This window comes from Streptomyces sp. 35G-GA-8, assembly GCF_023534745.1.
In the GTDB taxonomy this organism is placed as follows: Bacteria; Actinomycetota; Actinomycetes; order Streptomycetales; family Streptomycetaceae; genus Streptomyces.
Genome location: NZ_JAMHJQ010000014.1, coordinates 1 through 115,343, shown reverse-complemented (window position 1 = coordinate 115,343; position 115,343 = coordinate 1). Strand labels below are relative to the sequence as shown.

95 protein-coding genes, 2 tRNA genes and 1 pseudogene are annotated in these 115,343 nt (G+C 69.8%); 44 read left to right on the top strand and 54 right to left on the bottom strand.

From position 1 onward, the window contains the following. Positions 1 to 139: 139 nt before the first annotated feature. From M1203_RS38835 to M1203_RS29235, 7 genes and pseudogenes are all read left to right on the top strand, one after another. On the top strand, positions 140 to 274 hold the full coding sequence (locus M1203_RS38835; protein ID WP_283959153.1) for a hypothetical protein: 135 nt from the start codon (positions 140 to 142) through the stop codon (positions 272 to 274). 24 nt (positions 275 to 298) lie between these two features. Then, positions 299 to 664 carry a hypothetical protein gene (locus tag M1203_RS29255; protein ID WP_249952820.1) on the top strand — a complete coding sequence of 122 codons (366 nt, stop codon included), beginning with the start codon at positions 299 to 301 and terminating at the stop codon, positions 662 to 664. Continuing rightward, positions 603 to 1,103, top strand: coding sequence for a hypothetical protein (locus tag M1203_RS29250; RefSeq protein ID WP_249952819.1), 501 nt, complete (start codon positions 603 to 605; stop codon positions 1,101 to 1,103). Before M1203_RS29255 ends, M1203_RS29250 begins: the two co-directional genes overlap by 62 nt. 291 nt (positions 1,104 to 1,394) lie before the next feature. Continuing rightward, positions 1,395 to 2,177 (top strand): hypothetical protein, encoded by a 783-nt coding sequence (locus tag M1203_RS29245; protein ID WP_249952818.1) that lies wholly within the window; start codon positions 1,395 to 1,397, stop codon positions 2,175 to 2,177. Between the two features lie 22 nt (positions 2,178 to 2,199). Continuing rightward, positions 2,200 to 2,751, top strand: coding sequence for a hypothetical protein (locus M1203_RS29240; protein ID WP_249952817.1), 552 nt, complete (start codon positions 2,200 to 2,202; stop codon positions 2,749 to 2,751). 126 nt (positions 2,752 to 2,877) lie between these two features. After that, positions 2,878 to 3,012, top strand: a complete 135-nt coding sequence (locus tag M1203_RS38830) for a hypothetical protein (RefSeq protein WP_283959152.1) — start codon at positions 2,878 to 2,880, stop codon at positions 3,010 to 3,012. Between the two features lie 1,023 nt (positions 3,013 to 4,035). Further along, positions 4,036 to 4,376 (top strand): annotated as a pseudogene (locus tag M1203_RS29235) (site-specific integrase); the annotation flags it as partial. Between the two features lie 42 nt (positions 4,377 to 4,418). Here M1203_RS29235 and M1203_RS29230 read toward each other — a convergent pair. The 11 genes from M1203_RS29230 to M1203_RS29180 all read right to left on the bottom strand — a co-directional run bounded on the left by M1203_RS29230 (position 4,419) and on the right by M1203_RS29180 (position 20,967). Further along, a tRNA-Thr gene (locus M1203_RS29230) sits at positions 4,419 to 4,492 on the bottom strand. Between the two features lie 97 nt (positions 4,493 to 4,589). Beyond that, the gene (locus M1203_RS29225) at positions 4,590 to 6,143 is read right to left on the bottom strand and encodes an alpha/beta hydrolase (RefSeq protein WP_249952816.1); all 1,554 of its coding nucleotides are present in this window, start codon (positions 6,141 to 6,143) and stop codon (positions 4,590 to 4,592) included. Between the two features lie 151 nt (positions 6,144 to 6,294). Then, entirely contained in the window at positions 6,295 to 7,500 is a 1,206-nt protein-coding gene (locus tag M1203_RS29220) for a DNA polymerase III subunit delta' (protein WP_249952815.1), read from the bottom strand. Between the two features lie 146 nt (positions 7,501 to 7,646). Then, positions 7,647 to 11,087 (bottom strand): dTMP kinase, encoded by a 3,441-nt coding sequence (gene tmk / locus M1203_RS29215; RefSeq protein WP_249952814.1) that lies wholly within the window; start codon positions 11,085 to 11,087, stop codon positions 7,647 to 7,649. Between the two features lie 223 nt (positions 11,088 to 11,310). Beyond that, positions 11,311 to 14,154, bottom strand: a complete 2,844-nt coding sequence (topA, locus tag M1203_RS29210) for a type I DNA topoisomerase (RefSeq protein WP_249952813.1) — start codon at positions 14,152 to 14,154, stop codon at positions 11,311 to 11,313. Between the two features lie 395 nt (positions 14,155 to 14,549). Further along, entirely contained in the window at positions 14,550 to 14,747 is a 198-nt protein-coding gene (locus M1203_RS29205) for a hypothetical protein (RefSeq protein ID WP_249952812.1), read from the bottom strand. 157 nt (positions 14,748 to 14,904) lie between these two features. Beyond that, entirely contained in the window at positions 14,905 to 16,410 is a 1,506-nt protein-coding gene (locus tag M1203_RS29200) for a methyltransferase (protein ID WP_249952811.1), read from the bottom strand. A gap of 162 nt (positions 16,411 to 16,572) precedes the next feature. Further along, positions 16,573 to 17,160 (bottom strand): small secreted protein, encoded by a 588-nt coding sequence (locus M1203_RS29195; RefSeq protein ID WP_249952810.1) that lies wholly within the window; start codon positions 17,158 to 17,160, stop codon positions 16,573 to 16,575. A 246-nt stretch (positions 17,161 to 17,406) separates the two neighbouring features. Beyond that, a complete protein-coding gene (locus M1203_RS29190) occupies positions 17,407 to 19,818 on the bottom strand; it encodes a sodium-translocating pyrophosphatase (protein ID WP_249952809.1) in 2,412 nt (803 codons plus the stop codon). Between the two features lie 248 nt (positions 19,819 to 20,066). After that, positions 20,067 to 20,513: an ATP-binding protein gene (locus M1203_RS29185; RefSeq protein WP_249952808.1), complete on the bottom strand. Its 447-nt coding sequence runs from the start codon at positions 20,511 to 20,513 to the stop codon at positions 20,067 to 20,069. Between the two features lie 100 nt (positions 20,514 to 20,613). Beyond that, a complete protein-coding gene (locus M1203_RS29180; RefSeq protein ID WP_003967428.1) occupies positions 20,614 to 20,967 on the bottom strand; it encodes an STAS domain-containing protein in 354 nt (117 codons plus the stop codon). Positions 20,968 to 21,046: 79 nt separating this feature from the next. Between M1203_RS29180 and M1203_RS29175 the strand changes: the two genes are divergently transcribed. Continuing rightward, positions 21,047 to 23,611, top strand: coding sequence for a DEAD/DEAH box helicase (locus tag M1203_RS29175; protein ID WP_249952807.1), 2,565 nt, complete (start codon positions 21,047 to 21,049; stop codon positions 23,609 to 23,611). Here the strand turns inward: M1203_RS29175 and M1203_RS29170 are convergent. The 7 genes from M1203_RS29170 to ssd all read right to left on the bottom strand — a co-directional run bounded on the left by M1203_RS29170 (position 23,608) and on the right by ssd (position 28,703). Beyond that, complete coding sequence (locus tag M1203_RS29170; protein ID WP_249952806.1) at positions 23,608 to 24,012, bottom strand: Rv3654c family TadE-like protein; 405 nt, start codon at positions 24,010 to 24,012, stop codon at positions 23,608 to 23,610. The genes M1203_RS29175 and M1203_RS29170 overlap by 4 nt on opposite strands. Then, positions 24,009 to 24,434 (bottom strand): TadE family type IV pilus minor pilin, encoded by a 426-nt coding sequence (locus M1203_RS29165; RefSeq protein WP_249952927.1) that lies wholly within the window; start codon positions 24,432 to 24,434, stop codon positions 24,009 to 24,011. Before M1203_RS29165 ends, M1203_RS29170 begins: the two co-directional genes overlap by 4 nt. Before the next feature lie 70 nt (positions 24,435 to 24,504). Then, positions 24,505 to 24,642 (bottom strand): DUF4244 domain-containing protein, encoded by a 138-nt coding sequence (locus M1203_RS29160; protein ID WP_249952805.1) that lies wholly within the window; start codon positions 24,640 to 24,642, stop codon positions 24,505 to 24,507. A 131-nt stretch (positions 24,643 to 24,773) separates the two neighbouring features. After that, a complete protein-coding gene (locus M1203_RS29155) occupies positions 24,774 to 25,547 on the bottom strand; it encodes a type II secretion system F family protein (RefSeq protein ID WP_249952804.1) in 774 nt (257 codons plus the stop codon). After that, positions 25,544 to 26,413 carry a type II secretion system F family protein gene (locus M1203_RS29150; RefSeq protein ID WP_249952803.1) on the bottom strand — a complete coding sequence of 290 codons (870 nt, stop codon included), beginning with the start codon at positions 26,411 to 26,413 and terminating at the stop codon, positions 25,544 to 25,546. The genes M1203_RS29155 and M1203_RS29150 overlap by 4 nt, the downstream gene beginning before the upstream one ends. Positions 26,414 to 26,421: 8 nt before the next feature. After that, entirely contained in the window at positions 26,422 to 27,570 is a 1,149-nt protein-coding gene (locus tag M1203_RS29145; RefSeq protein ID WP_249952926.1) for a TadA family conjugal transfer-associated ATPase, read from the bottom strand. Positions 27,571 to 27,605: 35 nt separating this feature from the next. Next, the gene (gene ssd, locus M1203_RS29140) at positions 27,606 to 28,703 is read right to left on the bottom strand and encodes a septum site-determining protein Ssd (RefSeq protein WP_249952802.1); all 1,098 of its coding nucleotides are present in this window, start codon (positions 28,701 to 28,703) and stop codon (positions 27,606 to 27,608) included. Positions 28,704 to 29,218: 515 nt separating this feature from the next. Between ssd and M1203_RS29135 the strand changes: the two genes are divergently transcribed. Then, positions 29,219 to 30,055, top strand: coding sequence for an HAD family phosphatase (locus M1203_RS29135; protein ID WP_249952801.1), 837 nt, complete (start codon positions 29,219 to 29,221; stop codon positions 30,053 to 30,055). 459 nt (positions 30,056 to 30,514) lie between these two features. On the opposite strand, the gene M1203_RS29130 is transcribed toward M1203_RS29135, so the two are convergent. After that, positions 30,515 to 31,393 carry an oxidoreductase gene (locus M1203_RS29130; protein ID WP_249952800.1) on the bottom strand — a complete coding sequence of 293 codons (879 nt, stop codon included), beginning with the start codon at positions 31,391 to 31,393 and terminating at the stop codon, positions 30,515 to 30,517. Between the two features lie 102 nt (positions 31,394 to 31,495). Here M1203_RS29130 and M1203_RS29125 point away from each other — a divergent pair, with 102 nt between their 5' ends. Further along, a complete protein-coding gene (locus tag M1203_RS29125) occupies positions 31,496 to 32,482 on the top strand; it encodes an ATP-binding protein (RefSeq protein WP_249952799.1) in 987 nt (328 codons plus the stop codon). A 301-nt stretch (positions 32,483 to 32,783) separates the two neighbouring features. Here the strand turns inward: M1203_RS29125 and M1203_RS29120 are convergent, their stop codons facing one another. Beyond that, positions 32,784 to 34,061 carry a hypothetical protein gene (locus M1203_RS29120; RefSeq protein ID WP_249952798.1) on the bottom strand — a complete coding sequence of 426 codons (1,278 nt, stop codon included), beginning with the start codon at positions 34,059 to 34,061 and terminating at the stop codon, positions 32,784 to 32,786. 304 nt (positions 34,062 to 34,365) lie between these two features. Here M1203_RS29120 and M1203_RS29115 point away from each other — a divergent pair, with 304 nt between their 5' ends. From M1203_RS29115 to M1203_RS29090, 6 genes are all read left to right on the top strand, one after another. Further along, the gene (locus M1203_RS29115) at positions 34,366 to 37,053 is read left to right on the top strand and encodes a SulP family inorganic anion transporter (RefSeq protein WP_374404268.1); all 2,688 of its coding nucleotides are present in this window, start codon (positions 34,366 to 34,368) and stop codon (positions 37,051 to 37,053) included. Between the two features lie 239 nt (positions 37,054 to 37,292). Beyond that, positions 37,293 to 39,248, top strand: a complete 1,956-nt coding sequence (gene acs / locus M1203_RS29110) for an acetate--CoA ligase (RefSeq protein WP_249952796.1) — start codon at positions 37,293 to 37,295, stop codon at positions 39,246 to 39,248. A gap of 229 nt (positions 39,249 to 39,477) precedes the next feature. Next, a complete protein-coding gene (nhaA, locus tag M1203_RS29105) occupies positions 39,478 to 40,911 on the top strand; it encodes a Na+/H+ antiporter NhaA (protein WP_249952795.1) in 1,434 nt (477 codons plus the stop codon). Between the two features lie 62 nt (positions 40,912 to 40,973). Further along, positions 40,974 to 41,471 carry a phage holin family protein gene (locus M1203_RS29100; protein WP_249952794.1) on the top strand — a complete coding sequence of 166 codons (498 nt, stop codon included), beginning with the start codon at positions 40,974 to 40,976 and terminating at the stop codon, positions 41,469 to 41,471. Further along, complete coding sequence (locus tag M1203_RS29095) at positions 41,468 to 42,457, top strand: alpha/beta fold hydrolase (RefSeq protein ID WP_249952793.1); 990 nt, start codon at positions 41,468 to 41,470, stop codon at positions 42,455 to 42,457. The genes M1203_RS29100 and M1203_RS29095 overlap by 4 nt, the downstream gene beginning before the upstream one ends. 236 nt (positions 42,458 to 42,693) lie before the next feature. Next, positions 42,694 to 42,873 carry a hypothetical protein gene (locus M1203_RS29090; protein ID WP_249952792.1) on the top strand — a complete coding sequence of 60 codons (180 nt, stop codon included), beginning with the start codon at positions 42,694 to 42,696 and terminating at the stop codon, positions 42,871 to 42,873. A gap of 108 nt (positions 42,874 to 42,981) precedes the next feature. Here the strand turns inward: M1203_RS29090 and M1203_RS29085 are convergent, their stop codons facing one another. The 3 genes from M1203_RS29085 to nth all read right to left on the bottom strand — a co-directional run bounded on the left by M1203_RS29085 (position 42,982) and on the right by nth (position 46,205). Further along, complete coding sequence (locus M1203_RS29085) at positions 42,982 to 44,181, bottom strand: MarP family serine protease (RefSeq protein WP_249952791.1); 1,200 nt, start codon at positions 44,179 to 44,181, stop codon at positions 42,982 to 42,984. A 165-nt stretch (positions 44,182 to 44,346) separates the two neighbouring features. After that, on the bottom strand, positions 44,347 to 45,090 hold the full coding sequence (locus M1203_RS29080) for a CoA pyrophosphatase (RefSeq protein WP_249952790.1): 744 nt from the start codon (positions 45,088 to 45,090) through the stop codon (positions 44,347 to 44,349). A gap of 149 nt (positions 45,091 to 45,239) precedes the next feature. Next, positions 45,240 to 46,205 carry an endonuclease III gene (gene nth, locus M1203_RS29075; RefSeq protein WP_374404264.1) on the bottom strand — a complete coding sequence of 322 codons (966 nt, stop codon included), beginning with the start codon at positions 46,203 to 46,205 and terminating at the stop codon, positions 45,240 to 45,242. Positions 46,206 to 46,520: 315 nt separating this feature from the next. On the opposite strand from nth, the gene M1203_RS29070 reads away from it, so the two are divergent. Further along, a complete protein-coding gene (locus tag M1203_RS29070) occupies positions 46,521 to 47,195 on the top strand; it encodes a Crp/Fnr family transcriptional regulator (RefSeq protein WP_030353254.1) in 675 nt (224 codons plus the stop codon). Between the two features lie 135 nt (positions 47,196 to 47,330). On the opposite strand, the gene M1203_RS29065 is transcribed toward M1203_RS29070, so the two are convergent. The 4 genes from M1203_RS29065 to M1203_RS29050 form a co-directional block, all read right to left on the bottom strand. Continuing rightward, the gene (locus M1203_RS29065; RefSeq protein WP_249952788.1) at positions 47,331 to 48,161 is read right to left on the bottom strand and encodes an MBL fold metallo-hydrolase; all 831 of its coding nucleotides are present in this window, start codon (positions 48,159 to 48,161) and stop codon (positions 47,331 to 47,333) included. Beyond that, complete coding sequence (locus M1203_RS29060; protein WP_249952787.1) at positions 48,158 to 49,171, bottom strand: NUDIX hydrolase; 1,014 nt, start codon at positions 49,169 to 49,171, stop codon at positions 48,158 to 48,160. Before M1203_RS29060 ends, M1203_RS29065 begins: the two co-directional genes overlap by 4 nt. Before the next feature lie 265 nt (positions 49,172 to 49,436). After that, positions 49,437 to 49,907: a RidA family protein gene (locus tag M1203_RS29055; protein ID WP_249952786.1), complete on the bottom strand. Its 471-nt coding sequence runs from the start codon at positions 49,905 to 49,907 to the stop codon at positions 49,437 to 49,439. Beyond that, a complete protein-coding gene (locus tag M1203_RS29050; RefSeq protein ID WP_014178397.1) occupies positions 49,904 to 50,065 on the bottom strand; it encodes a DUF4177 domain-containing protein in 162 nt (53 codons plus the stop codon). Before M1203_RS29050 ends, M1203_RS29055 begins: the two co-directional genes overlap by 4 nt. Before the next feature lie 86 nt (positions 50,066 to 50,151). Here M1203_RS29050 and M1203_RS29045 point away from each other — a divergent pair, with 86 nt between their 5' ends. Beyond that, on the top strand, positions 50,152 to 51,117 hold the full coding sequence (locus M1203_RS29045; protein ID WP_249952785.1) for an ArsA-related P-loop ATPase: 966 nt from the start codon (positions 50,152 to 50,154) through the stop codon (positions 51,115 to 51,117). Further along, positions 51,114 to 52,508 (top strand): ArsA family ATPase, encoded by a 1,395-nt coding sequence (locus M1203_RS29040; RefSeq protein WP_249952784.1) that lies wholly within the window; start codon positions 51,114 to 51,116, stop codon positions 52,506 to 52,508. Before M1203_RS29045 ends, M1203_RS29040 begins: the two co-directional genes overlap by 4 nt. A 99-nt stretch (positions 52,509 to 52,607) precedes the next feature. On the opposite strand, the gene M1203_RS29035 is transcribed toward M1203_RS29040, so the two are convergent. Further along, positions 52,608 to 52,952 carry a WhiB family transcriptional regulator gene (locus M1203_RS29035; RefSeq protein ID WP_030353248.1) on the bottom strand — a complete coding sequence of 115 codons (345 nt, stop codon included), beginning with the start codon at positions 52,950 to 52,952 and terminating at the stop codon, positions 52,608 to 52,610. A 397-nt stretch (positions 52,953 to 53,349) separates the two neighbouring features. Between M1203_RS29035 and M1203_RS29030 the strand changes: the two genes are divergently transcribed. Further along, the gene (locus M1203_RS29030) at positions 53,350 to 55,647 is read left to right on the top strand and encodes a transglycosylase domain-containing protein (protein WP_249952783.1); all 2,298 of its coding nucleotides are present in this window, start codon (positions 53,350 to 53,352) and stop codon (positions 55,645 to 55,647) included. 133 nt (positions 55,648 to 55,780) lie between these two features. Here M1203_RS29030 and M1203_RS29025 read toward each other — a convergent pair whose 3' ends face one another. Further along, positions 55,781 to 56,245 carry a GatB/YqeY domain-containing protein gene (locus M1203_RS29025; protein ID WP_249952782.1) on the bottom strand — a complete coding sequence of 155 codons (465 nt, stop codon included), beginning with the start codon at positions 56,243 to 56,245 and terminating at the stop codon, positions 55,781 to 55,783. Between the two features lie 77 nt (positions 56,246 to 56,322). Here M1203_RS29025 and M1203_RS29020 point away from each other — a divergent pair, with 77 nt between their 5' ends. The 8 genes from M1203_RS29020 to M1203_RS28985 all read left to right on the top strand — a co-directional run bounded on the left by M1203_RS29020 (position 56,323) and on the right by M1203_RS28985 (position 67,793). Then, positions 56,323 to 57,261 (top strand): metallophosphoesterase, encoded by a 939-nt coding sequence (locus M1203_RS29020; RefSeq protein ID WP_249952781.1) that lies wholly within the window; start codon positions 56,323 to 56,325, stop codon positions 57,259 to 57,261. Positions 57,262 to 57,404: 143 nt separating this feature from the next. Then, positions 57,405 to 57,478, top strand: a tRNA-Pro gene (locus M1203_RS29015). A gap of 243 nt (positions 57,479 to 57,721) precedes the next feature. Then, on the top strand, positions 57,722 to 58,402 hold the full coding sequence (locus tag M1203_RS29010) for a DUF488 family protein (RefSeq protein WP_249952780.1): 681 nt from the start codon (positions 57,722 to 57,724) through the stop codon (positions 58,400 to 58,402). A gap of 119 nt (positions 58,403 to 58,521) precedes the next feature. After that, positions 58,522 to 59,307, top strand: coding sequence for a hypothetical protein (locus M1203_RS29005; RefSeq protein ID WP_249952779.1), 786 nt, complete (start codon positions 58,522 to 58,524; stop codon positions 59,305 to 59,307). Positions 59,308 to 59,472: 165 nt separating this feature from the next. Beyond that, positions 59,473 to 62,145, top strand: a complete 2,673-nt coding sequence (locus M1203_RS29000; protein ID WP_249952778.1) for an ATP/GTP-binding protein — start codon at positions 59,473 to 59,475, stop codon at positions 62,143 to 62,145. A 56-nt stretch (positions 62,146 to 62,201) separates the two neighbouring features. Continuing rightward, positions 62,202 to 63,098, top strand: a complete 897-nt coding sequence (locus M1203_RS28995) for a phosphorothioated DNA-binding restriction endonuclease (RefSeq protein ID WP_249952777.1) — start codon at positions 62,202 to 62,204, stop codon at positions 63,096 to 63,098. Positions 63,099 to 63,604: 506 nt separating this feature from the next. Continuing rightward, the gene (locus M1203_RS28990) at positions 63,605 to 65,128 is read left to right on the top strand and encodes a hypothetical protein (RefSeq protein ID WP_249952776.1); all 1,524 of its coding nucleotides are present in this window, start codon (positions 63,605 to 63,607) and stop codon (positions 65,126 to 65,128) included. Further along, positions 65,121 to 67,793: a hypothetical protein gene (locus M1203_RS28985; protein WP_249952775.1), complete on the top strand. Its 2,673-nt coding sequence runs from the start codon at positions 65,121 to 65,123 to the stop codon at positions 67,791 to 67,793. The genes M1203_RS28990 and M1203_RS28985 overlap by 8 nt, the downstream gene beginning before the upstream one ends. 149 nt (positions 67,794 to 67,942) lie before the next feature. Here M1203_RS28985 and M1203_RS28980 read toward each other — a convergent pair whose 3' ends face one another. Further along, the gene (locus M1203_RS28980) at positions 67,943 to 71,743 is read right to left on the bottom strand and encodes a CHAT domain-containing protein (protein ID WP_249952774.1); all 3,801 of its coding nucleotides are present in this window, start codon (positions 71,741 to 71,743) and stop codon (positions 67,943 to 67,945) included. A gap of 94 nt (positions 71,744 to 71,837) precedes the next feature. Further along, on the bottom strand, positions 71,838 to 72,173 hold the full coding sequence (locus M1203_RS28975) for a hypothetical protein (protein ID WP_141760883.1): 336 nt from the start codon (positions 72,171 to 72,173) through the stop codon (positions 71,838 to 71,840). Between the two features lie 450 nt (positions 72,174 to 72,623). Between M1203_RS28975 and M1203_RS28970 the strand changes: the two genes are divergently transcribed. From M1203_RS28970 to M1203_RS28960, 3 genes are all read left to right on the top strand, one after another. Beyond that, positions 72,624 to 72,851 (top strand): hypothetical protein, encoded by a 228-nt coding sequence (locus M1203_RS28970; protein WP_152170605.1) that lies wholly within the window; start codon positions 72,624 to 72,626, stop codon positions 72,849 to 72,851. A gap of 1,092 nt (positions 72,852 to 73,943) precedes the next feature. Beyond that, on the top strand, positions 73,944 to 75,875 hold the full coding sequence (gene htpG / locus M1203_RS28965) for a molecular chaperone HtpG (RefSeq protein ID WP_249952773.1): 1,932 nt from the start codon (positions 73,944 to 73,946) through the stop codon (positions 75,873 to 75,875). A 116-nt stretch (positions 75,876 to 75,991) separates the two neighbouring features. Then, a complete protein-coding gene (locus M1203_RS28960; RefSeq protein WP_249952772.1) occupies positions 75,992 to 76,234 on the top strand; it encodes a hypothetical protein in 243 nt (80 codons plus the stop codon). Positions 76,235 to 76,248: 14 nt separating this feature from the next. Here the strand turns inward: M1203_RS28960 and tatA are convergent, their stop codons facing one another. Further along, positions 76,249 to 76,509: a Sec-independent protein translocase subunit TatA gene (gene tatA / locus M1203_RS28955; RefSeq protein ID WP_374404253.1), complete on the bottom strand. Its 261-nt coding sequence runs from the start codon at positions 76,507 to 76,509 to the stop codon at positions 76,249 to 76,251. 121 nt (positions 76,510 to 76,630) lie between these two features. Between tatA and M1203_RS28950 the strand changes: the two genes are divergently transcribed. Beyond that, complete coding sequence (locus M1203_RS28950) at positions 76,631 to 78,124, top strand: LCP family protein (protein WP_249952770.1); 1,494 nt, start codon at positions 76,631 to 76,633, stop codon at positions 78,122 to 78,124. Positions 78,125 to 78,146: 22 nt separating this feature from the next. Here the strand turns inward: M1203_RS28950 and M1203_RS28945 are convergent, their stop codons facing one another. From M1203_RS28945 to M1203_RS28935, 3 genes are all read right to left on the bottom strand, one after another. Further along, positions 78,147 to 81,236, bottom strand: a complete 3,090-nt coding sequence (locus M1203_RS28945) for an HAD-IC family P-type ATPase (protein WP_374404251.1) — start codon at positions 81,234 to 81,236, stop codon at positions 78,147 to 78,149. A gap of 7 nt (positions 81,237 to 81,243) precedes the next feature. After that, positions 81,244 to 81,612 (bottom strand): ArsR/SmtB family transcription factor, encoded by a 369-nt coding sequence (locus M1203_RS28940; RefSeq protein ID WP_374404249.1) that lies wholly within the window; start codon positions 81,610 to 81,612, stop codon positions 81,244 to 81,246. A gap of 136 nt (positions 81,613 to 81,748) precedes the next feature. Next, positions 81,749 to 82,018 carry a twin-arginine translocase TatA/TatE family subunit gene (locus M1203_RS28935; protein WP_249952769.1) on the bottom strand — a complete coding sequence of 90 codons (270 nt, stop codon included), beginning with the start codon at positions 82,016 to 82,018 and terminating at the stop codon, positions 81,749 to 81,751. Between the two features lie 217 nt (positions 82,019 to 82,235). On the opposite strand from M1203_RS28935, the gene M1203_RS28930 reads away from it, so the two are divergent. Beyond that, the gene (locus M1203_RS28930) at positions 82,236 to 83,564 is read left to right on the top strand and encodes an FAD-dependent monooxygenase (protein WP_249952768.1); all 1,329 of its coding nucleotides are present in this window, start codon (positions 82,236 to 82,238) and stop codon (positions 83,562 to 83,564) included. A 75-nt stretch (positions 83,565 to 83,639) separates the two neighbouring features. Here M1203_RS28930 and M1203_RS28925 read toward each other — a convergent pair whose 3' ends face one another. Then, on the bottom strand, positions 83,640 to 84,317 hold the full coding sequence (locus M1203_RS28925) for a hemerythrin domain-containing protein (protein WP_249952767.1): 678 nt from the start codon (positions 84,315 to 84,317) through the stop codon (positions 83,640 to 83,642). A gap of 126 nt (positions 84,318 to 84,443) precedes the next feature. Between M1203_RS28925 and M1203_RS28920 the strand changes: the two genes are divergently transcribed. The 3 genes from M1203_RS28920 (at position 84,444) to M1203_RS28910 (ending at position 87,943) form a co-directional block, all read left to right on the top strand. Then, positions 84,444 to 85,085, top strand: a complete 642-nt coding sequence (locus tag M1203_RS28920) for a TetR/AcrR family transcriptional regulator (RefSeq protein WP_249952766.1) — start codon at positions 84,444 to 84,446, stop codon at positions 85,083 to 85,085. A gap of 157 nt (positions 85,086 to 85,242) precedes the next feature. Continuing rightward, the gene (locus tag M1203_RS28915) at positions 85,243 to 87,030 is read left to right on the top strand and encodes a prolyl oligopeptidase family serine peptidase (protein ID WP_249952923.1); all 1,788 of its coding nucleotides are present in this window, start codon (positions 85,243 to 85,245) and stop codon (positions 87,028 to 87,030) included. A 160-nt stretch (positions 87,031 to 87,190) separates the two neighbouring features. Next, the gene (locus M1203_RS28910; protein ID WP_249952765.1) at positions 87,191 to 87,943 is read left to right on the top strand and encodes an SURF1 family protein; all 753 of its coding nucleotides are present in this window, start codon (positions 87,191 to 87,193) and stop codon (positions 87,941 to 87,943) included. Positions 87,944 to 88,054: 111 nt separating this feature from the next. On the opposite strand, the gene M1203_RS28905 is transcribed toward M1203_RS28910, so the two are convergent. The 7 genes from M1203_RS28905 to M1203_RS28875 all read right to left on the bottom strand — a co-directional run bounded on the left by M1203_RS28905 (position 88,055) and on the right by M1203_RS28875 (position 94,741). Beyond that, complete coding sequence (locus M1203_RS28905; protein WP_249952764.1) at positions 88,055 to 89,383, bottom strand: hypothetical protein; 1,329 nt, start codon at positions 89,381 to 89,383, stop codon at positions 88,055 to 88,057. Beyond that, complete coding sequence (locus tag M1203_RS28900) at positions 89,380 to 90,042, bottom strand: SigE family RNA polymerase sigma factor (RefSeq protein WP_249952763.1); 663 nt, start codon at positions 90,040 to 90,042, stop codon at positions 89,380 to 89,382. Before M1203_RS28900 ends, M1203_RS28905 begins: the two co-directional genes overlap by 4 nt. A 363-nt stretch (positions 90,043 to 90,405) precedes the next feature. Next, positions 90,406 to 91,464, bottom strand: a complete 1,059-nt coding sequence (locus M1203_RS28895; protein WP_249952762.1) for an aspartate-semialdehyde dehydrogenase — start codon at positions 91,462 to 91,464, stop codon at positions 90,406 to 90,408. Positions 91,465 to 91,498: 34 nt separating this feature from the next. Continuing rightward, positions 91,499 to 92,770, bottom strand: a complete 1,272-nt coding sequence (locus M1203_RS28890) for an aspartate kinase (protein ID WP_249952761.1) — start codon at positions 92,768 to 92,770, stop codon at positions 91,499 to 91,501. A 252-nt stretch (positions 92,771 to 93,022) separates the two neighbouring features. After that, a complete protein-coding gene (locus M1203_RS28885; protein ID WP_249952760.1) occupies positions 93,023 to 93,691 on the bottom strand; it encodes a DUF5063 domain-containing protein in 669 nt (222 codons plus the stop codon). Beyond that, complete coding sequence (recR, locus tag M1203_RS28880; RefSeq protein ID WP_030353222.1) at positions 93,684 to 94,283, bottom strand: recombination mediator RecR; 600 nt, start codon at positions 94,281 to 94,283, stop codon at positions 93,684 to 93,686. Before recR ends, M1203_RS28885 begins: the two co-directional genes overlap by 8 nt. A gap of 122 nt (positions 94,284 to 94,405) precedes the next feature. Further along, entirely contained in the window at positions 94,406 to 94,741 is a 336-nt protein-coding gene (locus M1203_RS28875; RefSeq protein ID WP_249952922.1) for a YbaB/EbfC family nucleoid-associated protein, read from the bottom strand. A 378-nt stretch (positions 94,742 to 95,119) separates the two neighbouring features. On the opposite strand from M1203_RS28875, the gene M1203_RS28870 reads away from it, so the two are divergent. Then, positions 95,120 to 95,890, top strand: a complete 771-nt coding sequence (locus tag M1203_RS28870; protein ID WP_249952759.1) for an SLATT domain-containing protein — start codon at positions 95,120 to 95,122, stop codon at positions 95,888 to 95,890. Positions 95,891 to 95,988: 98 nt separating this feature from the next. Here M1203_RS28870 and M1203_RS28865 read toward each other — a convergent pair whose 3' ends face one another. The 5 genes from M1203_RS28865 to M1203_RS28845 form a co-directional block, all read right to left on the bottom strand. Then, a complete protein-coding gene (locus tag M1203_RS28865) occupies positions 95,989 to 96,639 on the bottom strand; it encodes a hypothetical protein (protein WP_249952758.1) in 651 nt (216 codons plus the stop codon). Positions 96,640 to 96,720: 81 nt separating this feature from the next. Further along, positions 96,721 to 99,258 carry a dolichyl-phosphate beta-glucosyltransferase gene (locus M1203_RS28860; protein ID WP_249952921.1) on the bottom strand — a complete coding sequence of 846 codons (2,538 nt, stop codon included), beginning with the start codon at positions 99,256 to 99,258 and terminating at the stop codon, positions 96,721 to 96,723. A gap of 68 nt (positions 99,259 to 99,326) precedes the next feature. Further along, entirely contained in the window at positions 99,327 to 100,010 is a 684-nt protein-coding gene (locus tag M1203_RS28855; RefSeq protein WP_249952757.1) for a GntR family transcriptional regulator, read from the bottom strand. Positions 100,011 to 100,136: 126 nt separating this feature from the next. After that, positions 100,137 to 101,498 (bottom strand): aspartate aminotransferase family protein, encoded by a 1,362-nt coding sequence (locus M1203_RS28850; RefSeq protein WP_249952756.1) that lies wholly within the window; start codon positions 101,496 to 101,498, stop codon positions 100,137 to 100,139. 171 nt (positions 101,499 to 101,669) lie between these two features. Then, positions 101,670 to 102,704: a GlxA family transcriptional regulator gene (locus M1203_RS28845; RefSeq protein WP_249952755.1), complete on the bottom strand. Its 1,035-nt coding sequence runs from the start codon at positions 102,702 to 102,704 to the stop codon at positions 101,670 to 101,672. 169 nt (positions 102,705 to 102,873) lie between these two features. Here M1203_RS28845 and M1203_RS28840 point away from each other — a divergent pair, with 169 nt between their 5' ends. Beyond that, positions 102,874 to 103,539, top strand: coding sequence for an HD domain-containing protein (locus M1203_RS28840; RefSeq protein WP_249952754.1), 666 nt, complete (start codon positions 102,874 to 102,876; stop codon positions 103,537 to 103,539). A 152-nt stretch (positions 103,540 to 103,691) separates the two neighbouring features. Continuing rightward, entirely contained in the window at positions 103,692 to 105,707 is a 2,016-nt protein-coding gene (locus M1203_RS28835; RefSeq protein ID WP_249952920.1) for a serine/threonine-protein kinase, read from the top strand. 9 nt (positions 105,708 to 105,716) lie between these two features. On the opposite strand, the gene M1203_RS28830 is transcribed toward M1203_RS28835, so the two are convergent. Both M1203_RS28830 and M1203_RS28825 read right to left on the bottom strand, forming a co-directional pair. Beyond that, entirely contained in the window at positions 105,717 to 106,397 is a 681-nt protein-coding gene (locus M1203_RS28830) for a hypothetical protein (RefSeq protein WP_249952753.1), read from the bottom strand. Positions 106,398 to 106,451: 54 nt separating this feature from the next. Next, entirely contained in the window at positions 106,452 to 107,024 is a 573-nt protein-coding gene (locus tag M1203_RS28825) for a dihydrofolate reductase family protein (protein ID WP_249952752.1), read from the bottom strand. Positions 107,025 to 107,274: 250 nt separating this feature from the next. Between M1203_RS28825 and M1203_RS28820 the strand changes: the two genes are divergently transcribed. Further along, complete coding sequence (locus tag M1203_RS28820; RefSeq protein ID WP_249952751.1) at positions 107,275 to 108,333, top strand: helix-turn-helix domain-containing protein; 1,059 nt, start codon at positions 107,275 to 107,277, stop codon at positions 108,331 to 108,333. On the opposite strand, the gene M1203_RS28815 is transcribed toward M1203_RS28820, so the two are convergent. Together M1203_RS28815 and M1203_RS28810 are read right to left on the bottom strand one after the other, a co-directional pair. Continuing rightward, entirely contained in the window at positions 108,234 to 109,391 is a 1,158-nt protein-coding gene (locus tag M1203_RS28815) for a helix-turn-helix domain-containing protein (protein WP_249952750.1), read from the bottom strand. The two genes, M1203_RS28820 and M1203_RS28815, sit on opposite strands and share 100 nt — an antisense overlap. 213 nt (positions 109,392 to 109,604) lie before the next feature. Then, complete coding sequence (locus M1203_RS28810; protein ID WP_249952749.1) at positions 109,605 to 110,234, bottom strand: hypothetical protein; 630 nt, start codon at positions 110,232 to 110,234, stop codon at positions 109,605 to 109,607. Between the two features lie 431 nt (positions 110,235 to 110,665). On the opposite strand from M1203_RS28810, the gene M1203_RS39320 reads away from it, so the two are divergent. Continuing rightward, positions 110,666 to 111,202, top strand: a complete 537-nt coding sequence (locus tag M1203_RS39320) for a LysM peptidoglycan-binding domain-containing protein (protein ID WP_374404239.1) — start codon at positions 110,666 to 110,668, stop codon at positions 111,200 to 111,202. Here M1203_RS39320 and M1203_RS28805 read toward each other — a convergent pair. Then, a complete protein-coding gene (locus tag M1203_RS28805; protein ID WP_308404923.1) occupies positions 111,137 to 112,204 on the bottom strand; it encodes a LysR family transcriptional regulator in 1,068 nt (355 codons plus the stop codon). The two genes, M1203_RS39320 and M1203_RS28805, sit on opposite strands and share 66 nt — an antisense overlap. Before the next feature lie 103 nt (positions 112,205 to 112,307). Between M1203_RS28805 and M1203_RS28800 the strand changes: the two genes are divergently transcribed. Continuing rightward, entirely contained in the window at positions 112,308 to 113,270 is a 963-nt protein-coding gene (locus tag M1203_RS28800; protein WP_249952748.1) for an NADP-dependent oxidoreductase, read from the top strand. 88 nt (positions 113,271 to 113,358) lie between these two features. Further along, the gene (locus M1203_RS28795; RefSeq protein ID WP_249952747.1) at positions 113,359 to 114,018 is read left to right on the top strand and encodes an SDR family NAD(P)-dependent oxidoreductase; all 660 of its coding nucleotides are present in this window, start codon (positions 113,359 to 113,361) and stop codon (positions 114,016 to 114,018) included. 88 nt (positions 114,019 to 114,106) lie between these two features. On the opposite strand, the gene M1203_RS28790 is transcribed toward M1203_RS28795, so the two are convergent. Next, positions 114,107 to 114,634 (bottom strand): hypothetical protein, encoded by a 528-nt coding sequence (locus M1203_RS28790; protein ID WP_249952746.1) that lies wholly within the window; start codon positions 114,632 to 114,634, stop codon positions 114,107 to 114,109. A 460-nt stretch (positions 114,635 to 115,094) separates the two neighbouring features. On the opposite strand from M1203_RS28790, the gene M1203_RS28785 reads away from it, so the two are divergent. Further along, positions 115,095 to 115,343, top strand: a 249-nt coding sequence (locus tag M1203_RS28785) for a hypothetical protein (protein WP_374404235.1), incomplete at its 3' end; no start/stop codon positions are given.

Sequence of the window (115,343 nt, the reverse complement as noted above, 5' to 3'; positions counted from 1 at the left end):
CTCATCGCCGCCGTCCAGCAAGCAGGCCACGGCGACCCGCGCCGATGGGGCTACCAACGCTCGGGCGCAGCAGACGCGCGGAGCGCGGCCGGATCGCACGCGCGGCCTGCACTTCGCGTGCGTGTGGGTCGAGGGGCGCGTGCTCGACGAGGACACCGAGCCCGAGCAGCACCTCGACGGCGCCCTCGCCGCACCGCCGCTCGCTCCCCTGCCCCCGCACCTGCTGCACGAGGCACGGCGTACCGCGCGCATCGCCGAGGGCCGGCTGCTGTGAACCCTCGGCCCCGACCGGCGCGCCATGCCCGTATCCGACCGGCCGTGCCCGTACTGCGCCGGCGAGCTCACCCTGCACACCGGGCCCAACGAGTCCCCGACCGTGACGTGCGCCGGGGTGGTGGTCTATTTCCCGGGAGTCAGCCGTGGACAGGAGAAGAGCGCCTATCCGCAGGTGAGGGGGGCCGGGTTGGCCGAGTGCGGCACCCATGCCGTCTTCACGGCCGAGGCCGTACCGCTGGCTGTCCATGAAACCGAGCTGGCCCAGCGCCTGTTCAGCTCACTGGCGCCGGGGATGCTCCTGCTGGCCGACCGGGGCTTTCGCGGCTTTGATCTGTGGCGGGCCCGCCGCCGCAACCGGCGCCGACCTGCTGTGGCGGGTCAGGAATGACGCCGTACTCCCCGTCCGGGCCCTGCTGGAGGACGGTTCCTACCTCTCGGAGATCGTTGCGGCCCGGGACAAGAACCATCGCGCTCACCCGGCCCGGGTCCGGGTGAGCGAGTACACGCTCGGCCACGACGGCAGCGACACGGTGTACCGGCTGATCACCACGATCCTGGACCCGAAGGCCGCTCCTGCCACGTCACTGACCAGGCGGCACTTTCCCCCCTCCCGGCTGGCCCGGGCACTGGTCACGGCCCTGCATGAGATCCGCGAACGGCTCCTGGCACCCAGACCGTCGCGCTCCAGCCCGCGCGTCATCAAACGCAAGATGTCCAACTGGAAGCTCAAACGCGCCGAGCACCACAATCCGCCCCGCCCCGACACTCCCCGCGTGACCTTTGTCGGGCCGACCAAGGCCAGGCCGACCCGCCGGAAGACAACCTAAATCACCGATATTGTGTCTGGATGAATGCTTCCGGTCTGCCCCCCCGAGCGAGAGTGCCCTCGGTCTGCGCCGCGACGGCCGCCCGATCTTGCCGATCAAGGGCGGCTCAGGCGAGGGCGGCGATCCCGCTTCGGCCGACGGCCCGAACCCCGGCACCGCACGCCGACCCGGGCACGCCTTCCACACCGCCGGCGGAACCATCCGGCCGCCGAGCGGCAGCTCGCCGACGCCACGAAGCGGGCCGAGCAGGCGACCACCGAACGCGACGCCGCCCTCGCCGAGGCTCGTCGGTTGGGCCTCGAGCTCACCGCCCACCAGGCCGCGCACAAGGGCGGCGCCGACCCTGCACGGCTGCTCGACTCCCGCTCGGTGGCCGACCAGTTCGAAGCCCTCGACCCGAGCGACGCGAAGTTCGCCGAGCGCCTCGACTCCGTGGTCGCCGCCGAGGTCGAGGCAAACCCGCTGCTGCGCGCCGGCGGCAGCACGCCGACCGGATCGCCCAAGGGCGGCGCCGACTTCGCTCCCGGCGCCCCGGCCACCGTCACTCCCGAGCAGTTCGCGCGCCTGAGCTACGCCGAGCGCGTCAACCTCCAGGGGTTCGACCCCGACCTGTATCGGCAGCTCTCTGCCGCATCCGAGTTAAGAGGCCGCCGCATGGCGACCGGAAGGACCACAGCGGCACAGATGATCGTGCCGGGCGTCTGGGCCGGCATGGTGCAGTCGAAGTTCAAGGGCGCAGTCGTGCTCGGCACGATGGCGCTCAACGACACCACTCTCGAAGGCGAGCCCGGCGACTCCGTCAACTTCCCCAAGTGGAAGGCCCTCGGAGAAGCCGAGGACTTGGCCGAGGGCACAGCGGTGCCCCCCGAGCAGCTAGGCACCGACCCGGGCGATAGCACCACGATCGAGGAAGCCGGCGAGGCTGTTGAGATCACGGAAAGGGCGAGGCTCGTTGCATTCGGCGATCCGTACACGGAGAGGCAGCGACAGCTCGGCGTGATCGCCCGAGAAGATCGACAAAGACCTAACAGCCGCGGCCGAGGCCTCCGGCGCCATCGCCGTCAACGCCTCTGACAAAGCCCTGTCGTGGGATGTGATGGTCGACGGCATCGCACGATTCGGTGACGAGTGGGAGCCGGACAACATGGCCAGCCTCGTCACTCACTCGCTTCAGCGCGCGAGCATCTACAAGGACCCGCACTTTCTCAGCTCGGACAGGGTCGGCGCAGGAGCAGTGATACCGCGCAGCGTGATCGGCCAGATCGGCGGCGTGAACGTGTGCGTCTCCGACCGCGCCACCACCGCCCCGGGCGCCGAGGGCATGCCAGCAACGTACAACGCGGCGATGGTGCGCCGCGGCTCCCTGAGCCTGCTCTACAAGCACCGGCCGATCGTCGAGACCCACCGCGACATTCTCGCCGGTACGACCGTGGTCACCACGAACGTGTACTACGCGACGCATCGCCTCGAAGACAAGGAGATCGTTGTTCTGACCACCGAGGGGCGGCGTGATGATGCTCCGCCGCCATCACCGCGAGGGTACGATTCCCCGGGCGACGACAAGCGGACAACGGAGGACGAGCAGATCAACGTCCCGCCCGCGAAGAAGCCGACGGCCCGATCTGCTGCCCGCAGCAAGAGGGCATGATCGTGACCCGCCAGTCCTACCGTCCCCGCGGTCCTCATTGCGTGAACTGGTCGGCCGGCCCCCGTTTAGGCCAAGCGGCTGCTCACCTGGGCCGGCGAGGACATCGACTCGGCCCTGCTCACCGCTGTGTACGCCGTCGACGAGGACGACGACCCGACCAACCCGGACGTGCGCGCCGCATTCAGGGACGCCACCTGTGCACAGGTCGAGTACCAACTCGCCGCCGACGACGGAACGGGCGCCAGCGGACAGTGGGACTAGGTCGGTATCGGCCCCGTCTCCCTGTCCGGGCGCAGCTCGACCACCGCGGCGACGACCGGCGTCGGCCTCGCCCCACGCACCGACCCAGCACTGCGCCGCGCCGGCCTCACCCTGGGGCGGGTGATCGCATGGTGACCGGCGTCCCCGAGGTCCTGCTGCGCCACCGCATCCGCATCGAGCCGTACCTCGCCGACACCGCATACGGTCCCACCTACGGGCCGCGGCCGAGGCGGTGCCCGCGCTTGTCGACCCCTTGCCCCGCATGGCCCGGGCGCCGGACGGACCGCAACCGCGCTCACCTTCGCCCGCCACGCAGCCCCTGGTCTTCCCGTTCCAGCCTGTACGGAAGTCAGTTACAAGTAGCCACTCTGCGGACTACTGAATGCCGCTAGTGACCTATCACGTAGTCCCGTATAGAAGAACGCGAATGGTCCATTCGCAAGCGATGAATTGAAGACTCGAATGACTCTTAAGACTTGCAGCAGGTTGCTATGGTGTAGCTACACGAGTCGCAGTTCAACTACAAGTCGGACTGCGACTGAAGCCCACACACGAGAAGTGCCGGGTCCGTGGCTGGTACCAGGGACCCGGCACGTGTGCGGGGTTGGGTGGGTCCGGCTGAGTTTCCGCCAGCCGGACCTATCTCAAGGTCCTTCAGCCGCTCCCGCCCTGACCTGCCGCGATCTAGCGCAGCAGCATCACCGCACATGTTGCGAGCGGGACCAGCGCACCCAAGATCGCAACCGCCGAGCGCACCCAGAGCGGTAGATCTTCGGGCTTACCTCCCGGTTCGCCTTCCATGCGCCTGCTCCTTTCTCCACAGGACACCCCGTGCTACGGGGAATCCGACCGAAGGTAACGGTCGGACGCATGGATGCGAGGAAGAGGCAGGCGCCTCAAATGCTACAGGGCTCACACGGCTCATATGGAATAACAGGAAGTATTCGGAGGCGAGTTGCAGATGAGCCCCCCCCGGGCTCACATCCGATGGAACGGCGACCGGGTCCTCGACCGCGCCCGAGCCGGCACGTCGCCGCCTCGCTCATGCTCGCCGCCGGGGGCGACATCAAGATCGTGTCCGAGACCCTCGGCCACAGTGAGAGCCGGATCACTCGGGACATCTATCAGTCGGTCCTGCCGAGCCGTGCGTCGGGGAGGTCGCACAGTTGGCTCTCGATCACCTCGTCGCGCAGATCGTCGAGGCCGCCGAGCGAGACGGCGGCTCGGTCGAGGACCTCGCGCAGATGGCACTCGCGCAGCTTTCCGGGTCGACCGAAGCAGCTCGCGAGCACGGTGGGCACGCAACGGGCACGCAGGGCACCGCGAAGATCATCGAATTTCGTCCCCGCCGCGTCCCGGCATGAAAGAACCCCAGGTCACGGCGAGTGAGTCCTGGGGTTTCTCTGAGCCGCCTTCGGGATTCGAACCCGAGACCTACGCATTACGAGTGCGTTGCTCTGGCCAACTGAGCTAAGGCGGCGCGCCTTCCGCACCATGGTGCGATCAGCAGCGCGGCCAAGTCTACACAGTTTTGGAGGGTGCTCCGTACACGCCTCCTGCGGGGGTCTTCTCGCAGGTCAGGAGCACTTCTTGCCGTCCGTCGGGGGTGTGCCCTCCAGGAGGTACGTGTTGATCGCCGTGTCGATGCAGTCGCTGCCGCGGCCGTACGCCGTGTGGCCGTCCCCGTCGTAGGTGAGGAGGGTGCCGGAGGAGAGCTGGGCCGCCAGGGACTGGGCCCACTTGTACGGGGTCGCCGGGTCGCGGGTGGTGCCGACCACGACGATCGGGGCCGCGCCCTTCGCCTCGATGCGGTGGGGGGAGCCGGTGGCCTTGGTGGGCCAGTAGGTGCAGTTCAGGGAGGCCCAGGCCAGGCCCCTGCCGAACACCGGGGAGGCCTGCTCGAAGGAGGGGAGCGCCTGGGTGACCTCTTCGGGGCTGCTGAAGGCCGGCGGGAGGTCCAGGCAGTTCACGGCCGAGTTGGCGTACATCAGATTGGCGTACGAGCCATCGCTGTCGCGCTCGTAGTACGAGTCGGCGAGGGAGAGCAGGGCCGCGCCGTCGCCCTTCATGGCGTCGGCGACGGCCTGGCGGAGCTGGGGCCAGGTGGACTCGTCGTACATCGCGGCGATCACGCCGGTCGTGGCCAGCGACTCGCCCAGGGGGCGGCTCGCGCCGGTCGGGACGGGCTTGGCGTCCAGTGTGGTGAAGAAGGTCTTCATACGATTCGAGACGTCGGCCGCCGACTTCGTCCCGAGGGGGCAGTCGGACTGTTTGACGCAGTCCTCGGCGAAGGCCCGGAAGGCGGTCTCGAAGCCCGCCGTCTGATCGCGGTTCAGCTCGCGGGCCGGGAGGGACGGGTCCATCGCACCGTCGAGGACGAGGCGGCCGGTGCGCTTCGGGAACAGTTCGGCGTAGGTCGCGCCGAGGAACGTGCCGTACGAGGCCCCGACGTACGACAGCTTCTGGTCGCCCAGCGCGGTACGGAAGATGTCCATGTCACGGGCCGCCTCGACCGTGGACACATGCGGGAGGATCGCGCCGGAGCGCTTCTCGCAGCCCTGGGCGAACTTCTTGAAGGACGCGGCCAGCTTCGCGGTCTCGGCCTGGTCGTCGGGCGTCTGATCGACCTGGGTGTACGCGTCCATCTCCTTGCCCGTGAGGCATTCGACGGGCTCGCTGCGGGCGACACCGCGCGGGTCGATGGCCACGATGTCGTACTGGGCGCGGATCTGCGCGGGGTAGCCGATGCCCGCGTACGCCTGGAGATAGCCGATGGCCGAGCCGCCGGGACCGCCCGGGTTGACCATGAGGGAGCCGAGGCGCTTGCCGGGGCCCGTTGCCTTCTTGCGGGAGACGGCCAGGTCGATCCGGGTCCCGTCCGGCTTCGTGTAGTCGAGCGGGGCCTTCAGCGTGGCGCACTCGAATCCGGGGACTCCGCACGCGCGCCAGGTGAGCTTCTGGTCGTAGTACTTCTTCAGGGCGGCAGGATCGATGGACACCGCGCCGGAGCCCGAATCCCCGCCCGGAGACGATGCCTCCGACGAGGAACCGCCGGAACTGCAGCCGGAGATCAGCAGACCGGCCGCCACGAACGCGGTGGCGGTGATACGGAACAGGCGCCTGGTGTCCATTCCGGGAGCCTAGCCGCCCAAACGCGTACACCGCCCGTCCGTGCTCGTACGGGTGATTCCCCGGGCAATCGGCCCGCTCGTACGTTCAGGCTGCTCGCGGCCCCGTCGCCCCGTACGGGCGGCTGCCCCGTACGGGCGGCCCGCTCCCCCGTCAGCCCGCCCGCAGCGAGACCGCCATCGCCTCCACCGCCAGCAGCGGCGCCACATTGCGGTCCAGCGCCTGGCGGCAGGCGACGATCGCCTCTATCCGGCGCAGCGTCCGCTCGGGCGTCGAGGCACGGGCGACCCGGTCAAGACCGTCCCGTACGTCCCCATTGGCGAGCGCGACGCGGGAGCCCAGCTGAATGGCGAGCACATCGCGGTAGAAGCCGGTCAGATCGGTGAGGGCCAGATCCAGGCTGTCCCGCTGCGTACGGGTGGAACGGCGCTTCTGGCGGTCGGCCAGCTCCTTCATCACGCCCGCCGTGCCCCGGGGCATCCGGCCACCCGCCGAGGCACCGAGCGCGGCCTTCATGTCCTCGGTCTCTTTGACGTCGACATCCTCCGCGACCTGCTTGGCGTCCTCCGTGGCGGCGTCGATCAGCTCCTGCGCCGCCCTGAGGCAGCCGCCGATGTCGTCCACACGCAGCGGCATCTTGAGAACGGTGGCGCGGCGGGCCCGTGCCCGTTCATCGGTGGCGAGACGGCGGGCCCGGCCGATATGTCCCTGGGTGGCCTGGGCCGCGGCGTGGGCGGCCTCGGGCTCGATACCGTCGCGCCGGATCAGGACATCGGCGACCGCCTCCACAGGCGGAGTACGCAGCACGAGATGGCGGCAGCGCGAACGGATCGTGGGCAGGACATCCTCCAGGGAGGGCGCGCAGAGCAGCCAGACCGTACGGGGCGCCGGCTCCTCCACCCCCTTGAGCAGGACGTTTCCCGCGCCCTCGGTGAGGCGGTCGGCGTCCTCCAGCACATTGACCTGCCAGCGTCCGCCGGCCGGTGCGAGCTGGGCGCGGCGGACCAGCTCGCGGGTCTCCTTGACGCCGATCGAGAGCAGATCGGTACGGATGATGTCCACATCGGCGTGCGTGCCGATCAGGCTCGTATGACAGCCGTCGCAGAACCCGCAGCCCGGCTCACCGCCGAGCGCCCGGTCCGGACTGGTGCACTGCAGAGCGGCGGCGAAGGCGCGGGCCGCGGTGGACCGGCCCGAACCGGGCGGCCCGGTGAACAGCCAGGCGTGCGTCATCCTCGACGCCTCCGGCGGATCGATGCCCGCGGCCTCGGCGGTCACGCGCGCGTCCGCGTCACGAGCGGCGGCAGTGAGCGCCGCCTGAACACGGTCCTGTCCGACCAGGTCGTCCCATACGGTCATGCGCCGTCACCACCTCCATGCATGTGCGGTCCCCACCTGTGTGAGCCCCGGATCCCATTGTGGGGCCGGGGTCTGACAGTCCGGCCGGTCCCGGGACACAGCACCCGGGACACCGGACTCGGGACACAGGACCCGGGACACCGGGCCTAGCGGCGGCGCCTGCCGTCGTGGTCGTCCGTCTCGTCATGCGGGCCGAGCAGTTCGTCCGCCAGGGTCGGAAGGTCGTCCAGCGGAGTCTCCTCCGCCCAGTCGGAGCGGCGGCGCGGGCGCTCGGGCGTACGCTCCGGACCACCCTCCCGATGCGCCTCCGGGTTGACCTGCGGCAGCTCGCGCGTGCGCTCATTGCCGCCCTCGGCGGGCGACGGCCGCGCGTCGTCCCGGAAGAAGCCCCGCGGCACCCGGTCGGCCGGATCCGCGTTCGGTACGGGCGGGAGTACGGCCGTCTCGTCGGCCGCGCGGCCGTCCCGTACCGGCGGGAGCACCGTCGTCTCGTCGGCCGCCCGGTCCGTCCGACCCGCCTGGTCGGTACGGCCATCACTCCGGCCCCGCTCACTCCGGTCATCCCGCTCGGCAGGCCGATCCGGATCCGGCACCTGCGGAATGACAGCCGTCTCGTCCGGATCCATCGGACGAACCGCCGGGACCTCCTGCGTCACCTCGTCCGGCGCGACCGCCGGCCTCTTGACGAGGGGCGTGGGGACCGTGATCTCGTTCGGCGAGACCCCAGGGGCCCCAGAGGCCCCCGGGGCCGCCGTGGTCTCGGCCTGGGCCGCCTCGGCCGCCGCCTGCTCCGCGCGCCGCCGCGCCTCTTCGGCACGCAGCAGCGCCTCCTCCGCCTTGCGCTGCTTCTCACGGCGCCGCTCCTCGGCCTCCGCCCGGAGCCTGGCCTCTTCCTGTGCCTGTCGCCTGAGACGCGCCTGCTCCGCCTCGTACGCCCGCTCCTCGGCCTCGCGCCGCTTCCGCTCCTCCTCGGCCTTCTTGCGCGCCTCCTCGGCGCGCTGCCTGGCCTCCTCCGCCTGCCGCTCGGCCTCGCGCTGCCGCGCCTCCTCCAGCTCGCGGCGCTTGCGCTCCTCCTCCTCGGCACGGAGCTTGGCGAGCTGCGCCTGCCGCTCGCGCTCCAGCCGCTCCTCCTCCGCCTTGCGCGCGGCCTCTTCCTCCGCCCTGCGGCGGGCTTCCTCGATGGCCGCCTTCCGCGCCTCCTCCTGGGCCTTCACCTCGGCCTCGGAGAGCGGCAGCATCTGGTCGAGCCGGTGCCGTACGACGGTGGTGACCGCCTCCGGCTCCTGGCCGCCGTCCACCACCAGATAGCGGGTGGGGTCGGCGGCGGCGAGGGTGAGGAAGCCGGACCGTACCCGCTGATGGAACTCCGCCGGCTCGGACTCCAGCCGGTCCGGCGCCTCCGTGAACCGCTCACGCGCCGTCTCCGGGGAGACGTCGAGGAGCACCGTCAGATGCGGAACGAGCCCGTCCGTCGCCCAGCGCGAAATACGGGCGATCTCGGTCGGCGAAAGATCACGCCCCGCGCCCTGGTAGGCCACGGACGAGTCGATGTAGCGGTCGGAGATCACGATCGCGCCGCGCTCCAGCGCCGGACGGACGACCGAATCGACATGCTCGGCGCGGTCGGCGGCGTACAGCAGGGCCTCGGCGCGGTTCGACAGACCGGCACTCGACACATCCAGCAGGATCGAGCGCAGCCGCTTGCCGATCGGGGTGGCGCCCGGCTCGCGTGTGACCACCACTTCATGGCCCTTGGCCCGGATCCAGTCGGCGAGCGCCTCCACCTGGGTCGACTTTCCGGCGCCGTCACCGCCTTCTATCGCCAGGAAGAAGCCGGTCGCGGCCGGGGCCTGTGCCGGGTCGGCCCCGCCGCGCAGCGCGTCGCGCAGATCGCGGCGCAGCGGCACACCGGACCGGTCGTCCGTCTTGGCGAGAACGACGGCCGCTACGGGCAGCAGCAGCGCGCCGACCAGTATCAGCGTGAAGGCCGCTCCGTCGTGCGCGAAGACGGAGTTGCCACCGGCGAGGCGGTGCGGGCCGATGGCCGCCGCGACGAGGGGGGCGACGACCACTCCGAGCCCGACGAACACCCTGGCTACAGCCTGTAGATGTTCGGTGACCCGAATACGACGGTACTCCTCCGTCTCCAGGTCGATAAGGGTGTGTCCGGTATTCGCCGCGACACCGGCCGTGAAGCCCGCGAACAGCGCCAGGAACAGCACGGTCGCCATGTCCGGCACAAGGCCCATGACCAGCAGCGCTATGCCGGTGACCGCGATCGCCAGCGCGAACAGACGGCGACGGGACAGCGCGGGCAGCACCCTGGCGGCGCCGCGGATACCCAGTCCCGTACCTCCGGTCAGGGCGAGGACGAGGAGTGCGAAGGCGACGGGACCGCCCCCGAGGTCCATGGCCTGGAGTGCGGAGACACCCACGGCGGCGGCGACGGCGCCGGCGATCGTGCCGCACGCGAGGACGAACAGCGACACCGCGCCCGTACGCCCCTTGTCCCGGCCACCGCTGCCGCCACTGCCGCCGCTGCGACCGCTGCCGCTGTCGCCGGATCCCTTGCCGCTCGCGGCGCCCACGGACCGGCGCAGCCCTTCGAGCGGGGAACGCGGGCGGGGCGTATGGCCGTCGGGCAGTTCGAGGAAGTAGAGCGTCGACACCGACGCGGCGAACAGACCGGCCGCGACGTACGACCCGAGGGCCGCCTGGTGCAGCGAGAACCAGTCGATCCCCGTGCCCAGCAGATTGCCGATCAGCGTGGCGACGAGCAGGACCGCCGCGGCGGCGGGGACGGCGGCGAAGGACGTACGGAGGGAGAGCCGGCGCAGCGCGTCGAGGTGGTCGGGCAGCGGGCGCACCGCGGCGCCCTCCAGCGGCGGAGCCGGCAGCAGCGCGGGAGCCGCGCTCTCCTTGGCGACCGTCCAGAAGCGCTCGGCGACACCGACGACGAAGACCGTGCTGAGGAGAATCGGCAGGGCGCGGTCGGGGGTCCATTCGAGCCACAGCGGCGCGACGATGAGGAGCGCGAGGCGCAGTACGTCCGCGACGATCATCGTCCAGCGTCGGTCCAGCGGGCCGCCGTCCCGCGCGGGCTTCGCGGATTTACCCGACTTGGCGGGCTTCTTGACCGCCGTGGCTCCAGCTGCCTCAGGCGTCGTCCCAGGTGTTCCAACCGCGTCACTCGCGGCGGTCGCGTCAGCAGCGTCGGCCGCCTTCTTGGCCCCGGCCCCGCCACCGGCGCCACCGGGCGCGATCAGCGCCGTCAGCGGCCCGAGGAGCACCGCCCCGAACAGCAGCGTGGCCAGAACCCGGGCCCCGAACACGGCGGCGACGGCGAACGCCACACCCCGGTATCCAGCACCGAACGAGCCCTCGGCGATCGCCGCCTGCAACGACAGCAGCAGAAGCACGAGTACGGCGAGTACGTCGCCGATCCCGCCGACGAACTGGGCACCCCAAAGCCGCCGCAGCGGTGGAAGGCGCAACAAGGATCGTACGGCGCGCTCTCGTGAGTCTGCGGCAAGTGCGTCGGAGTCGGAGGTGGGGCTCACGACCGTTGGCTGCTCGGCTCGCGTCATCCGCCCAGCCTATCCGGAGCCAGTGACATCCCTGGAGCCCCACCCGAACAGACGAACGCGACAGAGCGGGCGAGAAGCAGCGAATCACCCCGCTCTCGCGGCCCTCCGCCACTCCCCACGACTCAGCCGCCCAAGCATCCGGCTGCTTCGCCGACCGCCTGGTCCGACTTCCCGCCCGACGGACGTCCCGACGGACGTCCCGACGGACGTCCTGATCGACGTCCTATTCGTCCGACTTCGCCGACGCCGCCGACGACTTCGCGGCCGTCTTCTTCGCCGTCGTCTTCTTCGCCGCCGTCTTGGCGGTCGTCGTCTTCGCGGCAGCCTTCTTCGCGGTCGTCGCCTTCTTGGCGGGGGCCTTCTTCGCCGGAGCCTTCTTCGCCGCCTTCTTCGCGGTCTTCTTGGCCGGCCCCTTCGCACGCTTCTCCGCGAGGAGCTCGTAACCCCGCTCCGGAGTGATCGTCTCGACGCTGTCGTCGGTCCGCAGCGTCGCGTTCGTCTCGCCGTCCGTGACGTACGGGCCGAACCGCCCGTCCTTCACCACGACCGGCCGCTCGCTCACCGGGTCCGTACCCAGCTCCTTCAGCGGCGGCTTGGCCGCGGCCCGGCCCCGCTGCTTGGGCTGGGCGTAGATCGCCAGCGCCTCTTCCAGCGTGATGTCGAAGAGCTGGTCCTCATTCTCCAGCGAACGCGAGTCCGTGCCCTTCTTCAGATACGGGCCGTACCGGCCGTTCTGCGCGGTGATCTCGACACCTTCGGCGTCCGTACCGACCACCCGGGGCAGCGACATCAGCTTGAGGGCGTCGGCGAGCGTGACCGTGTCCAGGGACATGGACTTGAAGAGCGAGGCCGTACGCGGCTTGACCGCGTTCTTGCCGGTCTTCGGCGTCCCGTCCGGCAGGATCTCGGTGACATACGGCCCGTAACGACCGTCCTTGGCCACGATCTGGTGGCCGGACTCCGGGTCCGCGCCCAGCTCGAAGTCGCCGCTGGGCTTGGCCAGCAGTTCCTCGGCGTACTCGACCGTCAGCTCGTCGGGCGCCAGATCCTCCGGCACATCGGCGCGCTGATGGCCTTCCTCGTCCTTCTCGCCACGCTCGACATACGGGCCGTACCGCCCGACGCGCAGCATGATGCCGTCGCCGACGGGGAACGAGGAGATCTCCCGGGCGTCGATCGCGCCGAGGTCCGTGACCAGTTCCTTGAGACCGCCGAGGTGATCGCCGTCGCCGTTCCCGGCGCCCGACGCGACCCCCGCGTTGTGGTCGTCGCCCTCACCGAAGTAGAAGCGCCGCAGCCACGGCACGGCCTGCGCCTCGCCCTGCGCGATGCGGTCGAGGTCGTCCTCCATCTTGGCCGTGAAGTCGTAGTCGACCAGTCGGCCGAAGTGCGTCTCCAGCAGATTGACCACGGCGAACGAGAGGAAGGACGGGACGAGCGCCGTGCCCTTCTTGAACACATAGCCGCGGTCGAGGATGGTGCCGATGATCGAGGCGTAGGTCGACGGACGGCCGATCTCCCGCTCTTCCAACTCCTTGACCAGCGAGGCTTCGGTGTACCTGGCCGGCGGCTTCGTCGCGTGGCCGTCGACCGAGATCTCCTCGGCGGACAGCGCGTCGCCCTCCGCGACCTGCGGCAGCCGGCGCTCGCGGTCGTCCAGCTCCGCGTTCGGGTCGTCCGCGCCCTCGACGTACGCCTTCATGAAGCCGTGGAACGTGATCGTCTTGCCGGAAGCGGAGAATTCCGCGTCCCGGCCGTCGCTCGACCTGCCACCGATCTTGACGGTGACGCTGTTGCCGACCGCGTCCTTCATCTGGGAGGCGACGGTCCGCTTCCAGATCAGCTCGTAGAGCTTGAACTGGTCGCCGGTCAGTCCGGTCTCGGCGGGGGTACGGAACCGGTCGCCCGAGGGGCGGATCGCCTCGTGCGCCTCCTGCGCGTTCTTGACCTTGCCCGCGTACGTACGCGGCTTGTCCGGCAGATAGCCCGCCCCGTACAACTGCGTGACCTGCGCACGGGCCGCCGAGACAGCGGTGTCCGAGAGGGTCGTCGAGTCCGTACGCATATAGGTGATGAAGCCGTTCTCGTACAGCTTCTGCGCGACCTGCATCGTGGACTTCGCCCCGAAGCCCAGCTTGCGCGAGGCCTCCTGCTGGAGGGTCGTCGTACGGAAGGGGGCGTACGGGGAGCGGCGGTACGGCTTGGACTCGACCGAGCGCACCGAGAAGGAGGCGTTCTCCAGCGCGATGGCGAGCGCCCGTGCGTTGGCCTCGTCCAGATGCAGCACCTGGTCGGACTTGAGCCGGCCGTCCGGACCGAAGTCACGGCCCTGGGCGACACGCCGGCCGTCGACCGCGTTGAGCCGGGCGACCAGCGAGGACGGATCGGAGGCGTCTCCGGCGCGGCCGGTGGAGAACGTGCCGGTCAGATCCCAGTACTCGGCGGAGCGGAAGGCGATGCGCTCGCGCTCGCGCTCGACGACGAGGCGGGTGGCGACGGACTGGACGCGGCCCGCCGAGAGGCCGCGCATGACCTTCTTCCACAGGACGGGCGAGACCTCGTAGCCATAGAGCCGGTCGAGGATACGGCGGGTCTCCTGGGCGTCGACCATGCGCGTGTTCAGCTCGCGCGGATTGGCGACGGCGGCCCGGATCGCGTCCTTGGTGATCTCGTGGAAGACCATCCGGTGGACCGGGACCTTGGGCTTGAGAACTTCCTGGAGGTGCCACGCGATGGCCTCGCCCTCGCGGTCCTCATCGGTGGCGAGGTAGAGCTCGTCGGATTCGGCCAGCAGCTCCTTGAGCTTTCTGACCTGGGCCTTCTTATCGGCGTTGACGACGTAGATCGGCTGGAAGTCATGCTCGACGTCCACACCGAGGCGGCGCACCTCGCCGGTGTACTTCTCGGGCACCTCGGCGGCGCCGTTCGGGAGGTCGCGGATGTGCCCGACGCTCGCCTCGACGACATAGCCAGGGCCGAGGTAGCCCTTGATCGTCTTCGCCTTGGCAGGCGACTCGACGATGACGAGTCGGCGGCCGCCGTGTGCGGTCTCGCTGGTCGGGGACAACTTCGCTCTTCTCTCCGGTCGACGCTCGGTGGGCCCGTACGGCAGTACGGCAGTACGCCTTGGCGGGGCCCGGTACGGCCCAGCGGTGACGCTGCTTCGCTGCGGAGTGTGACGGTACAACCCGCCCCCGTGTCAAACGGCGAAAGCCCGCAACGGCCACTCGAACGGTAACCCGACTCCAGTCATTCCTGCCGCCCGGACCCCCGGGCTCGTCGCGTCGGAAAGCGGCGCCGGTGGTTCCGCCGGGGTACGGGACGACGGTTCCGGATCACGGTCCCTCGGCGCGTCCTGTGCAGGTCCGACGGCCTGCCGGGGCCGCGCACGGACCCGGATCGATCATGGCCCGAGATTCCGGTCCGGCTTCCTCGAACCGGGCTCGGATCCATCGGGAGCGCTCAGATACGACCGAAACACCACACGCCGAGAGCGAGAAAGACCACGCCCGAGAGTGTCGCGAGCGTGATGGAGGCCGCAGGCCGCACGCCATGGGCCACCGGCGCGCGGTGCAGGACGCGCGCTCCGGTCCACAGCAGCAGCGCACAGCCGAACAGCGCGAACGCCGTCCCCGCGAAGATCGCCGGCCCACTCTCCATGTCCGCACCCCGCTCGTTCCGTGGGCACCCGCTCGGGGCGCCAATGCCTCTGGGGGCCGAGGCTGGCACCTCGGGACGTCACCTGCGCGAATTCCGGGTGAACGCCGCGCACGCGTTCACCCGCACGCAGCGCGTTTCACTCCGCGCGGACCGGCCGTCAGCGCGCCACGGGCGTCGGTTCCAGGAATCCCTCCTCCACCAGCAGCCGGATCGCCTGCGGGGTGCGGTCCCGGAGCAGCACCGGGTCCTCCCCCATCAACTGACCGATCGCGTCCAGGATCCGCCCGGCGCTCAAGGTCCCGTCACAGACCCCCGCGAAGCCGGCCCCGACCGCGTCGACCTTCGTGGCCCGGCGCATACCCCGGTGCTGACGGAGCACCACATGCTCAGGGTCCTCGGCGCCCGGCAGCCCCACCTGCTCCTGGACCACCTCCGGCGCCAGTACGAAATGACCCGCGAGAAGCGCCGCGTCGTCGTGCGTCCGCAGATAGTCCTGGCGCTCGAAGTGCGCCCGTACGGTCTCGCCCAGCGGCTGCTCCACGGGATGCGGCCACTCCTCCACGACGACCGACTGCTCCGCGGCGCCCGTCTTCCTGAGCGTGATCCAGCCGAAGCCGACGGCCTTGGTCTTACGGGCCTCGAACTCGTCCAGCCACGCTTCGTACCGCGCGGTGTACTCCCCCGGGTCGCTCCTGTGGTCACCACTGTCGCGCAGCCAGAGCTCCGCGTACTGCGTCACGTCCTGGACCTCGCGCTGCACGATCCAGGCGTCACAGCCGCGCGGCACCCAGGAGCGCAGCCGCTGCTGCCATTCCTCCCCCTCCACGTGCTGCCAGTTGGCGAGGAAGTGCGCGAATCCGCCCTCGTTCAGCCGCTCCCCCGCCTGCTGGACGAGCGTGCGGCACAGCTCGTCCCCGCCCATCCCGCCGTCGCGGTAGGTGAGCCGGGCTCCCGGCGAGATCACGAACGGCGGGTTCGAGACGATCAGGTCGTACGTCTCGTCCGCGACCGGCTCGAAGAGCGAGCCCTCGCGCAGGTCGGCGGCGGGGGCGCCGGAGAGTGCCAGGGTCAGCCGGGTGAAGCCGAGCGCACGCGGATTGAGATCGGTGGCCGTGACGCGCGTGGCGTGCTGAGCGGCGTGCAGCGCCTGGATGCCGGAGCCGCAGCCCAGATCGAGCGCGCTCCCGACCGGTGTCCGTACGGTGATCCCGGCCAGGGTCGTCGAGGCGCCGCCGACACCGAGCACCACCCCCTCGTCATGGCCGCCGGCGCCCGAGGCGCCGCCGACCGCGCAGCCCAGGTCGGAGACGATGAACCAGTCCTGTCCTTCGGGCCCGCTGTACGGCCGTACGTCCACCGTCGCGTGGATGTCGTCCTCGCCCTGGACGACCCAGCCGTCGGCCAGCACCTCGTCGAGCGGCAGGGCAGCGGCCGCGCGCTCCTTGGAGACCGGGCGCTGGAGCAGGAAGAGCCGCACGAGCGTTTCGAGCGGGGTGTCGCCGGGGGTGGCGCGCAGCGCGGGCACGGTCTCGCTGCGGGCCAGCGCGGCATAGGCGGGTGCGCCGAGCAGATCGAGCAGGCCGTCGGCGGTGAAGTCGGCGGCGAGCAGGGCCGCGCGGAGTCGGGGCGAGTGGTCGGACGCGGGAAGGCTGGTCGTACTCACCCACTCATTGTGGCGGCTGCCACTGACAACGGCCCGCGGCCCGGTCCCTCCGTGCGGGGGGACCGGGCCGCGGGCCGCGTGCGACCGCGTTCCGGAGCGGCATGAAGCGCCTGAGGGCGTCCGGCAGCGGGTGCCGGAGAGGCTACGACCCGGCCCGGGAGCTTATGACCCGGCCGCCGGAGAGCCGGACCCGCCGGCCGCCACCGGTGGCTTCTGGCAGCCGGCCTGCTTCGCCATCGCCTTGCCGACATCGCCGGACTGGAGCTTCTGGAGCGCCTGGTCGCCGCTCTTGCTGAGCTTGTCCAGCTCGTCCGCGACGCCCTTGAGGCCGTCCGCGAAGTCCGCCTGGTCCTTGATGTCGAGCGCGTCGACCTTCGTCTTGAGGCCCGCGTACGCCGTCGCGGTGGCGTTGAGTTCCTTGACGGCGTCCTTCTGGGTCTTCTCGCCGTCCGTGATGGGCGGTGAGCCCGCGCTGTCCACGGCGGAGCCCAGCGCCTTGTAGGCGTCGGAGATGGACTGGAAGGCGGCCGAGTCGGCCTTCTGGACATCAGCGGGCTTGCTGCTGTCGGAGGTCGCCTGCTGGATGGAGGTGTTGGAGTTCGCGATCTTCGTCAGCTGAGGCTGAACCTGGTCACAGACCTTCTTGGCCCAGGCGTTCACCTTTTGGTCGCTGTCATCACCACTGCAGCCGGACAGCGCCATGAGCAGCACCGCACCGCCGGACAGCGCGGCCACAAGCTTCTTGTTCACCGGTTGGGTCCCTTCCAAGGCTCTCGGCCCCGGAACATACACGCCAAGTGGGCGACAACCACACGCCGAACGTCCGGTACGTGCCCTATTGCAGCCATTTGCACCAAGGGAGAGACACCTCACGCCGGGCGCGCGGTGTCCGGGGTCGGCGCGAACGGGCACGCCGTCCGGGGTCGGCGCGAGCGGGCGGGTGGCGCGCGTCACTCCGCGCCACCCGCCCGCTCCCCCTCAGGGTCGACCGGGTCGTCAGGAGGCCGCCACCGGGTCGGGCGACTTCTCGTTCCCGCCGCCGGAACCGCCCCCGCCGCCCTCACCTCCGCCGTCCACCGTGACCGATCGGCGTTTGGAGACATAAACCGCGCCGATGATGACGGCGAGGGCGAGCACCGCCACCAGCGCGCGGACTCCGGCGCTGGCGTCGGCTCCGTAACTGAACTGCACGACCGCCGGGGCGATGAGCAGCGCCACCAGGTTCATCACCTTCAGCAGCGGGTTGATGGCGGGGCCCGCCGTGTCCTTGAACGGGTCCCCCACCGTGTCCCCGATGACCGTCGCGGCATGGGCCTCACTGCCCTTTCCTCCGTGATGACCGTCCTCGACGAGCTTCTTCGCGTTGTCCCAGGCACCTCCGGAGTTGGCGAGGAAGACGGCCATCAGCGTGCCCGTACCGATCGCGCCGGCCAGGAACGAGCCGAGCGCGCCCACCCCGAGCGTGAAACCGACGGCGATGGGGGTGAGGACGGCGAGCAGCCCCGGGGTGGCCAGCTCGCGCAGCGCGTCCTTGGTGCAGATGTCGACCACCCGGCCGTACTCCGGTTTCTCGGTGTAATCCATGATCCCGGGGTGCTCGCGGAACTGCCGGCGCACCTCGTAGACCACCGAACCGGCCGATCGCGAGACCGCGTTGATCGCCAGCCCCGAGAAGAGGAAGACGACCGCGGCGCCGAGAATCAGCCCGACCAGGTTGTTGGGCTGGGAGATGTCCAGACTGAGCGTCAGCTCGCCCGCTCTGGCCCCCACATCCGCGACGGCCGTGGCGATGGCGTCCCGGTACGAGCCGAAGAGCGCCGACGCGGCGAGTACGGCCGTGGCGATGGCGATGCCCTTGGTGATGGCCTTCGTGGTGTTCCCCACGGCGTCGAGGTCGGTGAGCACCTGCGCGCCCGCGCCCTCGACGTCGCCCGACATCTCGGCGATGCCCTGGGCGTTGTCGGAGACCGGCCCGAAGGTGTCCATGGCGACGATGACACCGACGGTGGTGAGCAGACCGGTGCCCGCGAGGGCCACCGCGAAGAGGGCGAGCGTGATCGACGCACCGCCGATCAGGAACGCCCCGTAGACCGCGAGACCGATCAGCAGCGCCGTATAGACCGCCGACTCCAGACCGATGGCCACGCCCGCGAGGACGACGGTGGCGGGGCCCGTCAGGGCGGATTTGCCGATGTCCTTGACCGGGCGCCGGGTGGTCTCGGTGAAGTAGCCGGTGAGCTGCTGGATCAGGGCCGCCAGCACGATACCGATGGCGACCGCGAGCAGGGCGAGCACCCGGGGGTCACCGCTGTGCGTCAGGATCGCCGGGTCGGTGACCCCGTCCAGCTCGGCGTACGAGGACGGCAGGTAGACGAAGGACGCCACGGCCACCAGCGCGAGCGAGATCACCGCGGAGATGAAGAAACCGCGGTTGATGGCGCTCATCCCGCTGCGGTCGGCCCTGCGCGGGGCGACGGCGAAGATGCCGATCATGGCCGTGATCACCCCGATCGCGGGGACGATCAGCGGGAAGGCCAGCCCGAAGTCCCCGAACGCCGCCTTGCCGAGGATCAGCGCGGCCACCAGCGTCACCGCGTACGACTCGAACAGGTCGGCCGCCATCCCCGCGCAGTCGCCGACGTTGTCGCCCACGTTGTCCGCGATGGTCGCCGCGTTGCGCGGATCGTCCTCCGGAATGCCCTGCTCCACTTTGCCGACCAGGTCGGCGCCGACATCGGCCGCCTTGGTGAAGATGCCGCCTCCGACTCGCATGAACATGGCGATCAGCGCGGCGCCGAGACCGAAGCCCTCCAGCACCTTGGGGGCGTCGGCGGCATAGACGAGGACCACACAGGAGGCGCCGAGCAGACCGAGGCCCACCGTGAACATGCCGACCACGCCACCCGTACGGAATGCGATCTTCATGGCTTTGTGCGAAACGGCCGTGAGATCTTTCTCCGGCTCACCTTCCGCCGGTGTCGCCTCACGCGCGGCCGCCGCCACGCGCACATTGCTGCGTACGGCGAGACGCATGCCGATGTATCCGGTGGCCGCCGAGAAAAGCGCACCTACCAGGAAGAACAACGAACGTCCCGCGCGTTGTGACCAGTTGTCGGCCGGCAACAACATCAGCAGGAAGAACACCACGACGGCGAATACGCCGAGGGTGCGCAACTGCCGTGCCAGATAGGCATTGGCGCCTTCCTGTACGGCGGCCGCGATCTCCTTCATCGAATCGGTGCCCTCGCCGGCCGCCAGCACCTGGCGCACCAGCAGCTGTGCCACGAACAGCGCCGCCAGCGCGACGACCGCGATGACGATCACGATGACGCGGTTGTCGTCCGTGAGTATCGCGGCAGCGAGAGAAGTGGGGTGCTCGGACAGTTGTGGTTGGTAGTGCCCCGCCATTCGTCCTCCTTGACGCTCAGCGTTCAAGATGGACGGATTGTAGGGAGCGGAACCTGATCAAAACAGAGCACGCCACATGCAATTGACCTTGACTTATCGAATGACCTTGGAAGGGGTAATGGGATAAGCGCGTTAATGGGTGATCGATAATCCGATGGAAAAAAGAAAGACCCTGCTCAGCAGGGCCTTCCTGGAGAATGGATCACCGGCTCTCCGTCCGGCTGCCCGAAAGGGCCGGGGTAACGCCGTCAGGGCAACGCGACGGCCGAGGCCGTCGGCCAGCTCATCCGGATGACGCCACCGTCGTCGCCCGAGGTGACTTCCACATCGTCGACGAGCCCGCTGATGACCGCGAGGCCCATCTCGTCCTCGCCCTCGGCATCGCTCTCGTGGGAGTCGCCCGGAGCCACGCCGTCGCGGGCTTCCCCGGCGGCTCCGCTCACGGTCGTGACCCCGTCGCCGACCTCGATGGAGAAGGCTTTCTCCTCCTCGTTCAGCACGACTCTCACCGGGGCGGTGATGCCATGGCTGCGGTGCAGCCCGACCGCCCGGCTGCACGCTTCACCGACCGCGAGTCTGACCTCGTCCAACACAGCCTCATCGACACCTGCCCGACGAGCCACGGCGGCCGCCACAAGACGGGCCGTTCTGACATGTTCGGGCTGGGCGCTGAAGCGGAGTTCAACGGTGGCCATGCGATCCCCCTCGAACGTACGAGCGTGAAAACTCATGGGCGCGGGCGCCGGGCATCACGCCCGGTGCCTCTGCCCTCTCCTCCGGAAGACTCGGCCGACCTCAGTCGGTGGCCGCCACGGCCTCGTCGACCGTGGTGTGGATCGGGAACACCTTGGTGAGACCGGTGATCCGGAAGATCTTGAGAATGCGCTCCTGGTTGCAGACCAGACGCAGCGAGCCCTCATGGGCGCGCACACGCTTCAGGCCACCCACGAGCACGCCGAGCCCGGTCGAGTCCAGGAAGTCCACGCCCTCCATGTCGACAACCAGGTGGTAGCTGCCGTCGTTCACCAACTCGACCAACTGCTCGCGCAGCTTGGGCGCGGTATACACATCAATCTCGCCACCGACCTCGACGACCGTACGGTCGCCACCAGGGCCGGACACATTGCGAGTCGACAGGGACAGGTCCACGGATCCTCCAGCACCTTGCTATCGAGCGGTCGCCCCTCGGGTCTCCCCGACGGAGCCAGGGGACGTATCGCCAGCCGCGATGGCATTCAATCACTTACCAGCAGTCATGCACGACGCCTTGAGACCATTGTCCGTCACGCCAGTGACACACTCGATGCCGATGGCCAGGAATCACCGCCCCAGTGGACCCCCTGAGAGCGGGGGCAACCGCCCCTCCCCCCGTACGGTCCTGGACCGGCTCGCCACGGGGGCGGGCCGTGCTGCGCGCATCACCCATACGGAGCACCTGCCCCCGCGTGCGGGACGTCATGCCGTCTGGCCCGACCGCATCCGCCCGGAAGTGATCAACGCCATTCAGCGGGCCGGTGTCGACCATCCATGGGCCCACCAGGCGACGGCCGCCGAGCACGCGCTGGACGGCGAGTCCGTCGTGATCGCCACCGGCACCGCCTCCGGCAAGTCCCTCGCCTACCTCGCCCCCGTACTGACCACCCTCCTCGACGGCTCGGAGGCGCCCAACGGCAGAGGGACGACGGCGCTCTATCTCGCCCCGACGAAGGCTCTCGCCGCCGACCAGCGCCGCTCGGTCAAGGCGCTGGCCGCTCCGCTCGGCAACCGCGTGCGCCCCGCCGTCTACGACGGTGACACCCCGGTCGAGGAACGGGAGTGGGTCCGGCAGTACGCCAACTACGTGCTGACCAATCCGGACATGCTGCACCGGGGGATACTCCCGTCCCACCCCCGCTGGGCCTCCTTCCTGCGCGCCCTGCGCTTTGTCGTCATCGACGAGTGCCACACCTATCGCGGCGTCTTCGGCTCCCATGTGGCGCAGGTCCTGCGCCGACTCCGCCGCGTATGCGCCCGCTACGGAGCGAATCCGGTCTTCCTGCTCGCCTCGGCGACCGCCGCGGAACCGGCACAGGCCGCCGGCCGGCTCACCGGTCTGCCCGTCCACGAGGTCGCCGACGACGCGTCACCGCGCGGCGAACTGGTCTTCGCGCTCTGGGAGCCGCCGCTCACCGATCTGCACGGCGAGAAGGGCGCCCCCGTCCGCCGTACCGCCACCGCCGAGACCGCCGACCTCCTCACCGACCTGACCGTCCAGGGCGTCCGTACGGTCGCCTTCGTACGCTCCCGGCGCGGCGCCGAGCTCATTTCCGTCATCGCCCAGGAACGGCTGGCCGAGGTGGACCGCTCGCTGGCCCGCCGGGTCGCCGCCTACCGCGGCGGCTACCTCCCCGAGGAACGCCGCGCCCTGGAGAACGCCCTGCACTCCGGCGAACTGCTCGGCCTCGCCGCCACCACCGCACTGGAGCTGGGCATCGACGTGTCGGGCCTGGACGCCGTCGTCATCGCCGGCTATCCGGGCACCCGCGCCTCCCTGTGGCAGCAGGCGGGCCGGGCCGGGCGTTCGGGGCAGGGGGCGCTGGCCGTCCTGGTCGCCCGGGACGATCCGCTGGACACCTTCCTCGTCCACCACCCCGAGGCGCTGTTCCGGCAGCCCGTCGAGTCCACCGTCCTCGACCCCGACAACCCGTATGTCCTCGCCCCCCATCTGTGCGCGGCGGCGGCCGAACTCCCCCTCACCGAAGCCGATCTGACGCTCTTCGGACCCGCCGTACCCGACCTGCTCCCGCAGTTGGAGAGCGCGGCGCTGCTGCGGCGCCGCGACTCGGGCTGGTACTGGACCCGTCGCGAGCGGGCCGCCGACCTCGCCGACATCCGGGGCGAAGGCGGCAGTCCTGTCCAGATCGTCGAGGCCGGGACGGGGCGGCTGCTGGGCACGGTCGACGAAGCCGCCTCCCACACCGCCGTCCACGACGGCGCCGTCCACCTCCACCAGGGCCGTACGTACCTGGTGAAGCGGCTCGACCTGGCCGACTCGGTCGCCCTGGTCGAGGAGGCGAACCCGCCGTACTCCACCACCGCCCGCGACACCACCGCCATCTCCGTACTCGAAACCGACACGGAGATCCCGTGGGGCGAGGGGCGCCTCTGCTACGGCTCCGTCGAAGTCACCAACCAGGTCGTCTCCTTTCTGCGCCGCCGGCTCATCACCGGCGAGGTGCTGGGCGAGAGCAAACTCGATCTGCCGCCACGGACGCTCCGTACCCGGGCCGTGTGGTGGACGGTCACCGAGGACCAGCTCGACCGGGCCCGCGTCAACCCCGAGCAGCTGGGCGGCGCGCTGCACGCCGCCGAGCACGCCTCGATCGGGCTGCTGCCGCTCTTCGCGACCTGTGACCGCTGGGACATCGGCGGGGTGTCCGTACCGCTCCACCCGGACACGCTGCTGCCGACGGTCTTCGTCTACGACGGCCATCCCGGCGGCGCGGGCTTCGCGGAGCGGGGCTTCCGAACAGCCCGTGAGTGGCTCACAGCCACTCGCGAGGCGATCGCCTCCTGCGAGTGCGACGCCGGCTGTCCGTCCTGCATCCAGTCACCGAAGTGCGGCAACGGCAACGACCCCCTGCACAAACGAGGCGCGGTACGACTCCTGACCGAGCTCCTCAGCGCCGCCCCCGACACACAGCCGGAGACCGACGTACTTCCGGTCGCGCATCCGGAGGCTGGAATGGACGCGGAGATGGACGCGGACGTGGAAGCGGACGTGGAAGCGGAAGAAGCACCCACCGTGGCTTAGGGCGTGCCCGCGAGGCCTGACAGGGCACCTGGCGGGGGTACGGGCGGCGGCGGGCCCGCCCGTGCCCTGACCGTCGGGGCGTACGGTCCGAACGCCGCCCGCGCCGTCACGTCCGCGATCTCACCGCTCACCACGCACCGCACCACCTCCGCTCCCTGCGCCGCCGCCACCTCGGCCGCCCGCCGGCAGGCGTCCGCCGAGCCGAGAAGCGAGTGGTCCGCGGCGGCGAGGGCTGCCAGGTCGGCCGCGGCTCCCGCCCGGTGCCGGGCGACGACCGCCTGCCCCATGGCGAGCACCAGGGCGAAGACGGCACACAGCGCGGTCGCCGCCATCGCCACCCACACCGTCGCCGACCCGCGGTCCCTGGCCCTGGCCGCCCCTGGCACCACGGCCCTTGTCATGGCGCCGCCCCGGCCGCGTGCGGGCCTCCGGAGCCGTCTCTCGCGGCCTGTACGGGGTCCAGGGCGTCCATCGCGTCCTCCGCCGACGCGACGGCCTCGGCGGTGAGCGTGAGGGTCAGGGCGCCCGGCCCCGGCGTCGGCGCCTCCACCCGCACCCGCCACAGATCGCCTGTACGCCCCAGAGCGACCCTGGCGCCGGCCGGGGCGGCCGAACGGGCGGCGGCCACCGCCGCGGCCCGCGGCTCGGCTCTGGCGGCTGCTCTCGCCCCCGCGCGAGCAGCGTCCACACACCGGATCTGAGCGGAGGCCGCCATCAGCGCCCAGACGAGAGCCAGGGCGAACACGGCCAGCGCCGGTACCGCCACCGCCGACTCCGCCGTCACGAACCCCCGGTCGCAGGGACGGACCAGGCCACGGACCAGGCCACGGACTGGGCGACGGACTGGGCGACAGCCGAGGCGACGGGCTCCGGCCGGGCGCGTACGGACCGTCTCAGAACTGCGCACTGAGAGCCCTCCCGATCAACGACTGCAAGGCGCCCGCCACGGGCCCGCTCGTGACCACCTTGTAGAGCACCGCGGCGAGCGCGCAGGCGGCGATCGTCCCCACCGCGTACTCCGACGTGGTCATCCCGGCGTCTGCTCGCGCCCCGCGCGGCCGTGTCCGCCAGATTCGCCGGATTCGTCGAATCCTCATCCACATGTCGTCTCCCCCTGGAAACCGCAGGAATGGTTCAGTTCGTAGGAAATTAGGGAATTGGCTCAGCCGCCGTTCAGCAGGCCGCTCGCCAGACCGATGACCACCGGCGCCACCCCGACCGCCAGAAAGGCGGGAAGAAAGCACAGCCCTACTGGGGCCGTGATCAGCACCTGGGCCCGCTGGGCTCTGGCCACCGCTGCCCGGGCCCGCTCCGCCCTGAAGCCGTCTGCCAGCCGGGACACCGGCTCGGCGGCCGGCGCTCCGGTCGATGCCGCCCGTTCCAGACAGCGGGCCAGCCCCGCCGCGCCCGGTATCTCCCCGAACCGCCGCCACGCGTCGGCCGGTTCGCCGCCGAGCCGCAGCTCCGCCGCGGTCCGCGCCAGCCGGTCACCGACGGGTCCGCCCAGCGACTCGCCGACCGCCTCCGCCGCGTCGCGCGGTCCCGCCCCCGCCGCGATACAGGCGGCCAGCAGATCGGCGGCGAGCGGAAGCTGCTGACGGGCCGCCTCATCGGTACCGGTACGGTCCTCCGGCTTTCTCGTACGCAGCCACCTGCGGACCCCGTACGCCCCGGCGAGCCCGACCAGCCAGCCGGCCACCCCGCCGACCATGACCCAGCCGAAGATCACCGCGCCGGTCGGTGGACCCCAGCGCCGCGCCCACTCCGCCGCCCGGGGCCGGGGCCGCCGCCGTCCGTGCTCGACCGCGAGCAGGACCGCGAACCGCCGCCGCACCCGCCGTTCACACCGCCGGTCCGCCATCGCGAAGGCCAACGAGCCGATCGCGATGAGCACCACGACGACCACCCACAGCCTGTGGACGAACTCCCCGGTCATGGCGCCTCCCCGGTCCGTACGATCCGGGCGGCCCACCACAGGCCCGCGCCCTCCAGCAGGCCGCCCACCACCAGACAGCCGAGCCCGGCCGGGGTGTGCAGCAGGACACGCAGCGGATCCGCGCCCAGGGCCCAGCCCAGCGCCAGGCCGACCACGGGAAGCAGCGCCAGCACAGTGACGGTCGCCCAGGCCCCCGACAACTGGGCCCGCAATCCTTCCCGTTGCTCTCTTTCCGCCCGTAGCGCCGCGTCCAGGCGATCCAGTCCGGCGGCGAGCCCCGCCCCGCCGTCCACGGCCACCCGCCAGCAGGCCGCGAGTCCCACGAGGCCGTCCGCTCCCGGCTCACGCGCCGCCTTCCGCAGCGCGTCGGGTACGTCACCGCCGAACCGCGCGGCCGCCAGCACGATTCCCTCCGCGCTTCCCAGGCCACCGGTCGATCCCGCCGCGGCCAGCAGTGCCTGGGTGGGCTGCATACCGGCTCGGAGCTCGCCCGCTGCCGTGCCACACAGCGCGACGATCCGGTCGGCCAGCCGCTCACGCGCCTTCCTCCGCTCCCTGGCACGCAGCAACCGTCCCGCCACCGGCACCGCCAGCGCGCCCCCGAACAGCGGCAGTACCGACTCGCCCAGGAGCGCGAGCAACACCGCGGGCGGCAGACAGAGCCACTTCCCACGCAGCCGTCGCGCCCACTCACTGGCCTTCGGCAGCCACCGCTCCCACGGCGGCGGCCCCGGCATCGCGGCAACGGGCCTGCCCGGGGCCGCGAGCAGCCGTCTGGCCCGCCGCAGTCGCCGCTCCTGGCCGACGGCCAGCCGGACAGCTCCCCCGGCACACAGCACAGCTGTGAACGAGGTGAGAGACACCATCAGAGACGTCACAGCGCGCCTCCGATCAGCGCCAGCAACCGCGGCCGGCCACGGTCGTACGCGAAGCCTCCGGCGCCCCAGCGCAACGCGGGCACCGGCACCACCAGCCCCGCGCTGTCCCGCTCCAGCACATGCACCTCGGCGATCCTCCGGCGCCCGTCGCGGTCCCGTACCAGATGGATCACGACCGACAGCGCGGCCGCCAGCTGGCTGTGCAGCGCCGCCCGATCGAGGCCCGCCGCCGTTCCCAACGCCTCCAGACGCGCGGGAACGTCCGCCGCGGTATTCGCGTGTACGGTTCCGCAGCCTCCCTCATGCCCCGTGTTCAGTGCGGCGAGCAGTTCGGTGACCTCATGGCCTCGGACCTCACCGACGACCAGCCGGTCCGGCCGCATCCGCAACGCCTGCCTGACCAGATCCCGCAGCGTCACCAGGCCCGCGCCCTCCTGGTTCGCCGGCCTCCCCTCCAGCCGCACCACATGCGGATGGTCGGGCCTCAACTCGGCGGAGTCCTCGGCCAGTACGATCCGCTCGCGCTCCCCGACCAGACCGAGCAGGGTGGACAGGAGTGTGGTCTTTCCCGTGCCCGTGCCACCACTGATCAGGAACGACTGCCGGGCCTCGATCAGCGCCCGCAACACCCGCTCTCCGCCCGGCGGTACCGTCCCCGCCGCGGTCAGCTCCGCCAGCGAGAACGCCTTGGGCCGCACCACCCGCAGCGACAGACAGGTCGAGCCGACCGCCACCGGCGGCAGGACCGCGTGCATCCGTGTGCCGTCGGGCAGTCGCGCGTCCACCCAGGGGCGGGCGTCGTCGAGCCGTCGCCCGGCCACGGCGGCGAGCCGCTGCGCCAGCCTCCGTACGGAGGCGGCGTCGGCGAAGGACACGGCCGTCAGTTCAAGGCCGCCGCCCCGGTCCACCCACACCCGGTCCGGCGCGGAGACCAGCACGTCCGTCACCTCGGGGTCGTCGAGAAGCGGCTCCAGAGGGCCCGTCCCCACCAGCTCGCAGCGCAACTCCGCCGCCGCTCCGAGCACTTCCGCATCGCCGAGCAACCGCCCCTGAGCCCGTAACGCCGCCGCCACCCGCGCCGGTGTGGGGTCCGCCCCGCTCTCCGCGAGCCGCTGCCGTACTGCGTCCAGCAGCCCGTGCGCCATCGCGCCGCCGTTCTTCTGAGCCACCGAACCGCCGTTCAAGGCGTCACACTCCCGTCCCCGGCCAGCGCCCGCTCCCAGAAGGCCGTACAGAACGCGGCCAGCGGTCCGCGCGCACGGGATCCCGGGGGCGCGCCGCCGTCCTGGGACTCCGGCAGCCCCGGCTCCAGGGGCACTTCGCCCACCAGAGGCAGCCGGAGCGCGTCGGCGATCCACCGCTCGTCCAGCCCGGCGGCGTACGGACCCCGGACCACCACCCGTAGATCCCTGAGGACCATGCCCGCCAGCGAGGCCACCCGGCCGGCCGCGGCGACGGCCCGCAGCTCGGCGGGCACCACCAACAGCCCCAGATCCAGCTGTGCCAGGGCCTCCGCCACGGCTTCGTCGACGCGCCGGGGCAGATCCACGACCACGACCCCACCGCGTCTGCGGGCCGCCGCGAGCACCGACCGCATGGCCTCCGGCTGAATCACCACCGAATCGCCGCGGTCCCAGCTGAGCACCCGCAACTCATGGAGCCGGGGCAGCGACTCCTCCAACGCGCCACCCGCGACGCGTCCCTTGGAAGCGGCGAAATCCGGCCACCTTCTGCCCTCCGCCTGCTCGCCGCCGAGCACCACGTCAAGGCCCCCACCGAGCGGATCGGCGTCGACGAGCATCGTGCGCCGCCCGGCGCGCGCGGCGGTGACGGCGAGGGCGCACGCCAGTGTGGACGCCCCCGCGCCACCTCGCCCGCCGATCACACCGACGGTGAGCGCGGGGCGGCCGACGCCTTCTGCGGCATCCGCGATCCGGTCGACGAGCCAGCTCTCGGCGTCCGGCAGCCGCAGCACGCAGTCCGCACCGATCTCCACCGCTCGCCGCCATACACCCGGGTCGTCCTGGTCCCGCCCGACAAGCAGCACGCCCCGCCTGCGGGTGGCGCCACGGCAGCGCGCCGCCGCGTCATCGCCGACGAGAATCATCGGCGCGTCCTCCCAGCACCCCTTCCGCTCCGGCACCGAATGATGGACTTGCGGCTCGGCACCGGCCGCCGCGCAGAGCCTCAGCAGATCGTCGAGCAACTCCACGTCCTCGGTCAGGATCAGTGGTCCCGCCCCGTTACCCCCGCCGATCCGTGAACGATCGGATGTCATGGATCCAGCCACGATCTCCCCCTCTATCTCTTCTTCTCGATCCGGCTATCCGCGAGCACTTCTCTCCGCGATCTCGCGGTGATCCGGTATCCGCGATTCCGGCTTGCGTGAACTTCGCGACAGGAATCACCGTGCAGGGCAACAAGAAATCGTGTGGATCTTGCTCGAAAACTGTGGACAACTCACCAGTTGTGAATATCCCGGTAGCTCATACCAGTGACTTCCGGAGAGCAGCGCATTGGCTACACACGGTGACGGGCATGCTCGCGGAGGCGTCATCGCGCACAGAGCCTCAGAAAGGGGGACGAGTGGCTTCGAAGAGCCAGAAAAGCGTCCGGACATGCGACGACCCCCGCCGGGGGGGAGAGCGGGGGTCGTCCCCACGGCCGACTCGGGGGGGGGAGGAGCCGGACCGGGTTAGCACGGTCGCGAACGATCCGTGACTTCCATGGTGTACCCGAGAGCCTTCTCAGGCAAACCCACGCGCCCCAGCTTACGCCGAATGGTGGGCGCATATGCTCGGCCTCGTGGAAAACCACTCCTTGCCGCGCACAGCAGCCTTCTTTGACCTGGACAAGACGGTCATTGCGAAGTCATCGACGTTGACCTTCAGCAAGTCCTTCTACCAAGGCGGCCTGATCAACCGCCGCGCCGTACTGCGCACCGCATACGCGCAGTTCGTCTTCCTCGCCGGAGGCGCCGATCACGACCAGATGGAGCGGATGCGGGAGTATCTCTCCGCGCTCTGCAAGGGCTGGAACGTCCAGCAGGTCAAAGAGATCGTCGCCGAGACACTGCACGATCTCATCGACCCGATCATCTACGACGAGGCGGCGTCCCTCATCGAGGACCATCACATCGCCGGCCGCGATGTGGTGATCGTGTCCACCTCCGGCGCGGAGGTCGTCGAGCCCATCGGCGAGCTGCTCGGCGCCGACCGGGTGGTGGCCACCCGGATGGTCGTCGGCGCCGACGGCTGCTTCACGGGCGAGGTGGAGTACTACGCGTACGGGCCGACCAAGGCCGAGGCGATCAAGGCCCTCGCCGCGTCCGAGGGGTACGACCTCTCCCGCTGCTACGCGTACAGCGACTCCATCACCGACGTACCGATGCTCCAGTCGGTGGGACACCCCTACGCCGTCAACCCCGACCGCGCGCTGCGCCGGGAGGCGACGGCGCGCGACTGGCCGATTCTCGTCTTCAACCGTCCCGTGCGACTCAAGCAGCGCCTGCCCGCCTTCTCCATGCCGCCCCGGCCGGCACTGGTCGCCGCGGCAGCGGTGGGCGCGGCCGCGGCGACAGCCGGGCTGGTCTGGTACGCGAGCAAGCGACGGCAGTCGACGCCCGCTTGATGCCGTCTTCTGAAGTCGCCCCCGAGGACGCCCCTGAGGCCGTCCGGTCTCAGGGGCACCCGGTCGGCCAAGACCCGAACATTACGACCGTTTTGCCACTCTTTGAACCTAAAAGTAAAGAAGTCCAGCCAGGGGTTTCGCATCCCTGCGGACAGGAGTAGAAAGGATTCAACGGCCCGCGAGACCAAGGACATCCGAGAGGATCACCTGTTTACGCACCAGGCCCCACGGACCGAGCATGAAAACTGAGCACCCACGCGACGTCGACCCGTCGAATACGGGCCAGCCGCACCAGGTGACGGGCGAAGTACCCGACCTGATGGGCAACACAACGAGGACGCTTGGTAACTCGGTGGACATGCCAGCGGCGGTGCCAACGAGGCGCCGCCGCAACCCTGTTCAGGCCGCCTTCGTCCGGGTCACATCCGCCCGGTCCACATGCGTCCGGACGGCCTTCGCTCAGGCCGCGCCCCGCTGAAGTGCTTCACAGACGGCGGTCGATTCACGTACACCCAGCTCGATGGCCCGGCCGCAGTGGACGATCCACGCCGCCATGCCCTCCTGGGTGCCCGACACATAACCGTCAAAGGCAGCGGCGTACGCCGCGCGCCCCAGCTCCGCGTGACCCACCTCCGCCGGGCAGACCGACTTGGGGTCAAGGCCGCTGCCGATCAGCACGACGCGCTCGGCCGCCCGCGCCACCAGGCCGTTGTACGAGCCGAAGGGGCGCAGCGCCAGCAGCTCGCCGTGCACCACCGCCGCCGCCACCAGGGCCGGCGCCCTGCTGGGCGCGATCACCAGCCGCGACAGTCCCTCCAGCCGCCCGGCCACCTCGCCGGCCTCCGGCAGCGGAGCCCGGGGCAGCGGTTCCGGCACATCACCTCCGGGCGCCTCCACGACCGGCTCGCCGGCCAGCCGGGGCCGTCCCACGGTCTCGTCCGTGACACCCGCGCCCCCCGCGGCCACCAGATGCAGCCGCGCGAGCACGCGCAGCGGCGACTGCCCCCAGATGGAGAGGAGTTGACCCGCCTCGGCGTTCAGCCGGAGCGCCGCGCCGACCGTACGGGCCTCGGCCTCCGAACCGAAGTCGCTGCGTCGGCGCACCTCTTCGAGCGCCCAGTCCGCACCGGACAGCGCCGCGGAGCCACGCGCGGCGCGCAGGGCCGCCTCGGCGGTGACCTCATTGCTGCGGCGGCGCATCACTCGGTGGCTGTAGACACGGTCGACCGCCCCGCGTACGGAATCCACCGCGTCGGGAACGCCGGGCAGGGAAGCCAGTGCGAGCAGTGGGTCGTCCGGCCGAGGCGCGAAGGAAGCGTCAGAGGCAGTCGTACTCATAAGTAGGGAGGCTACGCGCCCGTGCCGCGCGCCCCACCTTGGAGTGGTCTTCCTCACTCAGTCATCTCACCTTGAGCGAGATTGCGACTACTCTAGGTGAACATGAAGATCGCTTTCGTGGGCAAGGGCGGCAGCGGCAAGACCACGCTGTCCTCGCTCTTCATCCGTCATCTGACCGCCAACGAGGCCACCGTCGTCGCGGTGGACGCCGACATCAACCAGCATCTCGGGGCCGCGCTCGGCCTCGACGAGACGGAAGCGGCCGCGCTGCCCGCCATGGGTGGGCAGCTTCCGCTGATCAAGGACTATCTGCGGGGCAGCAATCCGCGGATCCCGTCGGCCGAAGCGATGATCAAGACAACACCTCCGGGTGAGGGGTCGCGCCTCCTGCGGGTCGGCGAGAACAACCCGGTGTACGAGGCGTGCGCCCGTACCGTCCAACTGGACGACGGCGAAATCCGGCTGATGGCCACCGGCCCCTTCACCGAATCCGATCTGGGGGTGAGCTGCTACCACTCCAAGGTCGGCGCGGTCGAGCTGTGCCTCAATCATCTGGTCGACGGCCCGCACGAGTACGTGGTGGTCGATATGACGGCGGGCTCGGACTCGTTCGCCTCCGGGATGTTCACCCGGTTCGACATGACGTTCCTGGTGGCGGAGCCGACGCGGAAGGGCGTGTCCGTATACCGCCAGTACAAGCAGTACGCGCGGGACTTCGGCGTCTCGCTGAAGGTCGTCGGCAACAAGGTCCAGGGCAGGGACGATCTGGAATTCCTGCGCGAGGAGGTGGGCGACGACCTGCTCGTCACCGTGGGCCACTCCGACTGGGTCCGGGCGATGGAGAAGGGCAGGCCGATCCGCTTCGAGCTCCTTGAGGCGGACAACCGCTGCGCGCTCCAGACCCTCCAGGACGCGGCGGAGGACTCCTACGAGCTACGCGACTGGGAGCGGTACACACGGCAGATGGTCCACTTCCACCTCAGGAACGCGGAGAGCTGGGGCAACGCGAAGACGGGTGTCGACCTCGCCGCGCAGGTCGACCCCGCCTTCGTCCTGAGCGAAGCACTCGCCGTGCCCCAGCCGTCCTGAGCCCCACACACCCCAGCCCAGCCGGCGGACGGAGTCCGACGCGCGCCCCGAAGCCCGGAAGGCGCCCCGGCGCCGACCGGTGCGAGGAACGCAGAAAGAGGAATCTGCCTCGCCGCGCAGGTCGACCCCGCCTCCGTCCCGAGCGAAGCACTCGCCCTGCCCCAACCGTCCTGAGCCCCACGCCTCAGCCCAGCCGGCGGACGGAGTCCGACGCGCGCCCCGAAGCCCGGAAGGCGCCCCGGCGCCCCGGCGCCCACCAGGAACGCCGAAGCGTCCGTCCCCCGTACCGCCGGCGACGCCGTCAGTGTTCTTCGGAGTGGTCGGCCGGGCGGGCGGGCGGGGACGGGCTCTTGCTCGCGGGGGCGGCCGCGAGCGCCGTCCAGCCGCCCTTGGGTGCCTTGCCGACGCCCAGGCCGCGGTACTTCTCCAGGGTCCCCGGGTCCTGCGCGTCCAGCCAGTCGGTGAGCTGGCGGAACGTCACGCACCGCACGTCCTTCTGGACGCACACGGTCTTGATGGTGTCCTCGACGGCGGTCATGTACGTGCCGCCGTTCCAGGACTCGAAGTGGTTGCCGATGATCAGCGGCGCGCGGTTCCCCTTGTAGGCGCGGTCGAAGGCTTCCAGCAGACCGTCACGCATCTGGTTGCCCCAGTACGCGTGCTGCGAAGGATCGCCATTGACCGTCCCCGACTGGTTGTACATGAAGTTGTAGTCCATCGAGAGCGTCTCGAAATCACGCCCCGGCACCGGGACCAGCTGGAGCGGAATGTCCCAGAGGCCGTCTGTCTTCTTCGGCCAGAGCTGGTCGCCGATGCCGCTGGAGTCGTAGCGGAACCCCATCGTCTTCGCCGCCCGCATCATGTTCTTCTGCCCTTCCAGGCAGGGCGTGCGGGCGCCGATCATTTCCTTGTCGTAGTCGAAGGGGAGCGGGGCCTCGTCCTTCAGGCCCGAGTTGGTCTTCCAGTTCTTGACAAAGGACTTGGCCTGGTTGATCTCGCTCTTCCACTCATCGACGGACCAGGTGCCGACGCCGCCCTCGTTGCCGCAGAAGTGGCCGTTGAAGTGGGTGCCGATCTCATTGCCGTCGCGCCAGGCGCCACGCAGCTCCCGCAGTGTGTCCTTGATCCCGTCGTTGTCATTGAAGCCGATGTCAGAGGTGCCGCGACCGTGCTGGGGCGGGGCGTACAGGTCGGCCTTCTCCTCCGGGAGCAGATAGACACCGCTCAGGAAGTACGTCATCTTCGCGTTGTACTTCTTGGCCACTCCGCGGAAGTGGGAGAAGAGCTTCTGACTGTCCTCGCCCGCGCCGTCCCAGGAGAACACAACGAACTGGGGCGGCTTCTGGCCGGGCTTCAGCTGCTCAGGCTTCGGCATGTGGGGCTGGTCACCGGTGAAAGCGGTTGAGCCGTCACCGATGAGTTGTACGGCGTTCCCGGCGCCTCCGGCGGCCTTCCCGGGGCCGGGGGCACCATTCGTGACCTTGTCATTGGCTCCCTGAGATCCGGAACACCCCGCGAGCCCGACGGCGAGCGCCATGACGGCGGCCCCCCAGCCGATTCTCCTTGTGGCGGCCAGCATCCGCCCACCTCTTCCTTCAGATTTCAGTACCGAAGTGCCGAGCGGCGACTGCCGGCACGGCGCCGAGCGCCGACAACGTCGCACTGAGACCGATAAGAAGAAGAAACGACAAGCCGTACAAGATCACTAATCACTCACCCAGGTGAAGCATTGCCCCATTTGCCTGGAAAGTCATGCCGGAGTCTTTACTCTCCATTACGATCTATTTACCGAGTGTTGAGGAAGACCTCCCGCCACTGCACGCCGTGACCCACGGCCGCGCCCCCACACACTGCGACCGCGCCGCCCGGAGGAGACGGGAAATATGACTGCTGCCATCCCCACCCGCACCAACCCCGTGTCCTGGACCGCCCGCATCGATTCCACGATCCGGACCACTCCCGTGGAGACCGTGTCCCGGTTCACGCGCATCTCACAGTTCCGACGGCCCCGCAGACCGCCAGGCGGAGACCGCGACGAGCGTCGCGGCCCCGGAGGGGGCGAAGGACGCGGAGGGCGCGGGTTCCGGATCGCCGGAGCCGACGTGTCCGCGTCGATCTCCGTCTTCCTGATCGCGCTGCCGCTCTCCCTGGGCATCGCGCTCGCCACCGGCGCACCGCTCCAGGCGGGCCTGGTGGCCGCCGCCGTCGGCGGTCTGGTCGTCGGCCGGCTGGGCGGAGCCCCGCTTCAGGTGAGCGGCCCCGCCGCCGGGCTCACCGTCGTCACCGCCGATCTGATCCATCAGTTCGGCTGGCGCGTCACCTGTGCCATCACCGTCTGCGCCGGACTCGCCCAACTCGGCCTCGCGGCGCTGCGGGTGGCCCGCTCGGCGCTCGCCGTCAGCCCGGCGATCGTGCACGGCATGCTCGCCGGCATCGGCGTCACGATCGCGCTCGCCCAGCTCCATATCGTGCTCGGCGGGAAGCCGCAGAGCTCCGCCATCGACAATGTGCGCGGCCTGCCCGCCCAGTTGGCCAATCTGCATCCGGGCGCGCTCTCCGTAAGCCTCCTGACCGTCGCCCTACTGCTCGCATGGCCACGGATTCCAGGGCGTACGGGGCGGATCGTACGCAAGATCCCGGGCGCGCTCGCCGCGGTGACGATCACGACGGCCCTGGCCGCGCTCGCCGGAGTCAGTCTGGAGCGCGTCGATCTGCCTTCCTGGAGCAGCCATGCCTTGCCCGCGCTGCCCGATGGGCCGGTGCTCGGACTGCTCGCGGCCGTTCTCACGGTCACTCTGGTCGGCAGCGTCGAATCACTGCTCTCCGCGGTCGCCGTGGACAAACTGGCGGCGGCCCGCAAGAAGCCGGGCATCCACATCCCGCGCGCCCGGCTGGACCGGGAGCTGGCCGGACAAGGGGCCGGGAATGTCGTCTCGGGCGCGCTCGGCGGCCTGCCCATCACCGGCGTCGCCGTACGCAGCGCCGCCAATGTGGCGACAGGCGCGGTGAGCCGGAACTCGACCATGCTGCACGGGCTGTGGATCGCCATCGCGGCCCTGCTGCTGGTGCCCGTGCTGGACCTGATCCCGCTGGCGGCCCTGGCCGCGCTGGTGATGGTGGTCGGGGTCCAGATGGTGAACCTCGTCCATCTCCGCAGTGTGCAGCGGAACCGCGAAATGCTGGTGTATGTGGTGACGCTGGCCGCCGTGGTGCTCACCGGCGTGCTGGAGGGTGTGGTGATCGGGATCGCGGTGGCGGTCGCGGTGGCACTGCACCGGCTCACCAGGACCCGGATCACGGTCGAGGTGCGGGACGGGGTCCACCGTGTACGCGCGCGGGGCCAGTTGACGTTCCTCGCCGTGCCACGGCTCAGCCGGGTGCTGCACCAGGTGCCCTGGGACGTGGACTGCGTGGTCGAGCTGGACGGATCCTTTATGGACCATGCGGCGTTCGAGGCCCTGCACGACTGGCAGACGGCGCATATCGCCCATGGTGGTACGGCCGAATTCACCGGCCGGGCGGGCGGCCGGATCACCGAGCCCGCCATGGAGTCGCCCACCTGCTGCCCGCCCTGGACGCCATGGCGCAACCACCAATGCGGGGAGCACGCTCTCGCGCAGCCGAACGCCTCGCCGCGTTCTGGGCAGACGGACCACGCCCCGCCCACAACCGACCCGTCCACAGTCGGCCCACCCCCAAGCGATCCGTCCGCGGTCGGCCCCTACGCAGCCGGCCTGTCCTCGGCCGTCGCGTCCGCGACCGGCCCATCCACAGCCGCCCCGTCCACAGTCAGCCTGTGCGCGGCCGACCTGTGCACGGCCGACCTGTCCGGGACCCATCCCTCCGCAGGCGTGGCGCGTTCGCCCGGAATCCGTCAACTGACCAACGGGATCAGCTCCTTCCAGCGCAATACGGCCCCGCTGGTACGCGCTGAGCTGGCCCGGCTGGCGCGCGAGGGGCAGCGGCCCTCTCAGCTCTTCCTCACCTGCGCCGACTCCCGGCTGGTGACGAGCATGATCACGTCCAGTGGTCCGGGCGACCTGTTCACCGTACGGAACGTGGGGAATCTGGTCCCGCTGCCCGGCACGGACGGCGCGGACGATTCGGTGGCCGCGGCGATCGAGTACGCGGTGGATGTCCTGCGCGTGGAGTCCATCACGGTGTGCGGGCATTCGGGATGCGGGGCGATGCAGGCACTGCTGAACACCCCCGCCGGCGCGGACGGGGCCGGGACTCCGCTGCGGCGCTGGCTGCGCCATGGGCTGCCCAGCCTGGAGCGGATGCGAAACCGTCAGCACTCCTTGGCGAGGATCTCCGGACGGCTGCCCGCCGACGCGGTCGAGCAGCTCTGTCTGACCAATGTCGTACAGCAGTTGGAGCATCTGCGGGCCCATGAGTCGGTGGCCCGAAGGCTGGCCGAGGGCACGCTCGAACTGCACGGGATGTACTTCCATGTCGGCGAGGCCCAGGCGTATCTGCTGGCGGACGGAGTCGGGTCCGGCGGTGACCGCGGCGACGAAGAGGTGTTCGATCTGGTGGCCCCGACCACGCTGGAGGAGTCGCGCGCCTGAACCGAACTCGCACCGCATCCGTGAGAGTCTGTGGCCCCCCTTCCCACCACCCCGGGGAGGAGGGCCACATCTCAGTCGGACGCGGGATAGCGGATCCGGGCCCGTGTCCGGGCGGCGGATCCGATCCCATCACACAGGTCTAAACCAATTCCTGGAAGCCCCTTGTCACCCGGGCATCCGCCTGATGAGCTTGGCCCGGGACACATAGGACATAGGACGCCCTGGGAAAGGGAGATGTCGTGAGCAACGAAAGCCTGGCCAACCTGCTCAAGGAGGACCGGCGGTTCGCACCGCCGACCGAGCTGGCCGCGCACGCCAATGTGACGGCGGAGGCGTACGAGCAGGCCGAGGCGGACAGGCTTGGCTTCTGGGCCGAGCAGGCGAGGCGGCTCACTTGGGTCACCGAGCCGACCGAGACGCTGGACTGGTCGAACCCGCCATTCGCGAAGTGGTTCGCGGACGGCGAGCTGAACGTCGCCTACAACTGCGTCGATCGCCATGTGGCGGCCGGTCACGGAGACCGCGTGGCCATCCACTTCGAGGGCGAGCCGGGCGACAGCCGCGCGATCACTTACGCGGAGCTGAAGGACGAGGTGTCGCGGGCCGCAAACGCGCTCACCGAGCTGGGGGTGCGCGCGGGCGACCGGGTCGCCGTATATCTGCCGATGATCCCCGAGGCCGCGGTCGCCATGCTGGCCTGCGCCAGGATCGGCGCCGCGCACTCCGTGGTCTTCGGCGGCTTCTCGGCCGACGCGGTCGCCTCCCGTATCCAGGACGCCGACGCCAAGCTGGTCATCACCTCCGACGGTGGCTACCGCCGCGGCAAGCCGACCGCACTCAAGCCGGCCATCGACGAGGCCGTGGCGAAGTGCCCGCAGGTCGAGCGCGTGCTGGTGGTCCGCCGTACCGGCCAGGACACCGCCTTCGACGACTCCCGTGATGTGTGGTGGCACGACATCGTCGGGCGCCAGTCCCCGGAGCACACCCCCGAGGCGTTCCCGGCGGAGCACCCGCTCTTCATCCTCTACACCTCGGGTACGACGGGTAAGCCCAAGGGCATCCTGCACACCTCGGGCGGCTACCTCACCCAGGCGGCCTACACCCACCACGCCGTCTTCGACCTCAAGCCGGAGACGGACGTGTACTGGTGCACGGCCGACATCGGCTGGGTGACCGGCCACTCGTACATCGTGTACGGGCCGCTGGCCAATGGCGCCACCCAGGTGATGTACGAGGGCACCCCCGACACCCCGCACCAGGGGCGGTTCTGGGAGATCATCCAGAAGTACGGGGTGACGATCCTCTACACGGCGCCGACCGCCATCCGTACGTTCATGAAGTGGGGCGACGACATCCCCGCGAAGTTCGATCTCACTTCCCTGCGGGTGCTGGGCTCGGTCGGTGAGCCGATCAACCCCGAGGCGTGGATCTGGTACCGCGAGCACATCGGCGCCGGCAAGACCCCGATCGTGGACACCTGGTGGCAGACGGAGACCGGCGCCATGATGATCTCCCCGCTCCCCGGTGTGACGGAGACCAAGCCGGGCTCCGCCCAGCGCGCCCTGCCGGGGATCTCGGCGACCGTCGTGGACGACGAGGCCCGCGAGGTGCCCGACGGGGGCGGCGGCTATCTCGTCCTGACCGAGCCCTGGCCGTCGATGCTGCGCACCATCTGGGGCGACGACCAGCGGTTCATCGACACGTACTGGTCCCGCTTCGAGGGCAAGTACTTCGCCGGGGACGGCGCGAAGAAGGACGACGACGGCGATATCTGGCTGCTCGGGCGGGTGGACGACGTCATGCTCGTCTCCGGCCACAACATCTCGACGACGGAGGTGGAGTCGGCCCTCGTCTCGCACCCCAAGGTCGCCGAGGCCGCCGTGGTCGGTGCCACGGACGAGACGACCGGCCAGGCCATCGTCGCCTTCGTGATCCTGCGGGGCTCGGCCCTCGTCGATGACGGTCTCGTGGCCGAGCTGCGCAACCATGTCGGCACCACGCTGGGTCCGATCGCGAAGCCCAAGCGGATCCTCCCCGTCGCGGAGCTGCCGAAGACCCGCTCGGGCAAGATCATGCGGCGGCTGCTGCGGGATGTCGCGGAGAACCGCCAGCTCGGCGATGTCACCACGCTCACCGACTCGTCGGTCATGGATCTCATCCAGTCCCAGCTGCCCAGCGCGACCAGCGAGGACTGAGCGGGCGAGGACTGAGCGGGCGAGGACTGAGCAGGGCGGGGACTGAGCGGGGCGAGGCCGCCCCGCCGCGGGGCGCTCGGCATTCAATGCCGGGCGCCCCGCTGCGTGCTCCCTCGCGCAACGCTCCCCTGCGCGGCGATCGTCCCGGCCGGGTAAAGTAGGCAGCGCGTAAATAACACAACAAGATTTACAAGGTGCGCCGGGAAGTCTGGTCGGCATGTGATGCGTCATGCCCGCAGTTCGACCGGAGGCCTTCGCCGTGCCCATATCCGCGCCCACACCCACCGGCCGTAAGTTCCTCGGACGCCTCCCGCTGCCCGAGCGGAACTATCTCGCGGAGGCGCTGCGCACGGAGACTGTCGGCGGCGTCCTTCTGCTCGTCGCCGCCATCGCCGCCCTCCTCTGGGCGAACACACCACTGAGCCACAGCTACGAGGCCGTAAGCGACTTCCACTTCGGACCCGCCTCGCTCGGCCTCGACCTCTCCATACAGCACTGGGCGGCCGACGGTCTGCTCGCCATCTTCTTCTTCGTCGCCGGCATCGAGCTGAAGCGCGAACTGGTGGCCGGGGAACTGCGCGATCCCAAGGCCGCCGCACTCCCCGTGATCGCCGCGCTCTGCGGAATGATCGTGCCCGCCCTGGTCTATGTGCTGGTCAACACGACCGGCGGCGGGTCTCTGAGCGGCTGGGCCGTGCCCGTCGCCACCGATATCGCCTTCGCGCTCGCCGTCCTCGCGGTGATCGGCACCTCACTGCCCTCCGCGCTGCGCGCCTTCCTCCTCACCCTCGCGGTCGTCGACGATCTCTTCGCCATCCTGATCATCGCCGTCTTCTTCACCAGCACTCTGAACTTCGCGGCGCTCGGCGGCGCGGTCGCCGGTCTCGTCGTCTTCTGGATCCTGCTGCGCAAGGGCGTACGCGGTTGGTACGTGTATATCCCGCTGGCGCTGGTCATTTGGGGCCTGATGTACAACAGCGGCGTCCACGCCACCATCGCCGGGGTCGCGATGGGGCTGATGCTGCGCTGCACCAGGAACGAGGGCGAGAAGCACTCCCCCGGCGAGCACATCGAGCATCTGGTGCGCCCCGTCTCGGCCGGTCTGGCCGTACCGCTGTTCGCGCTCTTCTCCGCGGGGGTCTCCGTCTCGGGCCATGCGCTCGGCGAGGTCTTCACCCAGCCGGAGACCCTTGGCGTCGTACTGGGTCTGGTCGTCGGCAAGGCGGTCGGTATCTTCGGCGGCACGTGGCTGGCCGCGCGCTTCACCAGGGCCGAGCTGAACGAGGACCTGGCCTGGCCCGATGTCTTCGCGCTCGCCTCGCTCGCCGGGATCGGTTTCACCGTCTCGCTGCTCATCGGCGAGCTGGCCTTCTCGACGGACCCCGCGCTCACCGACGAGGTGAAGGCCGCGGTGCTGACCGGCTCGGTCATAGCCGCCGTCTTCTCCGGGGTACTGCTGAAGCTGCGCGTCCGCACGTACCGTGCGCTGTACGAGGAGGAGGAGCGGGACGAGGACCGGGACGGTATCCCCGACATCTATGAACAGGACGATCCGGCATACCACTTGCGCATGGCGGAGCTGTACGAGGCGAAGGCCGCCGAGCACCGTCGGCTGGCGGAACACGCGGGGGCAGCGCGCGGAGACGGCGAGGGTCCGGCATGATCGGACAACGGATTCGTAGCCGACGGTCCGTAGCCGAGAAGAGCGAGAAGAGGGAGTCACCGATGAGCGACCCCGGCAAGCACGTCGCCGACGCCGTCCGGACCGGTACCGTGATCGAAGCCGCCGCCGCCGGCGACCGCAGCATTGGCCAGCTGGTCGCCTCGGCCACCGCCGAGATGTCCGCGCTGGTGCACGATGAGATCGCCCTGGCCAAGGCCGAGATCCGACAGGACGTCAAGCGTGGTGTGACCGGTGGGACCGCCATCGCGATCGCGGCGGTGTTCGCCCTGTTCTCCCTGCCGGTGCTGAGCTTCGCCGCCGCGTACGGGATCCACAATCTGGGGCTCGGGCTCGCCTGGTCGTTCCTGATCGTGGGCGGAGCGTTTCTGATCCTCGCGGCGCTGCTCGCCGGGCTCGCGCTGCTGAAGTTCAAGAAGGTGAAGCCGCCGGAGAAGTCCATCGCCTCGGCCAAGGAGACGGCGGCCGTACTGCAGAACGTGAAGCCGCATCCCCGCCAGGTCCGGGAAGTCACCAAGTCTGTGGCACGCTCGTCTGCATGACCGCCCCTGAATCCGACCCCGGCAAGACCTCCGGCACGGGGCCTGGCACGCCCTCCGGTGGGACCTCAGGAGCGACACCGGCTTCCGCTGTCCGTCTCGATGGTCCCTGGACCCATCGCGATGTGGCAGCCAATGGTGCGCGCTTCCATATCGCCGAGATGGGCGAGGGGCCGCTGGTGTTGCTGCTCCATGGCTTCCCGCAGTTCTGGTGGACGTGGCGCCATCAGCTGACCGCGCTGGCGGACGCCGGGTATCGCGCGGTGGCCATGGATCTACGGGGGGTGGGCGGCAGCGACCGTACGCCCCGGGGGTACGACCCCGCCAATCTGGCGCTCGACATCACCGGGGTGGTGCGCTCCCTCGGTGAGCCGGACGCGGCGCTCGTGGGCCATGATCTGGGCGGCTATCTCGCCTGGACGGCGGCCGTGATGCGGCCCAAGCTGGTGCGCCGGCTCGCGGTGTCCTCGATGCCGCACCCGCGCCGCTGGCGCTCGGCGATGCTCTCCGACCTCTCGCAGAGCCGCGCCGGATCGTATATCTGGGGCTTCCAGCGGCCGTGGCTGCCGGAGCGTCAGCTCGTCGCCGACGACGCGGCGCTGGTGGGGCAGCTGATCCGGGACTGGTCGGGCCCCCGGCCGCCCGACGATGAGGCGCTCGGGATCTACCGGCGCGCGATGACCATCCCGTCGACCGCGCACTGCTCGATCGAGCCGTACCGCTGGATGGTGCGGTCGATGGCGCGGCCGGACGGCATCCAGTTCAACCGGCGGATGAAGCGGCCGGTGCGGGTGCCGACGCTCCAGCTGCACGGGTCACTCGACCCGGCGATGCGGACGCGCAGCACGGCGGGGTCGGCCGAGTATGTGGAAGCGCCCTATCGCTGGCGGCTGTTCGATGGTCTGGGGCACTTCCCGCACGAGGAGGACCCCGCCGCGTTCTCCGCGGAACTCATCAACTGGCTGAAGGACCCCGAGCCGGACCGCTGAACTGGTTTGCGGGCGGCGGCGAGACTCGTCGGCGATGACCGCGGGCGGCTGCGGCTGCCGGCGGCTCTTGCGGCGAGCCGGGCGGCTGACACGGACCGGTGAAGAGCGACGCGCCGCCCGCCCCGGTTGTCACCCTTTGAACGCTTGTCCTACGAACAGCCAAATGCCTCGCGCATAGGCCAATTGGCCCACTCCCGCGCGGTTACCGACCATGGGCCAGGGGCACAGGTCGAAGTATGGGCTGGACGCACGACTACGGTGACGCAGCACGCAACCGCCGCTCGGCCTCTGCGCCGATCACCCACAGAAGGGGCGGGTCCGACGAGCAGGGCCATGATCCCCGGCTCGGTATTTCCCTGATCCTCCGCCGCAGAGCGCGCTGGGTCTCCGCCCGGCTGCGCCATCAGCGCTCCTGAGGGCATGTCACAGCGTTCCGCCCGGCGAGCCGGGCGGAACTCTGCGGACACGGCCCGGAGCGACACGGCCCGGAGCGACACGGCCCGGAGCCACACGGCTCAGAGCGCTCAGAGCGCGCACCCCTGGGTGTCGACCTGCTGGTTGGCGTTCCGGCCGAGCGTGATGTCGTCGCGGATCTCGTCAGCTGTCAGGGCGTAGCCGGTCTGGGGATCGTCGAGCGACCTGGCGAAGATCACTCCGTACACCTTGCCCTCGGTGGTGAGGAGCGGGCCTCCGGAGTTGCCCTGGCGTACGTTCGCGAAGAGTGAGTAGACATCGCGCCGGACCTCGCCGCGACGGTAGATGTCGGGGCCCTCCGCGTCGATACGGCCCCGGACGCGCGCGGAGCGTACGTCGTACGAGCCGTTCTCCGGGAAGCCCGCGACGATCGCGCTGTCGCCGCTGGCCGCGTCCTTGTCGGTGAACTGGAGCGGCTCGGCGGGGAGGTTCGGCACGTCCAGTACGGCGATGTCGCGCTGCCAGTCGTAGAGGACGACCTTGGCGTCGTACAGCCGTCCCTCACCGCCTATCTGGACGGTGGGCTCCTCCACGCCGCCGACCACATGCGCGTTGGTCATCACCCGGCGGTCGGCGAAGACGAAGCCTGATCCTTCGAGGACCTTGCCGCAGGTGGGCGCCGTACCGACGACCTTGACGATCGACTGCTGGGCGCGGGCCGCCACCGGGCTGCCCGCGAGCGCCGGATCCGGGGCCTCCACCTCGGTGATGGGCTCATTGGCGAACGGGCTGAAGACCTGCGGGAAGCCGTTCTGGGCCAGTACCGACGAGAAGTCCGTGAACCAGCTGGACGCCTGGGCCGGCATCACGCGGGAGACCCCCAGCAGCACCTTTGAGCTGCGGACCTCCTTGCCGAGCGTCGGCAGTGAGGTCCCGGCGAGGGCGGAGCCGATCAGCCAGGCCACGAGCAGCATGGCCACGACATTGACCAGCGCGCCGCCACCGGCGTCCAGGGCGCGGGCCGGCGACCATGTGATGTAGCGGCGCAGCTTGTTGCCGAGGTGCGTGGTGAAGGCCTGGCCCACCGAGGCACAGACGATCACTATGACGATCGCGACGACGGCGGCCGTGGTGGAGACCTCGGAGTCCGCGGTCATCTCGGCCCAGACCACGGGCAGGAGATACACCGCCACGAGACCGCCACCGAGAAAGCCGATCACCGACAGGATGCCCACCACGAAACCCTGGCGGTAGCCGACGACCGCGAACCACACGGCGGCGAGCAGCAGCAGGATGTCCAGCACGTTCACCGTCAATAGCCTCGCTTGCCTCGCGGATACGTCTCCATCGCCCCGCCCCGTCGGCGGGGTGCCCCGCCCGGCCGTCGGTACGGAGCTTCCGGCGGCCCTGGCGACCGGCGGCGGAGCCGCCGGGGTCAGGAACCTCCGAAGGGTGGAACATTGGGGGTCAGCCTGTCATGCACGCCAGTCCAGCGGGACCTGCTTGGAGCGGTCCCATGGCTGCTCCCAGCCCGCGAAGTACAGGATCCTGTCGATCACTCCGGCCGTAAAGCCCCAGACCAGCGCGGACGCGACCAGAAAGGCCGGGCCTCGGTGGCCGCTGGGGTGCCGGGCCGTCGCGCGGTTGGCCGGGTCCGTGAGATCCGCCACGGGAACGGTGAAGACCCGGGCGGTCTCCTCGGGGTCGACGACGCCGACAGGGGTGGGGCTGCGCCACCAGCCGAGCACGGGCGTCACGACGAACTCGCTCACCGGGATGTAGAGCTTGGGCAGCACGCCGAAGAGCTGGACCCCGGACGGATCGAGACCGGTCTCCTCCTCGGCCTCGCGCAGCGCCGCCCGCAGCGGTCCCGTGGTGGCCGGATCGCCGTCGGCGGGGTCGAGGGAGCCGCCGGGAAACGAGGGCTGTCCCGGATGCGAGCGCAGGGTGCTGGAACGCTCCATCAGCAGGAGCTCGGGGCCTCGGGCGCCCTCGCCGAAGAGGATCAGGACGGCGGACTGCCGTCCGTCGCCGCTCTCCGGCGGCAGAAAGCGGCTGAGCTCTTCCGGTACGACGGTCCGCGCGGCGCGCACGACGGGCATCAGCCAGTCGGGCAGCCCGTCGGTGGAGACGGCGACCCCGGCCGTCGCCGGGTCGCCATAGGTCTCGTTCGTTCGGTAGGTCTCGTTCGCCCGGTAGGTCTTTTCAGCTCGCGTCATAGGCACCCCTGTCGTACAACGCCTGCCGTCGGCCGGATCGTTCCGCCCGCATCCGGCTCCACTCGTTCGTGCTTCCTGCTTCGTGCACGCGCTTCATGCTTCGCGCTGGGCTGGTGTCGTCGTGTCCTCATACGGCGGGGGCCGCTCGCCTACTCAACGCGCGCCGGGGCCGGTTTGCCCGGATAGTCGGCGGGCGGGCTCAGACGCTGGCCGGGATAGCCGCCCATCTCGTACTTCAGCAGCTTGCGCGCCTTCTCCGGGTCCGTCTCACCCTCTCCGTACGAGGGGCAGAGCTGCGCGATCGGACAGGCACCGCAGGCCGGCTTGCGGGAGTGGCAGATACGGCGGCCGTGGAAAATCACGCGGTGCGAGAGCATCGTCCACTCGCTCTTGGGGAAGATCGCGGCGATCTCCGCCTCGACCTTCTCCGGATCCTCCTGCTCGGTCCACTTCCAGCGGCGGACCAGCCGGCCGAAGTGGGTGTCGACCGTGAGGCCGGGGACGCCGAAGGCATTGCCGAGAACGACGTTCGCCGTCTTGCGGCCCACGCCCGGCAGCGACACCAGATCCTCCAGCCGGCCCGGGACCTCGCCGTCGAACCGGTCACGCAACGCCGTGGACAGGCCGATGAGCGACTTCGCCTTGGCACGGAAGAAGCCCGTAGGGCGGACGGCCTCCTCCAACTCCTCGGGCACGGCCGCGGCCATGTCCTCGGGGGTCGGGTACTTCGCGAAGAGGGCGGGCGTCGTCTGGTTGACCCGCAGGTCGGTGGTCTGGGCGGACAGGACCGTCGCCACCAGGAGCTCGAACGGGTTCCGGAAATCGAGCTCGGGATGGGCATACGGATAGACCTCGGCCAACTCGCGGTTTATCCGGCGGGCCCGGCGGACCATCGCCAGATGCGATTCCGGTTTGGCCGTCGTCTTGGCCGTGCCCTTGGCCGCCGTCTTGACCGTGCTCTTGGCCGCGCTCTTCGCGGCGGCCTTGGCCGTGGTCTTGGCGGCGGGCTCTGTGGCCGCGGTCTTGGGCACCGCCTTGCCCGTTGACCCTTTTGCGGCTTTTTTCCGTTTCACTGAGGGCTGTTCGCCCACAGCGGAATTCTTCTCCGCGGACACTCTTCCAGCCCCCTTGGCCTGCGCTGTCACCGGCGAGTTGGACACCCGGCCAGCGTAAAGCCCCGCACTGACATCCGCCCCGGCCACGGCCCATCGCCATCCGAATCGGCATCCAGGGCACAGTGGGGCACGCGCGTACGTCAAACTTGTGACTGATCGCACGGTTTCGAACAACCGGAATTCGGTACCCGGACCAATCAGCCCGGGGATGCCAAGCCACCCGAGAACAAGCGGCCGGTACGGCATCATGGGGACCACGGTCCCTTCGCAGGTGGGGACCACAGTTCCCTGAGCAGGTCGACAAGGAGAGAACACGTGGACGACGTTCTGCGGCGTGCCCCGCTCTTCGCGGCGCTCGATGACGAGCAGGCGGCGGAGCTCCGCGCCTCGATGAGTGAAGCGACGCTCGCGCGCGGTGACGCGCTCTTCCACGAGGGCGACCCGGGCGACCGCCTCTATGTGGTCACCGAGGGCAAGGTCAAGCTTCACCGCACCTCCCCCGACGGCCGCGAGAACATGCTGGCCGTACTCGGCCCCGGCGAACTGATCGGCGAGCTGTCCCTCTTCGACCCCGGTCCGCGCACCGCCACCGCGAGCGCGCTCACCGAGGTCAAGCTCCTCGGGCTCGGCCACGGCGACCTCCAGCCCTGGCTGAACGCCCGTCCGGAGGTGGCCACGGCCCTGCTGCGCGCCGTCGCACGCCGACTGCGCAAGACGAACGACCAGATGTCCGACCTGGTCTTCTCCGACGTCCCCGGCCGCGTGGCCCGCGCGCTCCTCGATCTGTCGCGCCGCTTCGGCGTCCAGTCGGAGGAGGGCATCCATGTCGTCCACGACCTGACCCAGGAAGAGCTGGCCCAGCTGGTCGGCGCCTCCCGCGAGACGGTCAACAAGGCACTCGCCGACTTCGCGCAGCGCGGCTGGCTGCGCCTTGAGGCGCGCGCGGTGATCCTGCTGGACGTGGAGCGCCTCGCGAAGCGCTCCCGCTGACACTGGCCGGCACCCGCTGACGCCCCACCACTGGGACCGCCAGACCGGCTTTACGAAGGGCTCCGCCTCCTGGCGGGGCCCTTCGCCCTTTGTCCTCCGCCCTTCGCTCTTCTCCCCTCCCCCCGGACTCGGCCGTCAGATGAGGCCGTGCTCGCGCAGATACTCCAGCTGCGCCCTTACGGACATTTCGGCCGCGGGCCACAGGGACCGGTCCACCCCCGCGTACACATACGCCACCACCTCCGCGGGCGTACGGTGCCCGTTCTCCACGGCCGTCTCGACCTGGGCGAGCCGGTTCGCACGATGGGCGAGATAGAACTCCACGGCGCCCTGGGCGTCGTCCAGGACCGGCCCATGGCCCGGCAGCACCGTATGGACCCCGTCGTCGACCGTGAGCGAGCGCAGCCGGCGGAGCGAGTCGAGGTAGTCGCCGAGCCTGCCGTCCGGGTGTGCGACGAGTGTCGTGCCCCGGCCCAGGATGGTGTCGCCGGTGAGCACCGCGCGGTCGGCGGGCAGATGGAAGGAGAGCGAGTCGGAGGTGTGGCCCGGGGTGGGCACCACTCGCAGCTCAAGGCCCCCGGTGGTGATGACGTTCCCGGCCGTCAGCCCCTCGTCCCCGAGGCGCAGCGCCGGATCCAGGGCACGGACAGGGGTACGGGTGAGCGCGGCGAAGCGTGCGGCGCCGGCCGCGTGGTCCGGGTGGCCATGGGTGAGGAGGGTCAGCGCGATCCGCTTCCCGGCCCTCTCCGCGATATCGATGACCGCTTTGAGATGGAGTTCGTCGAGCGGGCCGGGGTCGATGACCACCGCCGACCGCGAGTCCGGCTCCGAGACGATCCAGGTGTTGGTCCCGTCGAGGGTCATCGCGGAGGCGTTCGGGGCGAGGACATTGATGGCGCGGGCCGTGGCGGGGCCGGAGAGCACCCCGCCGCGCGGCTGGCCCGGGAGGGCGGCGGCGTCGGTCATCGGGGACCTTCCGACGGATACGGATGGGGGCTCGGGCTGGGGCTCAGACTCTTCCCCGGGCCCGGACCGGGACCGGGGCCCGGACCGGGGCCCGGACCGGGGCCGGGGCCGGGGCTCTGTCCCGGGCTAGGGGTCCGGCCCTGCTGGTCGCTCGACCCCGGTTCCACGCGCTTGGTGAACTCCTCGTGGCCGGGCCAGCTGAGCACCAGTTCCTCGCCCTCCAGCCGGGCCGTGGCCAGTACGGGCGTCAGATCGCGCCCGTCGGAGCCGGCGAGCGCCTCGTCGGCCGTACCGTACGACTGGAGCTGACGCAGCGTCGCGACGGTCGGCGGCATCATCAGCAGCTCGCCCCTGTCGTACGCCTCCGTCGCCTCGGCCGGTCCGATCCATACCGTACGGTCGGCCTCCGTGGAAACGTTCCTGGTCCGCTGGCCCGGTGGGAGCGCGGCCACGAAGAACCAGGTGTCGTAGCGGCGCGGTTCGAACTCCGGGGTGATCCAGCGGGCCCACGCGCCGAGCAGATCGCTGCGCAGCACCAGCCCGCGCCGGTTGAGGAACTCGGCGAACGACAGCTCGTGCCCGGCGAGGGCGACGCGGTCGGCATCCCAGTCGTCGCCCGTGATGTCGCGGACGACCGTGTCGGCGGTCTCCCCGGCGAGCAGGACGCCGGCCTCCTCGTAGGTCTCGCGGACCGCCGCGCACACGATGGCCTGCGCGGACTCGGCGTCGACGCCGAGTCGTCGCGCCCATGCGTCACGGCCGGGGCCGGCCCAGCCGACGGTCGGGTCGTCGTCCCGGGGATCGACTCCGCCGCCGGGGTACGCGTACGCGCCCGCGGCGAACGCCATGGAGGCGCGGCGCCGCAGCATATGGACGGCCGGGCCGGCGGGATCGTCGCGCAGGAGCATCACGGTCGCGGCCCGCCGGGGAGTCATCGCGGTGATCTCACCGGCGGCGAGGGCCCGGATCCGCACGGGCCATTCGGGCGGGTACCACTGACCATTGGGCATGGCCGGATGCTATGCGCTGGCGCGGGGATGTTCGAGAGGCGCTGGGGGCCATGTGTGGGGCACCACGTACAGAACGATCCCGCCCGGTGCGCCACACATACATGCACCGGGCGGGATCTTCAGCGAAGCGTCGGACGGGGAAGCTCCAAGAGCTCCGGACGTCAGGAGCTCCAGACGTGGAAACACCGGAACCGGAACCGGAACCGGAACCGGAAGCGGATGCGGAAGCGGAAGCGGAAGCGCCGACCACAGGACGCGCGCTCGCTCAGCCTTCGGTCAGCTCCACCTGGATCTCGATCTCGACCGGCGCGTCCAGCGGCAGCACCGCCACGCCCACGGCGCTGCGCGCGTGCACGCCCTTGTCACCGAGGACCTGGCCGAGCAGTTCGCTCGCACCATTGAGGACACCCGGCTGGCCGGTGAAGTCCGCGGCCGAGGCGACGAAGCCCGTGACCTTCACCACGCGCGCGATACGGTCCAGATCGCCGATGACGGACTTCACGGCGGCCAGGGCGTTCAGCGCGCAGGTGGCCGCCAGCTCCTTGGCCTCCTCCGCGGTGACCTCGGCACCGACCTTGCCGGTGACCGGAAGCTTGCCCTCCACCATCGGGAGCTGGCCCGCGGTGTAGACGTACGCGCCGGACCGTACGGCCGGCTGATAGGCCGCCAGCGGCGGTACGACCTCGGGCAGTCTCAGCCCGAGTTCGGCGAGGGTGGCCTCGACGGCTCCGCTCATGCGGCTTTCTCCCGCTTCAGATAGGCCACCAGCTGCTCCGGGTTGTTCGGCCCGGGAACGACCTGGACGAGCTCCCAGCCGTCCTCGCCCCAGGTGTCCAGAATCTGCTTGGTCGCGTGCACGAGAAGGGGCACGGTCGCGTATTCCCACTTGGTCATGGAGGCGACTGTAGCCGTACCGCGTGAGTCGTAGCGCGGGGCAGCCTCGTGCGTAGCCCGCCGCCCGACTGGTTAGGCTCGAATACGTGAGCAGGCTCCAGGTCGTCAGCGGCAAGGGCGGTACCGGTAAGACGACGGTCGCCGCCGCCCTCGCGCTCGCCCTCGCCACCGAGGGGAAGCGCACGCTCCTCGTCGAGGTCGAGGGCAGACAAGGCATCGCACAGCTCTTCGAGACGGAGGCCCTTCCGTACGAGGAGCGGAAGATCGCCGTCGCCTCGGGCGGCGGTGAGGTGTACGCGCTGGCCATCGACGCCGAGCGCGCCCTCCTCGACTATCTCCAGATGTTCTACAAGCTCGGCAGCGCGGGCCGGGCCCTCAAGAAGATCGGCGCGATCGATTTCGCGACGACGATCGCGCCCGGGGTCAGGGACGTACTGCTGACCGGCAAGGCGTGCGAGGCGGTGCGCAGGCGCGACAAGAGGGGACGTTTCGTCTACGACTACGTCGTGATGGACGCCCCGCCCACCGGCCGCATCACCCGCTTCCTCAATGTGAACGACGAGGTGGCGGGGCTGGCGAAGATCGGCCCGATACACAATCAGGCGCAGGCCGTGATGCGGGTCCTGAAGTCGCCCGAGACGGCCGTGCATCTGGTGACGCTGCTGGAGGAGATGCCGGTCCAGGAGACCGCGGACGGCGTCGCCGAACTGCGGGGCGCGGAGCTGCGGGTCGGCAAGGTGATCGTGAACATGGTCAGGCCGCATCTCCTGGACGAGGCCGCCGTGCGCGCCGCGGCCGGCGATCGCCGCAAGGAGGTCGCCAAGGCGCTCGCCGCCGCCGGCGTGCCCGCGCCCACGAAGCTCGTCGGGCCGCTGCTCGACCAGGCGGCGGAGCACGCGCAGCGCGTGGAGCTGGAGCGCGAACAGCGGGCCGTTCTGACCAAGCTGGGGCTGCCCACGTACGAACTCCCCCTGGTCGGCGAGGGAATGGATCTCGCCGGTCTGTACCGACTGGCGGGGGAGCTACGGCAACTCGGGGAGGTCTTCGCATGACCCTGGACTCCACCGCCGCCCCCCTCGAAATCGATCCGCTCCTCGACGACCCGGCCACCCGTATCGTCGTGTGCTGCGGCTCGGGCGGTGTCGGCAAGACGACGACCGCGGCGGCTCTCGGCGTTCGGGCGGCGGAGCGCGGCAGGAAGGTGGTCGTCCTGACCATCGATCCGGCCCGCCGGCTGGCCCAGTCGATGGGGATCGACTCGCTCGACAACACGCCGCGGCGGGTGAAGGGCGTCGAGGGCCCCGGCGAACTGCACGCCATGATGCTCGACATGAAGCGCACCTTCGACGAGATCGTCGAGGCGCACGCGGATCCGGACCGGGCCCGCGCCATTCTGGAGAACCCCTTCTACCAGTCCCTGTCGGCCGGCTTCGCGGGCACGCAGGAGTACATGGCGATGGAGAAGCTGGGGCAGCTGCGGTCCCGCGACGACTGGGACCTGATCATCGTCGACACGCCGCCGTCGCGCTCCGCGCTGGACTTCCTGGACGCGCCGAAGCGGCTCGGTTCCTTTCTCGACGGGAAGTTCATCCGGCTGCTGATGGCCCCGGCCAAGATGGGCGGCCGGGCGGGGATGAAGTTCCTGAATGTCGGTATGTCGATGATGACGGGCACGCTGGGAAAGCTGCTCGGCGGTCAATTCCTGCGCGATGTACAGACGTTCATCACCGCGATGGACACGATGTTCGGCGGGTTCCGTACGCGCGCGGACGCGACGTACCGGCTGCTTCAGGCGCCCGGTACGGCGTTTTTGGTGGTCGCGGCGCCGGAGCGGGATGCCTTGCGGGAAGCGGCGTACTTCGTGGAGCGGCTGGCCGCCGAGGAGATGCCGCTGGCCGGGCTGGTGCTCAACCGTGTCCATGGCAGCGGCGCGGCACGGCTGTCGGCGGAGCGGGCGCGGGCCGCGGCGGAAAATCTTGAAGACGGCCGCATTGTGGATCAGGGGGCTGGGAATGCTCAGAGTCGTGGCAGTGCAGTCCCGGAAGGCTCTTCTCCCGAAGCCTCCGAGACGCACGAGCCCCTCGCACCCGCCTCAGCTCACGAGTCCCTCACATCTGATGTATCCGATGTATCTGGTGTAACTGACACATCTGACGTATCCACCATGCCCGCCGCCTCGGCCGGACCCGAGTCGGTCGCGTCTGCCTCAAGCTCTGTCACAGGTTCTGTCACAACTGTGGAACAGCTGACGGCGGGTCTGCTGCGCCTGCACGCCGAACGGATGCAGGTGCTCGCGCGTGAAGAGCGCACGCGCGACCGCTTCACCGCGCTGCACCCCGAGGTGGCGGTGGCGGAGGTCCCCGCCCTGCCCGGCGACGTTCACGACCTTGCCGGGCTCAGGGCCATCGCGGATCGCCTCGCGGCGGGTGGCACGACGAGCTGAGCACCGTACGGCTGAGCTGGTCAACCAACCGGCCTGGTCGCTCCAACCGGCCCGGTCACTCCAACCGGCCCCCTACCGGTTACGCCACCTACCGCCCGGCTACCCCACCGCGGCGTACGTCTCGTACGTCTCGTCATCCTCCAAGCCCACGGGCAGCAGGCCCGCGCTGCGCTCGTACTCCGTGCGGGCGGTCTCAAGCAGCCGGCGCCACGACGTGACGGTCGGTCGCCTGCGCAGCAGTGCGCGGCGCTCCCGCTCGGTCATTCCGCCCCACACGCCGAATTCGACGCGATTGTCCAGCGCGTCGGCCAGGCATTCGGTCCGCACCGGGCATCCGGTGCACACCGCCTTGGCCCTGTTCTGCGCCGCACCCTGCACGAACAGTTCATCTGGATCGGTAGTGCGGCAAGCTGCCTGCGCACTCCAGTCGGTTACCCAGCCCATGCTGGCGCCGTCCTCTCCCGAATCGAGGCTCCCCCACGGCGGCAGCGGCATATTCACCGTTGCCAGTTGAGGACGTTACGGAAGGCGGACACGGCGCAACACCCCCTTCGGGCCCAATCTTGAATGGCCCGAACGGACTATGCGTACGCGGCAGATCACCCAGGGGAGTGAGCCGAGGGCATAACCGACACATCCGACAGAGTCGGGTATTTCGCTAGGGTCGCAACGGGCATCTCACGCCAAATACGGAGGATTCGGGCGTCAACTCTCCATGTTTCGGGTTCATGGAAAATTCACACCGGGTGCTTGATACACAACCGCACCGCTGTGACAGTTGGGGACAGCTTAGGCCAGAGCCTTGACGCGTGTCCGGCGATTGAGAACGTAGGCTGCCCTCATGCCAAAGAAGCGCTCGGGCGGGGGTCTGACCGGGACCCAGCAGGCCGCCAAGTTCCTCGGTGTCAGCGTGCTCGCGGGAGCGGTGCTCGCGGGAATCGCCCTGCCGGCCTTCGGGGCGCTGGGGCTCGCCGCCAAGGGGACGGTCGAGGGATTCGACGAGATCCCCGCCAACCTCAAGACGCCGCCGTTGAGTCAGCGGACCACGATCCTGGACTCCCAGGGCGGCCGTATCGCCACGGTCTACTCACGTGACCGCACCGTCGTCCCGCTCAAGGACATCTCCCCGTACATGCAGAAGGCGATCGTCGCGATCGAGGACTCGCGCTTCTACGAGCACGGGGCCATCGACCTGAAGGGCGTCCTGCGCGCGGTCAACCGCAACGCGCAGTCGGGCGGCGTCGCCCAGGGCGCCTCGACCCTGACCCAGCAGTATGTGAAGAACGTCTTCGTCGAGGAGGCCGGCGACGACCCGGACAAGGTCGCGCAGGCCACCCAGCAGACCCTGGGCCGCAAGATCCAGGAGCTGAAGTACGCGATCCAGGTCGAGGAGGAGCTGGGCAAGAAGAAGATCCTTGAGAACTATCTGAACATCACCTTCTTCGGACAGCAGGCCTACGGCATCGAGGCCGCCGCCCAGCGCTACTTCTCCAAGCCGGCCAAGGACCTGAAGCTCGAAGAGGCCGCCATGCTGGCGGGCATCGTCCAGTCGCCGAGCCGGTACGACCCGGTGAATGACGAGGAGGAGGCCACCAAGCGGCGCAATATCGTGCTGCAGCGGATGGCCGACGTCCGCGACATCTCCCAGGCGGAGGCCGACCGCGCCAAGGCCACGCCGATCAAGCTGAAGGTGAGCCGTCCCGAGAACGGCTGCATCACGGCCGTCGCCGGGGCGGGCTTCTTCTGCGACTACGTACGCGAGGTCTTCCTGACCGACCCGGTCTTCGGCAAGGACCGCAAGGAGCGGGCCAAGGTCTGGAACCAGGGCGGTCTGACGATCCGTACGACGCTCGACCCGCAGGCCCAGAGCTCGGTGCAGGCGTCGATAAAGGACCATGTCAACCAGAGCGACAAGGTCGCCGCCGCGGTGACCCTGGTCGAGCCGGGCACCGGCAAGGTCCTCGGCATGGGGCAGTCCAAGCCGTACGGCTTCGGCAAGAACGAGACCCAGATCAACTTCTCGGTCGACAAGGGCATGGGTGGCTCGAACTACGGCTTCCCGACCGGTTCGACCTTCAAGCCGTTCCTCGCGACGGCGGCCATCGAGCGCGGTGTCCCGCCGACCCAGTCGTATCCGGCGCCGTACCAGATGCCGTACCCGGCTTCGATCCAGACGTGCAGCGGCAAGCCGTGGGTCAACACGGAGGGCGACACGGCCGAGAACGAGAACGAGTCCGAGGTCGGCCCGTACGCGCTGAAGGAGGCGATGGAGAAGTCCGTCAACACCTACTTCGTGCAGATGATAGGGCAAATCGGTCTCTGCCCCGTGACGGAGACGATCGCCAAGCTGGGCGTGGTCCAGGGCGACGGCAAGAAGCTTCCCGAGTCGCCGTCGGCCCTCACGCTGGGCTCGCAGGGCATCTCGCCGCTGCGGATGGCGAGCGCGTACGCGGCGTACGCGAACCGCGGCACGTACTGCACCCCCATCGCCATCGACTCCATCAAGACGGCGACGGGCAAGAGCCTCAAGGTGCCGGAGTCGAAGTGCTCCCAGGCCATGTCGGAGAAGACCGCCGACACGATCAACACCCTGCTGAAGGGTGTGGTCGACTCCGGTACGGGTGAGGCGGCCGGACTGACGAGCCGCGACAACGCCGGTAAGACGGGTACGACGGACGCCCGTAAGAACGCGTGGTTCGTCGGCTACACGCCGAACATGTCCGGCGCGGTCTGGGTCGGCAGCCCGTCCCAGCAGGTCGAGATGGAGAACATCACGATCGGGGGCGAGTACCACGACAAGGTCTTCGGTGGCCAGGTCCCGGGTCCGATCTGGAAGGACGCGGTGTCGGGCGCACTGGAGGGCAAGCCCGCCCCCGGCTTCACGACGGTCGACATCCCGGACGCCTCCAGGGGCCGGGACACCGAGAAGCCGGGCGGGAACAACCAGGGCCAAGGCAACGGCGGCCGGGGTGACAACAAGCCGGGCGACGGCGAAGAGGATCCGTTCCCGGGGATCACGGTCCCGCCGGGCTTCATCGGTGGCGGCCAGTCCGAGGGCAATGGGAATGGCGGGAACGGCGGAGATGGCGGGAACGTCGGCACCAGCGATGGTGGCCAGGACGGCGGAGGCTTCCCGTAAACCGCGGAAGCTGATTATGTGACGGAGGGGCGCTCCATCCGATGGGATGGGGCGCCCCTTCTTTACGTCGCTTTACGTCTCGCTTTGCGTCCCGCTTTACGTCGCTCTACGTCGCGAGTCAGGCGGGATTCCCCTAGCCGGCGAGGGAGCGCTTCACGAGGGCGGCGACCCGGCCTCCCTCGGCGCGGCCGGCCACCTTCGGGTTCACGATCTTCATCACGGCGCCCATGGCGCGCGGGCCCTCGGCGCCGGCGCCCTTGGCCTCCGCGACGGCCTGCGCGACGATCGTGCCCAGCTCCTCGTCGGTCAGCTGCTTCGGCAGATACGCGTCGAGGAGCACGCCCTCCGCCTTCTCCCGCTCGGCCTGCTCCGCGCGGCCACCCTGGGCGAAGGCCTCCGCCGCCTCACGGCGCTTCTTCGCCTCCTTGGCGATCACTTTCTGCACCTCGTCATCGGAGAGCTCGCGCGCGGACGTACCCGAGACCTCCTCCTTGGTGATCGCGGAGAGGGTCAGCCGGAGCGTGGCGGAGCGGAGCTCGTCACGCGCCCTGATGGCCTCGGTGAGGTCTTCCTTCAGCTTGGACTTAAGGCTGGTCATAGCGCCAAGTGTGGCAGGTGCCGAGCCGGACCCGCCCGCGGATTTCGTGCCCGTACGACGTCTGCGACGATGGGCGCATGCGCGCACGCTACGGGGTCCCCCTGAAAATCACCGCAGGCATCGCGGCAGTCGGCGCGGCCGGCCTCGCCTACGCCGCGGGCTTCGAAACCCGCTCGTTCCGATTGCGCCGCATCTCGGTGCCGGTGCTGCCGCGCGGAATGCGTGACCTGCGGGTTCTCCAGGTCTCCGACATCCATATGGTGAGCGGACAGCGGAAGAAGCAGCGCTGGCTCCAGTCACTGGCCGGGCTGCGCCCCGATTTCGTGGTCAACACCGGCGACAACCTCTCGGACCCGGAGGGCGTACCGGAGGTGCTGGACGCGCTGGGCCCGCTGATGGAGTTCCCGGGCGTCTATGTCTTCGGCTCGAACGACTACTACGGCCCGAAGCTCCGCAATCCGGCCCGCTACCTCTTCGAGAAGGCCCAGGGCAGACACGGTCTGAACGGCAACGCCCCGGCCGTCCACGCGGTGCACAACCCCTGGGAACCGATGCGGGACGCCTTCGACGCGGCGGGCTGGGTGGGCCTGACCAACGCCCGTGGCCGGCTGAAGATCGACGGCCACGAGATCGCCTTCACGGGCGTGGACGACCCGCACATCAAGCGGGACAGGTACGAGCGGGTAGCGGGCGGCCCCGAGGCGGACGCCGACCTCTCGATCGGCGTGGTGCACGCCCCGTACCTGCGCTCCCTGGACTCCTTCACCGCCGACGGCTACCCGCTGATCCTGGCGGGCCACACGCACGGCGGCCAGCTCTGCATCCCCTTCTACGGGGCGCTGGTCACCAACTGCGACCTCGACACGGACCGCGTGAAGGGCCTCTCCACCCACCGCTCCGGCGGCCACACCGCCTACCTCCACGTCTCGGCGGGCTGCGGCACCAACCGCTACACCCCGATCCGCTTCGCCTGCCCCCCGGAGGCCACACTCCTGACCTTGACCTCCCGCCCCTGACCACCCACCCCTGACCACCCGCCCCCACCCGGCCTCCTGCTCCGTGGGGCCCCACGGAGCCCCCGCCGGGCCCCCGAAACCGGATTTCGTCTCCGGCCAGCGGTGGGCTAAAGTAATCGATGTCGCCGCGACACGGGCGACATCGGGGTGTAGCGCAGCTTGGCAGCGCGCTTCGTTCGGGACGAAGAGGTCGTGGGTTCAAATCCCGCCACCCCGACGCTGAAGTACCAGGTCAGGGGCCTGATCCATTTGATGGATCAGGCCCCTGAGTGGTTCCTGGAGATCGCTTGGGAGAAATCTGGGAGAAGATCTTGATCGGGTTCTCCCAGTGGGTGACTGGTGAGGCCGTCTGAAGTGCGGCGGCTTAGGGCACTCGGACCTGCGCGTTCGCGAATCCAGCCTAGTAGTCGGCCGGGAACACCATGCCCGCCCGCCTCAACCGCCCTTAGTATCACGACACATGGCAAGCCATCACTCAGCGCGTCCCCACGACCACGCCCGAGCACTCGCCCAGCGCGTGCGAGCGATGCGGGAGGCTCGAGGATGGTCGCGGGAGCGGCTCTCCAAGGAAGCTGGCATCGCCGTAGGAACGCTGGCCCGTCTGGAGAGCGAGGGAGCGATCCAGCCAGGTTTCTTCACCGTCGGAGCAGTCGCCGAGGCACTTGAAGTCTCCCTCGATGAACTCTTCCAGGAGACCAAGGTCGCTCCCAGCCTCTGGTCTGCCGGGTACGAAGGCCGGGACATCGACTCGTTCGTCTCCTCTCTCCTCGACAACCGTATTGATGTCGTGGCGGACGTACGACTTACGCCGATCAGCCGCAAGAAGGGCTTCAGCAAGACTCGGCTCGGGCAGGCACTCGCCGAGGCCGGCATCGAATACACCCACCTGCGTGGCCTGGGCAATCCCAAGGACAACCGGGCGCCGTTCTGGGAGGGCCGCCTCGACGTAGGCCGGGCTCGGTTCCGTGGAGTGCTGCGGTCCGAGGAAGCGCAAACCGATCTTGAGCGCCTCGCAGAGCATGCCCGGCAGTCCCGGGTCGCGGTGCTGTGCTTCGAGAAAGACGAAAGCCGCTGCCACCGACAGGTCGTCCTGGAGACGGTCCGCAAGCGGGCCGCCGTGCCCGTAATTCCCCTGGCCTGACTTCGCCCCTCGCTCCTGTACGCGCCCTTGCCGGTGGCGCATGCCTCTCCTCCAATCGGATCGGGAGATCAGTGGAGGGGGCAACCATGGGATCGGGGATTTGGCAGCGCGCACGGATCATGATCACGGTCAAGACCTATCCGGAACTGTCCGCGAAGTACCACGAGACGAGCTGCGTGGCCGGCATACGGCTCGACCAAGGGGCGCCCCAGCATGTGCGGCTCTTCCCGGTTCCGTTCCGGCTGCTGAACGAAGAAAGCCAGTTCGCCAAGTACTCGATCGTCGAGGTCGATGTGCAGCGACACCATGGGGACCGCCGTCCCGAAAGCTTGCGCCCCAATCTGCAGAGTCTCAAGGTCATCGAGCGCCTCGGGACAGCGGACGGCTGGCGCGAACGCCTCTCGCATGTGCAGCCCCTCGTAGCGCCGTCCCTGTGCTCCATAAAGCGGGACCAGGAGCTTCGGGGAACGTCGCTTGGCGTCTTCCGCCCAGCGGAGTTCACCGGCTTCCGCTTCGCTCCTGCCGAGCCCTGGCCAGCTTCGAAGGCGGCCCTGGCAGATCAGTTGGATCTACTCGCACAGGACCTCCGCCAACTGGAGTGGGTGCCACTTGAGTTCCGGTACAGCTTCCGATGCGCGGATCAGGAGTGCGCTGGTCACGACATGGGGCTGAGGGACTGGGAGGCGGGCGAGTCGTACCGCAAGTTCTTTCGCCACTACGGGAAGGACGGCGTGGAGGAGAAGCTTCGCGAGCGTTGGTTCGACCGGATGGTCACTGCGGAGAAGGCCGTGCACTGCTTCGTCGGGAACGTCGCGGCCCGCCCCAAGACGTTCCTGCTGCTGGGCCTGTTCTACCCGCGACGGGATGTCGTCGAGAACTTCCAGGAGAGCCTGTTCGACCTATGAGGGTGAGTACGCAGGATGGGGAACCCGTGGCCACCGTCCCCTGACCAAGGTCGTCGGCTGAACTACCGCGTTCCGGATGCGGCCTGCGGACCTGCCTGAATACGGGCGTGCCATGCTGTCGTCAACGGAGCCTGGCTTGGCTCCAGTTGATCGTCAGGGGGAGCTGTGGCAGGGCGGGACCTTCGAACGTTGTTCAGCTCGAACGACCGGAGCATCGCCGCCAGCGAGGCGTTCACGAACCGGCAGGCACAGTGGCAGGCCGTAACGGCCGGCCTCGCCGAGCACATACGGCACGTGACCCGTGCGGACTTCGACGTGGAGGACCTGGAAGCTCCCCGCCACAACATCCTCGTGTTCCACGGTGTGGGCGGGATCGGCAAGTCCACGCTCTCCCGAAAGATCGAGGCATCGCTGGCCCGCAGCGAGCACCGCCCGGCGCAATGGGAATCGCCATCCCACCCCGAAGAGCGGACCCTGCCAGTTCGTATCGATCTCGCGCGCGCCGCGGGTATGGATTTCGAGCGCGTCATCCTCACCGTCCGTCTTGCCGTCGCCGCGCTCGGCCAGCCACTGCCCGCCTTCGACCTCGCCCTGCGCCGCTACTGGGAGCACAACCACCCGGGCGAACCGATCGAGGACTACCTGCGCCGGGGCGGACTGCTGAGCCGCTTCAGCGCCGCTGCCGCCCTGCCGCAGCAGATGCAGTCCGCCCTCAGCGATGTCGCCCAGGCTCTGCTCCTGCCCGGCACAGTCGGCAGTGCGCTCGGGCACGGGGCCGGAGCGCTCATCAAGGCGTTACGCGAACGGCGCCAGTCTGTACGCGCCCTCGCCGGCTGCTCACGCCTGGCCGACCTCCTGGAGGCCCAGCCCGACCTGGAAGCCCTGAGCTTCTACCCGCACCTCCTCGCCTGGGACCTGGCCCAAATCCCCGTCGGCAAGAGCGCACTGCCCGTGATCCTGCTGGACACCTTCGAGGACACCGGCGACCGCACGCACCGCGACTTCGAGCGTCTGCTCCAACGCACCGTGTGGTTGATGCCCAACACGTTCTTCGTCGTCACCGGACGCAACCGCCTCCAGTGGGGAGAGACGAGCCTGGAGGGGCAGGTCGACTGGACCGGGCCGCACGCGTGGCCCGGTCTCGCAGCCGACACGGCACATGTGGGGCGAGCTGTATCGGGCCGTCAGGTCCTGATCGGCGACTTCTCTCCCGAAGACTGTGAGGACTACCTGGTCCGCAGGCTGAGCCGCGACGGGCAGCCGCTGATCGACGAACCGGTCCGCCGGATCATCACCGAGCGCTCGCACGGGTTGCCTCTCTACCTGGATCTGTCGGTCATGCGCTATCTGGAACTCCGGCGCGGCGGCAGACAGCCGCAGGTCACCGACTTCGACCACGACTTTCCCGCCTTGATCGCCCGTACCCTCAGCGACCTGACCGCCGATGAGCGCCACGTGCTCCGCTCGGTCAGCCTGCTCAGCGCGTTCTCCGTACCCCTGGCCACACAAGCCGCCGGAATGGACCACGACGCGCCCGCCCTACGGCTGACCGAGCGCCCCTTTATCCGGGAGTCCTCCTCCGGTGTGTGGCCCTTCCACGTCCACGACCTGATCCGCTCCGCCATTCGCAACGCAGACGACAGCAGTGACGACCGCTGGTCGGAACAGGACTGGCGGCGCGCGGCCCAACGAGCCTTCCAGGCACTGGAATCACAGTGGCGCCAGGACCTGCGACACGATCGCGCAGTCCTGGTCGGCTGTCTCCAGCAAGGACTGCTCCTCGCACGGGACTTCCGTCTCGATCTCGGCTGGCTCGCCGATGCCGCATTCCAGTACGTGGGGGACTCCGTCTGGGAACCGCTGGCGCTTCCCGCCACCGATGCCACGTCGTCAAGTGGTCTGCAGACCTCGGCAGAGGCCCTGGTCGAATCGCTGAGCGCCATCGCCCGGCGCCAGCACGAGCACCGGGAACGCACGTCCAGTCGGCTCTCGGCCGTCCTCGCCTCGGAGCTGCTCCCCGATGACCTGGTCGAACTGGCCACGTACTACCTGGCGAAGGCCCAGCGAGACCTCGGTCTGACCGACGATTCGCGTCGTGGGATGCAGCGCGTCGCCTCAGCCGGGGGTCGGCTCGCTTCCGCGGCTCGGCGCGGCCTGGCACACCTGAGCCGCCTGTCCGGAGACTTCCCGACCGCGGTCGAAGCCGCGGGGAGACTGGGCTCGGAGGGGAGGCACCATCGGGTGTTGGGAGACGTGTGGTGGGTGCAGGGTGACATGGAGCGAGCGGTAGCCGCCTACCTGGCAGGCCGGAGCGAAGCCGAGGAGCACGGTGTGGTCGGCGAGACCGCCATGGTGCAGGCGCATCTCGCCTTCGCCGTCTCCTTCTCCGATCAGGTTCGGGCCGATGACGAACTCGATCTAGCGGAACGGCTGTTGTCCCACCTCAGCCTGCGCTCCAGCGAGATGACCGCTCGCATCGCCGTGCTCGTACGCGACGCCGGGTTCGCCGCCGACCTGCCCGGCCGGGCGGCCGTACTGCTCGCCGAAATCGGTGTCTCCCGCATTGCCTACGCCGCGGCGAAGCTGCAACTGGCCCTGTGCTTCCACCACGCCGTCCTCGACGCCCAGGACGGCCTCGCCACCGCGATCACCCGCCTGCGCGAACTCACGCAGAGCGGCGACTACGCCTACTACGTCGACATCGCCCACTTCATGGCCGGACTTCCGCTTCCCGAGCACACCGCGCGAGCACGGTGGATCGACGGAGAACAACGGACCCGCGCACGACGGCGCCACCTGGTCACGGCACGTCGCAGTCAACTCACCACGCCTCGTTAGGCTTTCCCCACACGCGCAGATCGCTGGTCGACGAAGCACGGCTACGATCGCCGGTCATGGACTGGCTGGAGCGCACCGCGCAACTGAGACAGTGGACCAGAAGCGGGACCCGCGCTCCGCACAAGCCGTTGCTGTTGCTGTACGCCCTCGGTCGGTTCCAGCAGGATGCCGCCGGCGAACTGCGGTACAGCGCGGTGGAGGAGGATCTGCAGCGGCTGCTGACCGAGTACGGGCCGCCGAACAGGACGACTCCGGCATACCCGTTCCACCACCTGGTGAGCGACGGCGTGTGGGAGGTGCGCACCGATCGCGGACCGGGCAGCCCCGGCAGCGGGGTGCGGGAGTTGCGGGCCGCGGGGGCCGCTGGGCGACTGGCGCCGGAGCTGCGGGCGGCGCTGCGGCGGGAGCCGGAGCTGCTCGGCCGGATGGCACGGGTCCTGCTCGACCTGCACTTCCCGCCTTCCCTCCACGGCGACCTGTGCGAATCCGTCGGCCTGGAGCTGGAGCCGGCGGAGACCGGACAACTCTCGGCCGCCGTGCGGAGGCGGCGGGATCCGCGGATGCGGGAGCAGGTCCTGACGGCCTACGAGTACCAGTGCGCCTTCTGCGGCTACGATGGCCGTATCGGCGCGGTGTCTGTCGGGCTGGAGGCCGCGCACGTGCGCTGGTGGGCGTTCGACGGACCGGACGACGTCGACAACGGACTGTGCCTGTGTTCGCTGCACCACAAGCTCTTCGACAAGGGCGTCCTCGGCGTGGGCGAGGGCCACCGCGTCCTGGTTTCCCAGCGGTTCGTCGGCCACAGCCCCGCCGCCCGCGAACACGTCATCGCGCTCGCCGACCGCCCCCTCATCGGACCTCAACCGGGCGCACACCCCGTCGCCGCGATCCACCGCTCCTGGCACACCAGCCAGGTCTTCCACGGCAGCCCACGCCCCGCCACGGCCGCATGACCGTCGAATCGTCGACCGCGACCCACAGGTGAGGAGTGCGCCGCCACCCGCCGAGGATCCTCCGCCAGATTCCGTTGATCTTTCGGCTGTTACTGCCGACGCCCTGGCTAAAGCTATCGTGTGCGCAGGACCTCAAAGGTCCTGCGCACACGATGAAAAGCCCGTGGAAGACCGAGCCCTTTGAGGCCCGTTCAGACGGCCGGAGGGATCCGTTCTGGGGTGCTCAGTTCATCCGCTTCAGGTCCCGGGCGCTCATGCCGAACAGCACATCGGTTCCGCTTGGAGCGGATTCTCGCCGACGCCACAAGACGATACGCCGACCCGGTCACGCGAGTGCGCCTTCATTTGATAATGACGGTTATCAGACATGGGTGCATATTCACCCCATCGGACTGTCTCATCCGGCTAGGTGATTCACATCCGAAGTGCCGCTGCCTCCCGGGAGATGCGCCAGAATGACGGATCGGTTTCCCGGCTGGGTAGCGCTGAGGGGGTGGCAGCGGGAGATGGCCGAGGGCATGGTCACCGTCAGCGGCAAGGGGCAGACACCGGACCTGGTGGACGGACCCGGCTGGAGCCGCCCGGGACTGAACGTCGCCGCGGGCCGTTATCCACTCTCGGTGGAGCGGCACGTGGGGCGCATGGTCGATCATCTGGTGCCAGGGGTCACCACGTTGACCCCGCACGCGCGTTACTACGCTCTGCACGGGCTGGTCGCGGCGCAAGCCGATGCGGAAGACCTGACGGTTCCGGCCGCCCAGACTCTGCTGCGCCGCGCGGAGGTGGCGTTGGCCGCCGTGTCGTTCGCGCATCATCCGCAGGCTCTGGAGTGGCTGCCGCGTGCGCATGGGGTCGATGCCCTTGCCCGGCGGCTGCACTCCGGGACGGTCACCATGTCCGAAGCCGAGGCCCCGGGCAAGAACGGGTACGTGGGCAACTCGTGGGGGTTCTGGGCACCGTACGCCGGATCCGAGGTCGCGCTCGGCATCCTCGGTGCAGGACCCATGCCGGTTCCCGGACCGCGGCTTGAGACCGCAGCACTACGAGCCGGACTGGGCGGGTTGCTCGAACTGGCCGCCGAGGACACGCTGAACGTGGATGATCTCGCCCCTTTCGGGGATCGGCTGTGCGTGTGCGTGGGCGGTGAGCATCCTGACGGGGCGTGGCTGGCGAACCTTCTGTGCGAGCCCGGCGCACCGGCCGAAGCAGGCTCCCGCTCGGCAACACGGCGACAGACGATTCAGCTTCTGGCTCGTGTGGTCGCCACACATCCCGTCCGATATTTCACCCGCGACATCGGCCATGTGCTCGCTTTCGGCGACTTCCTGACCACCGATCCCGTGACCAGCGGCATCGACGCGGCCGGCGCCTGGCGCGGAGCGGTGCTGCGCAACTACTCTGTCGGAGCCTGGCGCCGCCTGTGGTCCTGGCTCGTGGAGCAGGTCGACGGGCTGGTACCGATCGAGGACGTGGCCGACCGCTTCGCCGCGGAGTTGCCCGACATGACGGTGGACGCGTTCCTGTCCTCCCTGCCCGCGACGCAGAGCACGGTCGGAACGCCGTTGCCCGCCGAGCACAACCTGAGGTGGGCGGGTGATCCCTTGCCTGTCGCAGAGCTGCGGGTGCTCGCCGCAAGTGCCCGTCGGGTGGACGAACTCACGGGTCGGGTCCGGGACGCGTTCCTCGGCCAACGCGGTGTCGAACTCGGCCCGGAATGGGTCCAGCGGCGGCTTGACGAAGCCCGGCCCATGAAACTGCGCGATGTCGCCCGCCGACTCACCTATGACCTGGTAGCGCGGTCGCAGAGGATCGCGCTGGCCAAGGCCCGCCGACGTGCTGACGGCACGCTGTGGTTACCAACCCGGCTGCACGAACGGGGCGGGCTGCTGTACCGGACGAGCCAGGAGGGGCGCGGTGATGTCGGGCTACGGCTGGACCAGCTCGGGACCGTCCTGGCCACCTGTGGGGTACTGCGCTACCACGACCAGCACTGGTCGGTGACCAGTAGCGGGAGGGCTCTCGTTGACTGAGACCGCACCGGCATCGGGAGTGGTGGAGCCACCGACCGCGTTCGCCTCGCCTCTGACTCTCATCCTCGACGAGGAGCGCACGGGCGGGCGGGGTCTGGAAGAAGCGCTCTTCCTCAGCTTCACCGCCGATCTCGGCTTCTTCGAGGAGGTCGCCCTCGGCGTCACTCAGGCCACCGGCGCACGCGTCACGGTGGCGGGAGACGTCTCCATGACCCGCAACGATCCCCGATCCGTCCGGCGGGCTGGCCGCAGCTACCTCGCCGGTCTGGCCTACGCCCAGGGTGCAGCGTTCCATCCCAAGCTGATGGTCCTCGCCGGACCGGAGCACGCCACCATCGCCCTCGGCTCCGGCAACACCACGCTGGCCGGCTGGCAGGCCAACGCCGAACTGTGGACGGTTCTGCGGGTGGACGGCGAGCAGAGTCCCACCGCAGTTTCGGAGCTGTCGGCATGGCTGCGCGGCCTCCCGGAAAAGGTGAGGTTCTCCGCCGGAGTGCCACAGGCGCTGGGTCGGGTCGCAGCACTACTGGACCGGCTCCACCGCGACAGGACGCCCACGGCGCCACGGGTCCGCGTCGTCAGCAGTCTGCGTTCCCCGATCATCGATCAGCTGCCGCAGGGGCCTGTCGACGAACTGGCCGTGTCCGCGCCCTTCTACGACCGGCGCTCGATGGCACTGCGGCGGCTGCTCGAACGCTTCCGTCCGAGCCAGTTCACCCTCGCCTACCAGCCCGGACTCAGCGATCTCGACGGTCCGTCGGTCGCCGCCCTGGTGAAGGAGTACGACGGACGCGTCATCAGCGACAACGACCAGCGGTACCGCCACGGGAAACTCGTCGAGTGGGTCTCCGAGGGGCAGCGGTGGGCCCTGACCGGCAGCCCGAACCTCTCCGCTGCGGCCCTGCTGCTTTCCCAGAGCGACGGCGGCAACTGCGAACTCGGCATCATCGCCCCCATCACGGCCACCCTCCTTCCGGACGGCACCGACGAGCCCGCCGCCCGGCTGCACACAGTGCCGCCCCTTCCCCGCCCCATCGCTGGCAGTGGGCCGCTGCTGCTCGGGGCCCTACGCGTACCGGACGGCCTGGAGATCAGCGTGGCCCGGCCTCTCTCCGACACCGCTCACCTGGAGTTATCTCAGGCCGCAGCGCCGCCGGAGGCATGGGAGCGCATCGCCGACATCCCGCCCGGACAGGCCACGCTGACGGTGACGGCTCCGGCCGATGCGGGCAGCCGTGTGCGCCTGGTCGTAGTCGACAGCGACGGCGTACCGAGCTTCGGCAACATCGTGTTCGTCGTCGACCCTGACCGTGCCCTGCGCCGAATGACCCCGACCCAGTCCCAGGCCCCCACGACACGGCCTCCCGACCTGTTCGCGGATCCCCGGCTCGCCGAACGATTCCTGGGCGACCTGGAAACCCTCCGTACGGGACTGACCCCCACCCCAGCGGGCGTATCCGCAAGCAGCAGCACTGGCGGTGCGGTCACGACGGCCCCGCTGGACGGCGACGAGGACGGCTGGGAGCGCTATCTGGACGAATGCGCCGGACGCGTCGGACATCCGCTCACGCGCTTCGCGCTGGGGCTCCCCCTGCCCGCCGACATCAGCACGCCCTTTCAGGACCTGCTGCCCGTTTCCTGGGACGAGCGGTTCATCGATGACATCGAAGCCGCCCTCGACGATGACGACGCCGAGGCCGTGGCAGCAGAGCACGACCCCGAGGCAGCCGGTGCCGAAGCGAGCGGCACCGCCACCCTGCCCGACCTCCGGCAGGCCGACCAGGAAGTCCGCCGTAGATACCGGCGCTGGGTGGAGCGCCTCGTCGCCCTCGCTCCCCACCTGGGTCCTCCCGAGCGCATGCTCGTCGTCCGGCTGACCCTGTGGACCGTCGCGGCTGGCGCTTGGCCTCCGGCACACACCGACTGGCTCCCGCTGCTCTCCCGGGCCGTCCGCGCACTGAACCGAAACGATCTTCCCGAGCGGATCGAGCCCCAGGTCGGCAGCCTTGCCGCAGTCGCCCTCGCCGTGCTCCGAAGCCACGCGCCACGCTACGAGATCACCCCTGAGACACTCGCCTTCAACGAAGCCTCCCAGGCAGTCGGTCACCTGCTTCCCGCGGTGGATTCCGCGTACGTCACGGAGTACACGACGCTGCTCGACACAGCTTTCGGCCCGGCCGTCGACCAGGCCGCCGTGCTCGATGTCGCGTCGGACGTCGTCCAGGACGATCCCCTCGCCGACGCCGTATGGTCCCTCGCCGAGAAGAACCGCGACGTACACCGCCACGGACGACTCCTGCTCCATGTCACGGGCCGCTTCAGCAACCCCGCGCTGGTGGCACTCGAAGCAGTCGGCGCCGCCGAGGATGCGCCCTTGGTCGGGGCGTGGGCCGACTCGAGCTCGGACTCCGGCGGGGGAGCCTGGGCGCTGGTCGTCTGGCGTCGGCCCGACCTCATCGTGGTCGATGCCCGTCGGCCGATTCCCCTCTGGCGGCATTACCGGCTCACCGGACTGGTAGGCCCCAGAGCCCTCGCCGCACAGCGCGACTTCGAATCCGCCACCTCCGTACCCCACGGCCCCCGCAACCAGCCCTTTGAACTGGCTCACCAAGTCCTGTCGGATCTCGGCCTGGTCGGACCCCGTCCACCACAATGTGAGCCATAGGCTGGGGAGTTTCTACATGTCCATCGCGGAAGATCCGCGTCACGGACACCCGATCACCGCGCACTCACGATCAGTCGAGACCAAGGTGCAAGCGGCATCGACAGCAGTAGCATGTCGGTGCCGCGTCTCAGCGGCGACACCGCCCGCGTTCAGATCCCGGCGTGCAGGTGGGCCGCCCAGAGGTAGGGGGCCTTGGGATAGCGATCACGGACCTTGCGCACAGTGTGGTGCAAAGCACGGGCCGCCACGTCCGTGTCGAGGCCACCATGCTGGTCGGTGACCCCGCCGAGCTCAGCATAGAAGTCAGCTGCCATGTGCGAGGCAACGTCGTCGTTTATCTCCCAGAGGGTGCCGATGACGTGGGGAAAACCCGCGAGCTGAAAGGCAGATGTGAGATGGATGGCCTCGTCGATTAGCTCCACGGATTCCATGAACGTTGTTCGGCACGCTGACAGGTAGGCCAGTTGGGCCGAGTCCATCTTCATTCCTGCAAGGCTCGCCACCGTGAGCGGATCACGTTCGTGGTCGTGCAGAAGCAACAGGCTCTGGGACGGGTCGTCGGGGTCGTGGGCACCGTGGCACGCGAAATGAACGATCCCGGAATCGGAGAGGGCCTTCAGGACCCGAGCCTTGGTCGGTCGTGTCTCCGGCCCGGGGACGGTCATGCCGTCAGCTTCTGCACCCGGCGCCATGAGGAGCGTCGGCTCGGGCAGCAGGCCGCACAGAAGTGCGGCTTCTTCCGAGACGTGGTCCAGGCGACCTTGAACGCCCGGAGTTGTGGGCATGGCCACGATCAGTGACCGGCTCACGGACGGCGCGGATGTGCGACGACGGCGCGCGTGGTGCAGTGCGCGGATAGTGGTGGTGTACGAGGAGATGACACGGTCCATGACTGTCGGCGGTTCCCCGTCTCTCAAGTCGGCCCGGAGCGGCTCGGAGTGATGGCCGGCAGCGTGCAGAGGTAGCAGCGAGAGGAGCCCGCCAGGCGCCCACCAGACGCGGGGCCACGGCTGTCCGGGAGAGGGCTCACCAGTGAAACCAAGGCTGCGCAGGACCGGCTCGGCCGCCGCGTCCCACAGCCACTCCAAGACAGCGTGAAGCGTCGCTTGCGCCTCCTTTCGCGTGAGAGGCGACATGCGCGGATCCGCAACGGTTTCCAGTGCCCTATGGAAAGTCTGTATCTGGTCGATGACGAGGTCGTACGTAAGGTCGGGCAGGTTCAGGGACTCGATTCCATCGGACGTCAACAGCAGTGCGTCGCTGCGGTAGTGGCTGACGGTGAAGCTCACCACCGGGCCGGAGGCGGCTTGTGCCAGGAGCTCACTGACGGCGGGGGGACGAGCGAAGCTGGCGAATCCTTCCTGCGCTCGGATGTTGCCCAGCGTGGCCTGAAGTTGGTCGGCGCGGCTGCGTCGTTGCTCCTCGGCATCGACCGCACGTACCGCGGCGCTTACTTGTCCGTCGGGCTCCGTGAGGGAAGCCAATTCCATCGGCCGGTCCAGCTCGTCCCGAAGTACCTCGAAGCGATGGGCCAGGTCAGGATGGCGCTCGCGAAGCTCTGCGAGGTCGCTCCGCATGTCCAACGCCTGGCTGTGGAGGACGCCACGACCCACCTCGATCAACTGCAGTGCTCGCGCCGCCCGTTCAGCGGGTGTGCCTTCGCGAGAAGCAAGAGCCAGTGCCGCCGCATCTCCGGCCAGCCCGGACCACTTGCCCATGGCGTGCTGCTGGTCACCACGGCTCAGTCGGCGGTCTGCCACTTCGGGCAGCAGGTGTACGGCGCTGGCCAAGAGATCGGCTGCGAGATCAGGATCCGACCGTCCGGTCATTGAGGCCGCTGCCTGAGCGGCCCGAATACGAATCGAGGGCCTGGCCCCGTCGGCTCGCGCGCCTTCCATATGGGCGGCCAGTGCGCGATCAAAGTCGTGCCGCGTGTGAGTCCGCTGATACCGGCGATACAGGGCCGCCCCGAGCTGGAACAGGTAGTCGGCGCGCTCCGGATGTTCCGCGGACGAGATGTCGAGCGCAGCCTGGCACGCAACCACCGCGTCATCCAGATCCGCTATGGACCCGGTCCTCTCGAACCTGACGGTCAGCACACCTCCCAGCAAGGACAAGTACCTGGGGCGCTCAGGGTGGTGGGACGGAACGGTAGCGGTCGCGTCATGTCCCGCTGCGACCGCGCCGTCCAGGTCCTCAAAGCCTCCAAGGCGCTGGAAACGGGTGTGCAGGGCGGTGCACAGATTCGCGAGAAAGCGAGGGCGGTCAGGACTATTTGTATCCGTAATGCCGAGGACCTCGCGGTTTCTTCGGACCACCTCGTCGATGTCTTGAGGGTCCCCGTTCCGCTCGTAACGTTGCAACAACACTGTGCCGAGATTGGACAGCATCGCCGCCAAGGCGGAGTGTTCACGGGGTGCCGTCTTCACGGCTCCGTGCGCGAACTCGATCGCGGCGTTCAAGTCCGGCAACGCCCCGGTGTGCTTGAACCGAGTCCACAGCATCAGACCGACGTTGGACAGACGGGTCGGCCGGTCGACGTGACCGTCCGCGGTGGCCTGAGCGGAAGCACGACTGGCACTGATCGCCTCGTCCAGGTCGTCCATGTCACCAGTGCATTCGAAACGCTGCCCGAGGGAGATGGCCAGGTTGTTGAGAACCGCGTTGAACTCGGTCTGATGCGGGGTAATTTCCCGGGAGGCAGCGCGGTTCATCTCGATCGCCGTATTGAGATCGGACCTGTCGCCGCCGATGCGGTATCGCGCCAGGAGAGCCTGCCCCAGGCCGGAGAGACGAAGCCCACGAGCCCGGTGCCCCGACGGGAGTATCTCCAGAGCTTCCCGGAACGCAATAACCGATCGGCCCAAATAGGCTGTTTCACCAGTGCGTTGGAATCGAGTCAGCGTGACGGTGCCGAGTCCAGACAGGAACATGGAGCGCGCAGGATGTTCCTCGGGAGCCGCCTCGACTGCGGCCTGGCAGCACTCGATCGCGTTGTCGAGATCTGCCAGCGCGCCGGTGCTTTCATATCGGCCGTGCCAGGCGGTCCCCAGATTGTGAAGAACTCCCGCCTTCTCGTGGTCCTCGGTACAGAGGGCTGAGGCTTCCTGGAAGGCTTCGATCGCCGCGTCCACGTCCGACAGGATGCCGCTCTCGGTGAACCTGGTCTTCAGCGCGGTACCCAGGTTGTTGAGCCCGCCAGCCCTGCCGACAGCGGAGCCCACAGAAGCTTGGACTGCCAATCGGCCGGTCTCGATCGCACCGTCCAGGTCCGCCGCGGCACCTGTATGAGTGAAGCGCGACATCAGTACACCCGACAAGTTGGACAGCATGCCCGGCTGTTTCGGATGCCCTGTTGCCGTGCTTTCCACTGCGCCCAGGGCCGCGTCGATAGCCGCGTCCAGATCCGCCAGTTCGCCACCCGCGTCAAAGTGGGAACTCAGGATGACGGAAAGATTGGACAGCGTTTCCGCGTACTCGCTTTTTCCACGGGGGATAGCGGCCGCGATACGGCGCAGGAGATCGGTCACTCTTGCGCGCAAAGCCGGGCTCGGCGAAGCACTCATCCCTTGCTGGATCCTCCAGACGAAGCCGAGCGCGCGCTGGGCCACATCTGGAAGGAGTTCGTCCGGCAGATCCTCCTCATCTGCGCCGAACACGAAGCAGGGCGTGAACTTCGCGACGGCTTCCTCTCTGTCCCGCTGCCCAGCCCCTTCGGGAAGTGCCTTGTACCTGGAGACATGCAACCAACCGAGGAGGTAGTAACCTTCCAGGTCGGACTCGTCATCGTGGAGTATCGAGGCAAGCTGACGGGCTTCGACCAGTGCTTCCGGCTCCAGCACCACCCGAGGATCTTGTTCGCGGGCGAGCCGGGCCAGCCGTAACTCCACTACGCCAATGCGCTTCTCCACTTCGCTTTTCCTTGCGAAATCCTGCTCACGCTCCTGCATAAACCGTCCTGTCACTTCCCCATCTCCGTCTCCGGTAGATCTGGTTGCCGCACCACCCAGGACTGCCGAGGCGAGCCTCTGAATTCGACGGAGCTCACGAAGCCGGTTCCGCCGCAGGCACCGGGCTGCTCAGCCGTCGCATGACCGCGCCACCGAGCAGAGGACCCATCGGCTGTTCCTCGATGCGCAGCTTGTCGGCCAGGTCCGCCAGGTGAAGGCGCACAGATGCCTCCAGCAATGTGGCGTAGGTGTCCGACGCAGCACGGAGGCGACGTGCCGAGACGACCACCATCGTGGCGGCCAGCGGCGCTGCAGGCCACCACCACCAGGCCAGAGGCAGATAGAGCAGGGCCCATCCACCGAGGACGGCAGCTCGCGCCAACGCGGCGCGGGACCTGCTGATCTCGCCACGTATCTCTTCCGGCAGCACTAGCCAAAGGTGTGGCCAGAGGATGAGGAGATTGATATGTGCATCTCGGTCCAGCCGAACCGCCGTGGCGTGGATCCGGTCACCACTCCAAGTCGGCCGTTCAGGCCGCTCCACGGAGATACGTTCATACCTGCGGGCAGCGCGGTGACGCTCCCGGGGCCTGGGACGGTCAGCCGGTCGCGGAGCGCGTTCCAGAAGCCTTAGAGCTTCGTACTCCGCCCGTGCCGCGTCCCAGCAACGCTGCCGGCGTGCCACGTACCGCTCAGCCAACTCACCGAACAACCACGGCCATGCACCCCAGCCGGCAGCCAGGGTCACACGCTCGACAACGGAGCCGAGGGACTGGGCAGCAAGACCAGCGGCGGCCGCACCGGCCAAGATGGCAGCAAGCAGGACGACCTGGCCGCCTACCGCAGTCGCCACGAGAGCCCGGGCAGCGTCCGAGATCGCGTGAGTAAGCCGCCCCACGTCGAGCGCAGCGCTCTGCCCGAGAGTGTGTCCGGCTGCGGCGACCGCCAAATAGAGCGCGCCTGGGAGTACGAGGAGAGTCAGCCACCGCTCGGCGAGCTTCTTGCTGAGTTCACTGAGCAGCCCTCCCACTACGGGAGCCTCTCCCGGATCAGTGCCGTCGCGCCGGGGGCGAACTGGCAGCGTGGCACGTCGCCGTCCACTTCCTGACCGGATCGACCGATACACAGCTGCAAGGGACACCGGTACACGACGTCCAAACCAGCAACACCGGCCGACATCACGCTGCGGCCCATTCCCCCATACACCCCCGATGGATCGCCTGCGCATCGAACTGCTGCGTGCAAGGCGTCCAGAAGGGTAGTGAGCGAGACGTCTGCGGGCGGCCTGCCGACTGCGGCTTCGACAGCACGCAAGGCGGCGTCGTCCTCGTCAAGCAGCGCGGCGAGTTCGTCCCGATGCCCACACACGTACGACAGCGCCTTGGCGATCCTCAGGCCGCCTACATCCACCTGGCTCGTCATACAGAACTTCGCCCCCTGCGCCTTGTTGATCTACCAGGCCGCCATTCTTGCTCCAAACGTGCAGGTACACCCGCGGGTTCGGCCAACTCCCTCAGCCAGAGCAGAGAGACGTCGAGGTACTTGAAAGGACGGTTCAACCGATCCTCTGCGCGAGCAATGCATAGACGGTGGCACGCCATGCGCCGTGCTGCAGCTGACGGCGTACCGCAGCATGCAAATTCGCCTTCGTAACGCGACATCCTGAAGCAACTGTCACGCTGTCACCCCACCGCTTGGGAGAAATCTGGGAGAAGATCTTCTCCCAGAGCCCTCGCGACACCACCCGAGACCAACGGCCACCAACAGCCTGACCTGGGCATACATCCTTCGCAGCTGGTGGGCAACATGATCGGACCTAATTCGGGACGAAGAGGTCGTGGGTTCAAATCCCGCCACCCCGACAGCTGAAACACCAGGTCAGGGGCCTGATCCGCATCGCGGGTCGGGTCCCTGCCGTGTCTTCGGTGATCGCTTCCGGGAGACGATCTTGTTCGGAACGAGAAACGCCCCGGCGAGGACGAGCCGGTCGTCGTCCGGGGGCGGGGGATCGTCCGGTTCGTGTGTGTCGTCGCCTTGGAGACATCCCTGCGTGAATCGATACTGTCAACCTGGTCCAGCAGTCGGGGCCGGGGGGCGGGGGATCGTCGGGGAGCCTGTGGGCGTCGTGGTGGCTGGATATCATGTGGGCCGACCCACCGCATTGGCGCTGACGAGTAATCGGGGAAGGAATCCGGGCAACATGCCTATCGAGACATTCGAGTTCCAGGTAGAAGCGCGTCAACTCCTGCAGATGATGATCCATTCGATCTATTCGAACAAGGATGTATTTCTGCGCGAGCTCATCTCCAATGCCTCAGACGCCTTGGACAAGTTGCGGCTGGAATCCCTGCGCGACAACGAGTTGCGGGAAGACGTATCGGATCTCCACATCGGCATCGAGGTCGACAAGAAGCAGCGCACGCTCACCGTTCGCGACAATGGCATCGGCATGTCGCACGACGAAGTGGTGCAGCTCATCGGGACGATCGCGAATTCCGGTACCGCGAAGTTTCTGAAGGAGTTGAAGGAGGCCAAGGACGCGGCCGCTTCCGAGGAACTCATCGGGCAGTTCGGCGTGGGGTTCTACTCCAGCTTCATGGTGGCCGACGAGGTGACGCTGCTGACCAGGCGGGCGGGGGAGAGCCGGGGGACGCGCTGGGAGTCCAGCGGGGAGGGGACATACACCGTCGAGACGGTTGATGACGCGCCGCAGGGTACGTCGGTGACGTTGCGGCTGAAGCCCGAGGACATCGAGGATCAGCTCTTCGACTACACGTCCGCCTGGAAGATCAGGGAGATCGTCAAGCGATACTCCGACTTCATCACCTGGCCCATCAAGATGGCCAAGGAGTCCACCGACACGGACGCGGGCACGGACGCGGACGGTGACGGTGATGGCCCCCGCGAGGTCGAGACGGTCAACTCGATGAAGGCGCTCTGGGCCCGGTCCAGGGACGAGGTGACCGATGACGAGTACAGCGAGCTGTACAAGCACATCAGTCACGACTGGAACGACCCGCTCGAAACCATCCGCATGCAGGCCGAGGGCACCTTCGAATATCAGGCGCTGCTCTTCATCCCGTCCCACCCGCCGCAGGACCTGTTCATGCAGGGGCACAAGCGCGGAGTTCAGCTCTATGTGAAGCGCGTCTTCATCATGGATGACTGCGAAGCGCTTATGCCCGAATACCTCCGCTTCGTCAAGGGTGTCGTCGACGCGCAGGATCTGTCGCTCAATGTGTCACGCGAAATCCTCCAGCAGGACCGTCAGATCCAGTTGATGCACCGTCGCCTCGTGAAGAAGGTGCTGTCGACGCTGAAGGACATGATGTCCGGCAATCCGGAGCGCTACGCGACGTTCTGGAAGGAATTCGGGCGGGTCCTGAAGGAAGGGCTTCTCAGCGACTTCGAGAACCGCGACGCGATCCTCGGTGTCTCCTCGTTCGCGTCGACCCAGGACAAGGAGGGGCTGACCACTCTCCGGCAGTACGTGGACCGTATGAAGGAGGGACAGCAGCACATCTTCTATATGACGGGCGAGTCGCGCTCGGCCATCGAGAGCTCTCCGCACATGGAGGCGTTCCAGGCCAAGGGCTTCGAAGTGCTGCTGCTGACCGACCCGGTCGACGAGGTGTGGGTCCAGTCCGTTCCGGAATTCGACGGAAAGCAGCTGCGGTCGATCGCCAAGGGGGAAGTCGACCTCGACACCGAGGAGGAGAAGAAGGAGGTCGAGGCCGAACGCGAGAAGCGGCAGCAGGAGTTCGCCGGCCTGCTGACCTGGATGACGACGGAGCTGAGTGAGAGCGTGAAGGAGGTGCGGCTCTCCTCCCGGCTCACCGTCTCACCCGCCTGCATTGTCGGGGACACCCACGATGTGACGCCCGCCCTGGAGAACATGTATCGCGCCATGGGCCAGGAGGTGCCGCACATCAAGCGCATCCTCGAACTCAACCCCACGCACCCGCTGGTCACCGGGTTGCGGAAGGCCCACACCGAGCGGGACGCCGACGCGGGCCTGGCCGAGGCGGCCGAACTCCTCTACGGAATGGCCCTCCTCGCGGACGGCGGCGAGCTGAGTGACCCCTCGCGCTTCATCAGGCTGATGGCCGACCGGCTGGAGCGCACCCTGTAGCCCCGTCCCGCGTCGCGGCCGTGCCACGTACGGCCACGCGTCGCACGGCCGCGACATGCGTCCCTGTCCGGATCCTGCCCATAGTCCTAAACTTGCGCAACCCTTAAAGTGTTCGCATGGATGATCAGGGCAGGATTCCGGGCAGGACGGAATGGGAAGCCGCGGTGCTCGACGGCGGGCCCGCGCACGGCGTGCGGATGCGGGTCACCGACCGGCCGGCCGTGGTGCAGGTGACATACCCCTGCGAGCTGGAAGGGCCGGCGGGCGGCGCGCAGGCGGAGGCCGTCTACGTGTACCGGCGGGACCCGCGCGTACGGGGCGAACCACTGCGCTACGGGATCGACCGGGCCAGCCCCTGAGTCGAGCCCGACACTCAACCGGCCGCGTCGACACCCGACCCCGGGGCCTGAGCGGCGGATGCCTGGGGTGAGGACCCCTGCGCCCGCACAGGAGGCGCCGGGGGCGTGAAGGGCGTCGGGGGCGTCCGCGCCGGAGGGGCAGGGTGCGTGGCGCCCTCCCCCTCCTCCCCCATCGCCTTCGTCTCACTCTTGAGAATGCGCATGGACTTGCCCACGGCACGCGCCGCGTCCGGCAGCCTCTTCGAGCCGAACAGCACGATGATCACGATCGCCACGATCAACAGGTGCCAAGGCTCCAACCCATTACGCAACATTTCCGCCCCGCCTCCCTCTCCTCGACCACTGGATCTGTAAGTTGCTACATTGCGCAACTGTACAACTTTGGGAGGGGCACGTATGGCGGGCGACCGGCGCAGAAGGAGCGGAGGAGGGAGCCGATTGCGGCTCGCCCTCGGCATAGCCCTGTCCCTCATCGTGCTCGCCTCGGCCGGTGTCGGCTGGATCTATCTCAAGCTCAGCGGAGACATCGCCACCTTCAGCGCCGGCGGACTCTCCGACAACCGGCCGTCGGGCACATCGAAGGGACAGAACGTCCTGGTGATCGGGTCGGACGCGCGCACCGACGGGAACAGCGAGCTGGGCGGCGGCAGCAAGGACGACATCGGCCGTTCCGACACCGCGTTCCTGCTGCATGTCTACGCCGACCACCGCCACGCCGTCGCCGTGTCCATCCCCCGCGACACCCTCCTCGACATCCCGCCCTGCCAACTGCCGGACGGAAGGTGGACGGAGCAGCGGGGCAACGCCATGTTCAACGCCGCGTTCTCCGTGGGGCAGACGGTCAAGGGCAACCCCGCCTGTACCCAGAACACCGTCGAGAAGCTCACCGGACTGCGCGTCGACCACACCGTCGTCGTCGACTTCAAGGGCTTCGCCCAGCTCACCGAGGTCGTCGGGGGCGTACGGGTGTGCGTTCCGCAGGACATCTACCAGAAGGACCTCAACCCCAACCGCACCACTCGCGGCGAGCGCATCTTCACCAAGGGCACCCAGACCGTCTCGGGGCAGAAGGCGCTGGACTACGTACGGATCCGGCACGGCATGGGCGACGGCTCCGACATCGGACGGATCAAGCGCCAGCAGGCCTTTGTCGCGAGCCTGCTGAAGAAGGTCAAGGAGCAGGGGCTGACGCCCGCCAAGCTGCTGCCGCTCGCGAACGCCGCCACCCACTCCATGACCGTCGACCCGGGACTCGGCTCCGCCGACAAGCTGCTCGGCTTCGCGATGTCGCTCAAGGACATCGATCTGCACAACACCAAGTTCGTGACCATTCCCTGGCGTTACGAGGGGGAGCGCGTCGCGGTCGTCGAGCCCGACGCGTCCGCGCTCTGGGCGGCGCTGAGGGCCGACCGTACGATCGACGGCGCGGACGCCAGCGGCGGACAGGACAGGGGAACCACCGGCACCGGCCCCGACACCGGCACCGGCCCGTCCGTCACGCCGAGCACCGCCGGGCCCGTCTCGGGCACGGGCATCGACGTCGCCGTCTACAACGGCACCACGGTCACGGGGCTCGCCGCCCGTGCCGCCCGTACGCTCACCGACCACGGCTTCACGGTCACGGGCACCGCGACCGCGAGCACCCAGAACCACACGACCACGGTGATCGAGTACGGCCCCGGCCAGGAGGACAAGGCGCGGACCGTCGAACGCCTCATCCCTGGCGCACGGCTCACTTCGACGTCCGCCGGGGGCATCAGCGTCGTCCTCGGAACGTCGTACAGCCCGGCAGAGCCGGCATCGGCGTCGCCCGGCCCCCTGCCGTCGGCCGTGGCCGACGGCGCACGCTCCGCCGACGACGACCCGTGCGCGAACCTCTCCTACGGCTGATCGCCGCTACGACTGATCGCCACTACAGCTGAGGGCCGCCGATACGCCCCCGCGCGAAGACAAGTCCGGCCGCGTACAGCGCGAGCACGACGCCGAGCAGTACGTAGTAGAGCCCCGGCAGCACCGTCATCCCCAGCACCGGGCCGAGCGGCGAGAGCGGCAGCAGCAGCCCGGTCACGGCGAGCCCGCCGGCGGCCCAGCGGACGGGACCCGAGGCCCGGGGCCCGTACGCGGGGCGTGCGCTCGTACGCAACAGCAGCATCACCAGCGCCTGGGTGAGCAGGTTCTCGGTGAACCACCCGGAGTGGAACTCCGCCTGACTGCCCGCGTTGACGGCTATCTGCAACGCCGACGCGAGCACGGCGAACGTCGCCAGGTCCGCGAGTGCGTTGATGAGCCCGAAGCCCGTGATGAACCGGAGGAACGCCCGCGAGCGCAGCTCCGTCGGCCGACGCAGCGCCTCGGGCCGCGGCCGGTCGAACGCGAAGGCGAGCTGCGCGGCGTCGAAGCACAGGTTCTGTACGAGGACCTGGGCCGGAAGCATCGGCAGGAACGGCAGCAGCAGCCCGGCGACGAGCATGGCAATGACGTTGCCGAGGTTGGAGGAGAGCGTGATCCGCAGATACGTGGCGATATTGCCGCTGGAATGGCGCCCGGCGCCGATCGCGTGCTCGATCGCGGTGAGGTCCTTCCGCGCGAGCACGACATCGGTGGATTCACGAACGACGTCGACGGCGTCGCGCGGGCAGATCCCGACGTCGGCGGCGTGCAGCGCGGGCAGGTCGTTGACGCCGTCGCCGAGGAAGCCCGTGGTGTGACCGTCGGCGCGGACGGCGGCGACGATACGGGCCTTGTGCTCGGGGGTGCAGCGCGCGAAGACGGTGGTGCGCCGGGCGAGTTCGGCGAGTTCCGCGTCGGTCAGCGCGCCGATCCGTTCGGCGCTGACAATCGCGTCGGCGCTGACGATCGCGTCGGCGCTGACGATCGCGTCGGCGCTGACAACCACACCGTCAGCCGCGCCGTCAGCCGCGCTGCCAGTCGTGCCGTCAGTCGTGCTGCCGGACGCGGGGGCCTCACTCCGGTCTCCGACACCGATATCGAGGCCCAGGTCCAGACACGCGCGGGCCGCCGTGCCCGGGTGGTCGCCCGTCAGGATCTTGACCGTGACACCGCGCGCGGCGAAGACCTTCAGCGCCTCGGCGGCGGTCGGAGCGAGGGCGTCGTGGAGTGCGACGAAACCCCGGAAATCGAGGCCGCGCTCGTCGGCCGGGGTGTAGTCGCGTTGACGCGCCGGCCGTTCCCCCGTGGCGACCGCGAGCAGCCGCAGACCGCTGTCGGCCTCGCGGGCGGCCAGCGCGGAGAGCCGGTTCCGTTCCTCCTCGTCGAGCGCGCACCGCTGGAGTACGGCTTCCACCGCGCCCTTCACGACGAGCGTGTGGGTGCCGAGGCGGCCGGGCCGTCGTACGACCGCGGTGGAGAGGCGGCGTACGGAATCGAACGGGAGCGCCGCCACGCCCTCGTACCGCGCCGCGTCCTCCTCGTCCGCCGCGTCGAGGATCGCGTCGTCGAGGGCGTCCGGGGCGGGCAGATCGGCCAGTTGCAGGGTCCACCAGGCGTTGACGGCGGCCCAGCGCAGCACCTCGGGGTCGGGGTCGCCGTACGCGTCCATCGCCCCGCCGACCACCGGCCGGTCCTGGGTGAGGGTGCCTGTCTTGTCCAGGAACAGTACGTCGACGGCGCCCAGGTCGTGGAGCGCGGGCAGGCGTTTGACGATGACCGCGTGGTGGCGCGCGAGGCGTGACGCGCCACGGGCCAGCGCGGTGGTGACGATGACCGGCAGCATCTCAGGGGTGAGCCCGACGGCGACCGCCACCGCGAAGGGAAGCGTCTCCAGACCCCGGCCGCGCAGGGCGGCGTTGGCCATCAGGACGAGCGGCGGCGTGAGCAGCATGAACCGGATGAGGACCCACGAGATGCCGTTCACCTGCCGGTCGAACGCACTGGCCGCACGGCGCCCCGGCCTGCTGCGCGCGGCGCCGAACCGCGTACGTGTCCCGGTCGCCACGACGACGGCGGTGCCGCTGCCCGAGGCCACGCTGCTGCCCTGGAAACACAGCCGCGGCTGCGCGAACACCCCCGCGAATGCCTCGCCTCCCGGGGGCGTACGAGCGTCGGCGCCGCCCCGCGTGCCCGGGTCGTCTCCGCCGCCGCCGGGCAGGCCCGGCGGGCCCGGCGCGTCGACGGCGTACTTGGCGACCGGCGCCGACTCCCCCGTCAGCGCCGCCTGATGTACGGTCAGCCCGCTCGCGCGCAGCAGCAGTACGTCGGCGGGGACCAGATCGCCGGGGCCGAGACGGATCACATCGCCCGGCACCAGCTGGTCGACCGGGATCTCCCTCGGCCGTGGGCCACGCGCGTCAGCCACACCTCCGCCGTCAGGCACACCTCCGCCGTTACGCGAACCACGCCCGGCACGTGAACCACGCCAGTCACGCGCGTCACGGCCCTCGCTGCCGTCACTCCCGTCACTCCCGTCGCTCCCGCGCCGCAGCACTGTCGCCGTCGTGGCCACCATCTCGCGGAGCGCGGCCATGGACCGGTCGGCCCGGTGCTCCCCGGACGAGCGCAGCAGACAGCTGACCACGACCAGCGAGAGGATCACCAGGGCGGTGCCCCAGGCGGCGACGGTGGCCGACACGACCCCGAGACAGAGCAGTACGGCGGTGAACGGATCCCGCACGCTCCGTACGAAACGCCGCGGCCAGGACGCCGAACGCCACTCCGGCACCGCGTTCTCGCCGTATCGGAGCAGCCTCTCCTCGGCCTGCGCGTCCGTCAGCCCGCGCGGCCCGCTGTCCAGCCGCCGCAGCACCTGGAGGGAGGTGAGGGCGGTCAGATCCGGCGGGGCGCCGCCGGTGCCCGCCGCCCACGGATCCGTCGGACCGAGGCCGGTACCGGACCCCGGCCCGGGACCGGGACCGGGCCCGCGCCCGTCCGCCGTGAACGCATCCGCCCCGGGAACGACAGAGCCGGAGACGACAGAGCCGGAGACCACAGAGCCGGACGCCGCAGAGCCGGACGCCGCAGAGCCGGGCACCGCGGAGTCGGGCACCGCGGACTCAGGCCGTGATGTCGCGGACGCGCTGTGCCGGAGCGTGCGCCGCGCGGTCGGTCAGCTGTCCGAGCATCAGCCGGACCACGGTCACGACGTCCGGATCGTCGACGAAGTACACCTGGCGCCGGCCCTCGCGCCGCGACCGTACGAGACCGGCCAGTTTCAGCTTGGTCAGATGCTGGCTGACGGCCGGCAGCGCCCCGCCCACGCGCTCGGCGAGTCCGGTCACATCGCTCTCGCCCTGGGCCAGTGCCCACACGATATGGAGCCGCGCCGACGACGCGAGCAATCCGAACGCGGCAGCGGCCTCGGCCAGCACTTCGGCAGGAGGGTCCTCGAAGCCGCCGGCACCCGCCGGCACAGCTGCCGTCACGATCGCTCTCCCGTCCCGCGCGGGCCGTCACCCCGTCAACCCGAATGTCCTCATGCCCTCACGTCCGAAGGCCCGAATGCCCGAGCGCCCGGAGGCCCGAACATCCGAAGGCCCGAACCAGCGATTCAGTGTAGAGCTACGGCCTGTCGCGAGAATCCCGCACGGGCGGGTCGTTCCGGTCGACGACGATACCCGTGACGACATGACGTTCCCCCGGCGCGGCGGCGTCGGGCGCCCTGCCCTCCTCTTTGTCCTTCTCCTTGCCCTCCTCCTTGAGGGCCTTCGTCTCGCTCTTGAGGATGCGGGCGGCCTTGCCGGCGGAGCGGGTCAGCTCAGGGAGCTTCTTCACCCCGACGACCACCGCGACAACGATGAGGATCAGGGCCAGTTCACTCAAGCCGAACATCAGGTCTGCTCTCTCCCGGTAACGGATCGGATCCACTTCTACAGTGCTGTAGAAGTGTCCCGTACGGGACAACCCCACAACAAGCCCGTACCGAGCCACCGCGCCACGCGCCACCACCCGGCGCCCACTTGCGATCACACCGGACGAAACCCGCACCCTGCTACTCTTCGTCCGCAATTGATCACTTAGTGTCACAACGGGATAACCGGGAGCACCTGTGAAGGTCGCATGCGTCGGCGGCGGGCCCGCCGGCCTGTACTTCTCGATCCTCATGAAACGGCAGGACCCGTCCCATGACATCACCGTCTACGAACGGAACGCGGCCGGGTCCACCTACGGCTGGGGAGTGACCTACTGGGGCAGCCTGATCGACAAGCTCCATGTCCACGACCCCGAATCCGCCGTCGCCATCAGCGAGAGTTCGGTCCGCTGGAGCGACGGGGTCGCACACGTCGGGGGCCTGAAGACGGTGCACCACGGCGACACGGGCTTCGGCATCGGCCGCCGCAAGCTGCTCGACATCCTCGCCGAGCGGGCCCGCTCCCTCGGTGTGCGCGTCGAGTTCGAGCACCCCATCGCCGACGCGGCCGAACTGCCCGACGCCGACCTGGTCGTGGCGTGCGACGGCGTCGGCAGCGCGCTGCGCGAACGCCACGCCGCACACTTCGGCACCGAGGCGACGGCCGGGCACAACACCTACATCTGGCTCGGCACCACCAAGGTCTTCGACTCCTTCACCTTCGCCTTCGTCGAGACCGAGCACGGCTGGATCTGGTGTTACGCCTACGGTTTCAGCGAGGACGGGAGCACCTGCATCGTCGAATGCTCCCCGGAGACCTGGACGGGCCTCGGACTCGACAAGGCGAGCGAGGCGGACGGTCTGGCCCTGCTGGAGCGGCTCTTCGCCCGGCCGCTCGACGGGCACCGGCTGATCGGCAGGGCGCACGCGGACGGCAGCGCGCAGTGGCTGAACTTCCGTACGCTGACCAACCGGACCTGGCACCACGGCAATCTCGTCCTGCTCGGCGACGCCGCCCACACCACGCACTACTCCATCGGCGCGGGCACGACACTCGCGCTGGAGGACGCCATCGCACTGGCCGGCGCGCTGCGCGGATACGACCGGAGCACCCGAAACAACGGATCCGGACCCGCCGGACCCACCGGACCCACCGGACCCGCCGGACCCGCCGGACCCGCCGGACCCGCCGGACCCGCCGCGAACGACGTACACCCGGACCTGCGGCCCGCCCTCGTGCGGTACGAGCAGGAACGGAGGTCCGCCCTCCTCCCCGTCCAGAGCGCGGCCCGCTACAGCGCCCAGTGGTACGAGAACCTTCCGCGCTATATCCATCTCGCCCCGCCACAGATGTTCGCGCTGCTCGGGCAGCGGCACTCCCCGCTGCTTCCGCACATCCCGCCCCAGCTGTACTACCGGATCGACAGGGCGGCCGAGCAGCTGGAGGCGCTGCGCAGGCTCAAGCGCTGGCTGGGTCCGAGGGTCGCGCGCACGCTGCACGCCCGTTCGCGCGCCTCCGGAAGCTGATCCCCGACGCGCACCGACGCCCCAGGACCCTGTCCTGGGGCGTCGGTGCGCGATGGGGGCACGGCCTGACAGCGTCTAGATCCTGTCAAGGTAGGTCGTTACCGCCAGGGCCTTCTTGGTGGAGCGGTAGCGCGCCAGCAGCACCGGGCGCAGCCAGCGCACCGAGGCCGGGAAGGCGCTCAGCACCGCCGCGTACCCGGGAATCCGGTCCGGGTCCTCCATCAGGCCCAGCACCAGATGCGGGCTGGCTCGGAAGTCGCCGTGGAAGATCCCGTTGCGCACCCGCGCGAGGTCGCTGTCCGGCACCTGCGCGAACAGCTCCAGCAGGACCGGCTCCTCCTCGTCGAAGTGCCTGGTCAGAATCTCGTGGACCCGCTGGGCCGACGGCAGTCCCGACATGGCCGCCTCACTGACGACCACCAGCACCTCGGCGCGCCCGCCCGTGATCTCCCGGGCGGCGATCGCGTCGACCACCCTGGAGAGGGTGTGCAGCTCGGCTTCGAGCGCCTGGTGCTCGGCGACCATCCGGTCGAGTTCGGCGACGGCGGGGGGAAACAGGTCGCTCAGCGCCGGCCAGAGCTGTTCGCCCTCGCTTCCGTGGTGGCTCCTGACGTACTCGATCAGCCAACGGGAGGTACTGACCAGAGCCCTGACGTCGACGGGCTGGCCGTCGGCGAGATTGGCGAACGAGACGGCCACGAGGGCAGCGCCCCGCCGCATGATCGTGTGCTCGGCGAGGAGTTCTTCGTACATGCGTGAGCGCTCGGTTCGAAGAGCGGATGAAACCGTCATTCTCAATCCCTCGAAAATAGGGTTAACCCCTATGTAATGAACCCATAGGTAGTGAAATAAACATCTGATCTGTCATAAAATGTCCGTATGTCTGGAGGGCGTCGGTACCACTCCCCTCGCCGCGAGCTCACCGCCGCCGCCACGCGGCGTGACATCATCGACGCGGCGCGGCGGCTCTTCCTGGAGCGTGGTTTCGCGCAGGTGACCATCGCGGAGATCGCCCGCGAGGCAGGGACCGCGGTCAAGACGGTGTACGTCAGCGCCGGGGGCCGGCTCGACATTCTGCGGGAGACCGTCCACCGCGCGGCCGCGCACTCCGGCGCTCGGGAAACCGTGGAGCGGATACGGGACACCGACGACGCCGTCTCCGCCATCGCCCTGCTCGCCCACCGCACCCGGCTCAGCAACGAGGAGCATCGCGAATCCATCGCGATCCTCTACAGCGCGCTGCCCGTGCACGAGGCGGCGGAAGCACTCTGGGACGAGGGCACCTCTATCTACACATGTGCCCTTCGAGAGATCGCCTCACACCTCAAGGACCTCGGTGCTCTCAAGCCGGGGATGACCGTCGAGCGCTGCGCGGACGTGCTGTGGTTCTGCTTCGGGCTGGGCGCCTGGCGCACGCTCGTCGACGAATGCGGCTGGACCTGGGACCAGGCCGAGAAGCAGCTGACAGCCATGGCCACGAAGATGCTGCTCAAGGAGTTGTCCGAGTTATCCACAGGCTGAGCGGGACGCCGACGGAATGTCATGGGCCGGGCGCAGAATAGGGGGCATGACTGAGATCACCGGTTCGACACCGGATTCGACAGCGGCCCGGACGGCCTCGACGTCAGCCCCGGCAGCCCCGGCAGCGGCCTCCGCGGCGACCTCCGCGGCGACCTCGATGCCCGAGTGGGAGAAGCGCTTCCGGGCGCCGCGGGTGTCGCTGCCCGACTGGGCGGAGGACGCGCCGGAGCGCGCGCTGTTCGTCTCCAACGCGACGGGTACGTACGAGCTATACGCGTGGGACCGTACGACCGGTGAGCAGCGGCAGGCGACGGACCGGCCGAACGGGACGACGGACGGCGTGCTCTCGCTCGACGGCGAGTGGATCTGGTGGTTCTCGGACACGGACGGGGACGAGTTCGGGGTCTGGATGCGGCAGCGGTTCGCCGCCGGGGCGGACGGAGCCGGTGACGAGCCCGCGGTGCCGGGTCTCGGCGCCTCCTATCCGGCCGGACTCGCGCTCGGCCGGGACGGTACGGCGGTGGTGGGGCGCTCGACCGATGAGGACGGCTCGACGCTCCATGTCGTCCGGCCCGGCGAGGAGCCCGTGGAGATCTACCGGCACCGCGAGTCGGCCGGGGTCGGGGATCTGTCGCACGACGGCTCACTGCTGGCGATAGAGCACACCGAGCACGGCGACGCGATGCACTCGGCGGTGCGGGTGCTGCGGCTGGACGGCTCGGTGGTGGCCCAGCTGGACGACACGGAGGGCGGTACGCGCGAGCTGGGCCTGGAAGTGCTCGGCTTCGCGCCGGTGGAAGGGGACAGCAGGCTGCTCATCGGCCATCAGCGGCGGGGCCGCTGGGAGCCGGTCGTCTGGAATCCGCTGACGGGCGAGGAGACCGAGCTCGCCATCGAGCTGCCCGGCGATGTCAACGCCGAGTGGTATCCGGACGGATCGGGGCTGCTGGTCGCGCACAGCTTCGAGGCCCGCAGCGAGCTGTGGCGCTATGACTTCGCCAAGAGCGCGCTGATCCAGGTGGAGACCCCGGCGGGGACGGTCTCGGGCGCGACGGCCAGGCCCGACGGAAGCGTGGAGTATCTGTGGTCGTCGGCGGCCCGTCCGCCGGAGGTGCGCTCCACGGCGGGCGGGGTGGTGCTCGATCCGCCGGGGCCGGCGGCGCCCGCCTCGGTGCCGGTGGAGGACGCGTGGGTGGAGGGTCCGGGCGGCCGGGTCCACGCGCTGGTGCAGCGGCCGGCGGGCGAGGGTCCGTTCCCGACGGTCTTCGAGATCCACGGCGGCCCGACATGGCATGACAGCGACGCGTTCGCGGCGGGACCGGCCGCGTGGGTCGACCACGGCTTCGCGGTCGTCCGGGTCAACTACCGGGGCTCCACCGGATACGGACGGGAGTGGACGGACGCGCTCAAGCACCGGGTCGGGCTGATCGAGCTGGAGGACATCGCGGCGGTCCGTGCGTGGGCGGTGGACTCCGGTCTGGCGGATCCGGCGAAGCTGGTGCTCTCGGGCGGTTCGTGGGGCGGCTATCTGACCCTGCTCGGTCTCGGTACGCAGCCCGATGACTGGGCCGTGGGGCTCGCGGCCGTGCCGGTCGCCGACTATGTGACGGCCTACCACGACGAGATGGAGGCCCTCAAGGCGATGGACCGCACGCTGCTCGGCGGTACGCCGGAGGAGGTGCCCGAGCGGTTCGCGGCCTCGTCCCCGCTGACCTATGTGGACGCCGTCCGGGCGCCGGTCTATATCTCGGCCGGGGTCAACGACCCGCGCTGCCCGATCCGCCAGGTCGAGAACTATGTGGACAGGCTGGCGGCCCGGGGCGCGGTCCACGAGGTCTACCGGTACGACGCGGGCCATGGCTCGCTCGTCGTGGAGGAGCGCATCAAGCAGGTCCGGCTGGAGCTGGAGTTCGCGGTCAAGCACCTGGGGGTGGGCGCACGGTGAGACGAGGGTGAGATGAGATGAGGTGAAGGGGCCCCCGCCCCGCGGGGCCCCTGTGCCTGGCCCGCGGGGGCTCGGTGCCTGGCCCCGCGGGGGCCCCGGGACCGGGCGCAACGGGGGACCCGGGACCGGGCGCCCGGGTCGCGTTCCGTACCGTGGAGGGGTGTATCGCTTCCTGGTGACTCCGCGCTGGTTGGGGATCAACGTCTTCGTCCTGCTGGCGATCCCCGTGTGCGTTTTCATGGGGACCTGGCAGCTGGGTCGCTTCGAGGACCGCGTCGCCACGCACGAGGCCGCGAAGGCGGCGCCCGATCCCGGTGAGCAGCCCACGGCTGCGCTGGAGACCCTGCTGCCGGTCGACCAGAAGACCTCGGGCCGGCATGCCACGGCGAGCGGGCGGTACGAGGATCAGTTCCTGGTGCCCGACCGGGAGCTGGACGGCGAGAACGGCTCGTATGTGCTGACCATGCTCCGTACCGACGGCGGCAAGGCGCTGCCCGTGGTGCGCGGCTGGCTGCCCAGCGGTGAGAAGGTGCCCGCGCCGCCCACGGGCGAGGTCACCGTGACCGGGTCGCTCCAGGCGTCGGAGTCCACCGGCTCCGACGGCGTGCGGGCCGGCGGCGGGCTGCCCCCCGGCCAGCTGGCCATGATCAGCGCGGCGTCGCTGGTCAACGTCGTGCCGTATGACGTGTACGACGCCTGGGTCACTGTCACCAAGACGTCGGACGGGCTGCGGGCCGTGCCCGCGGGCGTGCCGCAGAACACCGGGCTCGACCTCAAGGCGTTCCAGAACCTCGGTTACACCGGTGAGTGGTTCGTCTTCGCCGGCTTCGTGGTCTTCATGTGGTTCCGGCTGGTCCGGCGCGAGGCGGAGGCGATCAGGGACCGGAAGCTGGGGCTGGAGACCGCCGCGTAGCTCGGATCGGGTCGCGTGGCCTCGCGGCCACCACGGCCGAATCTCCCGGCCCCGAACCCGGCCCTGGCTCCGGCCACGGCCCCGCCTCGTAGGGCCCTCGTCCCGTCGTCCCTACGACGCGTTGAGGACGCCCGTCTTGTAGATGGTGCCGGCGCAGGCGTTGGAGATGCTCGTCTGGCCGCTCGGGGCGCCCGGCTCCGCCGTGTGGGACACCGCGACCGTGCCGTCCATCGTGCCGCCGTCGGTGGTGAGCTGGGTCTCCGTGTTCGAGCCGCCCGTTTCGGTGCCGGGGCCCGTACCGGGGTCGCCGGTCGTGCCCGCCGTGCCGTCCTCGGAAGGGCTGGGGTCGGGCGAGGCGCCGGTCGTGGGACAGGTCTCCGAGGGCACCCAGGCGAACTTCACCTCGTACGCGCCGTTCGGCGGGAGCACCAGCGCCGCCGCCTCCTGGGAGGGGTCGGGCAGCCCGGTCGCCGGGTCGCCCGCGGTGTGCTGCACAACGGTGATCTTGCTCTTGTCCGCAGCGCCCGTCGCCAGGTAGTCGACCGTGCCGCGGCCGGTGACCGAACAGCCCGTCCCCGAGACATTGGAGACACGGAAGCTTCCGTAGACCGTGCCTGCGGTGTCCGGGGCGCCCGCCTCACCCACGACCAGAAGCTGGCCCGAGTCACAGGCGGGCGAGGAAGCGGTCTCATAGGGGGCGTCGGGGTCGTCGGAACCGCCCTTGCCGCCCTCCGGCGCACCCGACGCGGCATCACCGTGCGGCGGCTTGTTCTCCTTGTCGGGCTCGTCCTCGTCGGCGGACACCTTGTCGGAGGGACCGTCCGTGTCGTCCTTCTTGCCGCCCGAGGTGCCCTTGCCGGCCGCGGTGCCACCCTGCGCCTGCTCGCCATGGCCGGTGCTGACGGCGCGGTCGTCCATCGCGTCGCTGGAGTTGGCGACATGGACGAAGGCGGGGACCGCCGTACCGAACAGCAGCGCCGCCGCCGCCATGCCGACGACCGCCTGGCGCTTTCTGGCCCGCCGGGTCGGTACGGCCTTGCGGAGATGGTCGAGGGCGCCCTCGGACGGGCGCAGATCGCCCACGGCGCCGTGCAGCATCCGCCGCAGCGCCAGCTCGTCCCCGTCCAGGACACCGTTCAGGTCGTTGTTCACGACCTCTCCACCGCCGTCGTCGGCACCGCCGACGCCATCGACGCCGCCGGCACCACCGCCCGCGCTGTCGCCCTTCGCGCTGTTCTCACGCCTGTCGGCACCCGTGTCACCGAGGCCGCTCAGCTCATTCTCCGGCCCGTTGTTCACAATTCCGTTTCCAGTCAGGTCGTTCAATGGAGCGTCCGGCCCGGCCTGCTCGTGCCCGCGGTCCTCGCCGCGGGACTCGCCACGTCCCTCGGCCGGGCTCTCGCCTCGGCCGAATTCCCGCCGGTCCTCGCGCCCACTCATGCCGTGGCCTCCATGGCGACGCGCAGCGCCGCTATGCCGCGCGAGCCGTACGCCTTCACCGAGCCCAGGGATATCCCCAGCGTCTCGGCGACCTGCGCCTCGGTCATGTCCGCGAAGTACCGCAGCGACAGCACCTCGCGCTGCCGCCGCTGGAGCCCGCGCATGGCCTTGATCAGTGCGTCCCGCTCCAGCAGGTCGTACGCGCCCTCCTCCGCGCTCGCCATGTCGGGCATCGGCTTCGAGAGCAGCTTGAGACCGAGGATGCGGCGGCGCAGCGCGGAGCGGGAGAGGTTCACGACCGTCTGCCGCAGATACGCGAGGGTCTTCTCCGGCTCACGTACGCGATTGCGCGCGGAGTGCACCCGGATGAAGGCCTCCTGGACGACGTCCTCGCAGGAGGCCGTGTCGTCCAGCAGCAGGGCGGCGAGACCGAGCAGCGACCGGTAGTGGGCGCGGTAGGTCTCGGTCAGATGGTCGACGGTGGTGCCCGCCGCCGTCACCTCGTCAGCGCCATCGCGCTGGGACGGTATGCGCGCGGGCCGGGCGGCGGGCATGGGGGCGATCACCGGCATACCACCGGGCGCCCTGGGCCGCCGGAGCGGACGCACTGCCGCGCCGCGCACCGGGCCGATCGCTGTGAATTCGAGAACCTCTGCCACGCCAGTTGGACACGCTTCCCCCCGCCAGGGTTGTACGCGCACCCCACCCCATTTGACGCTGCACCAAATACCCTCATGCGTAACTGATCTCCCCCTATGCCCCGTTTTTGCGACAGCGCAAAGGGGCGACCGCAGAGACGCTTTCCAGCCGTCCAGCGGTTGCAGAGCTCTCGCAGAAAGACGGATGCGCATCGTCGAACACGACAACGTCCCAGTTCAAGAGGCATGGAGCGCAGGATTGCCCACAGGACGTTCACAGATCCTACAAAGTTTAACGGGTCCCTGGCTTCCTGATTTGGCGCCTGTTCCGGGGCGGTTCCAGGGTTCCGGAGTGGGCGGTTCCAGGGTTCCGGAGCCACGGAGTCACGGCCGCGACAGCTCCACGGCCACGGCCTCGGCGATCTGCGCGGTGTTCAGCGCGGCGCCCTTGCGAAGATTGTCGCCGCAGACGAACAGCTCCAGCGCCCGGGGGTCGTCCAGCGACCGCCGTACCCGCCCCACCCACGTCGGATCCGTCCCCACCACATCGGCGGGCGTGGGGAAATCGCCCGCCCCCGGGTTGTCGAACAGCACCACGCCGGGTTGGGTCGCCAGGATCTCGTGCGCCCGGCCGACCGTGATCTCCTGCTCGAAGCGCGCGTGCACGGCGAGGGAGTGGCCGGTGATCACCGGGACCCGGACACAGGTCGCCGACACCCGCAGCGTCGGCAGGTCCAGGATCTTCCTGGTCTCCTCGCGGATCGCCATCTCCTCCGAGGACCAGCCGCCCTCCAGCGCGGCCCCGGACCACGGCACGACATTCAGCGCCAGCGGGGCGGGGAAGGGCCCGGTGGCATCGCCCACCGCGCGGCGCACATCGCCGGGGCGCGTGCCCAGCTCCGTACCCGCGACCAGGGAGAGCTGTTCGCGCAGCGCGCTGACGCCGTCCTGTCCCGCGGCGCTGACCGCCTGGTACGAGGAGACCATCAGCTCGCGCACCCCGAACTCGGCGTGCAGCGCGCCCACCGCCACGATCATCGAGAGCGTCCCGCACCCCGGACTCGCGACGATGCCACGCGGACGGACCCGAACGGCATGGGGGTTGAGCTCGGGGACGACCAGCGGTACCTCGGGGTCCAACCGGAACGCCGCCGAATTGTCCACGACCACGGCCCCCTTGGCCGCGGCGATCGGTGCCCAATGGGCGGACACCTCGTCCGGTACGAGGAACAGCGCCACGTCCACACCGTCGAGAGCCGCCTCGGAGAGCGCGACGACCTCGGTCGCCTCACCGCGTACGGACAGCTTGCCGCCCTCCGTGCGCGGTGAGGCGATCAGTCGGATGTCGCCCCAGACGTCCGCGTGCTGCGACAGGATCTGGAGCATCACGGCGCCGACGGCCCCGGTCGCACCCACGACCGCGAGCGTCGGCCCGCCGTTCATCGCGCGGCGCTCCGCGCGGCGACACCGGACGCGCTCATCGTCCGGTGCCTCCGTAGACCACGGCCTCGTCGGACTCGCTGTCGAGCCCGAAGGCGGTGTGCACGGCGCGCACGGCCTCGGTGACCTCGTCCGCGCGGGTGACCACCGAGATACGGATCTCGGATGTCGAGATCAGCTCGATGTTCACGCCCGCGTCCGAGAGCGCCTCGAAGAATCCGGCGGTGACACCCGGGTTGGTCTTCATGCCGGCGCCGACGAGCGAGATCTTGGCGATCTGGTCGTCGTAGCGCAGCGACTCGAAACCGATCGTCGACTTCGTCTTCTCCAGTGCGTCGATCGCCTTGCGGCCCTCGGTCTTCGGCAGCGTGAAGGAGATGTCGGTCAGACCCGTCGACGCGGCGGAGACGTTCTGCACCACCATGTCGATATTGATCTGGTTGTCGGCGATGGCGCGGAAGATCGTCGCGGCCTCGCCGGGCTTGTCGGGGACACCGACGACCGTGATCTTCGCCTCTGAGGTGTCATGGGCGACACCGGAGATGATGGCCTGCTCCACCTTGTTGTCCCCTTGCGGTTCGTTGCTGACCCAGGTGCCCTGAAGCCCCGAGAACGAGGAACGGACATGGATCGGGATGTTGTAACGGCGCGCGTACTCGACGCATCGGTGCAGCAGCACCTTGGAACCGGAGCTGGCGAGCTCCAGCATGTCCTCGAAGGAGATCCAGTCGATCTTCCGGGCCTTCGTCACGACCCGGGGGTCCGCGGTGAAGACACCGTCCACATCGGTGTAGATCTCGCACACCTCGGCCTCCAGCGCCGCCGCGAGCGCGACAGCGGTGGTGTCCGAGCCGCCACGGCCCAGCGTAGTGATGTCCTTCTTGTCCTGGGAGACCCCTTGGAACCCGGCGACGATGGCGATGTTGCCCTCGTCGAGCGCCGTACGGATCCGGCCCGGCGTGACATCGATGATGCGCGCTTTGTTGTGGACCGAGTCGGTGATGACGCCCGCCTGGCTGCCGGTGAACGACTGGGCCTCGTGGCCCAGGTTTTTGATCGCCATCGCCAGCAGGGCCATGGAGATCCGCTCTCCCGCGGTCAGCAGCATGTCGAACTCACGCCCGGCGGGGATAGGGGATACCTGTCCGGCGAGATCGATCAACTCGTCCGTCGTGTCGCCCATCGCCGATACCACGACGACCACTTGGTGGCCGTTCTTCTTGGCATCGACGATCCGCTTGGCGACCCGCTTGATGCCCTCGGCATCGGCTACGGAGGAGCCTCCGTACTTCTGCACGACAAGGCCCACGTGCGCTCCTCGCTCAGTCCATAGTCACTGTCGGCTCAGTTTAACGACCGACCGCAGAGCGTCCCGGCTATACCACATCGTGAGATATCCCGCCCACTCCGTGATCACCTTGAGACGGACACGGCCGCTCGGTGTGCATCCATGCCCCCGTCGGCGCGGTACACGCGGGAACGTGGCCCACGTCACGCGCCCAGCCGCGTCGAAGCACCGATGTGTTCTACCCGAGCGATGCGTTCTACCCGAGCGATGCTTCTACCTGAGCGTGCGCATGCCCAGCGGAGTCGCGATCTCCTCCGCCATCACCTTCCCGGCCTCCTCCGCCAGGACCTCCTCGGCCTCCTCGGTCAGGTCCTGGTCGGTGTCGAGGCCGTCCAGGGCCGGGAGCGGCTGGTCCAGGCGTACATGCGCGACCAGGGACTGAAGGGCGCGCAGCGTGGCGGAGGCCGTGGAACCCCAGCTGGAGAAGTACGAGAACTGCCACCACCACAGCGCCTCGGTCGTCCGGCCGGCGCGGTAGTGGGCCAGACCGTGCCGCAGGTCCGTCACCACACCGGCGATGTCGTCGGAGATACGGGACGGCACGGGCGCCTTGCGCGGTTCGTACGGGTCGAAGACCTCGGAGTAGACATCGATCGGCTCAAGGATCACGGCGAAGCGCTCACGCAGGTCGTCGACGTCCGGCTCGGGGCCGAGATCGGGCTCGTACCGCTCGTCGGGAAGGATGTCCTCGTGGGCGCCGAGCCGGCCGCCGGCCAGCATGAGCTGGGAGAACTCAAGCAGCAGGAACGGCACGGTGCTGTCGGGTTCATCGCCCTTCGCCACCTCCGTGACGGCCACGATGAAGCTCTCGATCTGGTCGGCGATCTGGACCGCGAAGTCGTCCGGATCCTGATTGACGGCGTGCAGCGTTGCGTCAGACATCGAGAAGTCGTCTCCCCTCGAAGGCACGCCCGAGCGTGACCTCGTCGGCATATTCCAGGTCGCCCCCCACGGGCAGACCGCTGGCCAGGCGCGTGACTTTCAGGCCCATCGGCTTGATCATGCGGGCGAGGTACGTGGCCGTGGCCTCGCCCTCCAGATTGGGGTCGGTCGCCAGGATCAGTTCGGTGACCGTACCGTCGGCGAGACGGGTCAGCAGCTCACGGATCCGCAGATCATCGGGGCCCACGCCCTCGATCGGACTGATCGCGCCGCCGAGCACGTGGTACTTGCCGCGGAACTCGCGGGTGCGCTCGATGGCGACGACGTCCTTCGGTTCCTCCACGACACAGATCACCGTCACATCGCGGCGCGCGTCACGGCAGATCCCGCAGCGCTCCTCCTGCGCGACATTGCCGCACACGGCACAGAACCGGACCTTGTCCTTGACCTCAAGGAGGGCATGGGCGAGACGGCGGACATCGGTCGGCTCGGCCTGGAGGATATGGAAAGCGATCCGCTGCGCGCTCTTGGGACCGACGCCGGGCAGCCTGCCCAGCTCGTCGATCAGTTCCTGGACCACGCCTTCGTACAACGGATTGCCTTCCCTACTACGGTGAGTACATACGCTAGTTGGTGTCCGCGCGGGTTAGAAGAGCGGATGACGAGGGTGAGCGGGCCGGGCCAGGGGCCGGGCCACGGGCCCGGCCCGTGCGGCTAGAAGGGCAGACCCGGCATCCCGCCGAGTCCCTGCGCCAGCGGACCCAGCTTCTCCTGCTGGAGCCGCTGCGCGTTGTCGTTCGCCGCGTGCACGGCGGCGACGACGAGATCCGCGAGGGTCTCCGTGTCCTCGGGGTCGACGGCCTTCGGGTCGATGACCAGAGCACGCAGCTCTCCGGAGCCGTTGACCGTGGCCTTCACGAGACCACCGCCCGCCTGCCCCTCGACCTCGGCGTCCGCCAGCTCCTCCTGTGCCCGCGCGAGGTCCTGCTGCATCTTCTGGGCCTGCTGGAGCAGCTCTTGCATATTGGGCTGACCACCACCGGGAATCACGGTCACTCCTGGCATCTCGACGACGGGTTGCTGAACGCGTGTGCTGAACGCGTTGCAGAGCGTGCTACGGAACGTGTTACGGAACGGATTTTCCGGACGGATCATCCGTACGAGTTGTCCGTAAGGCGAGCCTACGTGGTCCCCGAGCACCTCGCCCTACCCCGCCGGAACGAACCCCAAGCGAACTCTTTCGGGTGAGGGCTTCTCCGCTCCTCTACCTGATCACGGGCCCCATGTGGAAGGAAATGCCGGGATTTCGATCACACAGCCCACCATTTGGCGGTAGGAAGTTCATGCGCATCGATCGGACAGGACCCAGGTCCTGCGCGCACACCGTCCGTCACGCGGAGTCACAGCAGAGCGCAGAGGAGTACCCAGGTGAGCCAGCCGGAGATGCAGCCCGGAGGCCCCGCCCGGGAGGAGGGGGCTCCGTCCGGGGAGACCACCGGCGAGGACGCGAGCGGCCCGCCGCTCCACGGCGATCTGACCGGGGGCCCGTTCCCGCTCGGGGACTGGGGGGAGCCCGCGGAACGGCTCGACGAGCTCTACCGCTGGGTCGAGACGGGGGCGCTGCGCACCGTCGACTGGTATCTCGCCGACCGGGTACGCAAGCGACGCGGCGCCCGCGCCCTGCGGGCGGCGACGGCCCTCGCGGTGACGGCGGGCGCGGCGCTGCCGCTGCTGGATCTGACGGGCGCGCTGGCCGGGGCCGCGGGGTGGGGATATCTCTCGCTGCTGCTGGGCGCCGCCTGTGTGGGGTGCGACCGGTACCTCGGGCTGACCTCCGGCTGGATGCGGGCGGTCGCGACGGCGCAGGCGGTGCAGCGCAGACTCCAGACGTTCCAGTTCGACTGGGCGTCGGAGTGCGTACGGGAGGTCCTCGGCCCGACCGAGGGCACGGCCAGCGAGGCGGCGGAGCGCTGTCTCGGCGTCCTGCGGCGGTTCACGGAGGACGTGACGGAGCTCGTACGGGCGGAGACGGCGGACTGGATGATCGAGTTCCGCTCGGGCCCGGCCGCGCTGATGATGCAGTCGGTGCCGATGGGCGGGGCGCGCGGGGAGGGCGTCGTACCACCCCCGGGACGCTTTCCGCTCCCCCCGGGCGCCCGTCCGAACATGCCGAGGCAGCGACCGCCCGAAGCGCGGTGAGGCGGCGGAGCCGGGCGGTGAGAGAGGCGGGGGCCGGCTCGTGTCCCGGGCCGGCCCCGGCCCTCAAGCTCTTCCGCTCTTCGGCCGAAGTGCGCTCATCAACTGAAGATGATCATCGAACCCTGGCCCAGGCTCCTGGTGGCCGCCGCGTGCAGACCGAGCCACACATGGCGCTCCCGGGCGAACGGGCCGTCGTCGTACGGGATCGAGGTCGCCGGTTCCTCCAAGGACGTGGGGCGGGCCGGCGGGGCGGGGGCGGCCGGCGGGTTCGCCGGGTCGATACCGATCGCCGGGCCGACGATCTCCAGCTCCCGCAGCAGCCCCTGCGTGGAGCCCAGCGGGCCGCCGCCCGCGAGAAGTTCCTCGTTCGAGAGCGGCGCGTCGTAGTCCACCGGGACATACGCGCCCGCGTGGTCGTAATGCCAGACCAGATGCGACTGCTGGGCCGTCGACTCGAACATCTCCAGCAACTGTTCGTAGTCACCGCCCAGTTCACCGACCGGCGTCACCGCGAGGCCGCAGAGCTGGAGCAGATACGCGCGCCGCAGGAAATGCAGCGCGTCGTAGTCGAAGCCGGCGACCGGGGCGACATCCCCCGAGAGGCCCGGCATATAGGCGAAGACGGGAACGGACGGCAGCCCGGCATCACCGAGCGCCTTGTCGTAGACGGCGATCTCTTCGGCGAAGGGGTTGTCGGGGCTGTGGCACAGCACATCGACGAGGGGGACCAACCACAGGTCACAGGCCAAGGGAGGCTCGCTCTCCAACGGGTTCGTACGCGTGCTCGCGATGGTCGCGATGGTCGGGACAGCGTAATGCGACGGGCACGTTCAGCGAAGAGCCCGGTCGCCGGGGGTCGGCAGATCCCAGATCCATGCCCCGTCCACCCGCTTCCCCGGCCCGCCGAGCAGCTTCTCCAGTGTCTCGTACAGCGCCGCGTCGTTGGGCTGCGGTGCCAGCACCACCACCCCCGCCTTCCAGAAAGCCAGGTCGAAGCGGGCCTGCGCGCGCCATTTGGCGTCGATGACCGGGACCTGGCCGCTGTAGCGGACATCGCGCAGCAGATTCGAGGTGTAGCGGGCCGGCGCGCCGTAGATCCCTCTCCGCTCCTCGCCCCACGGCCCGTTGAAGTAGCCGCCGGGCACGGAGAAGCCGAGCCCGCTCGCCGACTGCCAGTGCAGCGCCTCCGCGTTGCCGGGGTCGGGCACCGGTACGGGCACCACCGTCTCGCCCTCGCCGACATACTTGCGATACGTGCCGTCCGCGATGAACTCCGGGACTTCCGGGCGGTCCCGTACCGGCAGCGGTGTCGGGACGATCGGCAGCACCGCCGCGGCCAGCGCCGCGTACGCCACGAGCCGCAGCCTGCGCCGCTCCTCCAGGGCCGCACCGCCGAGCCCGGGGCTCCGCTCCTCCGCGCGCCGGTCCGCGAGCCGGTCCGCCGCCAGCGCCAGCAGCGCGCCCAGCGCGGGCGCGCAGATCATCGCCACCCGCGACTCGATGACCGACTCGAAGAGCGGCTGATGGGCGAGGATCCGCCAGGGGCCCGTCAGCACCACATCCGTGAAGGGGATACGTATCTTCGGCCCGAGCGACAGCAGCGCCGCCGCGACCGCCGTGAACGCCAGCGCCCTGACCACCGCGGCCCGCCACAGCCACAGTCCGATCCCGAACGCCGCGGCGATCAGCGGCCAGCCGTAGAAGGCGTTCTGCTCGGTACGGTTCATCGCCAGCCTGTCGGCCGTCGCGTCGTCGCCGAACAGCGCGCGCCCGGAGTACTGGAGGAAGGAGAGCGGGCTGTTGCCCGCGTTGTCCCCGTGCAGCACGCTGTGGTAGCTCTGCGGACCGAAGAACTGCCAGTACAGCGGCACCGCGAGCAGCGGCAGACACACCAGCAGCGCCCACCCGAGCCCGCGCAGCAGCGGACGGACCGCCGCCCGTGCCCGTTCGCGGTCGGCCACGGCGTAGGCGAGCGCGAAGAGCAGAGTGCCCATCACGGCGAGCAGCAGCGCCTCCTCGCCGAGGAAGATCTGATACGTCGCGAAGAGCCCGAGCAGCACCCCGTCCCTGACCACGCGCCGGCCCTCGCAGAGCCGCAGCGCCCGGTCGATGATCAGCGGAATCATGAACAGGACGACGAAGTTGGGGTGCGCGTTGGCGTGCGACACCATCGGCGGCGCGAAGGCGGCGAGGGCCGCGCCGAGCGCCGCCGCCCAGCGGCCTCGGACGAGCCGGCGCGCGAACAGCCAGTACCAGGCGAGCGCCGTGGCCGCGAGACCCAGCGTGAGGACGAGTGCCCAGGTGACGGTCGGCCCGAAGGCGAGCGTGACGGGGGTGAGCGGGACGGAGAGCCCGAGCATGACGGTGTTCGCCATCAGGTTCACGCCGTCGGGGAAGTTCTGGAGGGTCGTGAACAGCGGATTGCGCAGGTTCGTGACGTTGTCGGCGGTGACCCGGAAGAACCACTCCCACTGGTTCTGGTCGGAGCCCGCGTCGGCGAGGTAGGCGTGGTCGAGGTCGGCCCACAGCCCCTTGTAGAGGAAGAAGGAGGCGAGGAGGAAGAGCGCGCCGACGATCAGGTCCGTACGGCGACGACGGCCGCGGTCCCGGTCGGTGACGCCCGCGGGGCCGGTACCGCGGGCGGCCACCGCCCGGTCGGGGCCGCGTGGCGCCGTCCTGAGCCGTACCAGCTCCACCAGCACCCTGCCGTAGTCCAGCGGCCTCACCTTGGAGCCCGGCTGATGCGCCCAGCGCACCGGCACCTCCGTCACCGGCCACCCCGACTGCCGGAAGAACCGCAGGATCTCGACGTCTATCCCCCAGCCGTCCAGCCGGGAGTCGGCGAAGGCGGCCCGCGCCCGCGCGCCGTCGAAGAGTTTGAAGCCGCACTGGGTGTCGGCTATGCCGTCGACCGCGACCAGCCGTATCAGCCGGTTGCCGAGCCGGCCAAGCCACTCGCGCAGCGCCAGCTGACGTACCTCGATCCACGCGTCGGGATGCGCGCGCGAGCCGATGGCCGCGCCGCCGCCGTCGGCCGTGAGCTGCTTGTCGAGCCGGTCCAGTTCATCGATCGGGGTCGCGAGGTCCGCGTCGGTCAGCAGCACGCGCCGGCCGTTGGAGGCCAGTACCCCCTGCCGCAGGGCATGGCCCTTGCCGAGGTTGCCGCCGCCCGTCAGCACACGCAGGCGCGGCTCGTCGGCCGCGGCCTCGACGGCGACCGAGGCCGTACCGTCCGTCGAGCCGTCGTCCACGACGATCAGTTCCCACGTACCCCAGCGGTCCGGGGCCGCGTTCAGATGGGCGCGGATGGCGTCCAGGGTGGGGCGCAGCCGCCCCTCCTCGTTGTACGCGGGTATGACGACGGACAGATCGACCGCTTCCGCACCCGTCGCCGCACCCGTCGCTTCCGCACCCGTCGCTTCCGTTGTGTCACCGGTCACCGCTGTGGACTCTCCAGCCTGTCCGCCCACCTGAGCGAGTGGGTGTCGTACTCACCGATCACGGCGCGCACCGCCGGTGCGTCACCGAGGGTCAGCGCGTCGACCAGCTGCTCGTGCCCGCCCCACAGCCGCTTGCGCACCTCCGGGTCCGCACGCAGGAACGGCACCGAGAACACCCACGCCTGGACCCGCAGCCGGTGCAGGAAGTCCGCGACATAGGGGTTGGCCACCAGCGCGCACAACTCGCGCCAGAACCGCAGGTCGTAGCCGATGAGAATGGTCAGATCCCCGCTCCTGGCCGCACGCGCGGCCTCCTCCGCCCGGCGCCGTACGGACACCAGCACCGCGCCGTGCGCCCTGGCCGCCAGATGCTCGCCCTCCAGCCTGCGGAAGACGGCGTCCACGATCAGCGAGCGCGCGTCGACCATCCGCCGGAAGTCGTCGACGGAGAACTGGTGGACGCGGAAACCCCGGTGCTGGTCGGAGTCGAGCAGATCCTGCGCGGAGAGATCGACCAGCGCCTCCCTGACCGGGGTCGCGGAGACCCCGTACTGCTCGGCGATCTGTTTGACGGTGAACTCCTGGCCCGGCAGTAAACGCCCCGCGAGCACCTCGTCACGCAGCGCGTCCGCGATCTGCTGCCGCAAGGTACTGCGGGTCACAGCTCCGCTGGCGGGCATGTTTTCCGTCCCCTCGTCCGGCTTGGGACACCTTAAGCCAGGTGACGCGGGGGTCCGGGGCGGGCAGGCCGGACCCGCCCACCCCCTTCACCGGCGCGGTCCGGGGTTCACCTGCGCGGTCCCGGGCTACGCCGTGTGCTCGTCCGCGACCGCCAGCGCCAGGTCCAAGGCCGCCAGCCCCTCCTTCGCCTCGGCCTCGGTGATGTTGCAGGCCGGCACCGCGTGCGTACGGTTCATGTTCACGAAGGGCCACAGGCCGTTCTTCTTGCAGGCCGCGGCGAAGGCGGCCATGGGCGCGTTCGCCTCGCCCGACGCGTTGTACGGCACCAGCGGCTCGCGCGTCTCCCTGTCCTTGACCAGGTCGAGCGCCCAGAAGACCCCGGTACCGCGGACCTCGCCGACCGAAGGATGCCGGGCCGCCAGATCGCGCAGCCCCGGGCCGAGGACCGTCTCGCCGATGTGCGCGGCGTGCTCGACGACCTTCTCGTCCGCCATCACCCCGATCGTGGCGACGGCGGCGGCGCAGGCCAGCGGGTGACCGGAGTAGGTCAGCCCACCGGGGTACGGACGGCTCGCGAAGGTCTCGGCGATCGCGGCGGAGATGGCGACGCCGCCCAGCGGGACGTACCCCGAGTTGACGCCCTTGGCGAAGGTCAGCAGATCGGGCACGACGTCGAAGTGCTCGGCGGCGAACCACTTGCCCGTACGGCCGAAGCCCGCCATCACCTCGTCCAGGACGAAGACGATGCCGTGCCGGTCGCAGATCTCGCGGACGCCCGCCAGATAGCCGGGCGGCGGCGTCATGATGCCGGCCGTGCCCGGGATCGTCTCCAGGATGATCGCGGCGATCGTCGCGGGACCCTCGAAGGCGATCGTCGCCTCCAGGTGTTCCAGCGCGCGGGCGCACTCCTCGGCCTCCGTCGAGGCGTAGAACGGCGAGCGGTAGAGGAACGGCGCCCAGAACCGGACCACGCCGGACGTACCGCTGTCGGACGCCCAGCGGCGCGGGTCGCCGGTCAGGTTGATCGCGGTGGACGTACCGCCGTGATACGAGCGGTACGCGGAGAGCACCTTCGGACGGCCGGTGTGCAGCCGGGCCATCCGGACGGCGTTCTCGACGGCCTCGGCGCCCCCGTTGGTGAAGAAGATCTTGTCGAGATCGCCCGGGGTGCGCTCGGCGATGAGGCGTGCGGCCTCGGAGCGCACATCGATGGCGAAGGCGGGCGCGAAGGTGGCGAGCCGGCCTGCCTGCTCCTGGACGGCCGCGACGACGGTGGGGTGCTGATAGCCGATGTTGGTGTAGACGAGGCCGCTGGTGAAGTCGAGGTAGCGGTTGCCGTCGTAGTCCCAGAAGTAGGCGCCCTCGGCACCGGCGACCGCGAGCGGGTCGATCAGGCCCTGGGCTGACCAGGAGTGGAACACGTGTGCTCGGTCGGCGGCCTTCACCGCGGCACCGGACTGCGGATCGGCAGTATGAGGGGTGATCATGCGGCCAGGGTAGGGGCGCCCGGGAGAGCGCCGGTATCGCCACGTTGTATGGTCCCCGCCGCTTGGGTCGGCATCCTGTCGGGGGTGCGCGGCGCGGATGCCGGGGTATGCCGGGGGACCGGAGGTATGCCGGGGGGGACCGGAGGTATGCCGGGGGGAATCCGTACGTCGTCAGCGGTGGTCGGCTCGGACCACGTCGGCTCGGACCACGTCGGCTCGGACCACGGGGGCGGTCGACCGGAAGCGCGACCGATACGACGACGGCGTCACGCCCAGCTGCCGCAGGAAGACCCGCCGCAGTGACTCGTCGCTGCCGAGCCCGCTGCGCCGCGCCGCTCCCGTCACCGTCTCCCCCGCCTCCAGCAGCGCCTTCGCCGCCTCCAGCCGTACGGACTCGACGTACGCCGCCGGTGTGCTGCCCACCTGCTCGTTGAAGAGCCGCGTCAGATGGCGCGGGCTCAGCCCGCCGCGCCGGGCCAGCGCGGGCAGCGAGTGGTCGGCCGCCGGATCCGCCGTCACCTCCCGCAGCAGCCCGCGCAGCCCGTCGTGGCGCGGGCTCGGCGTACGGGCGGCCACGGAGAACTGCGACTGCCCGCCCGGCCGCTGGAGGAAGACCACCAGATCACGGGCCACCTCACGGGCCAGCCGGGCGCCCTCGTCCTCCTCGACCAGCGCGAGCGCGAGATCGATACCGGCGGTGACCCCGGCCGAGGTGTACGTCAGGCCGTCCCTTACGAAGATCGCGTCCGGGTCCACGGTGATCGCGGGATAGCGCCGGGCGAGGGCCGCCGCGTGCCGCCAGTGGGTGGTGGCCCGCCTGCCGTCCAGCAGCCCGGCGGCGGCCAGCGCGAAGGCGCCGGTGCAGACGGACGCGACACGGCGGGACCTCCCCCCGCCGGCCAGCTCGCCCACCGCGTCCAGGAGCCCGGCCGGCGGTGGGCGGTGCGGCAGATCGTCGGAGCCGGGGACGACGAGCGTGTGCGTACGGCCGACCTCGGCCACCGCCACGTCGGCGTGCAGGCGGGTGCCGGTGGAGGTGATCACCGGTGCGCCGTCCGTCGAGCAGACCGCCGTGCTGTACGCGCCGCCCAGCCCGGCCGCCGTACCGAACACCTCCAGCGGCGCGGCGACATCCATCAGCCGAACGCCGTCGTACACGAACACAGTGATCTCTCTGCGCTCTCGGACGCGCTCTCCGGCACTCATACGGCAACGGTAGCCCGGATCCATGGCCATATGTGTGGGGTGTACGTCCGGATAGACATGGCGGGGGCGGGGCGACCCGGCGGAGAGTGGAAAACGGAAGCGGAAGACAGAAGTGCAAGCGGAAACAGCGGCAATGCCGCAGGAAACCCCCTTCGCGAAAGGACCCGCCATGTCAGCCACACCCTCGGCCTCGACCTCAGCGGAACGCATCGCCGACATCGAGATCCCCGACAGCGCCCTCGCCAGGGAAGCCACCGAGCTGGTGCGGGACACCACCACCCCCCTGCTCTACGACCACTCCCGCCGGGTCTTCCTCTTCGGCTCGCTCCAGGGCCGCCGGCGTGGGCTCGCCTACGACCCCGAGCTGCTCTACATCGGCGCGATGTTCCACGACCTCGGCCTGACCGAGAGCTACCGCGCCTCGACGCAGCGCTTCGAACTCGACGGCGCCGACGCCGCCCGCGACTTCCTGCTGGGCCACGGGCTCTCGCAGGACAGCGCGCGGATCGTCTGGACCGCGATCGCCCTGCACACGACGCCGGGCATCCCGTCCCATATGGAACCCGAGGTCGCGCTGGTCACGGCGGGCGTCGAGTTCGATGTGCTGGGGATGGGGCTGGACTCCGTACCGGACAAGGTGCGGGAGGAGGTCGTGGCGGCCCATCCGCGGCCGGACTTCAAGCGCCGGATCCTCCAGGCGTTCACGGAGGGGATCGAACACCGGCCGGAGACGACCTTCGGCAATGTGAAGGCGGATGTGCTGGCGCGCTTCTCGCCCGGGTTCGTACGGACGGACTTCGTGGATGTGATCGAGAACTCGGCCTGGCCCGAGTGAGGCGGATATACGGTCCGGCCGGAGCGGGCGGAACGGAGTCCGTCCCTCCGGCGAACACCGGTCCATAGAGGTTTCGTTCGAGATAGACGATGAGTTCGGCCCTGTCATGCGAGATGATCCGAGGCGTGACGACGAGGAAGGGCCGGCCGGCCATGGAGAAACTCGCAGCTGACGATCCGCAACGCATTGGCGCCTACCGGCTGCTGGCACGCCTCGGCGCGGGCGGGATGGGCCAGGTCTATCTGGCGCGCTCCGACCGGGGCCGCACGGTCGCCGTCAAGCTCGTCCACGAGGAACTGGCCGAACAGGAACAGTTCCGCGGCCGGTTCCGGCAGGAGGTCGCGGCGGCGCGACGGGTCGGCGGCAGATGGACGGCGCCGGTGCTGGACGCCGATACGGAAGCGGCGGTGCCGTGGCTGGCGACGGGGTATGTGGCGGGTCCGTCCCTCCTCACGGTCATATCGGGCGGGCCTGCCCGGCCGGGTGGCTCCGGCGGGTCCGGCGGGTCCGGCGACGCGGCGGGCGGTGGCCAGGGGCCGCTGCCGGAACGTTCCGTCCGTATCCTCGCGTCGGGTCTCGCCCACGCCCTCCAGGACATCCACGCGGCGGGCCTCATCCATCGCGACCTCAAACCGTCCAACGTGCTGGTGACGATCGACGGGCCGCGCGTCATCGACTTCGGCATCGCCCGCGCGCTGGAACCGGTCGCCGACGAGAGCCTCACCCGGACCGGCTCGCTGATCGGTTCGCCCGGGTTCATGGCCCCGGAGCAGATTCGCGGCGACCGGGTGACGGCGGCGTGCGACGTGTTCTGCCTGGGCTCGGTTCTGACGTACGCGGCGACGGGCCGTTTTCCGTTCGGTACGGCGGACACGGGCGCGCACGCGCTGATGTTCCGTATCGCCCAGGAGGAACCGGATCTGACCGGACTGCCCGAGGGCCTGGTCGAGCTGGTACGGGGCTGCCTGGAGAAGGACCCGTCCGCGCGCCCCACGACACGGGACGTACTGGCCCGGGTGGGCGAGGCGACGGACTCGGGGGCGGGACCGGGCGGGGAACCGTGGCTGCCCGGCGGGCTGCTCGCCCAACTGGGGCGGCACGCGGTGGAGTTGCTGGAGTACGAGGACCCGACGAGCCAGCAACGGCGACCGGCACCGGGGACGTTGCCGGAGACGGCGCCGGCCTCGGCCCCGAGTCCGAGGCCCGGATCGAACGTGGAGGCGCCCGCGGAGCAGACGCTGCGGCTGGCGCCGACCCGGCCGGCTCCCACCCCGGCTCCGAAGCCCACTCAGGTGATGCCGACCCCGGCTGCTCAGGCACAGGTTCCCGCTCAGGCGCAGACCCAGGCACAGACTCCGACTGCGGCTCCGACTCCGACTCCGGCTCCGGCTCCGGCTCCGGCTCCACAGGCGTACGGCTATCCGCAGCCGCAGCCGGGATTCGGACCGCTGCCGCCCCCTCCCCCGCAGTACTACGCCCAGCACCAGCAGCACGCGCAGAACACGCAGCACCCCGCGCAACAGCCCTCGTCCTTCGGCCCCACCCCTCCGTACGGCATGGCGCCGACACACACCCCGCCCCAGGAGCCCCGGCCCACACCACGCAGCACCCGCGCCACGATCGCGCTGATCGCCGTCGCGGTGATCGTCGCGATCGGCGCGGGCGGTTCGGTGTACGCCTTCATGGACGGCGACGGCACGAAGGACGCCAAGAGCACACAGGTGAGCGATACGGCCGACCCGACGCCCTCGGCCGACGATCCGGCCGGCCCCTCGCCGAAACCGTCCGCCAGCCCCTCCGAGGAGGAGAAGAAGGGCGAGGTGCCCACGGAGTATCTGGGCACCTGGACCGGCGGGGTGACCACCGACGCGGGCTACAGCGCCCGCCAGCTCGTCATCCAGCAGGGCGAGGTGGGCGATACGGTCCTCTCCCTGACGGTGGACGGTCCGCCCGGCAACGGCACGTACCACTGCGTCTTCGAAGCCGCCTTGGCCTCGGCGCCGTCCGCGGACGGGCCACTGCGGATCGGCCCCTCCAAGGTCACCACCGGCGAACCCATGTCCTCCTGCACCCCCGGCACCCCGACGGAACTGACGCTCCAGTCGGACGGCAGCCTGCGCCGGGTCACGACGAGCGGCGAGTCACTGACGTACACCAAGGGGAACTGAGCCGGGAGTTCACGTCCTCTCTTCCGGGGGCCCCAGCGCGTCCGTCAGATGACGCCGGGTATAGGCGTATGCCTCCCGCGCGTCGAGGGCTCCTGCGTCCACGGTCAGAAGCCGCCAGGGAGTCCGCGCGAGGAGGCGGCGGGTCAGGTCCGCCTCGAAGCGGAGATGATCGGCGGCCGAGGAGAGGTCATGAACGGCACGAGTGCCGGGGGAATCCGCCAGCTTCCGTAGGTACCAGTGCTCCCAGGCGGCGCCTTCCCGTTCGACGGCACGTCGCAGCGCAGTCTCCGGGTCGTCGTGGACGTACACCACGGTGACCTGGGCAGGCTCCACGGCGCGGGTCAGTTCTTCCATGACCTGGACGAGACCGCTCTCGTCGTGGCCCCACGCCACGAGGGACGGGATGAAGGGGAGGAGGGCGTCCGTCACCAGGTAGTCCCTGCCCGCCCCCAGTGACTCCTCGACATAGGCGCGCGTGCAGGCGACGAGCGTCGCGGGCCGGACGGCACCGGCTCCACCCGCGAACTCCTCGGCGACGGGCCGGAAGGCCGACCGCGTGAGAATGTCGGCTTCCTCGAAGTGGTCGACCGATGCGCCGGTGCCGGCAAGCCAATCGGTCACAGCACGACACAGGGTGGACTTGCCGACACCGGGACTGCTCCCGATGACGGAGATGAGGTGCGCGGCCATGACGGCAGTCTCGCACCGGACCGGCACCGGGGACAGAACGTGCTGTCGGCGTCGTCAGCGCACTACGTCGAAGACCTGCTTCTGCAGACCGTTGCTGTAGACCTCGTGCTCGATCAGCTTCAGCTGCTGGGTGTCCTTGTCCGTGGTGCTGAACAGGCGCTTGCCGGCGCCGAGCAGCAGCGGGAAGACGAGCAGGTGGTAGCGGTCGATCAGGCCGGCGTCGGAGAGTGCGTGGTTCAGCGAGGCGCTGCCGTGGACGATGATCGGGCCGCCTTCGGTCTCCTTGAGGGCGGCGACCTCGTCGAGGGAGCGCAGGATGGTCGTCTCGCCCCAGTTGGAGACGAGCTTGTCCTCCGTGAGCGTGGTGGAGACGACGTACTTCGGCATCGTCTTGTAGTGCGCGAATTCCGCCATGTCCGGCCACACGGGGCTGAACGCCTCGTAGCTGGCCCGGCCCAGCAGGATCGCGGTGGACTCCTCCTGCTCGCGCCCCTTGATCTCGTACGCCTCGGGGACGAACTCGATGTCCTTGAAGGTCCATCCGGAGTTCCGGTAGCCGGGTTCGCCGCCCGGCCCCTCCACGACGCCGTCGAGCGAGACGAAGGCCGTGCTGATCACAGGACGCATGGGTGTTTCTTCCTCTGACTCTCGAAGTCTTGGCTGGGACGTGTGCTGTGCGCGCGAGCAGTGAGTCGTGAGCACCGCACCAGGATGCGACCGACCAAAATAATTGTCAAGGAAGGGAAAGTTGTCGGCGGGGCGCGGAGCGAGGCACCCGCGCACCCCGCCGCGCTTGAACCCGTTTTCCCCGCGCCCGTAGAGTCCGATCCGGCGGTGGCTGCCGTATCAGAGTCGGGGGGGCCTGATGATCGCGACGATGTTCCGGACCGACGAAGTGCCGGCGGAGCACCGGTTCGACGCTTTCCGCGAGAACATGATCAAAGTGCACGCACCGGCGTACCTCGGCAGCGCCCATGCCGATGACTTCTCGGCGGAGATGCGTCTCGTCCAACTCGGTCGGCTCCGCGTGTGGCCCGCGACCGTCCAGCCGACGCGTATGTGGCGCACGCCCCGGCTGATCCGGCAGAGCGATCCTGAGCAGTACCACCTCACGCTGATGCTGCGGGGCACCAAGCGGTGCACCCTGACCGGGCGGCAGTTCGGCCCCTACGAGATGCATATGACCGACACGTCACGGCCCTATTCGCTGGATGTGGTCTGCGACCGGGGAGAGGTCGGACTGATCGGTGTCGAGTTCCCCAAAGCGCTTGTGCCCTTCCCCCTGGACGCGGTCGGCCGGCTGGTCGACCGGCCGCTGCCGGGAGGCGAGGGCATCGGTGCCCTGCTGGCGAACTACCTCACCGGCCTCAGCCGGCACACCGACTCGTACCGGCCCTCGGACGCGCCACGGCTGGAAACGGTCCTGACCGACCTCTTCTCGGCCGTACTGGCCCACCATCTCGACGCCGAGACCATGCTCCCGCCCGAAGCACACCAACGGACCATGGTCCTGCGCATCCGGTCGTTCATCCGGAGGCGGCTCCACGACCCGGAACTGACTCCCGCCACCATCGCCGCGGCCCACCACATCTCCACCGGATACCTCCACCGCCTCTTCCGCCTCCACGACGAGAGCACCACGGTCGCCGCCTGGATCCGGCACCAGCGGCTGGAGGCCGCCCGCCGCGACCTCGCCGACCCCGCCCAGCAGGCCGTCCCGGTCCATCACATAGGCCACCGCTGGGGGTTCAGCCACCACACCGCCTTCACCCGCGCCTTCCGCGCCGCCTACGGCGTTCCGCCGAGGGACTACCGACAGGCGGCCGGCGAGTTCGCTCAGACGCAGTCGTTGGTGGCGTCCCAGCAGGTCTCCTCCGGGAAGGGATCGCCACCGCCGCCGCCACTGCCGCCGCCGCCACTGCCGCCGTCATCCTGAGGAGGCGTGTACGTCGAGGGCGGGGGTTCGTACGAGGGCGGTGGTTCGTAGGGGGGCGGTTGCGGTGTCCGGGAGCTCGGTTTCGTCTGCGGTTGTGCTGAGCGCGTCGTCTTCTCGGCCGGGTCCGGTTGCACCGCGTCCCGCGTCCGGCCGGGTTCGGGTTCGTCCTTGCTGGGCTTCGGGACAGTGCTGCTGGATGTCCTGTCCGCCGGGGAACGACTGGCCGTCTTCTCCGGGGAGACCGTGACCGCCGGTCCGCTCGTCCGGGTGTCCTGCGGCTCCGCGGTGTCATGGCTCGGGCGGAGAATGCCGGTGGCCGCGGCTGCCAACAGCACGATCGCGGCAGCGGCCGTGACGGCCACGCCTCCCCGCCGAGCACGAGCACGGCGCAGGACCGCCTTCGCCCCCGCCGGAGCGGTGTTCGCTCTCCTCGGCGCGGTGGCGGAGTCTTTCCGTACCACTTCCTCGGCGAGGACAGCGGGGGCAGCGGGGGGAACGTCGGACGTCGGCTCGGCTGCTGTTGGAGGCGCGGTCGCGATCTCCTGTGCTTGCGTACCGGTAACGGGCTTTGGGGCTTCGCCTGCCGCTTCAGCGGTGTCGGTGTCGCCCGCCTCGGCGCCTGCCCTGTCGTCCGCCTCGTCGTCGGCACCGTCCGGGGTCTCTTCCACCGATCCGCTGTGCGGGTCCTGTCGCGGCTCCTGCGGCGGTTCCTGCCCCGGCTCCTGCCCCGACTCCTGCGCGGCAGACGGTGAGTCCGCCGGAGACACGGCGTCACCGGCCTGCCGCTCGGTCTCGACAGCCAGACGCTTGCGGACCTTCACCCAGTCCTCGACCGCGGCCTCATCACCGCCGCAGGCCCGCACGAAAGCGGACAGCAAGTCCTCCCGGGGGAGTTCCTTCCTGCTCAGCACGCCGGCGAGGGTCGCACGCGGCAGTACGTCCCCCACCGCCCCCGCACGACGCTCCAACTCCCGGTAGCTCAGATCCGCCCACTGCCGTAACTGACGCATGACCGCCACGAACTCCGCGGAGTCCTTGACGTCATGCGGCCGCGGCATTCCCCCGTCCACGCCGTTTCCCCCATCTCTTTTGTCGGAGATCAGACATCCACGGGCAGCTTAGGAGAGCGCGCCCGCTCGGGTGGACACCGAGGGGGAAAGCCCAGTGGACGAGCACGGCCTGACACGACGCGATGCCCGGAAGTCGGTCGCCCGAGGGTGATATCCCCCCCCGGGCGAACCGACTTCCGCCGGGCAAGCGACCCGCGGGGGCTACGCGACGGCCACGATGTCGTCGTCGGCGCTCGTGTCCTTGGAGTCCACCGACCACTTCTGTCCTGTGCTGTTGACCGTGACGGTGAACGTGATGTCGTTGTGGTCGCACAGCGGGCTGAGCTTGGTCCCCAGGCAGGTCTTGTGCTCGACGTCCTGCTGCAGGATGTACTGACTGTCCGTGGACTTGAGGAGGGCGGGAGCGGGCTCCGGGGTGACCGACGCGCCCCAGAAGAAGTCACCGGCTGTCGTCGTGGTGCCGTAGATGCGCATGGTGGTGCCGGACGTCAGGTTCCCGTCCGAGTCGACACACCGGGTGATCCGCAGCTTGAGATCGGCGGACTTGATGTCCACCACGTGATTGCGGACCTCATAGTCGGCGGTGTCGGTCGAGCAGTCCGGTTGCGTGGTCTTCCGGGGCGCCGGAATCGCCGCTCCCGCGTTGGAGATGGTGTCGGCGGGCTTCCCCGAGGCGTTGGCGTTGGCGCCGGTGGAGAGGACACCGCTGGTGGCGGCCAGGGTTCCGCCGCCTGCGAGCAGGGTGCCGGCGAGGGCCGCGACCACCAGGGTGCGGGTCCGCCGAGTACGGGTCTGCCGGGTACGGGTCCGCCGGGTACGGGTCATGCGCATGGTCTTTCCTCCTGCGTTGCTGAGATGAGTGAGTTCCGGGCAGCCGGGCAGCCGGGCGGCCTTGGGCCGGGGCGTACTCGGCGGGTTTCGCGCTGCCTGCGGTCGTCGACACCGGTGAGCGGCGGAGCGGGGCCCGGCGCACGTCCGACAGCGCCTTCGACGGGGCGCCGGCCGGCGGTGCGGGGCGGTGGAATGAGCGTCGCCCGGCTGCCGCCTGCCGGGCAACAGAGTGCGGCGGCCCGGACAGTCCGGGATCGTCTGTGCTGGTCAAGGGCCATGTCCAGGGGTGGGACACCAGTCTGTCCAACAGGGCGCCGAGCGGTGTGGAGCGTCCCGGACCGTCCCGGCCGCCTGAAGATCTGGCGGGACACCGACAAGGCGGACAGCCTCGTCGCAGGCCGTGAGATCCCGGCCGTTCGAAGGGGGTTGAGATGGCACGGCACGCCACGCTCCGGAAGCCGCGGCGGGCGGCACGGGAGCTCAGGAACCGTGATCGACGTCAGGCGCCGGCGGCTCACGGCAGGCACAGGGCCTCCCGAACGGGTGCTTCCCGTGCGGGGCGGATTCGCTCCCACACCGGCGGGCGGCTGCTGGCGGACGCCGGGTTGGTGCTCGCCTTCGTGCTCTCCCTCTTGGGGGGAGTGCAGTTGTCCATGCGCGGCCCGGCGGAACCGTCCCCCGACCGGCCGACGGTCACATCCCGGCCGCAGGAGCAGGCCGGACCCGGCTCCACGCGGTCGGTGCCGTCGACGCCCGCGACGCCGGAGAGGCCCACCAAGCCGAAGGCCGAGCCCCCGGGCGTCAGGAAGCACACGGTGCGGCCCGGCGACACCCTGTGGGAACTGGCCCGTACTTACGGCACCACCACGGAGCGACTACAGCGGCTCAACGGCCTGGGACACTCAACGCTGATCTCCGCCGGGCACATACTGCGAGTGCCCCCCGAGCCGGGCGCCGCGGCGCGCTGACGCGTGGAGCTCGTCGCCGTCCAGGCGTCCCGGGTCGGATGGGCTCGCCGCGAGGACGGCCGTGCGGACGAAGGCGGCGATGGACGGTGAGTGCGAGTCGCGGGGCCAGGACACGGCGATCGTGGCGGGCTCCACGTCGTGGACGGGGAGGTAGGCGATCTCGGGGCGTGGGTAGCGACGGGCGACGGAGGCGGGAAGGAAGCAGACCATCCCGCTCAGCTCGACCAGCCGAAGGATCTCCGGGAGGTCGGTGTGGCCGCCCGCCGACGGACCCGGGTCACCGCCGGCGTCGGGGCCGAACCGGTCCTGGAACGTGGTGCCCTCGTGGAACGCGGTGTCCTTGTGGAACGCGGTGTCCTTGTGGAACGCGCTCAGGCTGTGGGCGTCATAGTCCACCCCCTGGTCCGCGGGCGAACCACCCGGAAGGCCGCGGTGTGCCAGGTCGGCCAACCGGAGACCGGACCGCGCGGCCAGCGGGTCGTCGGCCGCGACGGCGAGCAGGAACGGCTCGCTGATCAGGGGCTCCGCGTCGAGGCCGCGGTCATCGAAGGGGCTGAGGAGCAGGGCGACGTCCGCACGGCCGTCGCGCACCATCTGCGCCTGCTCGCCGTACCGCCCGAGGAGCAGTTCGACCGGCAGGGCCGCCGGGTCCTCGGCGTAGAGGTCCAGGATGCGGGGCAGCAGCCCGCCGTCCAGGTCAGGCTTGAGCGCGAGCCGTAGCCGTGGGGTGGCCGCACCGGCCCGCTGGGCCCTGCGCCCGGCGGCGCTGACGGCGTCGAGCGCGGTCCGCGCGTCGTACAGCAGGGCCTGCCCGGCGGGCGTGAGGGCGACCTGACGGGTCGTGCGCCGCAGAAGTGGCACACCGAGCCGGCGCTCCAGCTGCCGGATCGCGCGGGACAGCGGTGGCTGCGCCATGCCGAGCCGCTCGGCGGCACGTGCGAAATGCAGTTCTTCCGCGACCGCGACGAAGTACCTGAGCTGCCGGGTCTCCAGGTCATTCATATCTCAAAGGTATCAATGCCTACCGGATCGGTCCTTCAGGGGCGAGGCCGGCCGGGATTGACTGAAGAGGAAGGTGACCGGTCGAGAAACCAGGAGTGGAGCCATGCGAGCTGTCGCGGTGCGGCGGGCCGGAGACGCCCCCGAACTGATGGAACTCCCCGTTCCACGCCCCGGACCCGGCCAGATCCTGGTCCAGCTTGCCGCGGCGTCCCTGAATCCCGTCGACATGGGCATCGCCGCGGGCTTCTTCGAGGGCACCGTCCCCCACGTTCACCCCATCGTCCTGGGCGTCGACGGCTCGGGCCGCGTCGTCGCGGCCGGAGAGGCGGTACGGGGGCTCAGCCCCGGGGACACCGTGCACGGGCAGTTCCTCGGCGCCCCGCTCGGCAACGGCACGTTCGCCGAATACGCGCTGGTGGCGGAGCACCCGGACGCCGGCGCGCTCCAGCGCGTCCCCGACGGCATGAGTGCCGAACTCGCGGCGGCACTGCCCACCGCGGGGATGACCGCGCTCGGCATCCTCGACGCCGTCTCCCTCCGCGCGGGCCAAACGGTTCTCGTCGTGGGTGCCACCGGCGGGGTGGGTGTCCTGGCCGTCCAGCTGGCCGCTGCGACGGGCGCGGAGGTCATCGCGACCGCCCGACCGGACTCGGACGCGTGGCTGCGGAGCCTCGGTGCCACCAGGACCCTGGACCACACCGCGCGGCCCGGTGTGGCGGAGCGGGTCCGCGCGTCGTACCCCGGCGGGATCGACGCCGTCCTCGACCTCACCCGCGACCCGGACCGCTTCCGTGCGTACGCGGGACTGGTCCGGGACGGCGGCGCGGCCGTCTCCGCGGCCCTGGTCGCGCCGCCCGATCTGCTCGCCTCCGAGCGGATCACCGTGACCAACTTCCAGCTGCGTGACAAGCCGGACCTGCTCGCCCGTATCACCGCCGAGGCCGCCGCCGGCCGACTCACCGTCCCCATGCAGCAGACCATCGGCCTGGACGAGGTCCCGGAGGCACTGCCCCGGCTCACGGCGGGCGGCGCACGCGGCAAGACGGTGGTACGGATCCGTCCCTGACACCCCCCTGGCACCCGGGACCACGTCCCCACGGGTGACCGCGTCGCCCCCAGCGACACCACCACACCACACACCCTGGAGACACATCATGAGCAAAGGATCCGCGATCGTCGTCGGCGTGGGCCCCGGCCTCGGCCTGGCCCTGGCCCGGGCCTTCGCCGAGGACGGCCACCCCGTGGCACTGCTCGGCCGGGACCCCGGGCGCCTGGAGGGATACGCCGCCACGCTGACCGCCGAGGGCCGCACAGCGGGCGCCTACCAGGCCGACGCCACCGACCCGGAGGCCCTGCGAGCGGCCCTGGTCCGGGCGGCGGACGACCTGGGAGCACCCGAAGTGCTGGTGTACAACGCCGCGTTGCTGACCAACGACACCCCCACAGGGCCGGACGCGGCCGAGTTCACACACGCCCTCGCGGTCAATGTCACGGGCGCCATGGTCGCGGCCCGCACGGTCCTCCCCCTGCTCGCCGACCAACGGGGCACGCTGCTGTTCACCGGCGGCGGCTACGCCCTCGATCCGTCACCCGAGTCCACCACGCTGTCGGTCGGGAAAGCGGCGCTCCGGGCATACGTCCAAGCCCTGCACAAGCAGCAGCAGGACTCGGACGTCCATGTGACGACAGTGACCGTGGCCGGCATCATCGGCGGCGAAGACCCCCGCTTCGCGCCCGAGCGCCTGGCCGCGGCCTATCTCGGCCTCCACCACCAGCCACGGGACCAGTGGGAGGCCGAACTCCTCTACGCCTGATCCCCCGCCGGCCGCAGGCCGGCACGTAAACGCCCCGGCCGGACCTGTTGGCCTGACAGGTCCGACCGGGGCGCGGTTCCACGTCCGGTCAGTGCGAGAAGTTGACCTTCGCCATGAGGGCGGCGGGCGAGGTGGACATGACGCGGATCTTCGGGGTGGCGGCGCTGTTGCCCCACGGCACGCTGATGCGGGTGGTCGTGCTCACGCCGCCCGCGACGCCACCGGCCTTGTACCAGGTTCCCTTGCCCTGCGGGGAGACGCCGAAGACCTCGACCACAGCACGCTGCTGGCCGGCGTACTTGTCGCCCCACAGCTCGTAGGTGAGCGACTTGGTCGTCTTGCTGCCGATGAAGGCGCACTCGGACTGCCCGGTGACCCACTTGCCGGGAAGGCCGATGGCGGAACCCTGGCACTTCTTCGCGGTGGCCGCGCTGCCCTGCTGCCGTCCGGCGCCCGCCATGGAGACGGTGTCGTCAGCCTTGGCCCCGGCCCGGTTGCTGGTGTCGAACGCGCCGCCCGCACTCGCGGCCACCGTGCCCCCGGCGAGGAGACAGCCGGCGAGAGCGACGATCGCCAGCGGACGGATCCTGCTGGTTTCGGCATTGCGGATACCCATGGTGATGCTCCTTGTGGACGTGATGGTTTCGGGCCGCCCCAGAGGGCCGACGCCGTATCTTCTGCGAAGCGCTCCTGCCGCCGGTGCTTACGTACCGCTGGTGCGTACGTGCCTCTGTGGTGCGTACGTGCACTGGCCGACCGACCGGCAGGGCATGCCCGGCACCGGCCTCCGGAGGGCGCCTTGTTCAGGCGCCGGCCGGGCGGTGCGGGGCGATGAGAGAAGCTTCGCGGCTTCCCGCAGAACGGGGCAATGGGATGCGGCGGCTGGGACAGTCCAGGTTCGTCCCTGCTGGTCAGGGGCGGTATGGGGAGGTGTCCGGGCGGTCTGTCCCGACGGGGTTCGCGCGCTCGGACGGACCGGGACTGTCCGGGACGGGTGAGGATCTGGCGGGACACCACAAGGGCGATACAGCCTCGTCCCGGAGCCGTGGAAGTCGCGGCCCGAGAGGGAGGTTGTGATGGCGCAGCAGACGCTGCTCAGGCCCGCGCGGCAGGCTGCGCAGCAGGAGCGGCCGGGAACGGCGAAGGCACAGGCGCGGACACAGGCGCGGGTTCAGGCGCGGGCAGTGGCGCGGGCACGGGTTCAGGCACGGGCAGGGGCGGATGCGGGGGCGGGGGTTCGGGCCGAGGGGCCGGTGTCGCACCGCAAGCCGCGGACCCGGAGCAGCCGTTCCGACAGGCTGTGGTCGGTGGCCTCGCTGGTGGTG

Bases quoted from the DNA above. Each gene is read 5' to 3' on its own strand.
- M1203_RS29030 (WP_249952783.1), top strand. From the start codon at position 53,350: ATGCCAAAGAAGCGCTCGGGCGGGGGTCTGACCGGGACCCAGCAGGCC.
- M1203_RS29160 (WP_249952805.1), bottom strand. From the start codon at position 24,642: ATGACCACGTCGGAGTACGCGGTGGGGACGATCGCCGCCTGCGCGCTC.
- M1203_RS29025 (WP_249952782.1), bottom strand. From the start codon at position 56,245: ATGACCAGCCTTAAGTCCAAGCTGAAGGAAGACCTCACCGAGGCCATC.
- M1203_RS29220 (WP_249952815.1), bottom strand. From the start codon at position 7,500: ATGACCGTATGGGACGACCTGGTCGGACAGGACCGTGTTCAGGCGGCG.
- M1203_RS28980 (WP_249952774.1), bottom strand. From the start codon at position 71,743: ATGCAGGAGCGTGAGCAGGATTTCGCAAGGAAAAGCGAAGTGGAGAAG.
- M1203_RS29205 (WP_249952812.1), bottom strand. From the start codon at position 14,747: ATGGAGAGTGGGCCGGCGATCTTCGCGGGGACGGCGTTCGCGCTGTTC.
- M1203_RS29040 (WP_249952784.1), top strand. From the start codon at position 51,114: ATGACCCTGGACTCCACCGCCGCCCCCCTCGAAATCGATCCGCTCCTC.
- M1203_RS29170 (WP_249952806.1), bottom strand. From the start codon at position 24,012: ATGACAAGGGCCGTGGTGCCAGGGGCGGCCAGGGCCAGGGACCGCGGG.
- M1203_RS28850 (WP_249952756.1), bottom strand. From the start codon at position 101,498: ATGATCACCCCTCATACTGCCGATCCGCAGTCCGGTGCCGCGGTGAAG.
- M1203_RS28995 (WP_249952777.1), top strand. From the start codon at position 62,202: ATGGACTGGCTGGAGCGCACCGCGCAACTGAGACAGTGGACCAGAAGC.
- M1203_RS28840 (WP_249952754.1), top strand. From the start codon at position 102,874: ATGTCAGCCACACCCTCGGCCTCGACCTCAGCGGAACGCATCGCCGAC.
- M1203_RS29065 (WP_249952788.1), bottom strand. From the start codon at position 48,161: ATGACCGACGCCGCCGCCCTCCCGGGCCAGCCGCGCGGCGGGGTGCTC.
- M1203_RS29095 (WP_249952793.1), top strand. From the start codon at position 41,468: ATGACCGCCCCTGAATCCGACCCCGGCAAGACCTCCGGCACGGGGCCT.
- M1203_RS29190 (WP_249952809.1), bottom strand. From the start codon at position 19,818: ATGGCGGGGCACTACCAACCACAACTGTCCGAGCACCCCACTTCTCTC.
- M1203_RS28920 (WP_249952766.1), top strand. From the start codon at position 84,444: ATGTCTGGAGGGCGTCGGTACCACTCCCCTCGCCGCGAGCTCACCGCC.
- M1203_RS29090 (WP_249952792.1), top strand. From the start codon at position 42,694: ATGGGCTGGACGCACGACTACGGTGACGCAGCACGCAACCGCCGCTCG.
- M1203_RS29155 (WP_249952804.1), bottom strand. From the start codon at position 25,547: ATGACCGGGGAGTTCGTCCACAGGCTGTGGGTGGTCGTCGTGGTGCTC.
- M1203_RS28790 (WP_249952746.1), bottom strand. From the start codon at position 114,634: ATGGGTATCCGCAATGCCGAAACCAGCAGGATCCGTCCGCTGGCGATC.
- M1203_RS29050 (WP_014178397.1), bottom strand. From the start codon at position 50,065: ATGACCAAGTGGGAATACGCGACCGTGCCCCTTCTCGTGCACGCGACC.
- M1203_RS28885 (WP_249952760.1), bottom strand. From the start codon at position 93,691: ATGTCTGACGCAACGCTGCACGCCGTCAATCAGGATCCGGACGACTTC.
- M1203_RS28855 (WP_249952757.1), bottom strand. From the start codon at position 100,010: ATGCCCGCCAGCGGAGCTGTGACCCGCAGTACCTTGCGGCAGCAGATC.
- nhaA (WP_249952795.1), top strand. From the start codon at position 39,478: ATGCCCGCAGTTCGACCGGAGGCCTTCGCCGTGCCCATATCCGCGCCC.
- M1203_RS28845 (WP_249952755.1), bottom strand. From the start codon at position 102,704: ATGAGTGCCGGAGAGCGCGTCCGAGAGCGCAGAGAGATCACTGTGTTC.
- M1203_RS28950 (WP_249952770.1), top strand. From the start codon at position 76,631: ATGGCGGGCGACCGGCGCAGAAGGAGCGGAGGAGGGAGCCGATTGCGG.
- M1203_RS29130 (WP_249952800.1), bottom strand. From the start codon at position 31,393: ATGAGTACGACTGCCTCTGACGCTTCCTTCGCGCCTCGGCCGGACGAC.
- M1203_RS28825 (WP_249952752.1), bottom strand. From the start codon at position 107,024: ATGCGTCCTGTGATCAGCACGGCCTTCGTCTCGCTCGACGGCGTCGTG.
- M1203_RS28810 (WP_249952749.1), bottom strand. From the start codon at position 110,234: ATGCGCATGACCCGTACCCGGCGGACCCGTACCCGGCAGACCCGTACT.
- M1203_RS29255 (WP_249952820.1), top strand. From the start codon at position 299: ATGCCCGTATCCGACCGGCCGTGCCCGTACTGCGCCGGCGAGCTCACC.
- M1203_RS28915 (WP_249952923.1), top strand. From the start codon at position 85,243: ATGCCCGAGTGGGAGAAGCGCTTCCGGGCGCCGCGGGTGTCGCTGCCC.
- M1203_RS29060 (WP_249952787.1), bottom strand. From the start codon at position 49,171: ATGCCCAATGGTCAGTGGTACCCGCCCGAATGGCCCGTGCGGATCCGG.
- M1203_RS28905 (WP_249952764.1), bottom strand. From the start codon at position 89,383: ATGAGTGGGCGCGAGGACCGGCGGGAATTCGGCCGAGGCGAGAGCCCG.
- M1203_RS28800 (WP_249952748.1), top strand. From the start codon at position 112,308: ATGCGAGCTGTCGCGGTGCGGCGGGCCGGAGACGCCCCCGAACTGATG.
- M1203_RS28815 (WP_249952750.1), bottom strand. From the start codon at position 109,391: ATGCCGCGGCCGCATGACGTCAAGGACTCCGCGGAGTTCGTGGCGGTC.
- tmk (WP_249952814.1), bottom strand. From the start codon at position 11,087: ATGACGCGAGCCGAGCAGCCAACGGTCGTGAGCCCCACCTCCGACTCC.
- M1203_RS28895 (WP_249952762.1), bottom strand. From the start codon at position 91,464: ATGAACGGCGGGCCGACGCTCGCGGTCGTGGGTGCGACCGGGGCCGTC.
- M1203_RS39320 (WP_374404239.1), top strand. From the start codon at position 110,666: ATGGCACGGCACGCCACGCTCCGGAAGCCGCGGCGGGCGGCACGGGAG.
- M1203_RS29010 (WP_249952780.1), top strand. From the start codon at position 57,722: ATGGCAAGCCATCACTCAGCGCGTCCCCACGACCACGCCCGAGCACTC.
- M1203_RS29120 (WP_249952798.1), bottom strand. From the start codon at position 34,061: ATGCTGGCCGCCACAAGGAGAATCGGCTGGGGGGCCGCCGTCATGGCG.
- M1203_RS29055 (WP_249952786.1), bottom strand. From the start codon at position 49,907: ATGAGCGGAGCCGTCGAGGCCACCCTCGCCGAACTCGGGCTGAGACTG.
- M1203_RS28820 (WP_249952751.1), top strand. From the start codon at position 107,275: ATGTTCCGGACCGACGAAGTGCCGGCGGAGCACCGGTTCGACGCTTTC.
- M1203_RS29080 (WP_249952790.1), bottom strand. From the start codon at position 45,090: ATGACGCGAGCTGAAAAGACCTACCGGGCGAACGAGACCTACCGAACG.
- M1203_RS29135 (WP_249952801.1), top strand. From the start codon at position 29,219: ATGCTCGGCCTCGTGGAAAACCACTCCTTGCCGCGCACAGCAGCCTTC.
- M1203_RS28960 (WP_249952772.1), top strand. From the start codon at position 75,992: ATGGATGATCAGGGCAGGATTCCGGGCAGGACGGAATGGGAAGCCGCG.
- M1203_RS29145 (WP_249952926.1), bottom strand. From the start codon at position 27,570: ATGGCGCACGGGCTGCTGGACGCAGTACGGCAGCGGCTCGCGGAGAGC.
- ssd (WP_249952802.1), bottom strand. From the start codon at position 28,703: ATGACATCCGATCGTTCACGGATCGGCGGGGGTAACGGGGCGGGACCA.
- M1203_RS29035 (WP_030353248.1), bottom strand. From the start codon at position 52,952: ATGGGCTGGGTAACCGACTGGAGTGCGCAGGCAGCTTGCCGCACTACC.
- M1203_RS29150 (WP_249952803.1), bottom strand. From the start codon at position 26,413: ATGGTGTCTCTCACCTCGTTCACAGCTGTGCTGTGTGCCGGGGGAGCT.
- M1203_RS29005 (WP_249952779.1), top strand. From the start codon at position 58,522: ATGATCACGGTCAAGACCTATCCGGAACTGTCCGCGAAGTACCACGAG.
- M1203_RS29020 (WP_249952781.1), top strand. From the start codon at position 56,323: ATGCGCGCACGCTACGGGGTCCCCCTGAAAATCACCGCAGGCATCGCG.
- M1203_RS28795 (WP_249952747.1), top strand. From the start codon at position 113,359: ATGAGCAAAGGATCCGCGATCGTCGTCGGCGTGGGCCCCGGCCTCGGC.
- M1203_RS29100 (WP_249952794.1), top strand. From the start codon at position 40,974: ATGAGCGACCCCGGCAAGCACGTCGCCGACGCCGTCCGGACCGGTACC.
- M1203_RS28990 (WP_249952776.1), top strand. From the start codon at position 63,605: ATGGCCGAGGGCATGGTCACCGTCAGCGGCAAGGGGCAGACACCGGAC.
- M1203_RS29185 (WP_249952808.1), bottom strand. From the start codon at position 20,513: ATGGCCACCGTTGAACTCCGCTTCAGCGCCCAGCCCGAACATGTCAGA.
- M1203_RS29240 (WP_249952817.1), top strand. From the start codon at position 2,200: ATGGTCGACGGCATCGCACGATTCGGTGACGAGTGGGAGCCGGACAAC.
- M1203_RS28835 (WP_249952920.1), top strand. From the start codon at position 103,692: ATGGAGAAACTCGCAGCTGACGATCCGCAACGCATTGGCGCCTACCGG.
- htpG (WP_249952773.1), top strand. From the start codon at position 73,944: ATGCCTATCGAGACATTCGAGTTCCAGGTAGAAGCGCGTCAACTCCTG.
- M1203_RS29125 (WP_249952799.1), top strand. From the start codon at position 31,496: ATGAAGATCGCTTTCGTGGGCAAGGGCGGCAGCGGCAAGACCACGCTG.
- M1203_RS28935 (WP_249952769.1), bottom strand. From the start codon at position 82,018: ATGTTCGGCTTGAGTGAACTGGCCCTGATCCTCATCGTTGTCGCGGTG.
- M1203_RS28830 (WP_249952753.1), bottom strand. From the start codon at position 106,397: ATGGCCGCGCACCTCATCTCCGTCATCGGGAGCAGTCCCGGTGTCGGC.
- M1203_RS29115 (WP_374404268.1), top strand. From the start codon at position 34,366: ATGACTGCTGCCATCCCCACCCGCACCAACCCCGTGTCCTGGACCGCC.
- M1203_RS29225 (WP_249952816.1), bottom strand. From the start codon at position 6,143: ATGGACACCAGGCGCCTGTTCCGTATCACCGCCACCGCGTTCGTGGCG.
- M1203_RS29175 (WP_249952807.1), top strand. From the start codon at position 21,047: ATGGCATTCAATCACTTACCAGCAGTCATGCACGACGCCTTGAGACCA.
- M1203_RS28805 (WP_308404923.1), bottom strand. From the start codon at position 112,204: ATGAATGACCTGGAGACCCGGCAGCTCAGGTACTTCGTCGCGGTCGCG.
- M1203_RS28925 (WP_249952767.1), bottom strand. From the start codon at position 84,317: ATGTACGAAGAACTCCTCGCCGAGCACACGATCATGCGGCGGGGCGCT.